Origin of the sequence: Herbihabitans rhizosphaerae (assembly GCF_004216555.1) — a bacterium.
GTDB lineage: Bacteria > Actinomycetota > Actinomycetes > Mycobacteriales > Pseudonocardiaceae > Herbihabitans > Herbihabitans rhizosphaerae.
In genome coordinates, this window is sequence record NZ_SGWQ01000011.1 from 56,861 (window position 1) to 172,203 (window position 115,343).

Here is a 115,343-nt window from a genome sequence, read left to right on the forward strand (position 1 = left end):
TCGCGGAGTTGTTCGTAGGAAATGGTGATGGCGAGGTGCGGCCGGCGTCCGCCGTCTTGCGGGAGTGTGTCGGAGTTGAGCGCCCGGTGCGCCAACTCAACGAGCGCGTCGGCCCACCTGCGGGCGGCGGATCGGTCGTCGTCTTTTCCGGCGGGTTTCGCCAGCGGTGACAGCGCTGCCTTGAGAACTTCGGCGCACTCCGGCGAGAGCCGTCCGCGCAGCAGGATGGTGCCGTCGATGTCTTCGATCATGGAGAATTCCATCCGCTTGCGGGCGGCTTGTTCTTCCAGGACAACTTGTTCGGGTTGCAGGTGGGCGCGGGTTCGGGTGGCGAGCTTGCTGAGTTTGACGGGGTCGAAGTGTTCGGCTTCGTCCACGAGGAGTTGCTCGACCTCGGCGTGATGTTCGTCGGGAAGTTTGTCGAGGGTGGTGCGCACGATCTGCACGTGGTCGCGGTTGATCACGCCGTCGGCTAGTGCTTTCGCCGTGACGGGTAGCTGCGGTTCGATGGGTTGTCCGGTGAGTGTGGTGGAGCCGAACAGGGCGTTGGCGTCGGCTACTCGCCGGCGTGCGTCTGCGGGTGTGATCCGTACGGTGTCCCGCAGGAGCGATGCTGTGGAGTAGGCGCCCATTTCTTTCGCGAGGCCTTGCTCATGGATTTCGTGGATGAGTTGAAGTCGTTCGTATTCGAGTTGTCGAATGTGGGTTTCGCGAGCCCGGAGCTCGTCGATGAGTTGTTGTCCCCTCATGCCTCGATTCTACCGAAAAAGGTCGACCACTATGGGGTGAACAATGGGAGCAAGGTGGCGGCGCGGTACGGGCAAAAGGCAGGCGGAGCCTGCCCGTAGCGCCTGCGGTTAGGGCCGATCGAGGCTCACAAGTCCAGGGCGAGCGAAGCGAGTCGCGTAGCGACGCCGTAGGCGCCCTTGACTTGTGAGTATCGGCCCGCACAATACCGCGCCGCCACACCCCCAGAACCAGCACAAAGATCACCCCAGAACCAGCACAAAGATCACCCCAGAACCAGCACAAAGATCACCCCAGAGCCTGCATGATCGGCCCAAACCACCGCCCCCGATCACCCGGCATCACCCGCCCCCCGAACACCATAAAAGAAGTCTGCCCGACAACAGAAAGCCCACTCGCCTCCGCCCAACGCCCCAACTCGACATGCTTCTCATGCACCTCCACCCGCACGGTCAAGCCCGATTCAGCAGCCAGATCACCGATCAACGCACAAGCATCGTCCGAAGACGGCGCCACCACCGGCCCGATCACGTCATCCGTGTCGTTCCGCCACATCCCCGCGTACCCCACAACCTCACCCGCACGCCGCAACACCCGAACCCGCGAAGCGAACCCCACATAAGCCCGCAGCACGGCGCTCCGGTCAACGCCAGTCACAACCCGATCCAGCTCCAACACCTCGTCCAGAGCGAAGTCGAGCGAACTCACCCCAGAAGCCGCCCCCGTGAACCGTCCCCGATGCATCGTGTTCACGAAGTCCACCGCGAACCCCAACTTCGAATACAACGGCCGCCCGATATCCGTGGCATACAACGAAAGCGTGGCATCCCCAGCCGCCGCCATCGCGTGCTCCATCAACCGCCGCCCGTACCCCCGACCCGCGTGCGCCTCAGCCACCAACACCATGCTGATCCCCGCATCACGCGCCCCGAACCACGTGAGCACCACCGTCCCGATCACCCCGTCGACCGGATGCCGAATCCCGAACACCGTGCCGACCTCGAACAGAAAGCGCCACTTCGCCTCCTCGGCACCCCACTCACGACTGACCGCGAGCCGAGTGCACTCGGAGAGATCGGCGGCGGACAGCGTCACCACAGGCAGGTTCTCCACCCGGGCGAGAATTCCCCAAGCCCGCAACCACCCGCGACCCATTTACGCCATCGAGCCCCGCCAGCCGAAATGGCTGACGGGGCTCGACCGGATATCCGAAAACCGCTACTCCGCGCCGGCGACGGTCTCCACCGGCTTCTGCCGCATCGCCGCCCACGCCGGGAGCAGCGTGGACAGGAAGGCCAGCGCACCGGCCACGCCGATCACAGCCAGATAGATCCAGATCGGCCCGGACGGCCACGGCGTATCGCTCACCACGATGCTGAACGGCACCAGGCTCGTCGCCGAGATCGCCGTCCCGATGACGATGCCGACCAGCGCGATCAGCGCCGCCTCCACGGCCATCATGCGCATCACCTGGCCCCGGGTGAACCCGGTGAGCCGCTGCAGACCGAACTCCCTTCGCCTGGCCGCGGTCGCCATGACCAGCGTGTTCACCACGGCCAGGGCCGTGTACGCGACGATCATGCCGACCAGCAGGTAGTTGATCCACGCCTGCGTCTGCTGCTGCTCGGAGTACGTCTCGGTGAGCACGTTGCGGTCGGCGACGATCACGCCCGGCTTGTCCGCGGTCAGCGTGCCCAACGCGGCGGTCAGCGCGCCGATGTCGGTGCCCGGCGCGGCGCGGACCAGGATCTGTGAAGCCAGACCCTCGGTGGTGTGCGCCGCGATCAGTTCGGCCGGCATCAGGATCATCTCGAAGCCGGGCCGGGGATCGAAGGTGGCGACGATCTTCATATCGAGCTTCGCACCGTCACCGAGACGCATGGTCATGGTGTCGCCGACGTTCTTGCCGATCTTGCGGGCGTGTTCGGTCGGCAGCGCCATCGTGTTGCCGCGCAACGCGGTCAGCTCGCCGGCGGTCGGGGTGATCGCCGTGGTCTGACCGACGCCGTCCGCGGTCACGCCCTGCACCGGGAACCCGTCGTTGCTCTGCGTCGTGTCGTAGGGCGCCTCCACCCAGGTGTTGCTGGTGACGAAGGCGGACGCCCCGGCGACACCGGGCACCGTGCGCACCTGGTCGACGAGCTCGGGGGCGATACCCCCGGTCGACGTGGTGATCACGGCGTCCGCGCGCAGGTTCTCCGTGTATGCCTTCTCCGCGGCCGCGATGTTGGTCGTCTGCAGGTACAGGTTCCCGATCGCGATCCCGGTGGCGAGCATGATCGGCGTGATCGCCGCGGCCACCGGAATGGAGCGCGCCTTCGAGTTCAGGATCGCGATCGAGCCGGACAGCCCGGACAGCGCCCGCAGCGGCCACTGGAAGATCGCGGTCATGACCTTGGTGATCCCGGGGAAGATCAGCGCGAGCCCGATCGCCCACAGCATCACCGTCGGACCGGCCGTGCTCTGCGCGATCGGCCCGGTCATCATCGTCGCGGTGATCACCATCAGCACGGTGCCGCCGGCGAGGCAGATGACCGAGAACAGCACCCGCGTCCAGGTCAGCCACTTGGTCTGGATGGCCGCCTCGGCCAGCGCCTCGGTCGGCCGGGTGTTGGCCGCACGCTTGGAGGCGACCCGTGCCGACGCCCACGCGGTGAGCAGCGCGATGCCACCGGCCGCGGCGAAGGGCACCAGCCCGGAGTGGAACTCGACGACCTTGGGCACCACTCCGTTCGCGGTGAACTGGTCGAACAGCCATTCTCCGAAGATCACGCCGGGGAACAGCGCCGCGGCGATGGCGACCACCGACACGACCATGGTCTCGCTGATGATCATCCGGCGGAGCTGACGTGGCGTGGTGCCGATCGCCCGCAGCATGGCCATCTCGCGCATCCGCTGCTGGATCGACAGACCGAGCGTGCTGGCCACCACGAACATCGCGACCATGAGCGCGAACCCGCCGAACACGGCGGACAGAATGATCAGGTTCTCGCTGCTGATCGCGGCCTCGGGGAACTCGGCGACACCGCGGTCGTCGCCGATCAGCGCGACGGCCTTGGACTTGTCGAGCTTCCCGGCGACCCGGTCGCGCAGTGTCTTGGCGTCGACGCCGTCCGCGGCGAGCACACCGATCGAGTCGATCCGGCCGCCGCTGAACTGCTGCGCCCGGTCGTCGGAGAAGAACAGCGCGGAGGTGGTCAGGGTGCCGGTCGGCGCGGCGATGCCGGAGACGGTGAAGGTCTCCGTCTTGCCGCGAACCGCGACCTGCACGGTGTCACCGGGCTTCACCCCGGCCATCGACGCGAGTTGCTGCTCCAGCACGACCTGGCCGGCCCCGGACGGCTGAGCGCCTTCGGACAACGTGAACGGCGTCAGCTCGGCGGAGGCCCAGCCGTGGCCGAGCGAGGTCGTCCCCGGCCCCACCGGCATGCCGTCCTTGACCAGGGTCGCCGGGAAGGACACGTCGGGGACGGCCTTCCGCACGCCCTGGATGCCGGAGATCGTGCCGACCAGGTTGGCGTCCAGCGGCGCCCGCTCCGGCAGCGTGCCGATCTCGGGGTCTTCCTCCGCGTCGCCCGGGTTCTGCTTGGCCAGGTCGAAGTCGACCTCGGCGGTGACCACGACGGGTGCCGCCGCCAGCCGCTGCGGCGGCACCGCGGTGGTGATGCCGGATTCCATGAGCCCACCGCACGCCATCACCATGACGGTGCCGAAGAACATCGCGATGAACGTGCCTATGAACCCTCCCTTGCGGAAGCGGAGGGTCTTCATGGCAAGACCGAACATCAGAAGCCACCCCCGCTGTGCGTCGCCGGGGAGTTCGGACGCTGGTTCGGCTGCGCCGGCTCGTCGGCCCACGCGCCGAGGTGGGTCATCCGCTCGGCGACGGCCTCGGCGGTCGGGCGGTGCAGCTCGCCGACGATCTGGCCGTCGGCGAGGAACACCACGCGGTCGGCGTAGGACGCGGCCACCGGGTCGTGCGTCACCATCACGATCGTCTGGCCGATGGCGGTGACCGATTCCCGCAGCAGGCCAAGGACTTCGCGCGCGGTGCGGGTGTCCAGCGCGCCGGTCGGCTCGTCGGCGAAGATCACCGCGGGCTCGGTGACCAGCGTCCGCGCGATCGCCACGCGCTGCTGCTGGCCGCCGGACATCTGGCCGGGCCGGTGGTTGCGCTTCTTGCCGAGGCCGACCCGGTCGATCACCTCGTTGACCCGGGACCGGTTCGGCCGGCGCCCGGCCAGCTTCAGCGGCAGCGTGACGTTCTGCGTGACGGTCAGCGCGGCGAGCAGGTTGTACGCCTGGAAGATGAAGCCGATCCGGTCGCGCCGGAACTTGGTCAGCTGCGTCTCCGACAGCCCGCTCAGCTCGTGCCCGTCGACCTGGACCGACCCGGCCGAGGGCTGGTCGAGGCCTGCGGCGCAGTGCAGGAACGTGGACTTACCGGATCCGGATGGGCCCATCACCGCGGTGAAGCTGCCCCTGTGAAAGGAGATCGAGACGCCGCGCAGGGCCTCCACGGCGCCATCGCCCTTGCCGTACGTCTTGCGTACCGACTCCAGTCGGACCGCGTCGCCGGCTCGGCCGTGGTTGTTCATGTCCGCTCCCAGTGTTGTGGAGATTTTCCCAGTGTGGTGATGACGCTACGGAACTCTCGGTGCCGAACCAATGGCGCTAGGTAGCGACTCGTGAGTGGTGTTACGCCTACCCCCTCCGGCGTCCTCGAACGCCGGTGGCTCTGTGTCGGCCGTACCCCCGTAGACCTCGATGTTCTCCTCCGGTGGGGCCTGGTCGCCCGGCCGGATGTGGCGCAGCAGCGCGGCGGCGAGCGCCGTCGTGGCGAGCATGAGTACCACACCGACGATGGCCGCCACGTGCATGCCGTCGCTGAACGCGACCCGGGCGGCGGCGGTGAGCGCGTCGCCGACCTGAGTGGGCAGATGGCCGGCCGCCTCGACCGCGGCGCCGAGCGTTTCCCGTGACGCCGCAACGGTTTCCGGCGACAGTCCGCTCGGCGCGGTCTCGGCGATCTCGGTCCGGTACACGGCGGCGCCGATGCTGCCGAGCACCGCGACACCGAGCGCTCCGCCCAGCTCGCTGGCCGTCTCGGTGAGCGCGGACGCCGCGCCGGCGCGCTCCGGCGGCGCGGCGGCGACGATCATGTCCGAGGACAGCGCCTGCACCGAGCTCATGCCGGCGGCCATGCCCGCGAACCCGGCGAGCACGAGCAGCAGCGACGAGTCGGGCCCGGCCTGCGTCATCACGGCGAACCCGGCGGCGGTCAGCAGCAGGCCGGCGCACACCACGGTGGCCGGGCGGATCTTCTGGACGAGTACGGCGGCCATGGTGGCGCCGACCGCGGCGAGTGCGATCGCCGGCAGCATCCACAGGCCGGCCTCCAGCGGCGGGATGTTCAGCACGAGCTGGAGGTACTGCGCGATGTACAGGCTCACGCCGACCATCGAGAAGATCACCAGGGTGCTGGTGATCATGGACGCGGTGAACGCGCGCTCGGCGAACAGCCGCACGTCGATCATCGGGTTCTCCAGGCGGCGTTGCCGCCGTACGAACAGGAATCCGATCGCCAGGCCGGCCGCGACCGTCACCACGGCGAGCGTGCCCAACCCGTGCTGCGCGACGTGCTTGACGCCGTAGACCACCGGGAGCACGGCCGCCAGCGAGAGCAGCGCGCTGAGCAGGTCGAAGCGGCCGGGATTCGGATCGCGGTACTCGCTGAGCAGGAACGGGCCGGTGGCCACGAGCAGGATCATCACCGGCACGTTGATCAGGAAGACCGATCCCCACCAGAAGCTTTCCAGGAGCAGGCCGCCGAGCACCGGGCCGAGCGCGATGCCCACGGAGAAGCCGGCCGTCCAGATGGCGATGGCCGTCCTGCGCTGCGCGGCGTCCCGGAACATGTTGCGTATCAAGGAAAGCGTGGACGGCATGAGCGTCGCACCGCCGATGCCCAGCGCGGCGCGCGCGACGATCAGCGCCTCGGCGCTGTCGGCGTAGGCGGCCAGCACGGAGGCGGCGCCGAACGCGACGGCGCCGATCATCAGCAGCTTGCGCCTGCCGATCCGGTCGCCGAGCGTGCCCATGGTGATCAGCAGACCGGCGAGCAGGAAGCCGTAGCTGTCGATGATCCACAGCAGCTCGGTGGCGCTCGGGCGGAGGTCCGCGCTCAAATGGGGCAGCGCGAAGTTCAGTACCGTCATGTCCATGGAGACGAGGACGGTCGGCAGCACGAGGACGGCAAGGCCGAGCCATTGTCGGCCGCCCGCTCTATTCACGGTCCCGCTCATGGACTCTGTCATGGAAATGACCCTACCGCCGGGGACCGACAATCCTTGAGGGGGTTATCACCCCTGTCCCTCCCTGCCAACCCCTATCTATTCACCTGCCGCCCCAGTTTCGGTTAGCTAATCGACACGAACGGGTGAACGAGGCCTTTACCTCGTAGCGGTACGGTCAGGGGCTCGATGATCATCGGACGTGACGGAGGCGGAGATGCCGCGAAGGCTTCGGGTGGCGGCGGTGCTCGCCGCACTGGTGGTGCTCGGCTCGGGAGTGGCTGTCGCCTCAGGTGCGGAAGAGGCGCCTGACCAGCGGATATATGGCGTCTCCGGATTGTCGGCCCCGGTCGGTATGGTCGTCGACAGGTGGGGTGTCCCGCACATCTACGCGACGAACACGCAGGACCTGTACCTGGCCCAGGGCTTCAACGCCGCGCGTGACCGGCTGTTCCAGATCGACCTGTGGCGGCGCCGGGGTCTGGGTGAGTTGTCCTCGGTGCTCGGCGAAAAGTACGTCGCCCAGGACAGGGCGACGCGAATGTTCCTGTACCGCGGCGACATGCGCGCGGAATGGGAGAGCTACGGGCCGGAGGCGCAAAAGGCGGCGACCGCTTTCGCTAGCGGGATCAATGCGTATCTCGACTGGCTCTCTAGCAATCCTCGAGCAATTCCCGAGGAATTCACGAAACTGGGATATTCGCCGGCGCGCTGGCGTCCGGAGGACGTGGTACGCATCCGCAGCCACGGGCTGTCCAAGAACGTCCAGGGCGAGGTCGCGCGCGCCCGCGTGGTGTGTGCGGTGGGGGGTGTGGAGGCCGACCGGTTCCTCTACCGGCTTCGGCCCGAGCACACCACCTCGGTACCCGCCGGGCTGGACCCGTGCGCGGTGCCGGCCGACGTGCTCGCCACCTACCAGCTGGCCACGCAGAGCGTGACGTTCGCGAACGGTCAGCTGCGCACCGAGCCCGCCGCCGAGGTTCCGTCCAGCGAGGGCAGCAACAACTGGGCTGTCGCGCCCGACCGCACCGCCACCGGCCGCCCGATCCTGGCCAACGACCCGCACCGTGCGCTCGGCGCGCCGTCGCTGCGCTACATCACCCACCTGTCCGCCCCCGGCCTCGACGTGATCGGCGCCGGCGAGCCGGCGCTGCCCGGCATCTCGATCGGGCACAACGGCACGGCGGCGTTCGGGCTGACGATCTTCGGCGTGGACCAGGAGGACATGTACGTCTACGACCTCGATCCCGCCGACCACGGCCGCTACCGGTACCAGGACGGCTGGGAGCGGATCAGGACCGTGGCCGAGGACGTGCCGGTCGCCGGCCAGGCGCCGCGCCGGGTCGAGCTGCCGTTCACCCGGCACGGGCCGGTCATCTCCGTGGATCCCGTGCGGCACAAGGCATACGCGCTGCGCACGGCATGGCTGGAGCCGGGCACCTCGCCGTACTTCGGCAGCATGAAGTTCCTCCGCGCGAAGAACTGGGAGCAGTTCACCGAGGCGATGCGCCGGTGGGGCGGGCCGGCGGAGAACCAGGTGTACGCGGACACGTCCGGCGACATCGGCTGGGTGCCCGGCGGGATGGCGCCGCGCCGATCCGGCTTCGACGGGCTGCTGCCGGTGCCGGGCGACGGGCGGTTCGAGTGGCGCGGGTTCCACGACGGCGCCGAGCTGCCTCGGGAGCACAACCCGGCGCGCGGGTTCGTCGCGTCGGCCAACGAGTTCAACATGCCGCCAGGACACCCGGTGAAGGTCGGGTACGACACCTGGACCGCGCCGTACCGCAAGCAGCGGATCGACGAGGTCCTCTCGGCGAACTCACGGTCGACGGTCAAGGACTCCGCGACGCTGCAGGGTGACACGGTTTCCTTGCTGGCCAAGGGAGTCGTGGACGTGCTGCGCGGGATCGGGGACACGCCCGAGACGGCGGAGGCGCTGCGGCTGCTGCGCGGCTACGACGGCGACGTCCGCGTCGACTCGGCCGCGGCGGCGCTGTTCGAGACGTGGTTCCTGCGTCACCTCGGGCCGGCGTTCGTGAACACGGTGCTGCCGCCGGACGCCGCCAAGGCGGTGTTCATGCCGGACGCGACGATCGTGTTGGAGGCGCTCCAGAAGCCGACCATGTGGCTGGGGCCGGACGGTGTGGCCGTGCGCGACCGGCTCGTGCACTCGTCACTGGCCGCCGCGTTCGCCGAGGTGCGCCAGCGGCTCGGCGCCGATGTCGGCGCGTGGCGGTGGGGCAGCCTGCAGAAGGCGGCGTTCTCCCACCCGCTCGGGCTTGGCGTGGGACCGGTGGAGCGCGGCGGCTCATGGCACACGGTGAACGCGGCCAGCACGAACCCGTACACCTACGGGGTGACCGGCGGCGCGTCGTTCAAGATGGTGCTGGACGTCGGCGACTGGGACAAGTCCGTGGCGATCAACGCCCCCGGCCAGTCCGGCGTGCGCGGCAGCGCCCACTACGACGACTTGCTTCCCTTGTGGCAGAAGGACTCCCACTTCCCACTCGTCTACAGCCGCGCCGAGGTGGAACGCAACGCCGCCCACCGCATCCTCCTCGTCCCGGCGGGCTGAGGACTTTAGCGGGCTAAAGTCCGGGCTCTCAGGTGCACTTTCGAGGTCGGAAACTGAGAACGCCCAGGTCAGCGGCCTGTGGACAACCGGTTTGACGTGGGCCGCGCGATGTGCGGGCGTACTTTTCCCCGCAAAAGTACGCAACCTGGGTTGACGGGTAGGGCGGGGACGGCGGTTCTGGAGAGGCGATCGAGGGACCGCTAAGGGCAGCTAGGGGTTGGGAACGGCGGGTTCGCGTCCGTAGCGTCTGGCTCAATAGCCAGCGCACACTGACTAGTCCGGTTGGAGAATTCCCATGCGCGTCCTGTTCTACTCGATGCCGGCAAATGCGCATCTCTACAATCTGATTCCGCTGGCGTGGGCATTCCGCTCTGCTGGCCACGACGTCGTTTTCGCCAGCCAGCCGGACCTGGTCGACGCCATCAAGAAGACCGGCATTCCGGCGGTTTCCGTCGGAAAGGACTCCGAGACCATGAAGTTCCTCGCGGAGACGCCGCCGGAGGACACCGTCTGGGGCTCCGGATACCGGCTGAACGAGAAGGACCCGGAGAAGCTCACCTACGACTACCTCACCAACATGTTCGCCGCCTACTGCTCGCCGGGCGGTTTCGGCTACTACACCAACGACGAGGTGCTCGACGACCTGGTCGCGTTCGCCCGCGACTGGAAGACCGACCTCGTGGTGTGGGACGCGCTGAGCTTCTCCGGCCCGATCGCCGCCCGTGCCGCCGGCGCCGCGAACGTCCGGGTGCTGCAGGGCATGGACCACTGGGTGCGCATGCGCGAGCGGATGCTCACCCTGGCCAAGGACGTGCCGGAGGCCGAGCGGGTCGACCCGGTGGCCGACTGGCTCGGTGAGCGCCTCGCCCGTTACGGCGCCGAGTTCGCCGAGGAGGTGGCGGTCGGCACGGCCACCATCGACCCGCTGCCGCCGGGCAACAGCTACGACCTGGACTTCGACTACCTGCAGATGCGGTCGCTGCCGTTCAACGGTCCGACCGAGATCCCGGCCTGGGTGCGCGAGCGGCCCGCCAAGCCGCGGATCGCGCTCACGCTGGGCCTGACCACCCGCGAGGTGCACGACAACGGCGTGCCCGCCGCCGACCTGATCGGCGCCATCGCCGACCTCGAGGTGGAGGTTGTGGCGACGCTGAGCCACGAGCAGCTGTCCAAGGTCATGACCGTGCCGGAGAACGTGCGCGCGGTCGAGTTCGTGCCGCTGAACGCGCTGCTGCCGAGCTGTTCGGCGATCATCCACCACTGTGGCACCGGCACCACCGGCTGCGCGGTGATCAACGGCGTGCCGCAGATCGTGGTGCCCGGCAACCTCTGGTCGGAGGACGACACCGGCCAGTACATCGCCGACCGCGGCGCCGGCCTGGTGACCAGCCCGGAGGAGCTGACCGCCGAGGGCCTGCGGGACATGGTCGTGCGCATTCTCGACGACTCGTCCTTCCAGGCCGGTGCCGACCAGCTGCAGAAGGAGACGCTGGCCGCGCCGAGCCCCGCCGACGTGGTCATCGAGTTGGAGAAGCTCGCGGCTGATCGATAGCTCGGGCGAGGCCGCCGCTCGTTCGGCTCCGCCGAATCGGCCTGTGGTCAGGTTGATGGGGTGGTTACGGCCGACGGTGGTGGGCTGGGTTTCGTGGGTGGTCGGCAGAGACGCCTTCGGCGTGGCGGCGGTCGCCCTCGCCTTTTCAGGCTGACCTCAGCGTGGCTTTCGCTCGGTACGGTCAAGCTGGCCTGGTGGGTTCAGCTCGTGAAACAGAAATGGCGGCGCCGCGGTTGTCACACCGTGTCGCCGCCATTTCTGTGCGTAAACGCCGAAAAGAGTCTGGGGCGGCACAGGGTGTGCTAGGGGTACGGAAGAGCCGTCCCACTTCATAGCCTGAACCAAGGTCCGCCTGCCTGCATTTTTCGAATAGCTCAATTGGGGTGACGTTGTGGACAACGAGGAGAAGCTTCTCGAGTACCTCAAGCGGGCGACCGCTGATTTACGCGAAGCTCGCCGACGTCTCCGCGAAGCCGAACGACGCGAACGGGAACCGATCGCGATCGTCGGAATGAGCTGCCGTTTCCCCGGTGGCGTGCGCAATCCCGTCGAACTGTGGGAACTGCTGGCCGACGGCCGGGACGCGGTCGGCCCGTTCCCGTCCGACCGCGGCTGGGACGTGGAGAACCTCTACGACCCGGACCCGGACAAGCCTGGCAAGAGCTACGCGCGCGACGGCGCGTTCCTCTCCGGCGCGATGGACTTCGACCCCGCGTTCTTCGGCATCTCGCCGCGCGAGGCGCTGGCCATGGACCCGCAGCAGCGGTTGCTGCTGGAGACCTCGTGGGAGGCGTTCGAGAGCGCGGGCATCGACCCGGCCAACGCGCGCGGCACCAAGACCGGCGTGTTCGCCGGCCTCATGTACCACGACCACTTCACCCGCCTGCGCGACGTGCCGGACGACCTGGACGGCTACCTGGACAACGGCAGCTCGGCGAGCATCGCCTCCGGCCGGGTCGCCTACACGCTCGGGCTCGAGGGCCCGGCGGTCACCGTCGACACCGCGTGCTCCTCGTCGCTGGTGTCGCTGCACTGGGCGGTCCAGGCGCTGCGCCAGGAGCAGTGCTCGCTGGCGCTGGCCGGCGGCGTGACCGTGATGTCCACGCCGGCCACGTTCATCGAGTTCAGCCGGCAGCGGGGGCTGTCGGTGGACGGACGGTGCAAGGCGTTCTCCGACGAGGCGGACGGCACCGGCTGGGGCGAGGGCGCCGCCGTGCTGCTGCTGGAGCGGCTGTCCGACGCGCAGCGCAACGGGCACCGGGTGCTGGCGGTCATCCGGGGCAGTGCGATCAACTCCGACGGCGCGTCCAGCGGGCTGACCGCCCCGAACGGCCCGTCGCAGCAGCGGGTCATCCGCGACGCGCTGGCCAACTCCGGACTGCAGCCGTCCGATGTGGACGCCGTGGAGGCGCACGGTACCGGCACGAAGCTGGGCGACCCGATCGAGGCGCATGCTTTGCTTGCCACGTACGGGAAAGAGCGCGCCGGCGAGGACCCGCTGTGGCTCGGGTCGATCAAGTCCAACCTCGGGCACACGCAGGCGGCGGCGGGCGTGGCCGGCGTGATGAAGATGGTGCTCGCCATGCGGCACGGCACGCTGCCGCGCACGCTGCACGCCGAGCAGCCGTCGTCCCAGGTGGACTGGACGGCCGGTGCGGTCGAGCTGTTGCAGGACACGATCGACTGGCCGGAGCGGGAGGCGCCGCGGCGTGCCGGCGTGTCGTCGTTCGGCATCAGCGGCACCAACGCGCACGTGATCATCGAGCAGGCCCCGGTGGAGGACGAGCCGGCCGAGGAGGTCACTGAGCCCGCGCCGCGGGTGGACACCGACGTGGTGCCGTGGCTGGTGTCGGCGAAGACGGCGGACGGGCTCGTCGCGCAGGCCGAACGGCTCGCGTCCTTTGTGGACGATCAGCGCCCGGTGGACGTCGGCTACTCGCTGGCCACCGCCCGCGCCGCGCTGGAGCACCGCGCGGTCGTGGTCGGCGCGGACCGCGACGAACTGGTGGCCGGGCTGCGTTCGGTGGCCGCCGGCACCGGCACGACGGGCACCGTGCACGAGGCGAAGCTGGCGTTCCTGTTCACCGGGCAGGGTGCGCAGCGGCTCGGCATGGGCCAGGAGTTGTACGACTCGTTCGGGGCGTTCGCGGACGCGTTCGACGACGTGTGCGAGCGGATCGACAAGCACCTCGATCGCCCGCTGCGGGACGTGATCTGGAACGACGACACCGCGCTGAGCCAGACCGGGTACACCCAGCCGGCGCTGTTCGCGGTCGAGGTGGCGCTGTACCGGCTGGTCGAGTCGTGGGGCGTGGTGCCGGACTTCCTGGCCGGGCACTCGATCGGCGAGCTGGCGGCGGCGCACGTCGCCGGCGTGCTCTCGCTGGACGACGCGTGCGCGCTGGTCGCCGCGCGCGGCCGGCTGATGCAGGAGTTGCCGGCCGGTGGCGCGATGGTCGCCGTGCAGGCCACCGAGGACGAGGTCGCGCCGCTGCTGACCGACGGTGTGAGCATCGCCGCGATCAACGGCCCGAACTCGGTGGTCGTTTCCGGTGAGGAAGCCGCCGTGCGGGCGATCGTCGAGCACGTGAGTTCGTTGGGGCGCAAGACGAAGCGGCTGACCGTGTCGCACGCGTTCCACTCGCCGCTGATGGAGCCGATGCTGGACGGGTTCCGCGAGGTCGCGGCCGGACTGACGTTCACCGCGCCGAGCATTCCGATCGTGTCGACGCTGACCGGTGCGCCGGCCAAGGCCGACGAACTGACCGACCCGGAGTACTGGGTGCGGCACGTGCGCGAGGCGGTGCGGTTCCGCGACGCGATCAGCACGCTGGAGTCCGAGGGTGTCACGGTGTTCGCCGAGATCGGACCGGACGGCGTGCTCACCGCGGCCGGCCAGGACTGCGTCGAGGGAATCGCAACGTTCACTCCGTTGCAGCGCAAGGACTTCGACGAGATCGCAACGTTGTCTTCCGGCGTCGGCGCGTTGCACACGCGGGGCGTCTCGGTCGACTGGCCCGCGGTGTTCGCCGGCCGGGGCGCCGAAGTGGTGGACCTGCCGACCTACGCGTTCCAGCGGGACCGGTACTGGCTCGACGCGGGCAACACCGTGGGCGACGCGTCCGGCTTCGGGCTCACGCCGGCGGAGCACCCGCTGCTCGGCGGCGTGCTCGGCCGGCCGGACACCGGCGAGCTGGCGCTGACCGGCCGGCTGTCGGTGAGCACCCACCCGTGGCTCGCCGACCACGTGATCTCCGGCGCGATCCTGTTGCCCGGCACGGCGTTCGTCGAGCTGGCGATCCGCGCGGGCGACCAGGTCGGCTGCACGGAGCTGGAGGAGCTGACGCTGGCCGCGCCGCTGGTGCTGCCCGAGCACGGCGGGGTCGCGCTGCAGGTCGTCGTGGGCGAGGCGGACGAGTCCGGCCGGCGCACCGTCGCGGTGCACTCGCGGCCGGAGGACACCGACGACATCTGGACGACGCACGCCACCGGTCTGCTCGGTACCGGCACGTCGGCCGGCGCGGAGTTGGTCGAATGGCCACCGGCCGGTGCGGAAACCGTTGATCTGCAAGGCTTGTACGAGCGGATGGCCGGCGAGGGCTACGGCTACGGGCCGGTCTTCCAGGGGCTGCGCTCGGCGTGGCGAGTTCCTGCCTCCGGCGCCGGCGGGCGTGGCAACGGCGAGGAGGTGTACGCCGAGGTCGCGCTGCCCGATGGCGCCGACGCGGCGGAGTTCGGGCTGCACCCGGCGCTGCTGGACGCGGTGCTGCACGCGCTGGACCTGGTGGACGGTGGTTCCAACGGCGACGGCATGCGGCTGCCGTTCGCGTGGACGGGCGTGACCCTGCACGCGGCTGGCGCGTCGTCGCTGCGGGTGCGGCTGGCCAAGGCCGATGACGGCGTGCGGTTCGACATCGCGGACGCCGCCGGCGCGCCGGTCGCGTCGGTGCGGTCGCTGGTCGTGCGGGAGCTGTCGCCGGAGTCGTTGCGCTCCGGTGGAAACGACTCGCTCTACCGTCTCGAGTGGACGGAGGTGTCCGCTGCGCGTGGCGAGGTGCCACAGACGGTGGTGCACAGGGTGGAGTCCATTGTGGACTCCACTGGGGACGGCGTGCCCACCGCCACGCGGGAGGCCGTGAACGGTGTGCTCACGGCGATCCAGGAGTTCCTGGCCGCTGACGCGGCTGAGGACTCGCGGCTGGTCGTGGTGACTCGCGACGGCGAGCTGTCGCACGCCGCCGTGCACGGGCTGGTTCGCGCCGCGCAGGCGGAGAACCCGGACCGCCTGGTCCTGGTCAGCTCCGACGACGCGCCGGCGGATCTGCTCGCCACGGCGATCGCGAGCGGCGAGCCGGAGCTGGCCGTACGCGAGGGACGGGTGCTCGCGCCCCGTCTGGTCCGCGACCAGTCCACCTCGGGTTCGCCGAACTTCGGTGACACGGTGTTGATCACGGGCGGAACCGGTGGCCTTGGTGCGCTGGTGGCGCGTCATCTCGTTGCGGTGCACGGAGTTCAACGTTTGGTGCTGACCTCGCGGCGGGGGCTCGACGCTCCTGGTGCGGTCGAGTTGCGCGATGAGCTGATCGGTCTGGGTGCCGATGCGATTGTCGCTGCCTGCGATGTCTCCGACCGGGACGCGGTCGCAACGTTGCTTTCGGAGCACCCGGTGAACGCAATTGTGCACACCGCCGGTGTCCTCGACGACGGTCTGATCGCATCACTCACACCCGAGCGCATCGACACGGTGCTGCGGCCGAAGGTGGACGCGGCGTGGCACTTGCACGAGCTGGCCGGTGAGCTGTCCGCGTTCGTGGTGTTCTCCTCGGTCGCCGGTACGTTCGGTGGTGCGGGTCAGGGCAACTACGCGGCGGCGAACGGGTTCCTGGACGCGCTCGCCGAGCACCGGCGGGCCGCCGGACAGCCGGCGCACGCGCTGGCCTGGGGCCTGTGGGCAGGCGCCGGCATGGGCAGCTCGCTGGCCGAGGCCGACCTGCTGCGGGCCGCGCGGGACGGTCTGCCCGCGGTGTCCCAGGAGGACGGCCTTGCGCTGTTCGACCGCGCGCTGACCGCGGACGGTGGCGCGCTGCTGCCACTGCCACTGGACCTGAACGCGTTGCGCACCAAGGGAAGCGCGTTGCCGTCCGTGCTGCGCGGGCTGGTGCGCGTGCCGGCACGGCGTGCCGCGGCGGCGGCCGTGGTCGCCGGTGACACGTCCCGCCTGGACGAGCGCGAGCTGCTGAACCTGGTGCGCACGCACGTGGCCGCCGTACTCGGACACGCCTCCGGCGACGCGGTGGAACCGTCGCGCGCGTTCTCCGAGCTGGGCTTCGACTCGCTGGCCGCGGTGGAGCTGCGCAACCGGCTGAACGCCGCGACCGGCCTCCGGCTGCCGGCGACGCTGGTTTTCGACTACCCCACAACGGTTTCACTGGCCGAGCACATCGGCACCGAGCTGTTCGGCGGAGTGACCGCCACGCGCACGACGACCGTGGCCGCCTCGGACGACGAGCCGATCGCGATCGTGGGCATGGCCTGCCGGTACCCGGGCGGCGTGTCCAACCCTGACGACCTGTGGCGGCTCGTCGCGGACGGCCGCGACGGGATCGGCCCGTTCCCGACCGACCGCGGCTGGGACATCGAGGGCATGTACGACGTGGACCCCGACCGGGAGGGCAAGAGCTCCACCCGCGAGGGCGGATTCCTGTACGACGCGACGGAATTCGACGCCGAGTTCTTCGGGATCAGCCCGCGTGAGGCGCAGGGTATGGACCCGCAGCAGCGGCTGTTGCTGGAGACGTCCTGGGAGGCGTTCGAGCGCGCGGGCATCGACCCGCACACGGTGCGCGGCAGCCGCACGGGCGTGTTCGCCGGCGTGATGTACCACGACTACGGCGCACGGCTGACCAGCATCCCCGAGGAGGTCGCCGGCTACATCGGCAACGGCAGCCTCGGCTCGGTCGTGTCCGGCCGGGTCGCCTACGCGCTCGGCCTTGAGGGCCCGGCCGTCACGGTGGACACGGCGTGCTCGTCGTCGCTGGTCGCGTTGCACTGGGCGATCTCGGCGTTGCGCCGTGGCGAGTGCACCATGGCGCTGGCCGGCGGTGTCACCGTGATGTCCACTGTGGACACGTTCGTGGACTTCTCGCGGCAGCGCGGGCTCTCCTCGGACGGCCGGTGCAGGTCGTTCTCCGACGAGGCGGACGGCACCGGCTGGGGCGAGGGCGTCGGCATGCTCGTGGTCGAGCGGCTGTCCGACGCGCGTCGCAACGGACACCCCGTTCTCGCAATAGTGCGCGGCAGTGCGACAAACCAGGACGGTGCGAGCAACGGTCTGACCGCGCCCAACGGCCCATCGCAACAGCGGGTGATCCAGGACGCGCTCGCCACCGCCGGCCTCACGACCGCCGATGTGGACGCGGTCGAGGCGCACGGCACCGGCACCGCCCTCGGCGACCCGATCGAGGCGCAGGCGCTGCTGGCCACCTACGGCCAGACTCGCTCCGGCGATCCGCTGTGGCTCGGCTCGATCAAGTCCAACATCGGCCACACGCAGGCCGCCGCAGGTGTCGCGGGAATCATCAAGATGGTTCAGGCGATCCGGCACGGCACGCTGCCGAGCACGCTGCACGTGGACCAGCCGTCGTCCAAGATCGACTGGACCGAGGGCGCTGTCGAGCTGCTGGCCGAGTCCCGCGAGTGGCCGGCGCTGGACCGGCCGCGCCGGGCCGCGGTGTCCAGCTTTGGTATTTCCGGCACCAACGCACACGTGATCATCGAGCAGGCCGACCCCGAGCCGGTGTCCGAAGTGGATGGACGCCCGGACGGACGTACGGCCGGCCCGGTGCCGGTGGTGCTGTCCGCCAGGACGACCGACGCGATCGCCGGACAGGCCGCCCGTCTGTCCACTGTGGACGCCGAGCCGCTGGACATCGGCTACTCGACCGCGACCACCCGGGCCGCGTTGGAGCACCGCGCGGCCGTCGTCGCCGCGAACCGCGACGAGCTGGCCACCGCGTTGGAGGCGCTGGCCGAGGGACGCACGGCGCCCGGGATCGTGCGCGGCACGGTCTCCGACGGCCGGCTCGCGGCCCTGTTCACCGGCCAGGGCGCACAGCGCATCGACATGGGATCCGCGCTGTACCAACGGTTCCCGGCGTACGCCGAGGCGTTCGACGCCGTGTGCGAGCGGATCGACAAGCACCTGGACCGCCCGCTGCGCGAGGTGGTGTGGCGCGGCAAGCGGGGCGCGAAGAAGCGCCTCGACCAGACCGGCTACACCCAGCCGGCGTTGTTCGCCGTCGAGGTGGCGCTCTACCGGCTGTACGAGTCGTGGGGCATCACGCCGGACCTGCTGGCCGGTCACTCGATCGGGGAGTTGGCGGCGGCACACGTGGCCGGCGTGCTCACCCTGGACGACGCGACCACCCTGGTGGCGGCACGCGGACGGCTGATGCAGGCGCTGCCCGAGGGTGGCGCGATGATCGCCGTCCAGGCGACCGAGGACGAGGTCGCGCCGCTGCTCATCGACGGTGTGAGCATCGCGGCGGTGAACGGCCCGACGTCCGTGGTGATCTCCGGTGAGGAGGCCGCCGCGCTGGTGGTCGCCGAGCAGGTGAAGGCGTTGGGGCGCAAGACGAAGCGGCTCACCGTGTCGCACGCGTTCCACTCGCCGCTGATGGAGCCGATGCTGGACGAGTTCCGTGCGGTCGCGGCCACGCTGACCTACCACGAGCCGCGCATCCCGATCGTCTCCACGGTCACCGGTGCGCTGGCGAGTGCGGACGAGTTGCGCGACCCGGAGTACTGGGTGAACCAGGTGCGGGCCGCCGTGCGGTTCGCCGACGCCGCCCGCGCGCTGCACGACGCCGGTGTCACCACGTTCGTCGAGTTCGGGCCGGACGCCGTGCTCACCGCGATGGCGCAGGAGTCGATCGACATCGACGATCCGGCCGGGCTGGCCTTCGCGTCCGCCCTGCGCCGCGACCGGGACGAGGAGGTCGAGGTGCTGACCGCGCTGGCGTACCTGAACACACGTGGTGTCTCCGTCGACTGGCGACGGTTCTACGCCGATTCGGGCGCGCGGCGGGTCGAGCTGCCCACCTACGCGTTCCAGCACTCGCGGTACTGGCTGGACGCCGGTTCGCCGACCGGTGACGCCGTCCACTTCGGACTGACCGACGCGGGTCACCCGCTGCTCAAGGCGATCGTCGGGCTGCCGGACGGCGACGGTGTGCTGCTCACCGGGCGGCTATCGCTGCGCACTCACCCGTGGCTCGGCGACCACCGCGTGCGGGGCACCGTGCTGGTGCCGGGCACCGGGTTGGTCGAGCTGGCGGTGCACGCCGGTGACCAGGTCGGCGCGGCCACGCTGGAGGAGTTGACCCTGTCCGCGCCGCTGATCGTGCCGGAGCAGGGCGGGCTCGCCGTGCGGGTCGTGGTCGGGTCGCGGCAGGAGTCGGGCGACCGGACGGTGGAGATCCAGTCCCAGATGGACGGTGCTACCGAGTGGATCACGCACGGGGCCGGCGTGCTCACCGAGGCGGTCGAGGAGCCGGCCGACCTGACCGCGTGGCCGCCGCCGGGTGCCGAGCCGATCGACACCGACGGCGCCTACGACCGACTGGCCGACCAGGGTTACGGCTACGGGCCGACGTTCCAGGGTCTTCGTGCCGCGTGGCGCAAGGACGGCGAGGTGTTCGCCGAGGTCGCGCTGCCGGACGAGGCGGTGGCCGACGCGGCGAAGTTCGGCCTGCACCCGGCGCTGCTGGACGCGGCCATGCACGCCGACCTGCTGGACGAGGAGGCGGCGGCCGCCGCGGGTGGCACCCGGCTGCCGTTCGCGTGGACCGGCGTGACGTTGCACGCGACGGGTGCTGCCACGATCCGGGTGCGGCACACGCCGCTCGGGGACGACGGTGCCACCGCGATCACGGTCGCCGACGCCACCGGTGCTCCGGTGGCCACGATCCGCTCGCTGGTCGCCCGCGCGGTGACCGCCGAGCAACTGGCCGCCCGCGACCCGCTCTACCGTCTCGAGTGGACGGACGCGCCGGCCGGCGGAGAAGCGCCGGCCGAGGTCCACCGCGTCGGTCCGGCCGCCGGCGAGCTGCCGGGGTCGGTGCACACGGTGGTCACGGAAACCCTTGCCGCACTGCGTAAGTGGCTCGCCGGCGAGCAGCCCGAGGACGCGCGGCTGGCCGTGCTGTACGACGGTGAGGACCTCGCCGCCGCACCGGTGGCCGGCCTGGTGCGGGCGGCTCAGGCCGAACAGCCAGGGCGCATCGTGCTGGTGGACACCGACGACGTCGATCAGGTCCCGGCGGCGCTGGCCGCCGACGAGCCCGAGGTGTCGATCCGCGACGGCAAGGTCCGGGTGCCACGCCTGGCCCGCGCACCACAGTCCGCGGTGGACAGCCCGGTGGACCCGGAGCGGACCGTGCTGATCACCGGCGGAACCGGTGGGCTTGGCGGCATCGTCGCCCGGCACCTGGTCGCCGAGCACGGCGTCAAGCACCTGCTGCTCACCTCGCGCCGTGGTGCGGACGCACCGGGTGCGGCCGAGTTGCGCGACGAGCTGACCGAGGCCGGTGCCACCGTGACGATCGCCGCGTGCGACGTCTCCGATCGCGACGCGGTCGCCGAACTGCTGGACGGCGTGGACCTCACCGCGGTGGTGCACACCGCCGGTGTCGCGGACAACGCGGTGCTCGGCTCGCTCACCCCCGAGCAGGTCGAGCGGGTGCTGCGGCCCAAGGTGGACGCGGCGTGGCACCTGCACGAGCTGACCGAGAACCTGGACGCGTTCGTGCTGTTCTCCTCCTCCGCCACGGTGCTCGCCGCGGCCGGTCAGGCGAACTACGCGGCGGCCAACGTGTTCCTGGATTCCCTTGCCCGCCACCGCAAGGCGCTCGGGCTGCCGGCGACCTCGCTGGCCTGGGGACTCTGGGGCGGTGACGCCGGCATGGGCGCCGACCTGGCCGACGTGGACCTGCAGCGGCTGGCCCGTCAGGGCATGCCGGCGATGTCCACGCAGGATTCGCTGGCCATGCTGGACGACGCGTTGCGCTCCGACGAGCCGGTGCTGGTGCCGGTCAAGCTGGACATCGCAACGTTGCGATCGCGGGCCGATGGTGTGCCCGCAACGTTGCGCGGCCTGGTTCGCACCACCGCCCGTCGCAACGTTGCGACGGCCGGCGGCGGCACCGATCGCACGCTGGCCGAGCGGCTGGACGGACTGTCCACCGTGGAGCAGGACCGGCTGTTGCTGGACACCGTGCGCACCAACGTGGCGACGGTGCTCGGCTACGCCGGACCGGAGGCGGTCGAGCCGGGCAAGGCGTTCAGCGAGATGGGCTTCGACTCGCTGGCCTCCGTCGAGCTGCGCAACCTGCTCAACGCGGCGACCGGTATGCGGCTGCCCGCGACGCTGGTGTTCGACAACCCGACCAGCGCCGCCGTCGCGGCGTTCCTCAAGGAGGAAATCCAGCCACGCCAAGGAGATCCGGCGCAGCCGGTGCTCGCCGAGGTGGACCGGCTGGAGTCCGCGCTGGCCGCCGCGACCGACCTCAACGGCGATCACGCCAGGGTCACCGCGCGGCTGGAGGCACTGCTGCGCAGGTGGCGAGACCAGGAAACCCAGGGCAACGACGGCGCCGACGAGGCGGATCTCGACGACGCCACCGACGACGAGCTGTTCAGCATGTTGGACAGCGAGCTGGGCACCTCATGATCACAAGTCCCGACGGCCGCGAGGTTGGTAGCACCGATGGCGAATGACGACAAACTCCGCGACTACCTGAAGCGTGCGACCGCCGACCTGCAGCAGACCAGGCGGCGGCTGCGCGAGGTGGAAGAACGTGACCGCGAGCCGATCGCGATCGTCGGAATGGGCTGCCGGTACCCGGGTGGGGTGACCACGCCGGAGGACCTGTGGGACCTCGTCGCGAACGGCGTGGACGCGATCTCGGACTTCCCGTCCGACCGCGGCTGGGACACCGACCGGATCTTCGACCCGGAGCCGGACCAGGAGGGCAAGACCTACACCCGGCGCGGCGGTTTCCTCGACGGGGCCGGGGAGTTCGACGCCGGGTTCTTCGGGATCAGCCCGCGCGAGGCGCAGCTCACCGACCCGCAGCAGCGGCTGCTGCTGGAGGTCTCGTGGGAGGCGTTCGAGCGCGCCGGTATCGACCCGGCGACCGTGAAGGGTTCGCCGACCGGTGTGTTCGCCGGCCTGATGTACCACGAGTACGAGGGCAACAGCCCGTCCGGCAGTCTCGTCTCCGGCCGGGTGGCGTACAGCTTCGGGCTGGAGGGCCCGGCGGTCACCGTCGACACCGCGTGCTCCTCGTCGCTGGTCGCGATGCACCTCGCGGTGCGGTCATTGCGATCGGGGGAGTGCACGCTGGCACTGGCCGGCGGTGTGGCCGTGATGTCCACGCCGGACATCTTCGTGGAGTTCAGCGCGCAGCGTGGGCTCGCTCCGGACGGACGGTGCAAGGCGTTCGGCGCCGGCGCGGACGGCGCCGGCTGGTCCGAGGGCGCCGGCATGCTGGTGCTGGAGCGGTTGTCCGACGCGAAGCGCAACGGCCACCCCATTTTCGCAATTGTGCGCGGCACGGCGGTGAATCAGGACGGCGCGTCCAACGGGCTCACCGCACCGAACGGCCCGTCGCAACGGCGGGTCATCCGCGCGGCGCTCACCGACGCCGGCCTCGAACCGTCCGACGTGGACGCGGTCGAGGCGCACGGCACCGGCACCTCGCTCGGCGATCCCATTGAGGCACAAGCACTTCTGGCCACCTACGGGCAGGACCGGGACGAGCCGCTGTGGCTCGGCTCGATCAAGTCCAACATCGGTCACCCGCAGTCGGCGGCCGGTGTCGCCGGTGTCATCAAGGTCGCGATGGCGTTGCGCAACGGCCTGCTGCCGAAGACGTTGCACGCCGACGAGCCGTCGCCGCACGTCGACTGGTCCGCCGGCAACGTTGCGCTGCTGACCGAGGAGCAGGCATGGCCGGAGCGTGACCGGCCACGTCGCGCCGCGGTGTCCTCGTTCGGGCTCAGTGGCACCAACGCGCACGTGATCATCGAGCAGCCGGAGCCGGCCGGGGAGCCGGCCGAGGGCGCCTGGCCGCAGGACGTGCCGGTGCCGCTGCTGGTGTCCGCGCGGGACGCGCAAGGCCTTGCCGCACAGGCGAAGCAGCTCGAATCGACTACCCACGCCGACCTCGCCGACCTGGGCTTCTCGCTGGCCACAACGCGATCGGCACTGGAGTACCGGGCGGCCGTGCTGGCCACCGACGCGGACTCGGCCGCACGCGGGCTGGCCGCGCTGGCCGCCGGTGACGCGGCACCTGGTGTCCTCAGTGGACGGACGGACGAAGGCCTGACCGCGTTCCTGTTCACCGGCCAGGGCGCGCAGCGCGCCGGTATGGGACGCGAGCTGAGCACGGCGTTCCCCGCCTACGCGACCGCGTTCGAGGAGATCTGTGCCGCGTTCGACGAGCACCTGGACCGTCCGCTGGCCGAGGTCATCGACGACGAACTCGTGCACCAGACGGCCTACACCCAGGCGGCGCTGTTCGCCGTGGAGGTGGCGCTGTTCCGCCTTGTCGAGTCGTGGGGCATCCGTCCGGACTACGTGATGGGTCACTCGATCGGCGAACTGGCGGCCGCCCACGTCTCCGGCGTGCTCACCCTCGCCGACGCGGCGAAGCTGGTGACCACCCGCGGCCGGTTGATGCAGTCGCTGCCGACCGGTGGCGCGATGATCGCCGTGCAGGCCAGCGAGGACGAGGTCACGCCGCTGCTCACCGACCGGGTGGGCATCGCGGGCATCAACGGGCCGCGGTCGCTGGTCGTGTCCGGTGACGAGGACGCGGCCGCCGCCGTCGGCGAGCACTTCGAGAAGCTGGGCCGCAAGGTCAAGCGGCTGCGGGTGAGCAACGCGTTCCACTCGCCGCGCATGGAGCCGATGCTCGAGGAGTTCCGCGACGTCGCACGCGAGGTCTCCTTCGGTGCACCGCAGATCCCGATCGTGTCCAACGTGACCGGTGTGCTGGCCACTCCCGAGGAGTTGGCGAGCCCCGACTACTGGGCGCGGCACGTGCGGCAGGCCGTGCGGTTCCACGACGGCGTGCGCACGTTGGCCGCCGAGGGTGTCACCCGATACCTGGAGCTTGGCCCGGACGGTGTGCTCACCAGCATGGCTCGCGAGTGCCTCGACGAGGACACCGCGGTGGTGATCCCGGCAGTCCGGCGGGACCGGCCGGAGCAGCAGGCGCTGATCGCGGCGATCGCGCAGGCACACGTCAGCGGCGTGCGGGTGGACTGGCCGTCGGTGTTCGCCGGCAGCGGCGCGCGGCGGATCGACCTGCCGACCTACGCGTTCCAGCGCACCCACTACTGGGCCGACGCGTCGTCGCAGACTTCGGTTGCCGCACAAGAGGATCCGGCCGACACCGCGTTCTGGGACGCTGTTGAGCAGCAGGACCTGGACGGCCTCGCGGCCAGCCTGCGGGTGCGCCCGGACGAGCTGGACGGCGTGGTGCCGGCGTTGTCCGCGTGGCGGCGGCGCCGGCGCGACGAGTCCACTGTGGACTCCTGGCGCTACAAGGTCACCTGGCGTCCGGTCGCCCCGCGCGGCGGTCAGCTCTCCGGTACCTGGATCGTCATCGGTGACGATCAGGTGATCGCCGAGACACTGGCCGAGCGGGGCGTCACCGTGGTGGCGATCGAGGCCGGCCTGGACCGGGCCGCGCTGGCCGAGCGGATCGCCGCCGTTGACTCGCCGGCTGGCGTGCTTTCCCTGCCGGGCAACGACTATCTGACCGCCGTGGTGCTCGCCCAGGCGCTCGCCGACACCGGTGTCACCGCGCCGCTGTGGCTGGCCACGCGCGACGCCGTGGCGGTCGCCGGCGAGACCGTCGACGCCGAGCAGTCCCCGATCTGGGGCCTGGGCACCGTGCTGGCGATCGACCAGCCGGACACCTGGGGCGGTCTCATCGACGTGTCCACAGTGGACTCGTCGACCGCCGCTCGGCTGGCCGACGTGCTCGCCTCGAACGTGGACGACCAGGTCGCGATTCGGGAGGCCGGCGTGTACGGCCGCCGCCTGGAGCGCGCTCCGCTGGCCGGCGCGCTCCCGAAGCGGCGCTGGAGTCCACAAGGGACGGTGCTGGTCACCGGTGGCACCGGCGGGGTCGGCTCGCACGTGGCGCGCTGGCTGGCCGACAACGGCGCCGAGCACCTGGTGCTCACCTCGCGCAGGGGCGCCGACGCGCCGGGTGTGGCCGAACTGGTCGAGGAGCTGGACACCCGGGTCACCGTCGTGGCATGTGATGTCGCCGACCGGGACGCGATCGCAACGTTGCTCGCCGAGCACCCGCCGAACGCCGTGTTCCACGCGGCCGGTGTGATGCACGCCGACGCCGCCCTGACCGACCTCACCGTCGAGGAGTACGCCGAGCGCGGCCGGGCCAAGATCGACGGCGCGCGCAACCTGGACGAGTTGCTGGGCGACACGCCGCTGGACGCGTTCGTGCTGTTCTCCTCGGGTGCGGCGGTGTGGGGTGCGGTGGCACAGGCCGCGTACGGCGGGGCCAACGCGTACCTCGACGGGCTGGCACACGCCCGCCGCGCCCGCGGGCTCGCCGCGACCTCGGTCGCGTGGAGCACCTGGGGTGGCGGCGGCATGGTCGATGCGGCCATGGACGCCGAGCTGCGTCGCTCCGGCGTGCCGGCCATGGACCCGAGGCTCGCGATCACCGCGCTCGGCCAGGCACTGGACGCCGGCGAGAGCCACCTGGTGGTCGCCGACATCGAATGGGCGCGCTTCGCGCCGACGTTCACCTTCGCGCGCCGCCGTCCGCTGCTGGACGCGCTGCCCGAGGCGGCCGAGTCGGCACAGGACAGTGCTGGCGAATCCGCTTTGGTGGCACGGCTTTCCGGCCTCCAGGAGGCGGAGCGCGAGCGGGTGCTGCTGGACATCGTGCGCACCAGGGTCGCGATGGTGCTCGGCTACGAGGGTGCGAGTGCGGTCGACCCGAGCCGGCCGTTCAAGGACCTCGGGTTCGACTCGGTGACCTCGGTGGACCTGCGCAACGGACTCACCGAGGCGACCGAGCTGCGGCTGCCGGCGACCATGGTGTTCGACTACCCGACGCCGAAGGCCATGGCCCGCTACCTGCTCGACGAGTTGGTGGACGGCTCCGACGCGCCGGTCGAGGCGAGCACCGTTGCGTCCACTGTGGACGACGACCCGATCGCGATCGTCGGCATGGCGTGCCGGTACCCGGGCGGCGTGCGTTCGCCGGAGGACCTGTGGAACCTGGTCGCGGGCGGCGTCGACGCGATCTCCGAGTTCCCAGCCGATCGCGGCTGGGACCTGGAGACCCTGCTGGACGACGACCCGGACAAGCCCGGCACCTGCTACGTGCGGCACGGCGGGTTCGTGCACGACGCCGACGAGTTCGACCCGGCGTTCTTCGGTATCTCGCCGCGCGAGGCGCTGGCCATGGATCCGCAGCAGCGGCTCATGCTGGAGACCTCCTGGGAGGCCGTCGAGCGGGCCGGAATCGACCCGAGTTCCCTTGCCGGACAACAGGTCGGGGTGTTCGCCGGTTCCGGCGGCCAGGACTACTGGGACCTGCTGGCCAACGCGCCGGAGGAGTCGGAGGCCTACCTCGGCACGGCGAGTGTGGCCGCGGTGATCTCCGGCCGGGTGTCCTACACCCTCGGGCTCACCGGTCCCTCGATGACCGTGGACACGGCGTGCTCGTCCTCGCTCGTGTCGTTGCACCTGGCCGCACAGTCGTTGCGCAACGGCGAGTGCTCGCTCGCGCTGGCCGGTGGCGTTCTGGTGATGTCGACGCCCGCGCCGTTCGTGGCGTTCAGCCGGCAGAAGGGTCTGGCACCGGACGGGCGATGCAAGTCGTTCGGCGCCGGCGCGGACGGTGCCGCGTGGTCCGAGGGCGCCGGCATGGTGCTCCTGGAGCGGTTGTCCGACGCGCGTCGCAACGGGCACCCCGTTCTCGCAATCGTGCGCGGGTCGGCGGTGAACCAGGACGGCGCGTCCAACGGGCTCACCGCTCCGAACGGTCCGTCGCAGCAGCGGGTGATCCGCGACGCGCTAGCTAACGCGGGGCTGGTGCCGTCGGACGTGGACGCGATCGAGGCACACGGCACCGGCACCACGCTTGGCGATCCCATTGAGGCACAAGCACTTCTGGCCACCTACGGTCAGGATCGCGCCGGCGAGCCGCTGTGGCTCGGCTCGATCAAGTCCAACATCGGCCACGCGCAGGCGGCGGCCGGCATCGCGGGCGTGATCAAGACGGTGGAGTCGGTGCGGCACGGTGTGCTGCCGCGAACGTTGCACGCCGACGAGGCGACGCCGCACGTCGACTGGGAGTCCGGCAACGTTGCGCTGCTGACCGAGCAACGCGAGTGGACGGACACCGGCCGGGCACGTCGTGCCGGCATCTCGTCGTTCGGCATCAGCGGCACCAACGCGCACGTGATCATCGAGCAGGCGCCGGCCGACGAGCCGGTGGACACCGAGCCGAGGCGCACCCCGGCGGTGACCCCGTGGCTGGTGTCCGGTCAGAGCGCGAAGGCCGTGCGCGCGCAGGCGGCCAACCTGCTGTCCACTGTGGACGGCGAGGATCCGGTGGACGTGGGCCACTCGCTGGCCACGACGCGGGCGTCGCTGGCGCACCGGGCGGTCGTGCTCGGCTCCGACGAGGAGGCGTTGCGCCGCGGGCTGGACGCGCTGGCCGAGGGGCTGCCGGCGTCGAACCTGGTCGAGGGCGTTGCCAGGGACGAGGGCGGTACGGCGTTCCTGTTCACCGGTCAGGGCGCGCAGCGGGCCGGCATGGGGCAGCAGCTGTACGCCGAGTTCCCGTTGTACGCCAAGGTGTTCGACGAGGTGTGCGCCGCGTTCGACGTGCACATCGGAACGCCGCTGCGTGAGGTGATCTTCAGCGATGAGGATCTCGTCCACCAGACGGAGTACACCCAGCCGGCGCTGTTCGCCGTCGAGGTGGCGCTTTACCGCCTTGTCGAGTCGTGGGGTGTGCGTCCGGATTACCTGATGGGTCACTCGATCGGCGAGCTGGTCGCCGCGCATGTGTCCGGCGTGCTCTCGCTGCCGGACGCGGCGGCACTGGTGTCCGCACGCGGCAAGCTCATGCAGGCGCTGCCCACCGGCGGCGCGATGATCTCGCTGCGCGCCACCGAGGACGAGGTCGCGCCGCTGCTCACCGACCGGGTCAGCATCGCCGGCATCAACGGCCCGGAGTCGATCGTGATCTCCGGTGACGAGGACGCCGCCGCCGCGATCGCCGAGCACTTCGAGAAGCTGGACCGCAAGGTCAAGCGGCTGCGGGTAAGCCACGCGTTCCACTCGCCGCGCATGGAGCCGATGCTGGAGGAGTTCCGCGCCGTCGCGGGATCGCTTTCCCTTGGTACGCCGAGCATCCCGATCGTCTCCAACGTGACGGGTGCGCTGGCCACCGCCGAGGAGCTGGCCTCGCCGGAGTACTGGGTGCGGCACGTCCGGCAGGCCGTCCGGTTCGCCGACGGCATCAGCGTGCTGGAGTCCGACGGCGTCACCCGGTTCCTCGAGTTGGGCCCGGACGGCGCGCTCACCGGTATGGCCCAGGAGTGCCTGACCAACCCGGACCGGGCGCGGCTCGCCGCAACGGTGCGCCGGGACCGGGACGAGATCGCAACGTTGCAGGCGGCGATCGCAACGTTGCACGTTGACGGTGTCGAGGTCGACTGGCGTGCCGTGTTCGGCGGCACCGGTGCGCGGCGGATCGACCTGCCCACCTACGCGTTCCAGCGCAGGCGGTTCTGGGTCGACGGCGTGCTCGCCGTCCAGCGTGCGCAGTCCACCGGGGGCTCGGCCGCGCTGGAGGAGCCGGAGGACACCGGTCCGTCGCTGGCCGAGCGGATCGCCGGGCTGCCCAAGGCCGAGCAGGAGCGAATCCTGTTGGACGTCGTCGGCGCCCAGGTGGCCGTCGCGCTCAGCTACGAGAGCGCCTCGGCGGTCGAGCCGGAGCGGGCGTTCAAGGATCTCGGCTTCGACTCGCTGACCGCGGTCGAGCTGCGCAACCGGCTGTCCGCCGCGGCCGGCGTGGCACTGCCGGCGACCATGATCTACGACTACCCGAATCCGGTGGCGCTGGCCGACCACCTGCGGGAAGCCTTGGCGGACAACGAGTCCAGCGGCGTTCTGTCCGAAGTGGACAAGCTGGAGGCCGCTGTGGCGAACCTGCGGAACGGGGAGCGGACCGCGGTCGCCGACCGGCTCCGCGCGCTGCTCGCCACGCTGACCGACGAGGACGGCGGTCAGGACATCACCGAACAGCTCGAGTCGGCATCCGCCGACGACGTGTTCGCCTTCATCGACAACGAGCTCGGCAACTAGCGGGACGAGAGGCCGTCAGAATGACGAACGAAGACAAGCTCCTCGGCTACCTCAAGAAGGTCACCGCCGAGTTGCACCAGACCAAGCAGCGGCTGCGCGAGGTCGAGCAGGGTGCCCAGGAGCCGATCGCGATCGTCGGGATGGGCTGCCGCTTCCCCGGCGGTGTGTCCACGCCGGAGGAGTACTGGCAGCTCGTCGAGGACGGCGTCGACGCGATCACCGAGTTCCCGACCGACCGCGGCTGGGACCTCGAGACGCTGTTCAGCGAGGACCCCGACCAGATCGGCACGAGTTACGTGCGCGAGGGCGGGTTCGTCTACGACATCGTGAACTTCGACCCCACGCTGTACGGGATCTCGCCGCGCGAGGCGCTGGCCATGGACCCGCAGCAGCGGCTCGCGCTGGACACCTCCTGGGAGGCGATCGAGCGCGCCGGCATCGACCCGCAGTCGCTGCGCGGCGAGCGGGTCGGCGTGTACGTCGGCAACGCGGGGCAGGACTACTGGGAGCTGCTGGCCAAGAACGCCGAGGAGAACGAGGCCTACATCCTCACCGGCAGCTCGGCCGCGGTGATCTCCGGGCGGGTGTCCTATCTGATGGGCCTGGAGGGCCCGGCGGTCACGGTCGACACCGCGTGCTCGTCCTCGCTGGTCACCGTGCACCTGGCGGCCAACGCGCTGCGCAACGGCGAGTGCGAGATGGCGCTCGCCGGCGGCGTGATGGTGATGTCCACGCCGGCGCCGTTCGTCGCGTTCAGCCGGCAGCGCGGGCTGTCCGTGGACGGGCGCAGCAAGTCGTTCTCCGCGCAGGCCGACGGTGCCGCGTGGTCCGAGGGCGGCGGCATGGTGCTGCTGGAGAAGCTGTCCGACGCGCGCCGCAACGGGCACCCGGTGCTCGCCGTGATCCGCGGCTCCGCGGTGAACCAGGACGGCGCGTCCAACGGACTCACTGCTCCGAACGGCCCGTCCCAGCGGCGGGTGATCAAGGCCGCGCTGGCCGACGCCGGGCTCACGGTGTCCGATGTGGACGCCGTGGAGGCGCACGGCACCGGCACCACGCTCGGCGACCCGATCGAGGCGCAGGCCGTGCTCGCCACCTACGGGCAGGACCGGCCGGCCGATCAGCCGCTGTGGCTGGGCTCGGTGAAGTCCAACATCGGGCACGGCCAGCCGGCGGCCGGTATCGCCGGTGTGATCAAGATGGCGCTGGCCGTCCACAATGGACGGTTGTCCAAGATCGTGCACCTGGACGAGCCGTCGCCGCACGTGGACTGGTCGGCCGGCAACGTGAACCTGCTGACCGAGGGCATCGACTGGCCGGACTACGGCCACCCGCGCCGGGCCGGCGTGTCCTCGTTCGGCATGAGCGGCACCAACGCGCACCTGATCATCGAGCAGGCACCCGAGCCGGAGACGGCCGAGGCCCCGATCGTGATCGAGTCGCGGCCGGCGGGCCCGGTGCCGTGGGTGCTGTCCGGTCGGAGTACCGGAGCGCTGCGCGGGCAGGCACAGCGGCTGCTGTCGCATGTGGACTCGTCCGATGTGGACATCGCGGACCTCGGATTCTCTTTGGCCACAACACGTTCCGCGTTCGAGAGCCGCGCGATGGTGGTCGGCTCGACGCGCGACGAGCTGGCCGAGGGGCTGCGCGGGATTGTCGAGGAGGACCCGAACCTGGGCACGGTGGTGTCCGGTGTCACCGACGTGCGCGGCAAGACCGTGTTCGTGTTCCCCGGCCAGGGCGCGCAGTGGATCGGCATGGCCGCCGAACTGCTGGACACCTCTCCGGTGTTCGCCGAGCGGATCGCCGAGTGCGAGGCCGCGCTGGACGAGTTCGTGGACTGGAAGCTCACCGCCGTGCTGCGCGACGAAGCCGGTGCCGCGTCGCTGGAGCGGGTCGACGTCGTCCAGCCCGTGTTGTGGGCGGTCATGGTGTCGCTGGCCGCGCTGTGGCGCGCGCACGGCATCAACCCGGACGCGGTGGTCGGCCACTCGCAGGGCGAGATCGCCGCGACCACCGTCTCCGGTGCGCTGTCGATCGAAGACGGCGCGCGCGTGGTCGCGTTGCGCAGCAAGGCGATCCGCGAGCAACTGGCCGGCAAGGGCGGCATGGTGTCCGTCGGGCTTCCGGTCGACGACGTGCACGCTCGACTGTCCAACTGGGACGGTCGGATCTCGGTGGCCGCGGTGAACGGCGCGCGCTCCGTGGTCGTCTCCGGCGACCCGGACGCGCTGGACGAGCTGGTCGACCAGCTCGTCGCCGAGGACATCCGCGCCAAGAAGATCCCGGTGGACTACGCCTCGCACTCCGCGCACGTGGAGGACCTGCGCGAGCGCTTGCTGGCCGACCTCGGCCCGATCACGCCGCGCGCCGGCGAGGTGCCGATGGTCTCCACGGTCACCGGCGACTGGACCGACGGCTCGATCGTGGACGCCGAGTACTGGTTCACCAACCTGCGCCAGACCGTGCGGTTCGAGACGGCCATTCGGGCGCTCGCGGTCGACCACGGCGCGTTCGTCGAGGTCAGCCCGCACCCCGTGGTGGCGATGGGCATCCAGGAAACCCTTGACACGCTTGACCGTTCGGCCGTCGTCACCGGGACGCTGCGCCGCGAGGAGGGCGGGCTGACCCGCTTCTACACCTCGGTCGGCGCGCTGCACGTGCGCGGGTTCAGTCCACAGTGGAGCGCGATCTTCGGTGACGCCCGGCGGGTGGACCTGCCGACCTACGCGTTCCAGAGCGAGCGGTACTGGCTGCCCAATCCGCCGGCCGCGGGCGACGCGTCCGGGCTCGGTCTGGCCGCCGCCGAGCACCCGCTGCTCGGTGCCGCGGTCATGCTGGCCGACTCCGACGGGGCACTGCTCACCGGCCGGCTGTCGGTGCGCACCCAACCGTGGCTGGCCGACCACGCCGTCGGCGAGCAGATCTTCTTCCCCGGCACCGGACACGTGGAGCTGGCCATCCGAGCCGGCGACCAGGTCGGCTGCGACGTGCTGGAGGAGCTGACCCTCACCGAGCCGCTGGTGCTGCCCGCGCGCGGCGGTGTTCGGGTCCAGGTCGTGGTCGGTGGCGCGGACGCCGCGGGCGCGCGCACCGTCGAGGTGTACTCGCGCGACGAGGAGTCGGCCGACGACCTGCCATGGACGCAACACGCCACCGGTGTGCTCACCTCCGGCGCAGCCCGGCCGACATTCGACTTGAGCCAGTGGCCGCCGTCGGACGCCGAAAGCGTTGACCTGGAAGGACTGTACGAGCGGCTGGCCGCCACCAGTCTGAACTATGGACCGGTGTTCCAAGGGCTGTCCCGCGTGTGGACACGGGACGACGAGGTGTTCGCCGAGATCGAGCTGCCCGAGTCGGCGACCAAGGACGCCGCCAGGTTCGGGCTGCACCCGGCGCTGCTGGACGCGACGTTGCACTCGCTGTCCTTCGCCAGCGACCAGGGCGACCACAGCGACGAGGCCGGCTCCGGGCGACTGCCGTTCGCGTGGCAGGGCGTGTCGTTGCACGCGGCGGGCGCATCGGTGTTGCGCGCCCGGCTGACCCCGGCCGGCGGCGGGTTCACCGTGCAGGTGGCCGACCCGTCCGGCGCACCGGTCGCGACCGTCGACTCGATCGCGTTCCGGCCCATGACCGGTGACGACGGCCAGCGGTCGGTGAGCCGGGATGCCTTGTTCCGCATGGGATGGACGGCCATCACGCCGTCCGCCGCCGACGTGTCCACAGTGGACTTCGAATCGCTCGGCGAGACACTGCCGGACATCGTGACGCTGACCGCCGGCGGTGGCACCGGACCGGTCGCCGCCCGGACCGAGACGCACCGGATCCTCGGCGCGTTGCAGACCTGGTTCGCAAATGTGGACAACGAAGACGCAACGTTGCTCGTCGCCACGCGCAACGCGATGTCGGTGGCCGGTGAGGACGTCACCGATCTGGCCGGCGCCGCCGTGTGGGGCTTGGTGCGCTCAGCGCAGTCGGAGAACCCGGACCGGATCGTGCTGGTGGACCTGGACGCCACCGCCGACCTGACCGCGCACCTGCCGGCGATCGCGGCGGCGGGGGAGGCACAGCTCGCGGTGCGCGACGGCGCGCTGTACGCCGCACGCCTTGGCCGGGCCGCGGGTCGCGCGGAGGACACGCCACCCGCGTTCGACGCCGAGGGCACCGTGCTGATCACCGGCGCGACCGGCACACTCGGCGGGCTGCTGGCCAAGCATCTCGTTGTCTCCCAAGGGGTTCGGCACCTGCTGCTCACCTCCCGGCGAGGCGCCGAGGCACCCGGGGTGTCCGAGCTGATCGCCGAACTGGAGGAACTGGGCGCGCGGGCCATCGTCGCCGCCTGCGACGTGTCCGACCGCGACGCACTGGCAGCGGTACTCGCCGAACATCCGGTGACCGCCGTGGTGCACGCGGCCGGTGTGCTCGACGACGGTGTCATCGGCTCGCTCACCCCGGAGCGGGTGGACGGCGTGATGAAGCCCAAGGTCGACGCCGCGTGGAACCTGCACGAGCTGACCAGCGACCTGACCGCGTTCGTGATGTTCTCCTCGGCCGCCGGTGTGCTCGGTGGTCCTGGTCAGGGCAACTACGCCGCGGCCAACACCTACCTCGACGGGCTCGCCGCGCACCGGCGCGCCAACGGTCTCGCCGCCCAGTCGGTGGCCTGGGGTCTGTGGGGCGCCGCGTCCGGCATGACCGGCGAGATGTCCGACGCGGACCGCAAGCGCCTGTCCCGCGGCGGCATGTACCCGCTGGCCACCGACGAGGGCATGGAGCTGTTCGACGCCTCGCAGGGTGCGGCCGACTCGCTGCTGATGGCGGTCAGGCTGGACATCAACGCGCTGCGCTCGCAGGGCGACTCGCTGCCCTCGGCGTTCCGGGGACTGGTCGGCCGGGTGTCCCGGCGGACCGCGGGCGGTGCCGCCGCCGGTGGTTCCGGGCTCGCCGAGCGGCTGGCCGGACTCGGTGACGCGGAGCGTCGCGAGCTGGTGCTCGGCATGGTGCGCAACCAGGTCGCCGCGTCCCTCGGGCACGGCTCCGGCGAGGCGATCGAGCCAGGAAAGTCCTTCCAGGACTTGGGTTTCGACTCGCTCAGCTCGGTCGACCTGCGCAACGAGCTGAGTGCCGCGACCGGCCTTCGGCTCCCGGCGACCATGGTGTTCGACTACCCGAACGCCAACGCGCTGACCGACTACCTGCTCGGCGAGGTGTCCGGGAAGGTGGACGACGCGCCGGTCGCCGTGGTCAGCACGTCGACCTCGGACGACCCGATCGTGATCGTCGGCATGAGCTGCCGGTTCCCCGGCGGCGTGCGCTCGCCGGAGGACCTGTGGCGGGTGCTGGTCGACGGTGTGGACGCGGTGTCGGAGTTCCCGGACGATCGCGGCTGGGACCTCGCCCGCATCTACGACCCGAACGGCACCGGGCCGGACACCAGCTACGTGCGCGAGGGCGGATTCCTTTACGACGCGACGGAGTTCGACGCCGGGTTCTTCGGGATCAGCCCGCGTGAGGCGCAGCTCACCGACCCGCAGCAGCGCGTGCTGCTGGAGTCGTCGTGGGAGGCGCTGGAGCGGGCCGGCATCGACCCGAACACGCTGCAGGGCTCGTCGACCGGCGTGTTCACCGGCGTGATGTACCACGACTATGTCAGCGGTGCGACCACCGGCAGCCAGGTGTCCGGTCGGGTGTCCTACACCTTCGGCCTGGAGGGGCCGGCGGTCACGGTGGACACGGCGTGCTCGTCCTCGTTGGTCGCGATGCACCTCGCCGCGCAATCGTTGCGATCGGGGGAGAGTTCGCTGGCACTGGCCGGTGGTGTGACCGTGATGGCCACGCCGGACATGTTCGTGGAGTTCAGCCACCAGCAGGCGCTGTCCCGCGACGGACGGTGCAAGTCGTTCTCCGCCGGAGCCGACGGCGCCGCGTGGTCCGAGGGCGTCGGAATGCTTGTTATGGAACGGCTGTCCGACGCGCGGCGCAACGGGCACCCCGTGCTCGCCGTGGTGCGGGGCTCGGCGGTGAACCAGGACGGCGCGTCCAACGGCTTCTCCGCGCCGAACGGCCCCTCACAGCGGCGCGTGATCAAGTCCGCGCTGGCCAACGCCGGGCTGCGACCGTCCGATGTGGACGCCGTCGAGGCGCACGGCACGGGCACCCCGCTGGGCGACCCGATCGAGGCACAAGCACTTCTGGCCACCTACGGGCAGGACCGGGACGAGCCGCTGTGGCTCGGCTCGATCAAGTCCAACCTCGGCCACCCGCAGGCGGCGGCCGGTGTGGCCGGCGTGATCAAGGTGATCCTGTCCCTGCACAACGGGCTGCTGCCCAAGACGGTGCACCTCGACGAGGCGTCCCCGCACGTGGACTGGGAGTCGGGCAACGTTCGCCTGCTGACCGAGACGGTGGCGTGGCCGCCCAACGGACACCCGCGCAGGGCCGGGGTGTCCTCGTTCGGCATGAGCGGCACCAACGCGCACGTGATCATCGAGCAGGCGCCGGATGTGAAGGACGACCCGGAGCCGGCCGACCCGGCACGGCTGCCCGTCGTGCCGTGGGCGCTGTCCGCCAAGACGCCGGAAGCCCTTGCCGCACAGGCGAAGCAGCTTCTGTCGCACGTGGACGGTGAGGTCGACGCGCACGACGTGGCGTTCTCGCTGGCCACCACGCGGGCGTCGTTCGACCACCGCGCCGTGGTGCTCGGCACGGACTCCGCGGCGTTGCGCCGCGGGTTGGAGCTACTCGCAGACGGCGCGTCCTCGCCGGACGTGGCGCGCGGGATCGCCAAGGGCGACGGCAAGACGGCGTTCCTGTTCACCGGGCAGGGCGCGCAGCGGGCCGGCATGGGACGCGAGCTGTACGAGGCGTTCCCGGTCTACGCCACGGCGTCCGACGACGTATGCGCCGCGTTCGACCAGCACCTGGACCGTCCGCTGGCCGAGGTGATCGGTGAGGACCTGGTGCACCAGACGGCGTACACCCAACCGGGTCTGTTCGCCGTGGAGGTGGCGCTGTTCCGCCTTGTCGAGTCCTGGGGCATCCGTCCGGACTACCTGGCCGGCCACTCGATCGGCGAGCTGGCCGCGGCGCACGTGTCCGGGGTGCTGACCCTGGCCGACGCGGCGACGCTGGTGTCCGCGCGCGGCAGGCTGATGCAGGCGTTGCCCGAGGGTGGCGCGATGATCGCGATCCAGGGGACCGAGGACGAGGTGTTGCCGCTGCTCACCGATCGGGTCAGCATCGCGGCGATCAACGGGCCGGACTCGGTGGTCGTCTCCGGTGATTCCGATGCCGCCGAACCGATCGCGGAGCACTTCGAGAACCTCGGCCGCAAGACCAAGCGGCTGACCGTCTCGCATGCCTTCCACTCGCCGCGCATGGAGCCGATGCTGGACGAGTTCCGGGCCGTCGCGGAGTCGCTTTCCTTTGGCACGCCGGACATTCCGGTCGTCTCCAACGTGACGGGCGAGCTTGCCGACGCCGAGGAGCTCGCCTCGCCGGAGTACTGGGTGCGGCACGTCCGGCAGGCCGTCCGGTTCGCCGACGGCGTGCGCACGCTGGAGGGACGCGGCGTCGCCCGGTTCGTCGAGCTGGGTCCGGACGGCGTGCTCACCGGCATGGCGCAGGGCACCGTGGCGCGCTCCGACCTGACCTTCGTCGCAACGTTGCGAAGAGATCGCGATGATGCGCGCACCGCCATGGGCGCGATCGCAACGTTGCACGCCGATGGCGTCGAGGTCGACTGGCGCGGCGTGTTCTCCGGCACCGGTGCGCGGCGGGTCGATCTGCCGACCTACGCGTTCCAGCGGCAGCGCTACTGGATGGACAACCAGTCCATCGGCGGCTCGGCCGCGTCGATCGGACTCGACCCGGCCGGCCATCCGCTGGTCGGCGCGGCCGTCGAGCTGCCCGACTCGGACGGCTACTTGTTCACCGCACGGCTGTCCACGCAGACCCAGCCGTGGCTGGCCGACCACGTGATCGGCGGACAGGTGCTGTTCCCCGGCACCGGGTTCGTGGAGCTGGCCGGGCTTGCCGGCGACGAGGTCGGCTGCGGCACGATCGAGGAGCTGACGCTGGAGGCGCCGCTGGTGCTGCCCGAGCACGGCGGTGTCCACATGCGACTGTCCGTCGGCGGGCCGGACGACAACGGTGCGCGGCGACTGGCCGTGCACTCGCGGGCGGAGAACGCGGCGGAATGGACGCGCAACGCCTCCGGTGTGCTCACGCCGGAGGACGGCGAGACACCGCCGGCGCTGACCGAATGGCCGCCCACCGGTGCGGAACCCGTTGACCTGGAAGGACTGTACGACCACCTGGCGGACGGCGGCCTTGACTACGGGCCGGTGTTCCAGGGTCTCGTCGCGGCGTGGCGTTCCGGCGACGAGGTGTACGCCGAGGTCGCTCCGGCCGCACCGTCCGATGTGGACTCATACGGCGTGCACCCGGCTGTGCTGGACGCGGCGCTGCACTCGATCGGTCTGAGCCCGGCGATCGGCGACGAGCCCGCACTGCCGTTCTCCTGGAGTGGCGTGCGGGTGCACGCCTCCGGAGCGTCGGCGCTGCGGGTGCGGGTGCGTCCGAACGGCACCAAGGCGGTGGCGCTGGACATCGCGGACGCAACCGGTGCTCCCGTCGCGACCGTGGACACGCTCGCCCTGCGCGCGGTCACGATCGCACCGGCCGGCGGCGACTCGCTGTACGCGGTGGACTGGACGGTCGTACCGACGCCGGACGGCGAGGTGCCGCACCAGGTTGTCGAGTCCACTGTGGACTCAACCGGCCCGGCGGCGGTGCGTGCGGAGACGCTTCGGATTCTCGGCGTGCTGCGGGACTGGCTCGCCGAGGAGCGGGACGAGAAGCTGGTCGTGGTGACCAGGGGAGCGGTCGCGCTGCCCGGCGAGGACGTCACCGACCTGGCCGGCGCGGCGGTGTGGGGCCTGGTGCGCTCCGCGCAGTCGGAGCACGAGAACCGGCTGGTGCTGGTCGACACCGATGACGCCGACGCGATCGCCGCGGCGGTCGCCAGCGGCGAGCAGCAGGTCGTGGTCCGTGACGGCGTGGCCCGCGCGCCTCGCCTGGTGCGAGCGGCGCCGACCGGCGAGACACCCGACGGGTACGGCGCCGGCACCGTGCTGATCACCGGCGGCACCGGCACGCTCGGCTGGATCGTGGCGCGGCATCTCGTTGCTTCCCAAGGGGTTCAGCACCTCGTGCTCACGTCGCGGCGAGGGCCCGACACACCTGGCATCGCCGAGCTGATCGAGGAGCTGGAAGCATCGGGCGCGTCGGTGACAGTCGCCGCCTGCGACGCGGCCGACCGCGACGCGCTGACCGGCGTGCTGGCCGCGATTCCGGCCGACCGTCCGCTGACTGGTGTGCTGCACGTCGCCGGGGTGACCGACGACGGCGCGATCACCTCGCTCACCGAGGAGCGACTGGAGAAGGTGCTGCGGCCGAAGGTGGACGCGGCGTGGAACCTGCACGAGATGGTCGGCGACGTGCCGCTCACGCTGTTCTCCTCGATCGCCGGCGTGCTCGGTGGCCCAGGGCAGGCCAACTACGCGGCGGCCAACTCCTACCTGGACGCGCTGGCCACGCACCGGCGCGCGGCCGGGCTGCCCGCCCAGTCGCTGGCCTGGGGCATGTGGGAGCAGCTGTCCGGACTGACCGGCGAGCTGTCCGACGCCGACATCGCCAGGCTCGCCAGGGGTGGGCTCGGCGCGCTGTCCACAGTGGACGCGCTGGCACAGCTCGACGCGGCGCCGGCCACCGGCGCACCGGTCCTGGTACCGGTGAACCTCAACCTGCGGGCGTCGGCCGAGGACGTGCACCCGATGCTCGCCGGGCTGGTGAAACCCAAGCGCCGCAACCAGAAGGCGGCCGCGGCGGCGGACCCGGACGCGCTGCGCAAGCGCCTGGCCGGGCTGTCCGGCGAGGACCGGGTGGACGCGGTGGTCGAGCTGGTGCGGTCGTTCAGCGCGACGGCACTGGGCCACAACGGTGCGGACGCGGTGGACCCGGACCGGGCCTTCCTCGAGTCCGGCTTCGACTCGCTGAGCGCGATGGAGCTGCGCAACAACCTGAACGAGGCCACCGGGTTGAAGCTGTCCGCCACCGTGGTGTTCGACCAGGACAACCCGCGTGACCTGGCCGCGTTTGTCGCGGACCAGATCACCGTCGAACCGTCCACGGCCGACGACGGTGGGGCTGGCGTGTCGTCGCCCGACTCGCTGTCGGCGCTGTTCCGGGCGGCGGCGCAGGTCGGCAAGGTCAAGGAGGGCTTCACGCTGCTCAAGGCGGTGGCCGACACCAGGCCCGAGTTCACCGGGCCGTCGGACCTCGCCGAGTTCCCTCGGCACGTCACGCTCGCGAACGGCGACGGCGGGCCGAAGCTGGTCTGCATGGCGTCCCCGATGGCGCTCGGCGGCGTGCAGCAGTACGCCAGGTTCGCCGCGAACTTCCGCGACGTGCGCGAGGTGAGCGTGCTGCCGGTGCTCGGGTTCGCCCGCGGCGAGGCGCTGCCCGCCTCGGTCCAGGCCGCGGTGAGCGTGTTCGCCGAAGGTGCGCTGCGTGCCGCGGACGGTGATCCGTTCGTGCTCGTGGGCTACTCCTCCGGCGGGATCTTCGCCAACGCGACCGCGAAGTACTTGGAGGACAACGGGAATCCGGCCGCGGGCATCGTGCTGCTGGACACCTACAAGCCGACGGCCACCAGCCTCGACGGGTTCTTCGAGCAGATGTTGCAGGGGCTGTTCGACCGGGAGGACGAGTTCGGCGAGTTCTCCAGCGCCCGGCTGTCCGCGATGGGCAGGTACAACCGGCTGCTCGACGAGTCCACTGTGGACGAGATCGCGGCGCCGATCCTGTTCGTCCGGCCGCAGGAGTCGATCGACGGGGCGAGCGAGGACGACTCGTGGCGCGCCACCTGGGACCTCCCGCACACGCTGCGCGAGGTGCCCGGTGATCACTTCACGCTCCTGGAGTCCAACGCCCCGGTCACCGCGGAGCTGATCAACACCTGGATGGAGGCTCTCTAGCACGCCGACAACGTTGTCAGGCCGGTCGGAGTGAGACTACTCCGACCGGCCTATTGTCACGCCCGAATGGTTCAGACAAGGTTGTCACGATCTGCGAACTCACCCCCTGCCATAGGAGTTTGCGAAATGCGTGCTGACCTTTCTCGTCGTGGTTTCATCGGCCTGCTCGGCGCCGCCGGCCTCACCGGCGTCGCCGCTCCCAACGCCCTCGCCCAGCCCCTCGCCGAACCCGGACACGGGCACTGGCGGCGGCTCGCGAACGAGGTGCGCAACGAGACGAAGTGGGCGTGGAAGCAGTACGTGGCCAAGGCGTTCGGCCACGACCAGATCAAACCGGTGAGCGGCGGCTACGAGGAGTTCTTCGTGCCGGGCCACCCGGTCGGGCTCACCGTCGTCGAGGCGCTGGACACCCTCTGGCTGATGGAGCTCGACGCCGAGTTCGAGCAGGGCCTCGCGTGGGTGAACAAGCACCTGAGCTTCGACATCGACGCGCCGTTCCAGGTGTTCGAGACGAACATCCGGATGCTGGGCGGTCTGCTGTCGGCCTATCACTGCGTGCCCGACCCACGGCTGCTCGAACTGGCGAATGATCTCGGCACCCGGTTGTTGCCGGCGTTCACGAAGTCGCCGAGTGGGGTGCCCTACCGGTACGCGAACCTGCGCACCGGAGCGGTGAGCCGGCCCGAGACCAACCTCGCCGAGACGGGCACCTACATCACCGAGTTCGGCACACTGAGCAAGCTGACCGGCGACAAGCGGTTCTACGACGCGGCCAAGCGCGCGTTCCAGGTGACCTTCGACAAGCGCTCCCCGCTCGACCTGCTGCCGTTCGCGGTGCACGCGGAAACCGGCGAGTTCACCAACCGGACGGCCACGGTTGGCCCGCCGGCGGACTCGTACTACGAGTACCTGTTCGACGGCTGGAAGCTGTTCGGCGACAAGGATCTCCGGTCCTGGTACGACACCCTGATCGCGGGAATCCTGGAGCACCAGGCGGAAACCGTCGGCGGGCACATGTGGTTCAAGCAGGTCGACGCGTTCACCGGGGCACTGGTCAGCCGCGAGCAGAGTGAGCTGGCGTCGTTCTTCTCCGGGCTGCTCGCCGAGGGCGGCGACGTCAAGAGCGGCCGCGCGTACCACGACTCGTGGAACGTGGTGCAGGACCGCTACGGCGTGCTGCCCGAGGGTATCGCCTACGACACGCTCGCGGCGATCAGCAAGGGGAATCAGCTTCGCCCCGAGTTCGCCGACGGCGCGTTCAGCCTGTGGCTGGAGACCGGCGACGAGCTGTACCGGCATCGCAACGCCACGCACTTCCGGCACATGGTGCGCACGTCGAAGGTGCGGTACGGCTACACGATCCTCGATGACGTGACCACGAATCCGGTCAAGCGGGGCGACTTCTGTCCGGGGTACTGGTGGTCGGAGCAGTTGAAGTACTACTACCTGATCTTCGGCAACGCGCGCAGGTTCGACTATCGGGATCACTACCTGTCCACCGAGGGAAACCTGTTCAAGGGAGCGATCCGCTAGGGAACGCCGCTCCCGGCCACGACGTCCGATCGTGGCCGGGAGGGGTACTCACATGACGAGCGTTCGACCGCGTAGGCGACTCCGAGCCGCGGGCCTGCTCGCGATCACGGTGATCACCGTGGCGCTGTGCGCACCATCGGCCCTCGCCAGCCAGCCGACCGCGCCGCCGGGAATCAGCCCCGCCGACTGGCGAAACCAGGCGATCTACCGCCAGATCTACTTCGCCGCCTATCCGGCGGCCTGGGGGAAGGTCGAGGTTCACCACGCGATCGAGCAGCAGGTGTTGAAGCGCTATCCGGGTTTGTACACCGAAGCCTGGATCAACGACCTTCCGAACCTTCGCGGCATTCCGCTGATCAAGGGCCAGGATGGCAACAACACGTTGCACCGGAGCCTGATCAGGCTCTGCTGGGACTATTTCTACGAATTGTTTCCCGGCGTCGATCCAAAGACCGGCGTCGATTCCGGAAAGCATCCGACGAAATACCACATCGAGGCATGGGCGCGTGCGCTGGACCTGATCTTCTCCAACGCGTTCTGGTCGCAGGAGGGGCGGGCGAACCCGGCGGTCGGGCATCTGCCGGACGCCGCGCGGATGAAGGCGACGATCGACGGCGCACTGGCGCTGGCGGCGGAGTACGGGAACGCCCAGCTCGTGGCGCAGAACCCGATGCTGAAGAAGATGCTCAAGGAGGCGTCGGTCTACCTCTGGGCGCACGTCCTGTTCGAGGACGCGCGCACCAAACTCGCTCCGGAGGAACGCCGCACGGTCGGCGACGGTTCGCAGACCAAGGCGATGCTGGCCCGGCAGAATCTGGGCGGCGTCGACTTCTCCTCGGTCGAACTGCGCTATCTGTCGGACCGGCCGTCCGGTGACGGCCGCAGCGTCGGCCTCTCCTATCGTGCCGGTTCGCTTCCGCTGGCGGGCGAGGGAATGGCGAACGGTCTTGCCGCGATGAAGGAATCGTCGGACGCGTTCTTCGTGTGGCTCTCGCTTCCGCCGTCGGCGTTCACGGTGAACCTGAATCCGGACGAGCCGAACCGAATCGTGGACGAGAAACTGGGGCAGACCGACGCCGGGCGCATTCTGCTCGAGGCTGACCTGGAGTTGAAGCGCACCGCGGGCCGGCTGATGATGCCGGACAATCCGGTCGGCGAGCGGTTCCAGGCGCGGCGCAGCCCGCAGTGCTTCACGTTGCGGCAGTGGATCGTGCCGGCGCCGGCGACCGTGCACGCCAACGGTGACGAGCTGTACATCGCGAACGCGCCGCTGGCGGTCAAGATGGAGCCGAGCCAGGTGAACACGCCGATGGCCGGCTCGTCCTGCCCACAGGCCAAGGCCGAGCTGACCCAGCGGGACGAGGCCGCGTTCACGGAGCTGATCCTGCCGCTGGTGGAGAAGACGGTGAACGAGGCGCCGGAGTACGCGCCGCTGCGGCGGGTGTACCTGAGCCGGGTGGCCGCGCAGTGGTACCGCGACCGCAGCCTCAGCACGCCGACGGCGTACGGCAACCTGATCGATTCCGGCACCATCGATCGCTGGAAGCTGGCCGGGCCGTGGAAGCCCACCGACACGTTCAACGCGTACGTGAAGTCCTTCACCGAAGGCGACATCAGGGTCACCCGCAACGGGCGCAGCTACGTCTTCGGTGGCGTGGATTTCACGAAAGTGCCTGTGCGCCAAGAGGTTCCGGCGAACTGGGCCGGCCTGTCGAAGACCATCGAGCAGTCGCGCCAGGACGCGACGGTCGACGGTGGCAGCGTGTGGCTCGGCACGCAGGAGAGCGCGCCGACCGGTGGTCTCGCGCCCGGCGGAGTCGCCGCACCCGAGCAGCTCGACGGCCTCACCCAGTGGTGGCGCTCCCGCCTGTCCGGCTGGATGATCATCGGCACGCTGGTGCTGCTGTTCGTCGCCGTCCGGCTCACCCGCCGCAAGCTGTCCAAGTCGTGACGGTCACGGCATCAGAAGTCGTCCGGTGCCGCTCCGAATCGGGGGTACAACGCGTTCAGGCGCTCGATCTCCAGGTTGTAGCGTTCGACCGCGGCCTGGTCGTCGCCTCCGCCGGCGGCCATGAACTCCTGGTAGGCGCGCCGCTGTGCCCGGTGGATCTCCTCTCTCATCCGGTAGCGGTACTCCATTCGCTCGAACCCGGCGACGAGGCCGGCGCGGATGTCCTCCGGCACGTCATTGAAGCGCCAGTTCGGGTACCGAGGGTCGGTCTCGCCCTCGGGTAAATCCTCCATCAGTGGGGTTCTCCCATCGGTCAGGCGTCGAGCCCGGAGTCGTCGAACCGGGGCAGCAGTGCGGCGTTGCGTTCGGATGTGCGCTTGAACTGCTCCAACGCGTCGGCGTTGTCCGGGCCGCCCGCGGCTGTCATGTCGTCGTACGCGCGGGCCTGTTCCGCCGCGATCCGCTGAGTCGTGCGCAGGCGGTAGGCCATCCGCGCGGCGTCCTGCTCGATCCACCGTGTCATGCCGTCGATGTCCGGAACATCGGCGGGGTCCACGCCGTCGGCCACCACGACGCTTTCCGGCTCGGCGAGCAACTCGCGGGCCTTCGCCATCGCCGCGGCGAACTTCTCGAAGCTGTCACCGAGATCGGCGTACGCGGCAGCGTGCACGCGGTGCCAGTCACCGACATCGTCATCGGTCATGATCGCCTCCCCTGTGGCCAGGCTGGCACAGGCGACGTGCTTGTGCCCACCTGTGCGAGTTTCTGCGCAAAGCGTGCGGGTCGAGCCACTTGTCTGGGTGCACCGGGATCACGTCGGCCACCGGCTGAGGGCCTTCGAGCACCCGCCTGCCGGCCAGTGTGTCGCGGACGATCAACACGCGCCTGCCCTCGACGCAGGTGCCGCGGTGCACGGAGATGAACCGGTCGCCGCGCACCCAGCGGAACGTGTGGCCGTACTCGTGCAGCAACGAGACGGGCTTGGCGGTATCCGGCCAGCTCAGTCCGTCCAACTTGGCGTAGTCGCGCGGGCTCACCGGCGGCGGAGTACCCGGCGTGCGACGGCCAGAACCTGTTGACACAGAACGGGTTCGCGTGCGGGGTGGGGCTCGGTCAGCCACATCGCCCGTCCGGTGCCGACGTGGCTCGGCGGCAGTGTCACCCGCCTCCAGCCGGTGACCATGGTGACGCCGGGAGGCGGCAGCACGTCGTCGGGCCGCGCGGCATACAGCGCCGTCACGAACGCGTGGCGCATCGGGCTCGTCGGCAGGCAGATGGTCGGACACGGCGTGCCGGCGCGGTGCAACTCGGAGTTGACCTCCGCGCCGAGCAGCGCGCCGATGATCACGACGGCGACAGGCCCGCGGGGACGCAGGTAGAGCGCGGTCGCGGTGTCCTCCACCTCCCACAGATAGGTTTCGCGGTACAGCTCGGCGTAGTCGGACAGCACGTCCCGCTCCGATTTGGTGCTGGAATCCGTTGGTGTGTAGGGAAACACGAGTGCTCCCGGGGGGTCGGAACGGCGCCGGCGGAACGCTGGAGAAGCTGCCGCCGGCGCCGCCCGTGCGACAGCGGTGCTGTCGCCGCTCGGATGGAATTGGCCTGTGCACAAAGTGTGCAACCTATCTCTAGATCTGCACAATTCACCGATTGGGTGATTGGCTGGACAGCGCTGTCTGCGGAGAATGTGCGGTATTCGCACAACAATTTCGGAGGAACGCATGGCCAAGCCACCGTCGGGCGTCAACAGCCGTGGAATCGGGCTCGAATTGCGGCGACTGCGCCGTGAGCACAGCGTGAGCCTGCAAGCGATGGGCAAGCAGCTCGGAGTGCATCACACCACCGTGAGCCGCATCGAGAACGGCCACCGCGAGCCGACGAGCGAGGAGGTCGCCGGGATCCTCGCGGTGCTCGGCGTGACCGGCGTGCGGCGGCAGCGGCTGATCAACCTGGCGCGCAACAAGGGCGTGCCGGAGTTGCTGGAGAGCAACACGCTGACCGAGCAGAGCTACAACTACCGCAACTTCGAGGACCGCGCGGTCAAGATCACCGATTTCGAGCTGAACCTCATACCCGGTCTCGCGCAGACGGCGGAGTACGCGCATGCCGTGATCTCCGCGATCCAGGTGGACGAGCACGAGGAGGACCGGAGCATCGATGAGCGGGTCGGGCTGCGCATGGCACGACAGGCGATCCTCGCGCGCAAACGTCCGCCTCGGCTGCACATTCTGATCACCGAGGCAGCGCTGCGTGCGCCGATGCCGGGCCCGAGGGCGATGGCCCGCCAGGTCCGGCACCTCGCCGACCTGTCCGAATCGGAGAGCATCGAGGTCAACGTCGTTCCGGCGACCGTCGTCGCACATCCCGGGCTGATGGGTCAGTTCGTGCTCCTGGACTTTGACAAGGACCCGACCATCGCGTTCATCGAGGACCGCACCACCGGCCTGTTTCTCGATGACCCGGACAAGGTCGCGCTCTATAAGCTGACCGTGGAGAAGCTGACAGACGTCGCGCTGGACGAGCCGGGCTCCCGCGAGCTGATGCGCTCGATCACGCGTGACCTGGAACGAGAGTGAGGTGGGCGCGTGCGTGCGTCGATCGACTTCCACACGGCCTGGCGTAAGAGCAGCTTCAGCGGCAATGACGCGAACTGTGTCGAGGTGGCCTTCGCACCGTTGGCCGTTGGGCTGCGGGACTCGAAGAACGCCTCTGCCGGGCAGCTCGCCGTTGGCCGGCGAGGGTTCAGCGGCCTGGTCCGCTGGGCTGAACGGCCGTGATCAGCTTGTCGAGCTGCTGACACAGCCGCGCGCTGTCCGCGGGGCTGGTGGTCTCGGTCGCCGGGGTGGCGTCGGTGGCGGGTTGGTGTTGCACGAGGTAGCACCCGCTCTCGGTGTCCAGCCAGGACAGCGGCGGTGCGGCGGTCTCCCGTCCGAGGCGATCCCGTGCGAGCACCAGGAATCCGCCCGAGCCGAGAAGCGGGGTGTCGAACAGGTGGCGCAGCGCGCGGCGTTCCCGATCGCCGCTTCCGCGCACGGGCTTGCTGAACGTGCGCGCGGAGTTGTCGTCTTCGACCCGCTTCGGTTCCTCGTGCCGCACGGTGATCGACTGGCCAGGTCCGGCGTGACGGTCTCCGATCAGCCCGATCGCTTGGCGCGCAAGGGATTCCGGGCGGATCTCGCGGAGCCACAGCACCTGGTCCAGCTTCTGGGCGTGCACACCGAACCGTCCCGCCGTGGCCAGTCTCGACAAGATCGGCTCGCCGTCGATCTCGCCGAACACCACGACGGCGATCTCGAACTCGGCGAGCATCCGCACCGACTGTTCGACCTCGCCGGTCAACCGTCCATTGTGGACAAGTCGGCGACGGGTCAGGTCGGCCCAGACGGATTCGGCGATCCGTGCGCGATCCTCCAGGAGATGGCCGACCGAAGGGATCTCGAACGGAAACTGCCGAATGTCCACACCGAGGTGTTCGCCGAGAATGTCAACCGCCGCAAGGGAAAGTTGAAACTCGGCGGGCATCAGTCCTCGCCGATGGTGGACGGCGGCAGCGCCGGATAGTCCTCGCCGTGCCAGGTCATGTCCGGGTCCGGATCGACAAGCCACGTCGGCCGATCGTGCTCGTCATCGTCGTCGCCGGGCCGGCCAGCGCCCCCGCCGAGCGGCATGCCCATGCCTCCGGCGCCGCCGCGTCCCGCTCCAGCCGCACCGCCCGCACGTCCGGTGGCGTGTGGCTCGCCCGGCATCCCGCCGGGCACCGCGCCGGCGCGCGGTCCCATCCCCGCACCTCGTTCGCCCGTGCCACCGCTGCCGAGCGGGCCGAACGCACCACGCCCGCCGCCCGCGCCACGACGTGACTCCTCGCCGCCTCCGACGCCGGGACCGAATGGGCTCAATGGCGCCCCGCCGAGCCCGATGTTCTGCCCGCCACCCGGACCGCTTGTCGGCTGCTGTCCAGGGGTGTTGACCGGACCGTGCCCAGGGCCGCGCGTCGGATCGTGCCACCCTGGGTGCGTCGTGCCCGAGTCGCCGACCACCGGCGGGCGAGCCGTGCCGTCGGTCGGTGTCGGATTCGGGGACCCGCCTGGCGGCACGGCGCCGGGCGTCCCGATGCCGGGCACGCCCGACGTGCCCGTCCCGTTGCCACCAGTTCGCGGTGTGGAACCGCCCCCAGGTCGGCCGCCGCCGATGATCGGCGTCCCAGTGCCTTCGCGCTGGCCGTCCCCGACACCACCTGGCGGAACCGAGCCGCCCGTCGGTGCCATGGTCGGCGGTGGCGCCATCGTCGGGTAGGTCGCCGTTTTCGTCTGCCCGTCGAAACTGGTCGCGACGTCGGCTGCTCGCAGGTGTGCTTGCTTGGCCTCGTTGAACAGCTTCATCTGCTCGGCGAAAACCGTGTTCCGCTGCTCGGGAGGCGCCGCCTGAATCTTCGCGTTCGCCTGCTGCACGTTGAAATTGGTCGGCGGTGGCATTTTAGTGCGCGCGCCGTTCAACGCCTCCGATTGTTCTCGCATGCTCGTGCCGGTCACATAAGCGCCCGAGCCCGACTGTCCGACCCAGTTCGCCACGCCGGTGGCGAAGTCGCCGGCCTGGGTCGCGGCCTGTCCTTTCCAGTGCACCTGGCCGCCCTCGACAGAGGACCCGATGGTGCGCTGATACCGAATCAAATTCTGGCCCGCCCTGACCCACGCGTCGCCCATCTCGCGAACACTCGCCGGATCGCCGCCCTGCACCATGTCCCACAATTCCTGGTGCGAATGCGCGGGATAGTTCGCGCCGGGTGCGGTCACCGGCCGCAACGCCTGCCCCTGCAGGTACTCCGCCTTCTTCGCGGACAAGCCCTGGGTCTGCAGGTGCGACACGGACGTGCCCTGCTCCCGGGCTTCCTGCTGATAGGCTTTCTTGTCGCCCTTTTTCTGACTGTCGGACAAACCATTGCCAGTCGCGTCCGGCGGCGGATTCACATAACGAATCCCCGGCCGTCCACCTGACATACCAGGCATCATCGCCAAACCCCTCCCCAGAAACTTCATTCGCTACCGTGGCCTTTCACGGCAGCTTCGCCTCAACGATTCTCGCCATCTTGTATGCGATTTCACACCCGCGTTCCAACTCCGTCGACAACGTCACGGTTCCAACATCCACGCGCGATGTCTCGGAGGTGGCGATAACGATGTCGCATATGGCCTTGGCTGGCAGTCGCCGCTCGACCGCCTGGTGACGTCCGATGGTGATTGGCGTCGGCTTGTCCGCAGGATCGATGTCGCCGATCCCCACGATGTCAAAGATGGCAACACTGCCTTGGCCGTAGCGGGGCGGTGGCATCCGGAATTCGTTGCATGCCCTGGCATGTCCGACGTTCTTGCGCCGCCCAGGCTCGACGAAACCCAATTGGGTGCCTTCGGCGGCGGTGAATAGGGTGCATGGGTCGGTGTTTACCAGCGGACCGCGTGGGCGTTCGATGGTCGATGTCGACAGGGGTGGGGGTGGTGCTGGTTCGCCGGGCAGGGTCGGGACGGGCTCCGATGTTGGTGGTGGCGCGGCTTGTGGCTCGGGGGATGAGCACCCGGCAACGCTGATGATCGTGATGGCGATCAGAGTGGCCCATTGCCGAACGCTCGGGCGCACGTGCTGGGTTGGCATCAGTGTGGTCCTGCTTTCCGGACCTGCATTACGCCGTTTTCGTCCATGAGCGTGTAGTTCTTCATCGCGATGCCGATGGCTTCGCGGTACGCGGCCATCACCTCGTTCAACTGGCCAAGGCGCGTTTGGAGTTCTATGCCAGCCTGCTGAGCAGCATCGGCAGACGCCTTCGCGCCATAGGTGCCTCCCAGGCGCGGCTTGTCGGTCAGTTGCTGGGTCTCGCGCACGAGTGCCAGGTTCTCGTTGATGATGTCGTCGCAGGCGCGTTGCATGATGCGGCCGCCTTCGTCGTTGACGCCGAAGCCGCCGGAGTCAGCGGAGCGCTTGAACTCGCCGACCTGGTGGCGAAACGTGTCAAGCTCCTGTTGCGTCGGCACGCCCTGAGGCATCGGCGGCACACCCGCCGGCGGTGGTGCTCCGTCCATCCGTCCCTCCCCGTTCCCTGCGAGACCTCGCAGAGCGGGTGGTGGATACGATGCGGTCGGTTGCTCGCCCCAGACGCAGTTCCCCCACCCAACCCGCAGCGTCACGTAAGCAGGCAAGCACCGTGCGTGTCAACCGTGCTGCGGTGATCGCCACCCATTCGGCAGACGCCTGCGGCCCCGCACTGTCACGGCCCGTTGTTCGACCGGGCACGCTGTGCAACCCTGCCTCGGGTTGGGGTTCTTCCAGGGGGAACGATGAGCCATCCGTTTGACCCGGACGAGTTGCCCGGGCGATTCGACGCCGCTTCCGGACCAACTTCGGCCGGTCGAGCGTTCACGCCGGTCTCGGCGGTTGACCGAGCCGAAGGCTGAACAAGCGATCCCGGACATCGCGGACGCCATCATGTCCAACGCGGACTACATCAGCCTGTCTCACTGGATCCTGTGGGGCGTCAAGCAGGTATGCGGCTGCAATCCTGCGGAATGGATCGCGAAACAGGTCACCGGTGATTGGGAGCGTGTCGCCAAAGCCGGCGATGCCCTCGTCAAGCTCGCCGACTTTAACGAAGCCTACGCGAACAACATCACGATCGCGTCGGACGCGATGCTCAAGCAGTGGGACGGAAACGCGGCCGACGCCGCGAATCGCTACTTCGACAACCTCGCAACGACCCTAGTTAGACAGAAGTCAGCCCTCAAGCAAACAGCTGCGGAGTTTCGCAACCTCGCCTATAGCGTGTGGGGCCTCGCCAAGACCATCACTGGACTTCTGGAGGACCTTGCCGATTGGATCGGAGTGTGGGTGTGCACGAAACTCGCAGAACTGGTGCCCAACCCGTTCACGAAGATATTCAGCGCCGCCGCTGCGGCATTCGCGTTGGCCAAAGCGGAAGCCGCCTGGGCGAAGATCGTGGCAGCCGAGAAGAGAATGCTGAACATGGTGCACGGCGGGTGCGGCACGATCGCCGGGTGCCTCGGCGCGATTGGCGCCGTCAAGGAACACAGGCTGCCTGGCACGTACGACCATCCCGGAGCGTCGGCATGAACCCGAAGAGAAGCCACTGCTCAACATCACCAAGGACGATCCGGCGCTTGACCGTTACCTGCGAGACGCCCTCAAGGCGGTTCACGGCAACAGTAAGAACGGCGAATTCCGCAAACTCACCGACGATGTCCTCTCGGGCCGCGCCAGTCTGCGAGACGCTTTCCGATCGCCGGCCTTCGCGCGGGAAACCCACGCCGCCGGCGCGCAGGCCGCCCGTCAACTCGAAGAAATGGATCCCGCTGAACGTGCTCGCCTGGCAAAGCTCGGTGAGCAGCAGTTGGCCGAGGAACGCGACCGTCTCGCAGCTGAACAACCCGTGGAACAAGCGCCCGGCGAACGCGGTGACGAGCCAGACGAGCTTCCGACGAACTGGCTCAAGCGCGGCCTCGGTGCATCGACAACCCAACCGGAGGACCCGCCGACGCGCCCACGCCAGCGGCCGGCACCGCAACCGTCAGACGAGGACGAAGATCTATCACTGCGCCAGACCTGGCGCAGGAAGCCGACGAAGTAGGGCAATCGTCCACTGTGGACGGTGATCAGGGCGCGAGGGTGAGGTCGAACTCGTCGAGGCTGCTCGGCTCGCCGATCGCGTCGATGACGCTGACAAGGTTGTCGGTGATGGTCAGCCGGAGCACGACTCGCAGCCGGCCGCGTGGTGCGATGGCCACGCCGAGCGCGCCGTCCACCAGGATCGGCCGTGCGAACTGGGCCAGCGCGATGTTCGTGCGCGTCTCGTCGGCGACCTCCCGCGCGCCGCGCAGCACGGCCGCCTGACCGCGCCGCAGCGCCACCTGGTCGGCCCGCCGCACCACGTCCGGCGCGAGCAGTGTGAGCAGCCGCTCGATGTCACCTTCCCGGGAGGCGGCCAGGAACGCCTCCACGATCTCCCGCCGCCGCGTGAGATCGACCGGCGGCTGGACGGGCGCGCCGTGCACCCGCTGCCGCGCCCGGCTGGCCAGTTTCTTCGCCGCGACCGGGTGACCGGTCCACCACGTCGACGATCTCCGCGAACGGCACGGCGAACAGGTCGTGCAGCACGAACGCCACCCGTTCGGCCGGCCCGAGCCGGTCGAGCACCACGAGCAGGGCCAGGCCCACCGACTCGATCAGCTCCGCCTCGTCCTCGGGCCGCCGGCCGCGGTCGGGCAGCACGGTCTCCATAACGGCCATGTCGGCCGGCTCCTCGCGGCGGCGCGTGCGAGCCCGCAGCAGGTCAAGGCACACCCGGCTGACGATCGTGGTGAGCCAACCCGGCACGTTGACCACCGCGTTCACGTCCGCGCCCGCCGCCCGCAGCCACGCCTCCTGGACCGCGTCCTCGGCCTCGGCCGCCCGACCGAGCATCCGGAACGCGACCGCGCGCAGGTGCCCCCTGGTCTCCTCGAAGACCTCGGTCAGCTCGTCCATCGGTCACCTTTCGCGATCGCCGGTCGTCAGGGCGGTCGAACCGGACGATTCCAGGGAGGCACGCATGTCAGCATCGATGATCTACCACCAGGTCGGCGGGTGAGCGCCGTGTTCACCGCGTACGCCATCGTGACCGGGTTCACCGCCGCGGCCAACGCCAGCGCGGCGACCGCCGACTTCGACCGCCCGCAATGGTTGCTCGCAAACGGTGACAAAGCCGGCATTCCACGCACCTGGCTGCCCTGGCTGGGGCTACTGAAGCTCGCCGGGGCGGTCGGTCTGCTCGTGGGCATCGCGGTGCCGTGGATCGGTATCGCGGCCGGCGTCGGGCTGGTGCTCTACTTCATCGGCGCGATCGGCGCGATCGGCGCGCTGCTGCGGGGGGCGGTGCTATGCGCAATTGCCGTTCCCCACGGTGTATCTGGCCCTCGCGACGGCCGCGCTGGCGTTGCGGCTGGCGGTCCCGTGAGCCACGGAACCGTTGCCTCCCAACCACTCGCGCCGAGGGGGTGGTTCTGACCAGCGAGGACCGGCCCATCTGGGGAGCATCGGGCCGCTGATCGGAGTAACAACTCGTAGCCGACTAGATACGAGTGCTCGCGATATGCCAGACTATGCGCGAGGACGCTGCGAATCCCCCAACGCGCGTCCGATCGCGCCCCGGCCGGCTCCCCCCAGGCATGGCCGGGGCGCCCCCATATCCACAGCCGGTAACCGTCCACAGTGGACGCCTCGCCGTCCCGCCAACGCGCGAGTCCCGCGCTCAGACACCCCGAGTCCCGCGCCCTGCACCGTGCAGAGCGCGGGACTCACCGGTGCACAGCGCGGGACTCGCGGAAACGACAAAAGCCCGCCGCGGTGGAGTGGCGGCCCGGGGAAAGCCCGCCACCCCACCGCGGCGGGGTTGTGTTGACGCCAGACGCCTACCGGGCGGGGGAGACCCGATCTCCTCGCCTGACGTCAACCAGCGACCCGCGTGCTACGCCGCCACAGCGGCGTCGGCCAGCTCGCGGGCGATGGCCATCACGTACTTGCCGTAGCTCGACTTCGCCAGCCGCGCGCCGAGGTTGTAGCACTCCTCGGCGGTGATGAAGCCCTTGCGCAGTGCCACTTCCTCCAGACACGCGACCCGCACGCCCTGCCGGTCCTCGAGCGTCTGCACGTAGTGCCCGGCCTCCAGCAGCGACTTCGGCGTCCCGGTGTCCAGCCAGGCGAACCCGCGGCCCAGGTCGACCAGCCGCGCCTTCTCCCGCCGCAGGTACTCCAGGTTCACGTCGGTGATCTCCAGCTCGCCGCGCGCCGACGGCTTCAGGTTCTTGGAGATCTCCACGACATCGTTGTCATAGAAGTAGAGCCCGGTGAGCGCACGGTTGGAGCGCGGGTGCTTCGGCTTCTCCTCGATGGAGATCAGCTTGCCGTTCGCGTCCGTCTCGCCGACGCCGTACCGCTCGGGGTCGTTCACGGGATAGCCGAACAGCACGCAGCCGTCGACGTTCGCCGCGTTCTCCTCGAGCACGTCGGAGAACGACGGCCCGTGGAAGATGTTGTCCCCGAGTACCAGCGCCGCGTCGTCGTCGCCGATGTGCTCCGCGCCGATGATGAACGCCTCGGCGAGCCCGTTGGGCGCGTACTGCATCGCGTAGTCCAGCGTGATGCCGTACTGCGAGCCGTCACCGAGGAGCTTGCGGAACTGCGGCAGGTCCTGCGGTGTGGAGATGATCAGGATCTCCCGCACGTCGGCCAGCATCAGCACCGACAGCGGGTAGTAGATCATCGGCTTGTCGCTGACCGGCAGCAGCTGCTTGGACACCGCGAGGGTGATCGGGTGCAGCCGCGTCCCCGAACCGCCGGCGAGAATGATCCCCTTCATCGTTACCAGCCCGCCTTGATCGTGTCGACGATGTGCTGACGGTCCTCTTCGGACACCCACGAGCCGACCGGCACGCAGGCGATCCGGTCCGCCACCCGGTCCAGCCCCGGCAGCAGCGCGTCGAACTTGCGCACCACCGTGTGGATGTCGTTGCGCTGGTGCACGTTGCTGACCATGACCCCGGCGTCGGTGAGCTTGCGGTCGAAGTCCGCGCGCCGCTCCACCTTCATCGGGTAGATCCAGAACGACGACTCCCGGTCCTCGGCGCGCTCGGTCAGCTCGACGCCGTCGAACCCGGCAAGCTCCGCGTCGTAGAACGCCGCGTTGTCCCGGTGCTTCTTCAACACGTCGTCGATGATCTCCATGTTGGCCAGACCGATCGACGCGTTGATGTCGTTCATGTGGAACTTGTAGCCGAACTCGGCGATGTCCGGCGGGTTGCGCAGGCGGTCCTTGACCTCGCGGTCGATGCCGAACCAGCGCAGCAGCTTGGCCCGCTTGTACTGCGCCTCGTTCGGCAGCACCAGCGCGCCACCGTCACCCGAGGTTAGGTGCTTGATCGCCTGGAAGCTGAACACGGTGATGTTGCCGTGGCTGCCGATCGGCTTGCCCTGGAACGAGGCGCCCCACGCGTGCGCGGAGTCCTCGATCACCGTCGGGCGGAAGCCGAACTTCGCCTCGGCGCCGTCCAGGATCTCGCCCAGCCGGGCCAGGTCGACCGGGTAGCCGGCGAAGTGCACGATCATGATCGCCCGGGTGGCCGGGGTGATCTTGCGCGCCAGGTCGTCCAGGTCCACGTTCAGCGTGGCCTCGTCGATGTCCACCCACTTGATCTTCAGCCCGTTGGCCAGGATCGCCCAGTTGGTGGCCTCCATGGTCAGCGGCGTGGACAGCACCTCGCCCTCGACGCCGTCCGGCAACTCGGGCAGCGTGCTGGCGGCCAGCCGCACCCCCAACTGCAGAGCCGCCGTCGCGCTGTTCACGGTCGCGACGTACGGGTTATCGATCCGCTCTGCGATCTTGCGTTCGAACTCTTCGACCTTCGCACCCTGGCCGATCTGGCCGCTGGCCAGCACGTCGCCGACCGCGGCCGGTGCGCCGGGCGACATCGGCACCTTGAACAACGGGATCATCGTGTCCGCACTCCTTGAGATGTCAGGCGTCAGGCGACGCGCTCGCGCTCTGCGTTGTGTCCGGCGCGCAGGTCCTCGTAGAGCCGCACGCATTCGGCGTAGGTCGGCAGCAGGCCCTGCTTCTCGGCCTCGGCCAGCGTGGGGGCGGCCTTGTCCTTGTCGGACAGCACCAGCTCGTGGCCGGTCGGCCAGGGCAGGTCCAGCGCGGGGTCGAGCGGGTGCACCTGGATCGCGCCGCCCGGGCTGTAGGTGCTGGAGCACAGGTAGACGGCGGTGGCCTCGTCGGCGAGCGGGGAGAACCCGTGCGAGAGCCCCTCGGCCAGGTACAGCGCGTGCCGGTTGTCCGCGGACAGCTCGACCGCGACGTGCTCGCCGTAGGTGGGGGAGCCGATCCGCGTGTCCACCACGATGTCGATCAGCGCGCCGCGCTGGCAGGTCATGTAGCGCGCCTGGCCGGGCAGTGCCACCGCGTGCAGACCGCGGACCGTGCCGCGCCGCGAGGACGAGCAGTTGACCTGCGCGACGGTCATCGGGTGGCCGATGGCCTCGGTGAACGCCGGCTGGCTGAACGTCTCGAGGAACAGACCGCGGTCGTCCGGAAAGATCTTGGGCTTGACAAGGTAGGCACCGTCGATGCCGAGTGGTTCGATGTGCATGGTCCCCGCACTACCTCTCTAGGAATATTTGAGTTCACGGCTCGCTGTTCCCGAGGTGAAACGTCCCATCGCGCGAGTAGGGCAACAACCCCTATCCGCCCCTTGCGTCCCCGATACACCGAAATTCGTCGCAGGCCAATAGCCTCGGCAATTCGACAAGGGGGCGCACAGGGGCGCTCTAGGGGTAATCGGCACCGCGCTCATCCTTTAGCGTGAAAAGCGATCACGCGAGTTCCCATGAATGGTGGGTTGACACATGAGCGTCGCGCCGAGCGCCAAGGGCACCGCGCCCTTCGGCGAGCACGAGACCTGGTACCGGGTCACCGGTGACCTGCGCGGTGGCAAGCCGCCACTGGTGGTGGCGCACGGCGGGCCGGGCAGCACACACGACTACCTGCTCTCGCTCGCGGAGCTTGCCGAGCAGGGCTGGCCGGTCGTGCACTACGACCAGCTCGGCAACGGTGGCTCGACGCACCTGCCGAAGGCGCCGGCCGAGTTCTGGACGCCGGAGCTGTTCGTCGACGAGCTGCGGAACCTGTTGCGGCACCTGGAGATCGAGGACAGCCACATTCTGTTCGGGCAGTCCTGGGGCGGGCTGCTGACCGCGAAGTACGCCGCCGGGCGCCCGGCCGGCCTGCGCGGGCTGGTGATCGCCAACTCGCCGGCCAGCTACCCGCTGTGGCTGGCCGAGATGAAGGTGCTCCGCGAGGCACTGCCGGACGGCGTGAACGACACACTGCTGCGCCACGAGGCCGAGGGGACCACCGAGACGCAGGAGTACTTCGACGCGATGCGGGTCTTCTACGACCGGCACGTGTGCCGGGTGCTGCCGTGGCCGCGCGACTATCTCGCGTCGTTCATGGAGATCAACAACGATCCGACCGTCTATCACGCGATGAACGGGCCGAGCGAGTTCCACGTGATCGGATCACTGCGCGACTGGGGTGTCGTGGACTGCGTCGAGAACATCTCGGTACCGACGCTGGTGATCTCCGGGCGGCACGACGAGGCGACGCCGGTGACCGTCCGGCCGTACCACGACCTCATTCCGGACGTGCGCTGGGAAATCTTCGAGGAGTCCAGTCACGTCCCGCATCTCGAAGAGCCGGAGAGATTCAAGGAGGTTCTCACCGGTTTTCTCTCCACATTGAGTTGATTCGCAAAAGGGGTAGTGGGCATGAAAACGGAGTCGCGGACCCGCACGGCGATGGTGTTCCCGGGTATGGGTCCGTCCTCGTTCGCCGACGTCGGTAAGTTCATGTTGATCAACCCACACGCGAGAAAGCTGGTGGCCGTCGCCGACGACGTGCTCGGCTACTCGCTCGTGGACAAGTTTCGCGACACGGAAGGCGACTATTCCGAGTACGCCCAGGTGGCGTTCCTGGTGAACTGCCTCGCGCTCGCGGAGTGGGCGGAGAAGACGCTGGACGTGGTGTCCGAGATCGTCGCCGGACCCAGTTTCGGCGAGAAGGCGGCCACCGCGTACTCGGGTTCGCTCCCGGTGGAGGACGTCATTCTCCTGACCGCGCAGCTCGCGCGTTACCTGGACGACTACTTCGCCGTCGAGCACACCGACATCGTCACGCATTCCTTCGTGCGTGTCGGCGAGGAGAGACTGGCCGACATCAAGGGCGAGCTGACCGATCTGGACGAATGGCACGAGATCTCGTGCTACGTGGACGACGACTTTTACATGCTCACGCTTCGCGAGCACAACCTGGAATGGTTGAAGAAGCGTCTTCGCGCGATCGGGGGCCTTTCGCTCTACACGATGCGGCCGCCGATGCACTGCGGGATCTTCGAGCCGCTGCGCACGAAGGTGGCCGAGGAGCTGTTCACGAACCTGGAGTTCGCCGACCCGCGGATACCGGTCGTGAAGGACCAGGACGGCTCCGAGATCACCACCGGCGCCGGCGTCCGGGAGATGCTGCTCGACGGGTTCGTGCGCCCGACACGCTGGACCGACATCGTCGCGACGCTGAAGGCGCGCGGGATCGAGCGGGTCTGCGTCGCCGGCGCGGACAGCCTGTTCAGCAGGGTCGGCCTCACCAGGAAGAACTTCGACGTGCTCGCGGTGAACCCGCGCATGGCCATGCAACCGCGGCGCCGCGCCGCGGTCGCCTGACCGCACCGGAATCCACGGAAAAACGGCCATGTCCTCCCTCATCGCGATCGCGACTCAGGAGGACATGGCCGTTCGGCATTCCCCGTCGAATGGTCACACGGCCGACGGAATGAGGTCGGCCAGCTGCTTCCACAGCACACCGGGCGACTCGAAGGTCTCGATGCTCAGCGCGTCGTCGGTGAATCGCACGTCGTACGTGCCCTCGAGCGCCGCGAGCAGCTCGACCATGCCGAGCGAGTCAAGGCCGAAATCACGCAGCGGCGTTCCCTCGGTCAGCTGCTCGTCGGCAGGAAGAAACGGAAGGTACTGGCGCAGAAGTTCCTCGAACTGCTGGTCCCACATGGTTACTCCGATCAGTCTGGTCCACGACAAGATTGAACTGTGGACAGTGATGACAATGGTCGGGTACCGCCGCGCGATCAGCCCGACTCGGCTACAAGGTTCAGCCTATCACCAAATACGTCGCCGAGGGCCGCCTTGTGGTGCGAGAAATACAATTCTTCGACCGGCTCGAACGATTCTTGAGAATCGCGTCGAGCAATACAGTCCTGCCATTTCGGGTGCATTAGCGGTTCTATTTTCAGGAGGAGAAGATGGCTGAGACAGCCGATCACGCGTTGTACGGCCGCTTCCTGCGCGGCCTGGCCGCCGCGCCGAACGGCGAGGCGATTCGGCTCGCCACGGACGTGTACAGCTACACCGAACTGCACGAGCTGGCGTCCACCTGGGCCGGCGCGTTGCTGAACGGGCCGGCCGGGAAACCGAAGGCCGTCGGCGTGCTCGCCGGCAAGTCGATCGAGGCCTACGCCGGCATCCTGGCCGGGCTGTACGCGGGAATCACCGTGGTGCCGCTGCAGCCGGAGTTCCCGCCGGCGCGTACCCGGCAGATCGTGGACGCGGCGGGTGTGGACGCGATGATCGTGGACGAGAAGGGGCACTCCCTGCTGCCCGCGATTTTCGAGGGCCACCCCGGTGTGCCGGTGCTGGCGCCGAACGTGCGCGCGCCCGGCCTGCTGACCGCGTCGCCGGCCGGTGCGCTGACCGAGCCGGTGCCGGTCGAGGCGTCCGACGTGGCCTATGTGCTGTTTACTTCCGGCTCCACCGGCCGGCCGAAGGGTGTGCCGGTCACGCACGCCAACACCCACCATTACTTCGGCCTGCTCGACGAGCGCTACGACTTCACGCCGGACGACGTGTTCTCCCAGACGTTCGACCTGAACTTCGACTGCGGCTGGTTCGACCTGTTCTGCGCGTGGGGAACCGGCGCCAACCTGACCGTGGTGCCGCCGAGGGCCTACCGCGACCTGCCGGCGTTCATCGCCGAGCGCGGGCTGACCGTGTGGTTCTCCACGCCGAGCGCGATCGCGCTGATCCGAAAGATGGGCGGGCTGACCCCGGGATCGATGCCCGGCCTGCGCTGGAGCTTCTTCGCCGGTGAGGCGCTCACCCTGGCCGACGCCGACGACTGGCAGGTCGCCGCGGACTCCTCCACGCTGGAAAACCTTTACGGCCCAACGGAGTTGACCATCACGGTGACCGGTCACCGGTTCGACCGCGAACTGTCGCCGCAGCTCGGCGTGAACGGCGGCGTCCCGATCGGCACCGTCCACAGTGGACACGACCATCTGCTGATCGACACCGACGAGAACCCGGTCGAGGGCGACGAGGGCGAACTGTGCATCTCCGGCCCGCAGATGGCCACCGGCTACCTGGACCCGGCAGACGACGAGGGCCGATTCCTCAAGCACGGCGGGCAACTCTGGTACCGCACCGGCGACCGGGTGCGCCGCCTGGCCGACGGGCAGTACGTGTACCTGGGACGGCTGGACGCGCAGGTGCAGGTGCAGGGCTGGCGGGTGGAGCTGGCCGAGATCGACCACGCGGTGCGCTCCTGCGACGGCGTGCTGGACGCGGTGACCGTCGCCGCGGACACCGGCGATGGGCTGGAGCTGTTCGTGTTCTACACCGGAACCGAACGCGCGCCGGTCGAGCTGAACCGTGAGCTGCGCGTCACACTGCCGTCCGGAATGGTGCCGAAGCATTACCGGCACGTAGACGAATTCCCGCTGAACTCGAATCGAAAAACCGACCGGAAGGAATTGTCCGCACGGGCGTCCTCGCTGGTCACGGCGGGTCGCTAAGTGTGCTGCGTCCTAGGGGCGGCTAGGGGTATAGGTCGCCAGCAGACCTCGCATAACGTGAAACACAGCCATCGTGAATCGCTTGAATCGCTAGACGGGAGAGGGCCTTGGGCGGCTTGACGGGCGCGGTCCAGCGCATTCCTGAAAAAACTCATCAGCCGGGTAGACTCGTGCACGATCTGTTGGATTCCGTGCACGCGGCGACACCGACGGCGACCGCGGTTCGCGATTCTCGGGGCGCTTGGACGTTCCTCGAGCTCGTCGAATACAGCCACGCGTTCTCCAGGTGGTTGCACGGCAAGGGGGTCCAGCACGGCGACCGGATCGTGCTGCAGTTGCCGACCGACCGCGAGCTGGTGGCGATGTTCTACGGCGCCTCGCGTCGTGGCGTCGTCTTCGCCCCGGTCAACCCGGCGATGAAGACCTTCCACCTGAAGTCGGTGATCGCGAACGCCGAGCCGGAGCTGGTGATCGGCGATTCGACGTCGGTCGGCCCGCTGCGGGAGGCGACCGATCTGCCGGTGTACGACCTGGCCGACGTGTGGCGCGAGGTGGTGCACCTGCACTCGCGCGGCACCCCGGTCGAGCCGGCCGCCGTCACACCCAACGACGTCGCCGCGTTGATCTACACCTCGGGGAGTACGGCCGCGCCGAAGGCGGTGATCTGTCCACACTCGCAGGTCACCTTCGCCACCGAGGCGATCACCACGACGCTCGGCTATCGCGCCGACGACGTCGTGTTCTGCCGCTTCCCGATGTCCTGGGACTACGGCCTGTACAAGGTGCTCATGGCGCACTTCGCCGGTGCCGAGATCGTGCTCGCCGGCGGTGAGTCCGACCTGGTGCTGCTGAACCGGATCCGCGAGACCAACGCCACGATCGTGCCGCTGGTGCCGTCGTTGGCCAGCATGATCGGCACGCTGGCCAAGCGCGCCACCGACTCGACGCCGAGCCTGCGCATGTTCACCAACACCGGCGCCGCGCTGCCGCAGTCGACGATCGACTCGCTGCGCCAGGCGTTCCCCGGTGTGTCGGTGGTGCGCCAGTTCGGGCAGACCGAGTGCAAGCGCATCACGATCATGCCGCCGGAGCAGGACGGCACCCGCCCGGACGCGGTGGGTCTCCCGCTGCCCGGCACCTCGGTGCTGATCGTGGACGCGGACGGCAACGAGCTGCCGATCGGCCAGGTGGGCGAGATCGTGGCCGAGGGCCCGCACGTGATGCCCGGCTACTGGCGCAATCCGGAACAGACCGCGCGCGCGTTCCGGGCCAATCCGCGAACGGGTGAGCCGAGGCTGCACACCGGCGACTACGGCCGGCTCGACGACGAGGGTTTCCTCTATTTCGAGGGCCGCCGCGACGACATGTTCAAGCGAAAGGGAATTCGCATGAGCACGGTCGAGATCGAGGCGGCCGCGATGGACATTCCGGGAGTACGGGCCGCGGCCGCACTTCCGCCGACGCCGAAACGCGACCTCGCGGTGTGCGTCGAGTCCGACCTTCCGTCGCACACGATTCTGCGTGAGCTGGCCCGCCGGCTCGAAGCGCAGAAAGTGCCGGCGACCTGTCACGTCCTCGAAGATTTCCCGCTCACTCTGCACGGAAAGAACGAGCGGAAACAGTTGGCCTTGATGCTTGATGGGAGCGACGCGTGAGCCGTCATCGTGAGCTTGCCGACCAGTTCGGCACCCCGCTCTATGTCTACGACCTGGACAAGGTCGAGGCGGCACGGCGCGATCTGTTCACCGCCCTGCCGGAGGAATTCGACCTGTTCTTCGCGCTCAAGGCCAACCCGCACCCGGAGATGGCCCGAGCGCTGCGCGAGGGCGGTGATCGGGCGTGCCGCGCGGAGATCAGCTCCACCGGTGAACTGACCGCCGCGCTGACCGCCGGGTTCGTCGCGGGGGAGATCCTCTACACCGGGCCGGGCAAGACCGACGGCGAGCTGCGCGAGGCCATCGGCAAGGGCGTGCGGCACTTCTCCGTCGAGTCGGTCACCGACATGGAACACGTCGGCGCCGCGGCCCGCGAGCACGGTGTGGTGGCCGACTGCCTGCTCCGGATCAACAGCGAAACCTCAAGTGCCACAACGAGTATCCGCATGACCGGCAAGCCGTCGCAGTTCGGCTTCGACACCGAGACGCTCGCCGAACTGGCGCCGCGACTGACCAGTGTGGACGGTGCGCGGGTGGTCGGCGTGCACCTGTTCTCGCTGAGCAACGCCAAGGACGAGACCAGTCTGATCAGCGAACTGCAGCACAGCATCACGATCGCCGCGCGGATCCAGGACGAGGTCGGCGTCACGTTCAGCCTGGTGGACATCGGCGGCGGGTTCGCCGCGCCGTATGCCACGCCCGGCAGCCGCCCGGTGTACGAGAAGCTGCGTCAGGAATTGGGCAGCACGCTGGACGTGCACTTCCCCGGTTGGCGTGAGGGTGCGCCCCGGGTGGCCTGCGAGTCCGGGCGCTACCTGGTCGGCGACTCCGGCACGCTGCTCTGCGGCGTGGTCAACATCAAGGAGAGCCGTGGCCGCACCTTCGTGATCCTGGACGCGGGGATCAACACGTTCGGCGGGATGTCCGGGCTCGGCCGGCTGCTTCCGGTCGCGGTGCAGCCCGACCCTGACCATGTTGGGGACGGGCCGGAGCACACCGAGCGGGCGAGTCTGGTCGGGCCGCTGTGCACGCCGGGCGACATTCTCGGCCGCGAGGTCAAGCTGCCGCCGCTCACCGCGGGTGACGTGATCGAGATTCCGAACGCCGGCGCGTACGGGCCCACGGCGAGCCTGCTGATGTTCCTCGGCCGGCCGGCGCCCACCGAGGTGCTGGTGCGCGGTGACAAGGTCGTCTCCGTTTCTCGGATCGAGCCGCAGCGCGTTTACGAATAGAGCCGCCCTTTCCGGCGGATCGGCTTGGCGAATTCCCGTTCGCCTGGTGGAAGGAGCGTGCCCAGAATGAGTACTTCTTCGGAGAGCTGGATTTCGACCGACAACGCCACCGACGTGATCCGTCGGGACGTCGATTCGATCAACGAGACCGGTGGCAGGGGCCGCACGGTCGTGGTCACCGGGCTGGCGTCCGACTCGCACACCTGGAACCTGGTCTACCTCCAGTTGCTGGTCGAGGAACTCGGCTACGACGTGGTGAACCTCGGTCCGTGCGTGCCGGACGACCTGCTGGTCAGCGAGTGCCGGGACATCCAGCCGGCGCTGATCGTGATCAGCAGCGTGAACGGGCACGGCTTCACCGACGGCATGCGGGTGATCGACCAACTGCGTGCCCAGGAGCAGCTCACGGCCACGCCGGTGGTGATCGGCGGAAAGCTCGGCGTCACCGGAGGGGAAAGCGCGCAGCACATTCAGGATCTCGTCGCCGCCGGATACGACGCCGTTTTCGAGGACGGTGCGGATACCACACTGTCGTTCAGCAAATTCGTCAAATCGATGCCGCAGCCGGCCGATCAGAAAGCATTGTCATGACAGTCCCGGTGCTCGGGCGGGGCGGGTTCGGCGATTTCGTCGCCCGTGCCCGCACCGCCGGGGAACTCGTCGTCCAGCCGAGGATGGGGTTCAGCGACCCGGTGGACATGCGCGCCGGGTTACAGGCGGTGAAGGCGGCGGGGGCCACCACGGTGGGCACCCTCACGCTGGACAGCTACACCCGAGTGGGCGACCTGCGCAACGCGGAGAAGGCGCTCAGCGACGGGGTGCGGCTCAACGGGTACCCGATCGTCAACTACGACGAGGCCACCACCCGCGCCGTGCTCGCCGGTGTGCGCGGCACCGACTTCCCGGTGCAGGTGCGGCACGGCTCGGCGGTGCCGCTGGACATCTTCGCCGCGCTGATGCGCGCCGGTATCGACGCCACCGAGGGCGGGCCGGTGTCCTACTGCCTGCCCTACGGACGCACCCCGCTCGACGAGTCGGTGCGCAACTGGACACGGTGCTGCGAATTGTTCGTGTGGCTGCGCGAATTCGGTATGGAGCCGCATCTGGAGACGTTCGGCGGCTGCATGATGGGACAATTGTGCCCGCCGAGCCAACTGGTCGCGATCAGCGCGCTCGAAGCGCTTTTCTTCTACCGGTTCGGGATTCGCAGCATTTCCGCGAGCTATGCCCAGCAGACCAATATGGAGCAGGATCGCGAGGCCGTGGCGGCGCTGCGGCGGTTGTGCGCGGAGCTGTTGCCGGCGGCACAGTGGCACGTGGTGATCTACGGCTACATGGGTGTCTACCCGGCCTCCGACGAGGGCGCGTACGCCCTGCTCGGCCGGTCCGCCGAGCTGGCCGTGGCGAGCGGTTCCGAGCGGCTGATCGTCAAGACCGTCGCCGAGGCGCGGCGCATCCCGACCATCGAGGAGAACGTCTCAGCGCTCGAGTTCGCCGCCGGCGTGGCGCACGACACCGACCCGGCCGACTACCCGGCGGTCGATCAGGACTCGCAGGTGTATGCCGAGGCCAGGGCGCTGGTGGACGCGGTGCTCGACCTCGACGACGACCTCGGCCGGGCGCTGTTGCTCGCGTTCAAGCGCGGCTATCTGGACATCCCGTACTGCCTGCACCCGGACAACATGGGCTCGGCCCGCAGCTACATCGACGACGACGGGCGGCTGCGCTGGGCCGAGCTGGGCTCGCTGCCGCTCGGGTCGGTGGTGGACAAGGTGAGCCCGCGCAAGGTCGCCTCGGCCGATCTGCTCACCGCGCTGTCCTACGTGCGCCACACCTACGACGACGCCGCACTCGAGCACGCTGCGGCGAGAACCATTTCCGGCACCGAGCACGTGCTGCCGAGAAAGCAGCACGAGCGGCACGGGATTGCCCGGACACGACGGGGCCGTTAGGGGTTCAGCTGGGGTGGCACCTCAAACTACCGTCGAATTTTGAAGTACTGCGTTTCGATTTCGCCTGCCAATGTAGTGGAGTGCGCGGATGAGCGAGTCCGAAATCGTCGAGCCCGGAGAAACCGTGACCGAGGGGACGGAAAGCGCGCTCGCCCAGCGACTGCGCGGTCTGCCGGCCGGGGAGCAGGCGAAGGTCATCCTGGACCTGGTGCACGACGCGACCGTGGCCGCGTTGCGGTCGGTGCGTCCGGACGCGCCGGGCACGGTGAACACCGACGCGCCGTTCCACGAGCTGGGTTTCGACTCGCTGGCCGCGGTCGAGCTGCACGCCCGGCTGGCCGAGCAGACCGGCATGGAGGTGCCGGTCACCGTCGCGTTCGACTACCCGACGCCGGCCGTGCTGGCCAAGTATCTGCGCGCCGAGGCGCTGGGGTTGGCCGACGAGGCACCCGAGCCGACCGGGGTCACGATGGTCGACGACGACCCGATCGCGATCGTGTCGATCGGCTGCCGCTACCCGGGCGGCTCGTCGTCCCCGGAAGCGTTGTGGTCGCTGGTCTCCGGCGAGCAGCACGTCATCTTCGACATGCCGACCGACCGCGGCTGGGACGTGGACGGCATCTACGACCCGGACCCCGGCACGCCGGGCAAGACCTACGTGCGCGAGGGCGGCTACCTGCCCGACGCCGGTGACTTCGACGCGGAGCTGTTCGGCATCTCCCCGCGCGAGGCGTCGGCCATGGACCCGCAGCAGCGGCTCGTGCTGGAGACCGCGTGGGAGGCGTTCGAGCGCGCCGGGATCGACCCGACTTCGTTGCGCGGCAGCCAGTCCGGCGTGTTCATCGGTGCTGAGCCGCAGGAGTACGGACCGCGGCTGCACGAGGCGCCCGAGGGCCTGGACGGCTACCTGCTGACCGGCAACGCGCCGAGTGTTGTCTCCGGGCGGGTGGCCTACTCGCTCGGACTGGAGGGCCCGACCCTCACCCTGGACACCGCGTGCTCCGGCTCGCTGGTCGCGTTGCACCTCGCCGCGCAGTCGTTGCGCATGGGCGAGTGCTCGCTGGCGCTGGCCGGCGGTGTGGCGATCATGGGCAGCCCCGGCACGCTGACCGCGTTCAGCCGGCAGCGCGGGCTCGCCCCGGACGGCAAGTGCAAGGCGTTCGCGGGTGCGGCCGACGGCACCGGGTTCGCCGAGGGTGTCGGCGTGCTGCTGTTGGAGCGGTTGTCCGACGCGCGTCGCAACGGACACCCGGTCATCGCAATCGTGCGCGGCAGTGCGATCAACCAGGACGGTGCGAGCAACGGCATCACCGCGCCGAACGGTCCCGCGCAGCAGCGGGTGATCCGGCAGGCGCTGGCCAACGCGCGGATCACCCCGTCCGACGTGGACGCGGTCGAGGCGCACGGCACCGGCACCCGGCTCGGCGACCCGATCGAGGCGCAGGCGATCCTCGCCACCTACGGGCAGAACCGCGAGGAGCCGTTGCGACTCGGCTCGGTGAAGTCGAACATCGGGCACACCCAGGCGGCGGCCGGCGCGGCCGGTGTGATCAAGATGATCATGGCGATGCGCAACGGCGTGCTGCCCCGCACGCTGCACGTGGACGAGCCGACCCCGCAGGTGAACTGGACGGCCGGCAACGTCGAGCTGCTCACCGAAACCGTTGCGTGGCAGCCGAAGGACCGCCCCCGCCGGGCCGGCATTTCCTCGTTCGGCGTGAGCGGCACCAACGCGCACGTGGTGCTGGAGGAGCCGCCGGCCGTCGAGGTCGACGAGCCGGAGGCGCTGCCGTCGTCCGGATCGGTGCTGCCGCTGCCGCTTGCCGGCAAGAGCGCCGAGGCACTGGCCGGGCAGGCCGGCAAGCTCCAGTCCTTTGTGGACTCCTCCGAGGACGCGCTGGCCGACCTGGGCCTCTCGCTGGCCACCACCCGCGCCGGCCTCGAACACCGCGCGGTCGTTCTCGCCGCCGACACGACCGAGGCCGCTCAGGGGCTCGCGGCACTCGCCGCGGGCGATGAGGGTGCCAATGTGATCACCGGCTCGGTGGTCGGCGGCAAGCTCGCGTTCCTGTTCACCGGCCAGGGTTCGCAACGGCTGGCCATGGGCCGGCAGCTGTACCAGACCTTCGACGTGTTCGCCAAGGCGCTCGACGACGCGTGCGGCTACCTCGACCTGCAGTTGGAGCTGCCGCTGGGCGATGTGCTGTTCGCCGAGCCCGGGTCGGTGTTGGTGCCTCCTTCGCCGGCAGGCGCGGGTGACGCCGCGCTGCTGAACCAGACCGGGTATGCCCAGCCGGCACTGTTCGCCGTCGAGGTGGCGCTGTACCGGTTGCTGGAGTCGTGGGGCGTCACGCCGGACTTCCTTGCCGGGCACTCGATCGGCGAGCTGGCCGCGGCACACGTGTCCGGCGTGCTCTCCCTCGAGGACGCGGCGACCCTGGTGGCCGCACGCGGGCGGCTGATGCAGGAGCTGCCGTCCGGTGGCTCGATGGTGGCGATCCAGGCGACCGAGGACGAGGTCGCGCCGCTGCTTCCGGAGCAGGCCAGCATCGCGGCGATCAACGGGCCGTCCGCGGTCGTGGTGTCCGGTGTGTACAGTGCGGTCGCGGTGGTGGCCGAGCACTTCGAATCGTTGGGGCGCAAGACGAAGCGGCTGACCGTGTCGCACGCGTTCCACTCGCCGCTGATGGAGCCGATGCTGGCGGAGTTCGGCCGGATCGCGGCCGTGCTGGACTACCGGCAGCCGCGCATTCCGGTGGTGTCGACCGTGCACGGGCGGCTGGCCACGGCCGACGAGCTGTGCGACCCGGAGTACTGGGTGCGCCAGGTACGCGCGGCCGTGCGGTTCGCCGACGCGGTGCGCGAGCTGGAGGGCAAGGGCGTCACCACGTTCCTGGAGCTGGGCCCGGACGCGGTGCTGTCCGCGATGGGGCAGGACAGCGTGTCCACCGAGGACAGCGCGTTCCGGTCGGTGCTGCGCCGTGACCGCGACGAGGAGCGCGAGCTGGTCGGCGCGCTCGCGTTCGCGCACGTGCGCGGGATTTCCCTGGACTGGCAGGCGTTCTACGCGGCACACGGTGGCTCGCGGACGGTCGAGCTGCCGACCTACGCGTTCCAGCACAAGCGCTACTGGCTCACCCCGCCGGCCGCCGCGGGCGACGCCTCCGGGTTCGGTCAGGAGGCGGCCGAGCACCCGTTGGTTGGCGCGGTCGTCGGTTTGGCCGGCGGCGACGGGGTGGTGCTGACCGGGCGGGTGTCGCTGCGGTCGCACCCGTGGCTGGCCGATCACGTGATCTCCGGGGTGCCGCTGCTGCCCGGCACGGCGTTCGTGGAGCTGGCGGTGCGCGCCGGCGACCAGGTCGGCTGCCGGGTGCTGGAGGAGCTGACGCTCGCCGCGCCACTGGTGCTGCCCGAGGACGGGAGCGTCGCACTCCAGGTTGTCGTGTCCGACGTGGACACCTCGGGCCGGCGGACCGTGCGGCTGTACTCGCGTACCGAGGGTGCCGAGGAGTGGACGCTGCACGCGGACGGCGTGCTCGCCACGGCCGCCGACAAGATCGTCACCAAGGAGGGTGCCGGCCTCACCGAGTGGCCGCCCCTGCACGCGCAACCCGTTGACCTGCAAGGGTTCTACGACAATCTGGCGAACTCCGGCTACGAGTACGGCCCGTTGTTCCACGGCGTGCGCGCGGTGTGGAAGGGCGCGGACGGCGAGGCGTTCGCCGAGGTCGCGTTGCCCGACGGCGCCGACTCGGGCGCGTTCGGGCTGCACCCGGCGCTGCTGGACGCCGTGCTGCAGGCGACCGACTTCGCCGAGTCGCACGACAGCGACGAGACCCGCCTGCCGTTCGCGTGGACCGGTGTGTCGCTGTACGCCACCGGTGCGTCCGCGTTGCGGGTGCGGATCACGGCGGAGGGCACCGACGGCGTCTCGCTGATGCTGGCCGATCCGACCGGGATGCCGGTCGCCTCGGTGGAGAAGTTCGTCACCCGCCCGGTGCCGGCCGACGCGCTGCGCCCTGCCGGTGCGAAGGGCGACTCGCTCTACCGTCTCGAGTGGACAGACGCGCCGCCGGCCGGCGACACGCCGTCGGACCTCGTCGTGCTGCCGTGTGCCTCGTGGTTCGAGGTGGACTCCTCGGTGCCGGCCGCGGTGCGCTCGGCGACCGGGTTCGTGCTGGACGCGGTGCGGGGGTTCCTGGCCGACGAGGAGAAGGCCGAGTCGCGGCTGGTCGTGCACACGCACGGCGCGATCGCGGTGGACGCCGACGACGACCCGGCCGACGTGACGCTGGCACCGGTGTGGGGCCTGGTGCGCGCGGCTCAGTCGGAGAACCCCGGCCGCATCGTGCTGGTCGACTCCGACGTGGACGACCTGGACGCGATCACGGGCGCGGTGAGCACCGGCGAGCCGGAACTGGCGCTGCGCGACGGCCGTGTGCTGGTGCCGCGCCTGGTTCGCGACGAGTCCACTGTGGACGGTCCGGACTTCGGTGACGGCACCGTGCTGGTGACCGGTGGCACGGGCGGCCTGGGTGGCCTCCTGGCGCGGCACCTCGTCGGCACGCACGACGTGCGGCACCTGCTGCTGACCTCGCGTCGCGGGCTGGACGCGCCGGGTGCTGCCGAACTGCGCGACGAGCTGACGGCTCTCGGCGCGTCGGTGACCGTGGCCACCTGCGATGTCGCGAACAAGGCAGCGCTCGCCGCCGTGCTCGCCGAGATCCCGGCCGAGCACCCGCTGACCGGTGTGGTGCACACGGCCGGCGTGCTGGACGACGGGCTCGTCGGTTCGCTGACGCCGGAGCGGCTGGACACCGTGCTGCGACCGAAGGTGGACGCGGCCTGGCACCTGCACGAGCTGACCCGCGGGCCGGACCTCACCGCGTTCGTGCTGTTCTCCTCGTCGGCCGGCCTGGTCGACTCGGCGGGACAGGGCAACTACGCGGCGGCGAACGTGTTCCTGGACGCGCTGGCCAACTACCGGCGCTCCTCCGGCCTGCCCGCGACCGCGCTCGCCTGGGGCCTGTGGGCCGGCGAGGTCGGCATGGGCGGCGGGCTGTCCACCGCGGACCTCGATCGCATCAACCGGCTCGGACTCGCACCGTTGTCCGCCGAGGAGAATCTTGCGTTGCTCGACGCCGCGTTGCGAAGCAACGCGGGCGCGTTGCTGCCGGTGCGACTGGACACGGCGGCGTTGCGCGCACGGCCGGACGGTGTGCCACCGGTGTTCTCGAAGCTGGTGCGCACCCCGGCCCGGCGCGCGGCGGCCACCGCCGCTGTCCCAGGTGGACAGTCTTTCGCGGACGGCATCGCGGCACTGCCGGACGCCGAGCGCGAGCAGGCGTTGCTGGACCTGGTGCGCACGCACGTGGCGGCGGTTCTCGGGCACGAGTCGGGTGACGCGATCGAGCCGAGGCGGGCGTTCTCCGAGCTGGGCTTCGACTCGCTTGCGGCGGTCGAGCTGCGCAACCGGCTGAACGCCGCGACCGCTCTGCGGCTGCCGGCGACGCTGGTTTTCGATTACCCCACAACGATTTCGCTGGCCGAGCACATCCGGGACAAGGCGCTCGGTACCTCCTCGCCAACGGTCACCACGCCGGTGGTCACGGCGTCGAACGACGAGCCGATCGCGATCGTGGGCATGGCCTGCCGGTACCCGGGCGGCGTGGCCAATCCGGAGGACCTGTGGCGGCTCGTCGCCGAGGGGCGCGACGGAGTGGCCGGTTTCCCCACTGACCGCGGCTGGGACGTCGAGGGCATCTACGACCCGGAGATCGGCAAGTCCGGCACCACCTACGCGCGTGAGGGCGGATTCCTCTACGACGCGTTGCGGTTCGACCCCGGCTTCTTCGGGATCAGTCCGCGTGAGGCGCAGGGCATGGACCCGCAGCAGCGGCTGCTGCTGGAGGCGTCATGGGAGGCGTTCGAGCGGGCCGGGATCGACCCGGTCGGGCTGCGCGGCTCCCGGACCGGTGTGTTCGCCGGCGTGATGTACCACGACTACGCCACCCGACTGCGGCACGTGCCCGACGACATCGCGGGCTACCTGGGCAACGGCAGCCTCGGCTCGGTGGTTTCCGGCCGGATCTCCTACGCGCTGGGCCTGGAGGGCCCGGCGGTCACCGTGGACACGGCGTGCTCGTCGTCGCTGGTGGCGTTGCACTGGGCGATCGCGGCGTTGCGTCGCGGCGAGTGCTCGCTGGCCCTGGCCGGCGGTGTGACCGTGATGGCCACCCCGGACACGTTCATCGACTTCTCCCGTCAGCGCGGGCTCGCGCAGGACGGCCGGTGCAAGTCGTTCTCCGACACGGCGGACGGCACCGGTTGGGGCGAGGGTGTCGGCATGTTGCTCGTTGAGCGGTTGTCCGACGCGCGTCGCAACGGACACCCCGTTCTCGCAACGGTGCGCGGCAGTGCGATCAACCAGGACGGCGCGAGCAACGGTCTGACCGCTCCGAACGGCCCGTCGCAGCAGCGGGTCATCGCCGCCGCATTGGCCGACGCCGGGCTTCGACCGTCCGATGTGGACACGGTGGAGGCGCACGGCACCGGCACCACGCTGGGCGACCCGATCGAGGCGCAGGCGCTGCTGGCCACCTACGGGCAGGACCGTGCCGGTGATCCGCTGTGGCTCGGCTCGATCAAGTCCAACATCGGGCACACGCAGGCGGCCGCCGGTGTCGCCGGGATCATCAAGGTGGTTCAGGCGATCCGGCACGGCAAGCTGCCGAGCACACTGCACGTGGAGGAACCGTCCAGCAAGATCGACTGGACCGAAGGGGCCGTCGAGCTGCTCACCGAGTCGCGTGACTGGCCGAGCGTGGAGCGGCCTCGGCGCGCGGCGGTGTCCAGCTTCGGCATCTCCGGTACCAACGCGCACGTGATCATCGAGCAGGCCGATCCGGAGCCCGTGTCCGACGTGGACACCGAGCCCCGCGAGGGCGTGCTGGCCTGGACCGTCTCCGCCAAGACCGCCGACGCACTCGCCGACCAGGCTCGCCGTCTGTCCACTGTGGACGCCGATCCGCTGGACATCGCGTACTCGCTGGCCACCACCCGTGCCGCGCTGGAACACCGCGCTGTGGTGGTCGGCTCGACCGAGGACGACCTGCGTGCCGGGTTGACGGCGGTCGCGGAGGGTTCGCCCGCGATCCGGGACGTGGCAGCCGGCGGCAAGCTGGCCTACCTGTTCACCGGTCAGGGCGCGCAGCGGCTCGGCATGGGATCCGGTCTGTACCAACGGTTCCCCGTGTACGCGGAGGCGTTCGACGCGGTGTGCGCGCACCTGGACGAGCTGCTCGACCGGCCGATCAAGGACGTGGTGTTCGCCGAGCCGGAGGACGCCGACGCGGCTCTGCTCGACCAGACCGTCTACACCCAGACGGCGCTGTTCGCCGTCGAGGTGGCGCTGTTCCGGCTGCTCGAATCGTGGGGTGTCCGGCCCGACTTCCTGGCCGGCCACTCGATCGGTGAACTGGCCGCCGCGCACGTCGCCGGTGTGCTCAGCCTCGCCGACGCGGCGACACTCGTGGCCGCGCGCGGGCGGCTGATGCAGGCGCTGCCCGAGGGTGGCGCGATGATCGCCGTCCAGGCGACCGAGGACGAGGTCGTCGAGCTGCTCAACGGGCACACCAAGCTGTTGGGCATCGCCGCGGTGAACGCGCCGAACTCGGTGGTCATCTCGGGTGACGAGGACCTGGCCGTGGAGACCGCCGCGCGGATCGCCGCTCAGGGCCGCAAGACCAAGCGGCTCAACGTGTCCCGCGCGTTCCACTCGCCGCTGATGGAACCGATGCTGGCGGAGTTCGAGCGGGTCGCCAACGGGCTGACTTTCTCCGCGCCGCGTATCCCGATCGTGTCCACACTGACCGGAATGTCGACCGTCGCCGAGGAGCTGACCGACCCCTGGTACTGGGTGCGGCACGTGCTCGAGGCGGTCCGGTTCCGCGATGCCGTGGTCACCCTGGAGGGCAAGGGTGTCACCACCTTCCTCGAGCTGGGTCCGGACGGCGTGCTGTCCGCGATGGGCCAGGAGAGTGTCACCGCTGAGGACGTCGAGCCGCTGTTCGCGCCCGTGTTGCGGCGCGACCGGGACGACGAGACCGAGATCGTCAGCGCGCTGGCTCGTGCCTACGCACGCGGTGTTTCCGTTGACTGGCAACGGTTCTACGCCGACCGTGGTGCGCGCCGGATCGACCTGCCGACCTACGCGTTCCAGCACAAGCGCTACTGGCTGGACATCGGCACCGCGACCGGTGACGCCGTCGGGCTGGGGCTCGCCGAGGCAGGCCACCCGCTGGTCGGCGCGACCGTGGCGCTGCCGGATACCGGTGGTCTGGTGCTCACCGGGCGGCTGTCCACCGAGACCCACCCGTGGCTGGCCGATCACGCCGTGCTGGGCAGTGTGCTGCTGCCGGGCACCGCGTTCGTGGAGCTGTCGCTGCGCGCCGGCGAGCAGGTCGGCGCGCCCACACTGGAGGAGCTGACCCTGTCGGCGCCGCTGGTGCTCCCCGAGCGCGGTGGTGTCCGGCTCCAGGTTTCCGTTGGCGCGCAAGACGAATCGAGCCGGCGCACGGTGTCGGTGTACTCGCGGCCGGAGTCGGCGCCGGTGGACGGGGCGTGGACCAAACACGCGACCGGCACGCTGACCGACGCCCCGATCGCTGTGGCCACTGTGGACGAATGGCCGCCGAAGGATGCCACGGTCGTCGACGTGGACGCCGTGTACGACGAGCTGACCGGCGGTGGACTGGAGTACGGGCCGACCTTCCGCGGGCTGCGCGCGGTGTGGCGGTCGGGCGAGGACGTGTTCGCCGAGGTCGCACTGCCCGAGGACGCGGCGGAGACGGCCGGATCGTTCGGCGTGCACCCGGCTCTGTTGGATGCCGCGTTGCACGCGATCGGTGCGGGCCAGCCGTCCGAGCAGGCCACCCTTCCGTTCGCGTGGAGTGGTGTGGCGCTGCACGCGGTGGGCGCCTCGGCGCTGCGGGTTCGCGTCTCGCCGGCCGCTGGAGACGCGGTGTCGCTGGCGGTGTTCGACGGCGCCGGGACACCGGTCGCCACCGTGGAATCCCTTGCCGTGCGGGCGATCTCGGCCGACCAGCTCGCTCCGGCCGGCGGTGTGGACGGGCTGTTCCAGGTGGACTGGACGGCCGTGCCGGCACCGGAGGCCGGCCCGATCGGCGGAGTCGCGGTGATCGGCTCCGAGTCCGTCGCGGCCGCGCTGAACACGGCCGGTGTGCGGGCCGAGGTCGGGCCGTCGCCGGTGGCGGTGGCCGACGCGGGCGTGGTGCCGGATGTGATCGTGCTGCCGATCTCCGGTTCGTCCGATGTGGACACGCCGGCCGCGGTGCGCGCGACCACGACGGAAACCCTTGCCGCGGTTCAGGTGTGGCTCGCCGACGAGCGGTTCGCCTCGTCCCGGCTGGTGATACTGACGTCGGGTGCGGTCGGGGAGATCACCGATCTCGCCGCCGCACCGGTGTGGGGCCTGGTGCGCTCGGCGCAGGCGGAGAACCCTGGCCGGTTCGTGCTAGTGGACGCGGCCGAGTCGGACCTCGGTTCGCTGCCGGCCGCACTGGCCACCGGTGAGCCGGAGATCGCGGTGCGCAACGGTGAGCTGCTCGTTCGCCGGCTCGCGCATGCGGAAGCCGGCTCGGGTTCGCCGGACTTCGGTGACACCGTGTTGATCACCGGCGGTACGGGTGGCCTCGGTGCGCTGTTCGCGCGGCATCTCGTTGCGACACACGGAGTTCAGCGCCTCGTGCTCACCTCCCGGCGGGGGATCGACGCTCCCGGTGCGGCCGAGTTGCGCGATGAGCTGGACGCCGATGTGACTGTTGCGGCGTGCGATGTCTCCGACCGGGACGCGATCGCAACGTTGCTTTCCGAGCACCCCGTGACCGCAATAGTGCACACCGCCGGCGTGCTCGACGACGGCCTGATCGCATCGCTCACGCCCGAACGGTTCGACACCGTGCTGCGGCCGAAGGTGGACGCGGCCTGGCACCTGCACGAACTGGCCGGTGACCTGTCCGCGTTCGTGGTGTTCTCCTCCGAGGCCGGCACGATCGGCTCGCCCGGCCAGGCGAACTACGCGGCGGCGAACACCTTCCTGGACGCGCTCGCCGAGCAGCGGCGCGCCGCCGGAAAACCCGCGCACTCACTGGCCTGGGGCCTGTGGGCCGGTCACGGCATGGCGTCCGGCCTCGGCGACGCCGACCTCAAGCGGATCAGCAAGGGCGGCAGCGTCGCGATCACACCGGAGCGCGGCCTTGCGTTGTTCGACGCGGCGCTTGCCGGCGACCGGGCGGCGGTCGCACCGGTGCCACTCGACCTGACCGCCGTTCGGGCGCTGGGCGAGGACATCCCGGTCGTGCTGCGCGGCCTGGTCCGGCCGCCGGCTCGCCGTGCCGCCGCGCAGGTGGAACAGACAGTGGTGGAGGAGCAGTCGCTGGAGGACCGGCTCACCGCGCTGTCCGGGCCGGAGCGCAAGCGGCTGCTGGTGGATCTGGTGCGGGCCAACGTGGCCGAGGCGCTCGGGCACGACGGGATCGCCGCGATCGAGCCGAACAAGGGCTTCATCGAGCTCGGGTTGGATTCGCTGGCCGCACTGGAGCTGCGCAACAAGCTCAACGGTGCGACCGGACTGCGGCTGCCGGCGACGCTCAGCTTCGACTACCCGACGCCGTCCGCGATCGCCGAGTACCTGCTCACTGAGTTGATTGGCGAGGAGGCGAACGAGTCGGAGCTGGAGGCCGAGCTGGCGCGGTTGGAGTCCACATTGGACTCCGCGACGCCGAGCGACGAGGAGCGCGCCAGCGTCGCGGCCAAGCTGCGGGAACTGACCAGCAAGTGGCTGGAGACCGACGAGGAGGAGGACACCGGCGGCGGGCTCGACACGGCGACCGCCGACGAGATGTTCGACATCCTCGACAACGAACTGGCCACGTAGCCCAAACAGCGCGAATCCCTTGCGCCGCAATCGAATCCCGGGTTCGTCCCACCCCCCACCCGATCCCGGGGGCGGCCCCGAGTCCAGCGTACCGGTCCTCGGTGATCGACAGGGGTCACGCGTTGAGGCTGTGGAGAACTCGGGGCTTGTGGATAAGTGAGCCCCGGGTCAGTAGCGCTCGGCGAGCCACCGGCCCAGTGCGCGCAGCCGGCCGGTGAGCTCGTCCGGCTCGATCACGTCGAGGTCGAGGTTCAGATAGGCGAGCCACCGCGCGGCCCAGTCCAGGTCGTCGGTGCCGAACCGTAGCTCGCACTCGTCGCCGTTGTCGATCACGGTGGCGACGCTCGGGTCGACGAGTTCGCGGACCAGATCGGCCTCGGTGTGCACCAGCACCCGAACCCGGTGCCGCCACGGCCCGTGCGCGAGCGCGTCGGCGACGAACGCGACCGCGTCGGACGGCGGCTCGGGCACGGAGAACCGGGTGCCGAGCGGCTGCACGTGCTCGATGCGGTCGAGCGCGTACACGCTCCATCGGGTGCTCTCGCGTCGGCACGCGACGAGGTACCAGCGGCGGCGCAGGGTGACCAGCCGCAGCGGCTGCACGTCGATCGGCTTCGCGTCCGCCGTGGCGCGACGGCGGTGCCGGATGCGCGCGGCTTCACCGGTTCGACAGGCGAGCGCCGCGGGGACGAGCACGTCACGGCCGGCGCGGCGGCGCGAGTCCGGCATCGACTGCACGTCGGCGAGCGCGTTGAGCCGAGTCCGCCAGCGTGCCGGCACGAGCTGGCTGAGCTTGGCGATCGCGGTGACCGCCGCGGTCTCGATGCCGTCGACCGTCACCGCGGTGCGCAGCCCGAGGGCGACCGCGGCCACCTCGTCCGCGTCGAGCAGCAGCGGCGGCATCGTCCGGCCGGACGCCAGCCGGTACCCGCCGGTCGGGCCCGCCTCACCCTCGATTCGGTAGCCAAGCTCACGCAGATGGGCCACGTCGCGGCGGGCCGTCCGCTCGGTGACCTCGAGCCGGGTCGCGAGCTGGCCGGCCGAGATGCCGGGGTGCGCCTGAAGCAGGGTGAGGACCTCGAGGCGGCGGCTGGTCGTGCTCATCGGTCAATAATCGCCGATAACCCGGACACTATCTGTCCGGGTTGGCCGTCAAGCTGATGCACATGACTCAGAAAGCACTGCTCAGTCCCGCCGGGCTCGTCCAGTCACCGGCCTTCAGCCACGTCGCGGTCGTGCCACCGAACGCGACCACCATCTACGTCGGCGGCCAGAACGCCGTCACCGGCGACGGCACGCTCGTCGGCGAGGGCGACGTGGCGGCACAGACCCGGCAGGTGATGGCGAATCTGCATGTCGCACTGGCCGCGGCGGGCGCGAGCGTTCACGATCTGGTGATGATGACGATCCTGGTGGTCGACGGCGCGGACCTGGCCGAGGCGTATCCGGTGGCCGCCGCAGAGATGGCCGGCGCCGCGCCGCTGGTCGCCGTCGCACGGGTGGCCGGGCTGGCCGTGCCCGGCGCGTTGGTCGAGTTGAGCGCGGTCGCGGCGGTGACACCGTGAGGCGGGGCGAGGTCGGGCGCACCCGCGACGCCGGCTGGCAGATCGGGGTGTCCAAGACGGTCGACCATTCGGTCGAGGCGGTGTGGAGCTTCATCACCTCGCCGGCCGGAGTCGCGATCTGGCTCGGTGAGGGCGTCAGTGTGTTGCCCGAGCACGGCGCCGGCTACGAGACCGCGACCGGCGTGCGGGGCGAGACCCGCGGCTTCCGTGAACTCGACCGGATCCGGCTCACCTGGCAGCCGTCGGACTGGACACACGACACGACCCTGCAGCTGACGGTGTCGCCGGCCGGCGAGGGCCGGGCGCGGCTCGTGGTCCACCAGGAACGGTTGGCCGACGCCGCCGAACGCGAGCGGCAGCGCAGCCACTGGAAGGGCGTGGTCGCCGCGTTGTTGGCAGCACTCGACGAAATCTGACCCACTGTTTAGCGCCTTCCCAAGAAAACGGAAGCAACTGGTAACTATTCACGACGAAGGAAGGTGCACAGCAGGGGCCTGTCGCAGTTGGCTCAGTCGTGTCGTCCCACGGCACGAACGGAGCCCTGCCCATGACTACCCCTGCATCCTCCCGTCGCAGAAGCCGGCGGCTGGCCGTCGGCGCTGCCTTCGCCGTCGTCGCCGCGGCCGGCCTGTCGCTGCCGGCGGTCGCCGAGCCCGCGGCACCCGCCAGCCCGGCCGCACCCCAGGCCGCCAAGCCCTACCAGATCGGCGACGAGCAGGCCGCCGACGTCCAGCTCCGCTACGGCGGCACCACCTCGCAGACGATCCACCACCCCGGTGCGCGGTACGTCAAGGTGCACTTCGACTCGCTGACCCTGGCGCCGGGCGACAAGGTCACCGTGTCCGACCCGGCCGGCCGCGAGACGCACACCTACAGCGGCGACCCGACCCGCGGCATCCGTGCGGCCGGGGACTCGTCCCACACCGTGAGCGGCCCCGGCTTCTGGGCGATGTCCGTCGACGGTGACACCGCCGTGATCACGTTGCACGCCAAGGGAACCGCGCCGGCTTCGGACCTCGCGGTGCGCGCGGACAAGTACACCCGCGGCTTCTCCGCCGACGAGCAGCGCCAGCGTGACGTCGGCATCCAGAGCGTGTGCGAGACCGACGCGCGGCGCGACGCGGTCTGCTACGAGAAGAGCCACCCGACCGAGTACGGCAAGACGAAGTCCGTGGCCCGGATGCTGAACAACGGGCGCGGCCACTGCACCGCGTGGCGGGTCGGCACCAGCAACACGGTGTTCACCAACAACCACTGTGCCGCCTCGCAGAGCGAGCTGGACGCCATGGAGCTGCAGTTCGACTACGCCTGTGCGACCTGTGGTGGCAACGACCCGAAGCCGGCGACCAAGGTCGCGGCGGCCAAGCTGCTGAAGACCGACGCGAGCCTGGACTACACGCTGTTCACGGTGGACAACTTCGCGGCCATCGAGAAGTTCGGTTACCTGCAGCTCGACGTGCGCGCGCCGCAGAAGGGCGAGCGGATCTACATCAGCGGGCACGGTGACACCGACCCGAACGAGCTGTCCATCTTCGAGAACGACCAGGGCGGCGAGGAATGCGACGTGGACTCGCCGCAGTCCGACTCGACGAACATGGGTTACTACTGCGACACGTCAGGCGGCTCCTCCGGTTCGCCGGTGTTCGCCGCGTCGTCCAACAAGGTCATCGGGTTGCACCACCTCGGCGGCTGCCTGAACGAGGGCACTCGCATCGAGCTGATCTACCCGCAGGTGAAGGACCTGATCGAGAACGGCTGAGCCTTCCCAGCCGGAAGATCCCTCTGCGCACGTCCCCCGCGGCGCAGAGGGATCTTTCGTTTTAAATAGGTAGGCACCCTTATTGTGTGCGGTGTGGTTGATCATTGATTCTGTTTGTGGGCGCGCTGACGTTGGGTTCTACTGGGACGGTCATATGGTGGCGGTTCGGTATTTGGGTGGCACTTGGTGATCGGCGTTCTGGGGCTTGGGGTGATCGGCGGCGCGGTATTGTGCGGGCCGATTCTCACAAGTCAAGGGCGCCTTCGGCGTCGCTTCGCGACTCGCTTCGCTCGCCCTGGACTTGTGAGCCTCGATCGGCCCTAAAAGGCTGGCGCTACGGGCAGGCTCCGCCTGCCTTTTGCCCGTACCGCGCCGCCTCTGGTGACGGCGATCGGCCCCGGGGTTTCACCTGGTCGGGTGACGCTTTCTGGGGTCGCGATCCGATAGACTCGAACACATGTTCGATACGGTTGGGGATGTGCTTGACGAGATCGTCGCGTTGCAGCGGATGCGGCGGGAGATCGACGGGCGCATGATTCGTTTGCTCGATGAGTTTGGGCGGGCTTATCCGGCTCGGGATGACGGCAGGCCAGGCATGGCCAGCGTGGAGCTGGCCGCCGCGTTGACGATGGATCAACCGCAGGCCGACTACCGGATCGAGACAGCGCGGAACCTGGTGGCGCGGTTGCCCGACACCGTGACCGCGATTGAGAAGGGTCAGCTTGACGGGTACACCGGGGAGAAGATTCTCCACATCGTGTCCGCGTTGGATGACGAGCAGACCCGCGCTGTCGAGACCGCTGTGTTGCGGGATTGTGAGTCGAGGACCCATAAGCAGTTGGTGGACCGTGCGCGCCGTCAGGTCGTGAAAGTCGACCCCGAAGGGGCGGAACGGCGCCGTCAGGTGCGGCTGCGGGAACGGGCGGTGCATCACGAGCCGCTCGACGACGGCATGGGGGAGCTGTTGATCCTCGGGTCCGCTGACCGCACGATGGCCGCGTTCCAGTTGATCGACCGCTGCGCGCGGCAGATCAAACGCGCCGGCGATGACCGCACGTTGGCCCAGATTCGGGCGGATGTGGCACTGGATTTGTTGCTGGGTAAGGACAACAGCCGCCGCAAAGTCGTCGTCTACCTAACGGTTCCAGCCACCGTGCTCGCCGGACTGTCCGACCAGCCCGGTGAACTCACCGGGTACGGGCCACTGACCGCGCAAGCGTGTCGCGAGTTGGCCGATCAGCACTCGACGTGGCAGCGGGTGCTCACCGACCCGATCGACCACACCGTGCTCAACGTCGGCCGCAAACGATACCCCTCAGCGGCGTTGGCCGAGCACGTCCGCGTGCGGGACAAAACCTGCCGCTTCCACGGCTGCCACAGGCCGGCGGCCACCTGCGAGATCGACCACACCCTTGCCTACGATGACGGCGGCCAGACATGTGACGACAACCTGGGGATGTTCTGCCTGCAGCATCACCATGCCAAGCACGACAACGGGTGGACCGTCGAACAACCCACACCAGGACACTTCATCTGGACCAGCCCACTCGGGCGCACCTACGACATGCCAGCCGACGACGAACCACCACCGTTCTGAGTGTCTGACTCAGGATGCGCGGCAGTCGTACAGAGTCGAGGACCACGGACCGACTCGGGGTGGTCCGCCGTAGATCGCGGGATTGATCGGTGCGCAGTGGCCGCGTAGCCACTCGGTGCGTTCTCGGGCGGGGCCGGTCGTGCTTTGGGTCATCGCCAGGACGTATCGGACCTGGCGATCCGCGACGAGGTGCGCCAGTTCGGCGACTGGCACTGAGGGTGCGGTGCTGCTGAACCCGCTCAGGGGCAGGACGCTCACTCGGGCGCGAATGTACGGCGCCGCCGCGCTGGACGCGCCGGTGGCGAACAGGAAACGTTCACCACGGTGGTGAGTACGCAGAAATTTGAGCAGGAGCTCGTCCTGACCGTCTCGGGTGCGTTCTCCTCGCAGTGACTGGTACGACGGGGGACCGGCGACGGGGCTGATCGTGCGGGACGAGTTCTCGTTGATCGTCGGGGTGGCGAGCAGCCAGATGGCTGGGGCGAGCAACAGGGTGACCAATCCGAGGCCTGTGACGGCGAGTGCGAGTGGCCTCGCATCGGAAATTCGTTGCGGGATAAGGAAAGTCAACGCGAGTACCGCCGCCACGGCGATCACGGCCGGCAGCCAGGCCAGGTCGTCGGCTGGCTCTCGGAACAGCAGCACGATCGACCACAGCGCCGTCACGGCCAGGCCTGCGGGCAACAGCCAGCCTCCGGGGCGGCGCGCACGCCACGCGGCGTGGGCACGCGCGATGCCTGTTCCGACGAGTGCGGCGACGGCGGGGGCCAGCATCGACGTGTAGTACGGGTGAACCCCGGTGAGCGCGCTGAACGCGATCAGGCCGATCACCAGCCAGCTACCCCACAACACCCATCCGGACAGGTACTGGCGCGACCGGTTCCGCGACATGAACAGTCCACCGGCCAGGGCGAGCAGCGCCAACGGAATGAGCCAGCTGACCTGGGTGGCGATCTGCTGATTGAACATCCGACCGACTCCCGGCGCGCCGCCGAACTGGAGGACGATGCTCGTCATCTCGTTGTCCCCACCACGGCTGATGCCGTTGTACAGAAACACCGTCTCCCAGATCGAACTGGACTCGCTGCCGTCGACCAAAGGCCGCGAGCCGGCCGGTATCAGGCTGACGATGGTCATCCAGGACAGCGACAACACCAGCGCCACTCCGCCGAACAGGGTCGCACCAAGCCATCGGGTGCGCGTGGAACCCTTGGCGCACAAGAGATACGTCAAACCCAGTGCTGGCACGATCATCCATGCCTGGAGCATCTTCATGTGGAAGGCGACCGCGATCAGCGCACCGGACGCCACCAGCCACGGCCACCCGCCGTCCAGTGCGCGCACCATCGCGTACGTCGCGGCGACCAGGGTGAACATCAACAGCGTGTCCGGAAGGTTCACCTGAGCCGCCGTGAACACCACCGGTGACGCGAGCATGGCCAGCCCGGCGATCAGCGCCGCCCGCCCACCGGCCCACCGTCGCACGGCAGCCATCAGCAGCGGAACGGTCAGCGTCGCGGCGAGAACCTCCGGCAACAACAGCGCCCACGACTCGGTCCCGAACACCCGCGCGAACAGGGCGTGCACCCACAGCGAGCCGGGCAGCTTGTCCGTGGTGATCGCACCCGACGGGTCGAACGCGCCGAAGAAGAAGTTGAACCAGCTCTCACTCATGCTCGTGATCGCCGCGCTGTAGTAGCCGTGCGGCTCGCCGCGGCTGAGCCCCCACGTATACAGCGCGCCGGCGAGCACCGTGAGCACGACCATCGGCGCGTGATCGCGCCTGTTGATCACCATGCGTCGACCCTGCCGGACGCTGTGTCGCGTGGCGTCCGCCGTGGAGCGTCTCAGGTCTTACGTCGGCGGACGTACGGGTGGGTGACGGCTAAGCAGTTCTGGCCGGGACCGGGACCGGCGGGGTGGTTCCGACGTAGCGCGCCGACGGCCGGAAGATCTTGGTGCCCTCGGCCTGCTCGAGCACCTGCGCCGCCCAGCCGACCACGCGCGACACCGCGAACGTCGGGGTGAACATCGACCTCGGGATCCCGCACTGCTCCATCACCACGCCCGCGTAGAACTCGACGTTGGTGTGCAACTCCCGACCCGGCTTCAGCTCGGCGAGCGCCTGCACCACCTCCGCCTCGACGCGCGTGGCGAAGTCGATCAACGGGCCGCCGAGCTTCTGGCCGATCTCGCGGAGCATGCGGGCGCGCGGATCCTCGGTTCGGTAGACCGGGTGGCCGAAGCCCATGATGCGGTCGCCCGTCGCGATCTTGGTGCGCACCCAGTCGCGCACCCGGTCCGGCGAGCCGATCTCGTCGAGCGCTTCCAGCGCGCGGTCGGGCGCACCCCCGTGCAGCGGACCGGTGAACGTGCCGATCGCGCCGCAGATCGCCGACGCCACGTCCGCACCGGCGGACGCCACCACCCGCGCGGTGAACGTGGACGCGTTGAATCCGTGGTCGATGGTGCAGATCAGGTACCGGTTGATCGCCGCCTCGTGCTCGGGCGTCGGCTCCGAACCGGTGAGCATCCACAGCCAGTTGCCGGCCGTCGACAGGTCGGCGCGCGGCGCGATCACGTCGCGTCCGGTGCGAAGGCGGTGCAGCGCGGCCAGGATCGCCGGGGTGGCGGCCGCGATTCGGATCGCGTTGTCCCGCAGCACCGCGGGATCGGCTCCCCATGAGGCGGGGAACCCGGCGCCGAGTAGCGACAGTGCGGTGCGCAGGCCGGCCAGCGTGGACCGCTCGCCACCGGAGGCGGCGATCACCGGTAGCACCGCGCGCACGTCGTCCGGAATCCCTTGGTGCGCGGCGATTTCCGCGTGGAACCCGGCCAGCTCGGCCGGGTCGGGCAGCCGGCCGGTGAACATCAGGTGCCACACCTCTTCGAACGTCCGCTTCTCGGCCAGCTCGATCGCCGAGTACTGGCGGAAGTGGTAGAAGCCGGCTTCGCCGTCCACGTCGCCGAGTGCGGTGTCGGCGACGATCACGTTCTTCAGGCCCGGTGGGGCGATCAGCGGTTCGCGCATGCTGCCATCGTCCGACTAGCATTGATGGGCGTCAATGTTGACGAAATCAATGTTCAGCGGCACGGACGGGACGCACCGGGATGCCACGTACACCGGCGACGATCTCCATCGACGGTCGGGCGCACCTCACGAGTGCGCAGGTCGCGCGCTATCTCGGCGTCAAGATCGAGACGGTCTACGCGTACGTCAGCCGGGGTGTGCTGACTCGCGTACGGCGACCGGGAAACCGGGAGAGTTACTTCGCTCTCAGTCAGGTCCGCGCCCTCACCGGAACCACCGGGCCGGGCCGGCAGCGCCGCGGGCCGGGCGTCGCCGACGAGATCCACACCTCGATCACTCTGCTGGACCACGATCGGTTGTACTTCCGGGGGACGGCGGCCACCGAGTTGGCCGAGACGCACGACTTCGAGCAGGTGTGCGCGCTGCTGTGGGAATCCGATCCGGTCACCCTCGTGCCCGATCCGGAGGCGGCCGCCCGGGTGCGCGCGAGCCTGCCGAGCACCGCCCACCGGCTCGACCAGCTCAAGATCGCCGTGATCCTCGCGGGCGCGGGCGATCCCGGAAAGCACGATCTGACACCGGTTTCCGTCGTGCAGGCGGCCACTCGGGCGATCGGGCTCGCGGCCGGCAGCCTGCCCGGCGCGGACGGCCGGACGATCGCCGACATGCTGGCGGCGCACTTCGGCACGCCCGCGGCACGTGAATTGATCCGCCGGGTGTTGGTGCTGCTGGCCGACCACGACATGGCGATGTCCACCACCGCCGCCCGAGTCGCCGCGAGCGTGCGCTGCGACCCGTACGCGGTGATCACCGCGGGGCTGAGCGCCGCGGACAGCCCGCGCCACGGGTCCGCGTCGATCGCCGCGTACCGGCTGCTGCGGTCCGCGCACGCCGATCCGCACCGCACGCTCGGCGAGTGCCTGGCCGGCGGGTCGATTCCGCCGGGCTTCGGGCACGCGATCTACGAGCGAGCCGATCCGCGCGCGGAGTACCTGCTTGGCGTACTGCCCGAGTCCGAGCACACCACGCTGATCGCCGAACTGCGCACCCGCCGTGGCTGGTTGCCCAATGTGGACCTGGCACTCGCCGCGCTGATGATCGAGCACGACATGCCGGAGACCGCGGGCGAACTGCTGTTCACGATCTCCCGGATGGCCGGCTGGATCGCGCACGCGCTGGAGGAGTACCAGGCCGACCCGCGCCGGTTCCGGCTGCGCGGTGTGTACACCGGGGTGCGGCCCAGTTAGCGATTCCCTTGTCGGACAAGGGTTTCACGGCAGCTTGCCGGCGATCTCGGTCCACTTCACGACCAGTTGCGAGTACCAGCGCATCGACGGTGTCCCGTCGTCCGCGACGACCGGCAGCACCTGGACCTGCTCTGCCGGCAGCGGATCACCCACCAGCAGGAACCCGAGTGCCTCTTCCTTCCTGAGCGGCTTGGGGTTCGGGACCGGGGGCAGCCGGTGCGCCTCGGCGAGGGTGCGCTCGTCGCCGTCCCATCGCACGAGGACGAGGACCGGGTGCCGGCCGCCCTTGTCCTCGTGGATCCGCACGACACGGAACAACACCGGAGCGGGCACGCGCACGACGACGTGCTGGCCGGGAGTCAGGTCGGTGTCTCGCCGGGTCCGGCGCCGTGGTCGCTTTCGCGGCGGGATGCCGGACACACGCAGTTTCCCGCGAAGTTCGGTGAGCGCCGACTCGCGCGCGCTCCGGCTCTCGGGTGCCCAGCGGTCCAGTTCGCGTGGGTTGTCGATGATCGCTTCGGCACGGTCGCGCACCCGTGCCGACACCGCGCCGAGTTCGTGTTGCGTGGCCGCCAGTGCGAGCCACAGGTCGGGGTCGTCGCCGTACTCGGTCTCCAGCCGGCCGACCGCGTCGTCCGGCGTGTGTCCCCGCGCGACGAGGTCTTCGTAGTCCGAGCGGACGTCCGCCGCGGTGTCGTTGTCGAAGAGTCCGGTGCTCCAGGCGCCCATGCCGGGCGAGCCTAGCGGGGGAGCTTGGTCGAGATCGAGGTCACCAACCGGTCCACCTGGGCGCATATCTGGGCCATCGGCGTCTTGTCGGCGAACTGCACCTTCACGTAGGAGCGAGGGGACACGACGATGACCGACGTGCACTCGCTCGCGACGACCTGCCGCGTCTCGGTGGTGTAACGCAGCACCCTTCGACCGTCCACTGTGGACTCGGGCCCTGGTGTGGTACCCATGGGCTGAGCACCTTCGGGGTTGCTCGCCCTGAGCGTGAGGGTGATGCCCTTGAGTGCGATCTCGCCCCAGGTGCAGATCTTGGTGGAGGAGCCGCCGCTCATGGGGTCGGGGTCCACTTTCTTGGTGATGCCGGCCGCCCTGACCTCGGCGGCGGAGATCATGGTGCACGGGTCGAGGTCGAGCAGCGGCTCCTTGCCGGGCTTCGCGCTTCCCGAGGTGGTGGGCGGCACGTCACCGGAAGGTGAGTCGCTCGTCGACTGCGGGGTGCCTGGAGAGCCGGTGGAACTCGGAGCGTCGTCTCCGCCGCACGCCGTCAGGGTGACGGACGCGGTCATCGCCAGCGCCGCGGCCGTGATCCGCGCGATGCGCACCATGTTCACTCCGTCTCTCAGTTCTTGGGCGACGGAATCCTGGCAGGCATGCCGTCCGGCGGCAAACGGAGTGTTAGCGGTCGATGAGGGTCAGTGCGGCGGGCGCTGGCCACGCAGGGAAACGGCCGTGGTCGAGCCGCTGGAGAGTTCACCCGGCTGGTGCCACGGACCTTGGCCGTGACGTCGGCTGGCTGACCGACCGGGGCGGCATCGCGCGGCGGACGGCCGCGATCACGTCAGCGTCAGACGGTGGTGCCGCTGGCAGACCAGTCAGCACGCCGTGCAGCGCCTTGTCCGTCCCCTGCGGGATCTCCCACTTGGGTGGCGGCGCGACCGACGGCGGGGTGATCGCCCGCGCGCCGTCCGGGCAGCCGACCTCTCTCGGCTTGCCGATCACGCCGTAGTAGTTGAATTCCGCGCTGTAACACACGGTGAGGTGCTTCGGGTTCGCGACATACTCGCGGGCCGGTTGGTCGAAGCGGAACACCAGGCGCGCCAACGGATTCACGAGTTCGGCGGGTTTCAGCTCGGTAGCCTTGACGACCGCGAAGTTTGGCGACTGGCCGAGCTGGGTTGCGTCACGTTCCCCTTGGGTGCGGCTGCGTGTTACCTGGCCTGGCGTTTCAGTGTGGCGGTGAGGAGATCGCGATTGAGCACGCCGATCACGTCGAAGCCGATTCCCTTGGGACACACGGCGGTGCACTCGCCGGTGTTGGTGCAGCCGCCGAATCCCTGCGCGTCGTGCTCGGCGACCATGTCGACCACCCGCGAGTACCGCTCCGGCTGGCCCTGCGGCAACTTCGCCAGATGTGCCACCTTCGCCGCGGTGAACAGCGTGGCCGAACCGTTGGGGCAGGCCGCGACGCACGCGCCGCAGCCGATGCACGCGGCGGCGGTGAACGCGTCGTCGGCGTCGTGCTTGGGCACCGGGACCGCGTTGGCGTCCGGCGCACTGCCGGTCGGCGCGGTCACGTATCCGCCGGCCTGGATGATCGTGTCGAACGCGGAGCGATCCACCACGAGGTCCTTCACGACCGGGAAAGCCTTGGCGCGCCAGGGTTCCACGGTGATCGTGGCGCCGTCGCGGAACTCTCGCATATGCAACTGACACGCTGTCGTGGCACGCCGTGGCCCGTGTGCCACACCGTTGATCATCATTCCGCAGGCGCCGCAGATGCCTTCCCGGCAGTCGTGGTCGAAGGCCACCGGGTCATCGCCACGTGCCACGAGCGACGCGTTGAGTGTGTCCAGTACTTCGAGGAACGACATGTCCTCGGACACGCCGCCGACCTCGTAGGAGCACAGCTCGCCGCGCTGGTCCGCGTCGGCCTGCCGCCAGATGCGAAGGTTCACCTTCATGCGTAGCTCCTCACCGATGGGGTGACGGCGGAGAACACGAGTTCCTCCTTGTGCAGCACGGGCGGCTGACCGAGCCGGGTGAACTCCCAGGCGGCCACATAGGAGAACCGGTCGTCCTCGCGCACCGCCTCGCCGTCGGTGGTCTGGTGCTCGGTGCGGAAGTGTCCGCCGCAGGACTCCTCGCGGTGTACCGCGTCCACGCACATCAGCTCGGCCAGCTCCAGGAAATCGGCCACTCGGCCGGCCTTCTCCAATTCCTGGTTGAGCGACTCGCCGCTGCCGGTCACCCGCAGCCGCCGCCAGAACTCCGCACGCAGCGATCCGATCCGCTCCAGTGCCTTGCGCAGGCCGGACTCGGTGCGCTCCATGCCGCAGTGGTCCCACATCAGCGCGCCCAACTCGCGGTGGAAGTCCTCGGCCGACCGGTCGCCGCCGATGCCGAGCAGCCGCTGGATCCGTTGTCGCACTTCGGTTTCCGCCGTGTCGAGCACGCCGGGGTCGATCGGCGGGAACGGTCCGTCGGCGAGATAGTCGCCGATCGTGGCGGGGAGCACGAAGTATCCGTCGGCCAGGCCCTGCATCAGCGCGCTGGCGCCCAGCCGGTTCGCGCCGTGGTCGGAGAAGTTGGCCTCGCCGATCACGAACAGCCCGGGAATCGTGCTCCGCAGGTCGTAGTCCACCCACAGCCCGCCCATCGTGTAATGCACGGCCGGGTAGATCCGCATCGGCGTGGTGTACGGGTCGGCGTCGGTGATCCGCTCGTACATCTCGAACAGGTTGCCGTACCGCGCGGCCACGGTTTCCCTGCCGTGCGCGGAGATCGCGTCGGCGAAGTCGAGGTACACCCCGCGCCCGCCCGGCCCGACGCCCCAGCCCGCGTCGCACACCGACTTCACCGCGCGGGAGGCGATGTCACGTGGCACGAGGTTGCCGAAGCTGGGATAGCGGCGCTCCAGGAAGTAGTCGCGCTCGTGCTCGGGGATCTCTTTCGGAGTACGGGTGTCACCCGCGCGGGCGGGCACCCACACTCGTCCGTCGTTGCGCAGCGACTCGCTCATCAGGGTGAGCTTGGACTGGTGCTCGCCGCTCACCGGAATGCACGTCGGGTGGATCTGGGTGAAGCACGGGTTGGCGAACAGCGCGCCGCGCCGGTGCGCCCGCCAGATCGCGGTCGCGTTGCCGTGCTTGGCATTCGTGGACAGGTGGAACACGTTGCCGTACCCGCCGGTGGCCAGCACCACGGCGTCGGCGAGATGGGTGCACACCGCGCCGGTGATCATGTCGCGCACCACGATGCCGCGCGCCCGGCCGTCCACCACGATCAGGTCAAGCATCTCGGTGCGAGGGTGCATCGTGACCCGCCCTGACGCGATCTGCCGGGACAACGCGGAGTACGCGCCGAGCAGCAACTGCTGGCCGGTCTGTCCGCGTGCGTAGAACGTGCGCGACACCTGCGCGCCGCCGAACGAGCGGGTGTCCAGCAGTCCGCCGTACTCGCGGGCGAACGGCACGCCCTGCGCCACCGCCTGGTCGATGATCCGCACGCTCAGCTCCGCCAGCCGGTGCACGTTGGACTCGCGCGCCCGGAAGTCGCCGCCCTTGATCGTGTCGTGGAACAGGCGGAACACGCTGTCGCCGTCGCCGGCGTAGTCCTTGGCCGCGTTGATCCCGCCCTGCGCGGCGATGCTGTGCGCCCGGCGCGGGCTGTCCGAGTAGCAGAACGACGCGACCTGGTAGCCCAACTCGGCGAGTGTGGCCGCGGCCGACGCGCCGGCCAGTCCGGTGCCCACCACGATCACCGACAGCTTGCGCTTGTTGGCCGGGTTCACCAGGCGAGCGCTGAACCGGCGGCGCTGCCAGCGTTTTTCGAGCGGGCCGTCGCCGGCTTTGGTGTCCACAATGGACGGTCCGGTGATGTACATGATCAGCTCAATCCGGTGATGACGGCGAATGGGATGGACAGGAACCCGGCGCACACGAACACCGCGCCGCCGAGGGCGATCCGGCGCAGCGTGCGCTGTTCGCGGCCGGCCGCGCCGAGGCTCTGCAGCGCGCTCCACAGCCCGTGCCTGATGTGAAAGCCAAGTGCCACAACGGAAACCGTGTACGCGAGCACGACGTACCAGCGATCGAAGTCGGCCCGCACGTTGGCGTGGATCTCGCCGTGCACGCCGTGCGGGTTCAGCGTGCCGGTGGTGAGGTCGAGGATGTGGTAGACGATGAACAGGGCGAGGATCACGCCGCCCCAGCGCATCGTGCGCACCGCGTACCCGTCGGCCACCCGGGTTCGCGTGCGGTACCGGTCCGGGCGGGCCCGCCGTGCACGCCGCGCGAGCTGCACCGCGGCCACGCCGTGCAGAATCACGCAGGCCAGCAGGCCGACCCGGACCATCCAGACGAAGCCTTCGTAGCCCAGCGCGCCGGCCGCGATCGAGCGCAGCCAGTGCCCGTAGCCGTCCAGCGATTCGGGCCCGAGGAAGAACTTCAGGTTGCTCAGCATGTGCACGACCACGTACAGCAGCAGCGCCGCTCCCGTGATCGCCATCACGGCTTTCTTGCCGATCGAGGAGTGCCACAGCGCCCCGGCTCGGGTGGCATGCCATCGGTCCACAATGGACACCCGCGAAGCTGTTGCGCTGGAACGAGGTTCCCGTGTCATGAGTGCCACGTCGTTGACGGTACGAGCAGGAAACTCAGTGCGTCCAATATATGAATCGGCTCGACTCGATAGGGTCAGGCTATCGTGTGAGGGTGACCCTTCAGCAGCTCGCGTACTTCCTCGCGGTGGCCGACACGCGGCACTTCACCAAGGCGGCCGGGTGGATGCACGTGGCGCAGCCGTCGCTGTCCACACAGATCCGGACGCTGGAGCACGAACTGGGCGCGGACCTGTTCAGCCGGGCCCGTGGCAACGTGTCGCTCACCCCGGCAGGCGAGGCGCTGCTGCCCGTGGCCAGGCGGATCCTCGCCGACGTGGACGTCGCGCGGCTCGAGGTCGCGGAGTTGGCCGGCCTGCGCGCCGGACGGGTCCGGGTCGGCGCGACGCCCAGCCTGTGCGGCAGCGTGTTCGCCGACGCGCTGGCCACGTTCCACCGGCGGCACCCCGGAATCCGCTTGCTGGTCAAGGAAAGCGGCTCGCGGGACCTGGTCGCGGCACTCACCGACGGTGAGCTGGATCTCGCGTTGGTGATCGTGTCGCCCGCGGTGAACCACAGCGCGCTCACCACCGCGCCGGTGCTGCGGGAAAGCCTGGTGCTCGCGTCCCCGGCGGCCGGTGGCGGCTGGCCGGGCGAGCGGGACAGCGTGCGGCTGCGTGAGCTGCGCGACCGTCCGCTGGTGATGTTCCGCGAGGGCTACGACTTGCGCGAGGCCACCCTCACGGCGTGCCGGCGCGCCGGGTTCGAGCCGACGCTGGCCGTGGCCGGCGGAGAGATGGACGCGGTGCTGCGGTTCGTCGAGGCGGGTCTGGGGTGCGCGGTCGTGCCGAGCATGGTGCTGGCCGCGCGGCCGGGCCTGCGTGGCACTCGGCTGGTCGCCCCTGAGCTGCGCCGTACCATCGCCGTGGCGCACCGCACCGACGTGGCGCCGACCAAGGCGGCGGCCGCGTTTCGGGCGACCCTGCTCGATCATCTCGCCGAGGCCGCACTGCCGGACGGCGTCGAGCTGCTGCGTTGAAGGGAGTCGTATGGCTGACTGGACCGAGCCGGGCGTGTTCGAGGTCGCCCCTGGCGTGCACCGCATCCCGCTGCCGCTGCCGAACGACGGGCTGCGCGCGGTGAACGTGTACGCGATCGCGGACGGTGACGGCGTCGTGCTGATCGACTCCGGCTGGGCGCTGGACGAGGCGCGCGACGCGCTGGAGTCCGCACTCGGGTCGATCGGCTACGAGTTCACCGACGTGCGCCGGTTCCTGGTCACCCACATGCATCGCGACCACTACACGATGGCGGTATCCCTGCGGCGGATGTTCGGCACGAAGGTGGCCTTGGGTGCGGGTGAGCAGCCCTCGATGGAGTGGGTGATGCGCGACCGGCTGGACCGCATGTTCGCCGACGTGCGGCGCTGGGGCGCGCTGCACCTCGCCGAGCAGTTGCAAGCCGCGCACGACCCGAGCAGCGAGGAGACGGCCCGCCGCGACTACGAGGATCCGGACGAGTGGATCATCGGCCGTGCCTCGATCGACCTCGACCACCGCGAGCTGCTGGCGCTCCCCACTCCGGGTCACACACAGGGCCACCTGGTGTTCCTGGACTCCGCCGAGGGCGTGATGTTCACCGGCGACCACGTGCTGCCGCACATCACGCCGTCGATCGGCTTCGAGCCGGTGCGCGCGGAACTGCCGCTCGGCGACTACCTCGACTCGCTGCGCCTGGTGCGCACCTACCCGGACATGCGGATGTTGCCCGCGCACGGCGAGATCGCGCCGAGTGTGCACAGCAGGGTGGACGAACTGCTCGCGCACCACGACGACCGGCTGGCCGCGACCACGGCGGCGGTGCGGGCCGGCACCGGCACCGCGTTCGAGACCGCCCGCGCGCTGCCGTGGACGCGGCGGCACCGCAAGTTCGACGAGCTGAACCTGTTCAACGCGATGCTGGCGGTCGGCGAGACGTCGGCGCACCTGGACCTGCTGGTGGCGCGCGGCGAGCTGGAATCCTCCACAGTGGACGGTGTCAAGCAGTACGCTCTGGCTGTGTTTGACAGCGCGGAACGGGACTGAGGGTTCTTCGCGTGAGTCTTGCGGCCTGTGCTGGGTTGCTTGGGTGGTCACCTGGGTGTCGAGATCAGTGCGGTTCTCAGACGCACACTCTGACACTGTCGACGGAGGAGAGCACATGGCGAGGGTGAGCGAGAAGGCGCGCGTTCCCGCGACGCCGGAGCACGCCTGGAAGACCGCGTCGGACCTGTCCCGGCTCGGCGAGTGGCTCTCCCTGCACGAGGGCTGGCGCGGCGAGCTGCCCGACGAGATCACCGAGGGCACCGAGTTGATCTCCGTGGTCACCGTGAAGGGCCTGCGCAACCGGATCAACTGGCGGGTCGAGGTGATGAACGCGCCCGAGGAGCTGCGCATCTCCGGCAAGGGCGTGGGCGGCGTGAAGGTGACCCTTGACCTGTCGATCCGCCCGGACGGCTCCGGCTCGACCGTGGCGTTCGACGCCGAGATCACCGGCCCGCCCACCATCGGCCCGATGGGTTTGGTGATCGGCCGGGCGCTGCGGGGAGACGTGCGCAAGTCGGTGAAGGCGCTCGCCGAACTTGTGGCCTGAGATCGACTTCGAGGTCACAGTTCGGATCACCTCTTGCTCCCGGTAACCACCACCCGCTACCTTCCGTATTCAACGTGAGCGGGGTCACATAGGCATTTGCCCAGGTGTTCGAGCTAGAACGGGGCAGCTATGTCGACGGGTGCACAGGAGGCCGAGGCATCACCGATGCTGTCGGTGAGCAACCTCGAGGTCGTCTACGACGACGTGGTGCTGGTTCTGCGCGGGCTGAGCATCGAGGTGCCGTCCGGCTCGATCGTGGCGCTGCTCGGCGCGAACGGCGCCGGCAAGACGACGTTGCTGCGCGCGATCACGGGCCTGCTCGCGCCACACCGAGGCAAGATCACCAAGGGGTCGGTGCGCCTGCGCGGTGACGCCATCACCGGCGAGGATCCCGCCCGGATCGTGCGGCGGGGCATCGCGCAGGTGATGGAGGGGCGGCGGATCTTCGCCGAGATCACCGTGGACGAGAACCTGCGCGCCGGCGCCTTCACCCGCCGCTCCCGCGCCGAGGTCCGTGACTCCTACGCCCGCGTGCTGGACCTGTTCCCCGTGCTGGCCTCGCGGCGCAAGGCGATCGCCGGCTACCTGTCCGGCGGCGAGCAGCAGATGCTCGCGATCGGTCGGGCGCTCATGGCGTCACCGTCACTGCTGTTGCTCGACGAGCCGTCGCTCGGGCTCGCGCCGAAGCTGGTCGAGCAGGTGCGCGACATCGTGGTGCAGATCAACGAGCAGGGCACCAGCGTGCTGTTGGTCGAGCAGAACGCGGTGATGGCGCTGTCCATCGCGAGCTACGGCTACGTGCTGGAGACCGGGAAGGTCGTGCGCGACGGGCCGGCGCGGCAGCTGCTGGACGACGAGGACATCCGTGAGTTCTACCTCGGGGCGTCGTCGGACTCCGAGCGGCGCTCGTTCGCCGAGGTGAAGGGCTACCGGAGGAAGAAGCGATGGAGCACCTGAGCGCCGAGGCGCGCGCCGTCGAACGCACCGACGCGCCGCCGGACGCCGTCCCGGATGGACAGTCCTCAGTGGACAGTCTGGATGAGACGGTGCTGCTCGACGTGCGGGACGTGACGCTGCGGTTCGGCGGCGTGACCGCGCTGGACGGGGTCAGCTTCGACGTGCGGCGCGGCGAGCTGTTCGCGGTGATCGGCCCGAACGGCGCCGGCAAGACGTCGATCTTCAACTGCCTCAACGGCGTGTACCGGCCGCAGCAGGGCACGATCACGTTGGGGGACAAGCGATTGGTCGGCCGTGCGCCCGCCGCGATCGCCGCGCTGGGGATCGCGCGCACGTTCCAGAACCTCGGACTGTTCGAGCATCTGACACTGATCGACAACCTGATGCTCGGCCGGCACCACCTGATGCGCACCGGATTCCTCACCGGGATGCTCTGGTGGGGGCGGGCCAAGCGCGAGGAGGTGCGGCACCGCGCCGCGGTCGAGGAGATCGTGGAACTGCTCGAGTTGGAGCCGTACCGCCGTACGCCGGCCGGGTTGCTGCCCTACGGCGTGGCCAAGCGTGCGGAGCTGGGCCGGGCGTTGGCCATGGAGCCGACGCTGTTGCTGCTCGACGAGCCGGTGGCCGGCATGAACCTCGAGGAGACCGAGGACATGGCGCGCTACCTGATCGAGGTCCGCCGCGAACTGGACCTGGCGATGATCCTGGTGGAGCACGACATGCGGCTGGTGATGGATCTGGCCGACCGGGTGCTGGCGCTGGACTTCGGGGTGGTGATCGCGTCCGGCACGCCGGACGAGGTGCAGCGGGATCCCAAGGTGATCGAGGCGTACCTCGGCGGTGCGGCATGACCAGCATCGTTGCGACGCAACAAACCGAACTCGCCGCAACGTTGCCGGCGCGGCTGTTGGAACACGCAACGGAGCGCCCGGACGCGGTGGCGGTGCGGGAGAAGCACCGAGGTGTGTGGCGCGAGTGGAGCTGGTCGCGGTACGCCAAGCGGATCGCCGACGTGGCGGCCGCGTTGCGCTCGCTCGGTGTCGGCGCCGGGACTCGGGTGGCGATCCACTCGGAGAACCGTCCCGAGTGGACGGTCGCCGACCTCGCCGTGCAATCTATTGGGGCGCAGAGCATCGGGGTCTACCCGACATCGCCGGCGGCCGAGGTGGAGTACCTGCTGGCGCACTCCGGCGCCGAGGTGCTGATCGCCGAGGATCACGAGCAGTTGGACAAGGCACTGGCCGTGCGCGCCGGGCTCCCCGCGCTGCGGCACATCGTGGTGATCGACCCGCGGGCGATCCCGCCGGACGACCTGGCCGACGTGATCACGTTCGCGAAGCTGGAGGAATCCGGTGCGATCACCGGCGACACGATCGCAACGTTGCGATCGTCGGTCGCAACGCTGGACCCGACGGACACCGCGATCCTGGTGTACACCTCCGGCACGACCGGCCCGCCCAAGGGCGCGATGATCTCGCACGCCAACCTGGTCGCCTCGGGCCGCGCGTTCATCTCCTCGCTCGGTGGCACGTCCAGTGACGAGGTGCTCAGCTACCTGCCGCTGTGCCACATCGCCGAGCGGCTGATCTCCGTGATCGACGCCGTGTGGGCCGGCGGGGTGGTCAACTTCGGCGAGGGCGGGCCGTCGTTCATGCACGATCTGCGGGACGTGCAGCCGACCGTTTTCCTTGGTGTGCCACGGGTGTGGGAGAAGATGCTGGCCGGCGTGGAGATCAGGATGGCGGACGCGTCCCGGCTCAAGCGGCTGCTCTACAAGGCGTGCCTGCGGCAGGGACGGCGGATCGCGCCGCGGCGGATGAACGGCCGGCACACGATCGCCGACAAGCTCGTGCTCGGGTTGTGCGAGCTGCTGGTGTTCCGCTCGCTGCGGGAGAAGCTCGGCATGGTGCGGGTGCGCGCGGCGGTCAGCGGCGCCGCGCCGATCGCGCCGCAGGTGCTGGAGTACCTGTGGGCGATCGGGGTGCCGGTGCGGGAGGGCTACGGGCAGACCGAGAACACCGCGATCTGCACGCTCACCCCGGTCGGCGACGTGCGGCTGGGCGCGGTCGGCACGGTGCTGCCGGGCGTGGAGATCCGGATCGCGGAGGACGGCGAGATCCTGACCCGGTCGGCGGGCGTCTTCCAGGGCTACCTCAACGACGAGGACGCCACTGCGTCCACTGTGGACAGTGAGGGCTGGCTGCACACGGGCGATGTGGGCGAGATCGACGAGGACGGGTTCCTGCGGATCACCGACCGCAAGAAGGACATCATCATCACCGCGGGCGGCAAGAACATCTCGCCGTCGGAGATCGAGAACCGGTTGAAGGTCTCGCCGTACGTGCGTGAGGCGGTGGTGATCGGTGACCGGCGCAAGTTCCTGTCCGCGCTGATCGGGATCGAGCTGGACACGGTCGGGGACTGGGCGACCCGGCGCGGGCTGGCCTACACCACCTACGCCGATCTCTCCGGCAAGGACGAGGTTCGCGCGCTGATCCAGACCGTGGTGGACGACGCGAACACCGAACTGTCCAATGTGGAGAAGATCAAGCGATTCTCCTTGCTGGACAAGGAACTCGATCACGAGGACGGCGAGCTGACCGCGACGCACAAGGTCAAGCGCAAGGCCATCGCCCACGCTTTCGAGGACTGGATCGAGGCGATGTACTCGTGACTGTGTCGACCCGAACCGGTGCTGCTTCCCGCAAAGCTTTCGAGATAGCTTTCAAGATAGCTTTTGTGAAAGCTATCGGTGAAGCTTTCCCGAAAGCTTTTGGCTGGCCGAACGGGGTGGTGGCGCGATGACCGCCTTTCTGCAGAACTGCTTCGCCGGGTTGGCGCTCGGGTCGACGTATGCCTTGGTGGCACTGGGATTCGTGGTGATCTACAAGTCCACCGGTGTGATCAACTTCGCGCAGGGCGGGTTGCTCGCGCTGGGCGCGTACCTCGGCTACACGTTCTCCAACAACCTCGCGATCGCGTTCGCCGTCGCGATCGTGCTCGCCTGCGTGTCGGCGGCCGTCGTGGGCGCCGCGTTCGAGCGGATCGTGCTGCGCCGCATGGTCGGCCAGCCGCCGTTCGCCGTCATCATGATCACGATCGGCCTGCTGTTCGTGCTCGAGCCGCTGATCACCTCGATCTGGGGCTTCGACAACAAGCAGGTCGACAACCCGTGGAACATCCAGACGGTCGGCGTCGGTGGCCTCGTGCTCGGCGTGCGTGACCTGTGGACGATCGGCCTGACCGCGGCCGTGGTGATCGGATTCTTCGCGTTCTTCCGTTACACCTCACTGGGTCTGGCCATGCGGGCCACCGCGTTCGATCCGGAGGCCGCGCTGGCGCAGGGGATCAGCGCCCGCCGGGTCTACGCGGTGTCCTGGGCGATCGCCGCCGCGCTGGCCGCGCTCGCCGGGATCACCCTCGCGGCGGGGCCGGGCGGGTTGCAGCCGTCGATCTCGTTCATCGCGCTGGCCGCCTTCCCGGCGATGATCCTCGGCGGGCTGGACTCGCCGGGCGGCGCGGTCGCCGGCGGGCTGATCATCGGGCTCGCCGAGGCGCTCACCCGCGGCTACCAGGATCAACTCTTCTCCTGGGCCGGCGACAACGTGTCGGTGATCGTGCCCTACCTGGTGATGATCGTGATCTTGCTGATCAGGCCGTACGGCCTTGCCGGAACCAAGGACGTGAGGCGGATCTGATGGCCAGAACGCGCGGCGGGCCGCACCGCAATCTCACCCGCGGCTACTCCGACGACCTCCGGCTGTTCGGCACGCCGGCGGCCAAGATCGGCCTGGCGCTGATGCTCGCGGTGCTCGTACTGCTGCCGACGGTCGTGCACGACGACTTCTGGCTGTCCGTGCTGATCTACGTCGGCATCACCGCGATCGGCGCGATCGGGCTGAACCTGCTGACCGGCTACTGCGGGCAGATCTCGCTCGGGCACGCGTTCTTCATCGGCGCCGGCGCGTACATCACCGCGCGGGTGGGCGGCGATCTGGATCTCCCGCTGCCGGTATGGCTGCTCGCCGCGGCCGTCGTCGGCGCGGTGCTCGGCGGGTTGATCGGGCCGTTCGCCTTGCGGTTGCGGGGAAACTACCTCGCGATCGTCACGCTCGGGCTGATCTTCATCGGCGAGCACATCTGGCGGAACTTCAAGGATCTCACCGGCGGCAACTCCGGGACGTCGGTCAACGCGCCGGTGGACATCGGCGTCGCCGACATCGACCAGATGGTGATCGCCGGCGAGACCTACTCGCGCAACCAGGGCTGGTTCTGGCTGGTGTGGGTGCTCGTCGGGGTGGTCGCGCTGCTGGCGAAGAACCTGGTGCGCACCCGGCCGGGCCGAGCGCTACAGGCCGTGCGGGACCGCGACCAGGCCGCCGAGGTGATCGGCGTGCGCGCCGGCCGGTACAAGATCGGCGCGTTCGTCATCTCCAGCGCGGTCGCGGCGATGGCCGGCGCGCTCTTCGGGGCCTACCAACGGTTCGTGAGCCCCGACGAGTGGAACCTGCTGCTGTCCATACAGTACATCGCGATCATCATCGTCGGCGGGCTCGGCACGATCTTCGGATCGGTGCTCGGCGCGATCTTCGTCGGCGCGCTGCCGGCCCTGATCGACCGGTACTCGGAGTACCTGCCCGGCGTGCAGACCGGGGTCGGGGGAGAAGGGTTCATCAGCGTCTTCGCGCTCAACCAAGCCATTTTCGGCTTGCTGATCGTGTTGTTCCTCGTCCTGGAGCCACGTGGGCTCGCGGGCATCTGGTTGCGGATCAAGGCCTACTTCAAGGCCTGGCCGTTCTCGTACTGATCAAGGAGGCGTCATGCTGGTACGTCGTCGAGGAAAAGGTGTGGTCGCCGCGGTCGCGGCGGCGCTGCTCGTCGCGGCCTGCGGCGGCGCGGGCGGTGACGGCGGATCGGACAGCGGCCAGGCCGGTGCCCCCGGCAAGACCGCCGGGTTCGACGGCACCACGATCAGACTCGGGGTGCTCACCCCGAGCACCGGGTCGGTCGCCGTGATCGGGTTGCCGCTGACCGCTGGCAACAAGGTGTGGTTCGACCAGGTCAACGCCAGCGGTGGGATCGCCGGCAAGTACCGGGTGGAGCTCGCCCAGGAGGACACGCAGTACAAGCCGGACGTCGCCGTGCAGCAGTACAACAAGATCAAGGGCAACGTCGTCGCGTTCACCCAGTTGCTCGGCACGCCGTCCACGCTGGCCGTGCTGCCGCAACTGCGGTCGGACAAGGTGCTCGCCGCGCCCGCGTCGCTGGACGGGCTGTGGGTGCGTGAGGAGAACCTGCTGCCGGTCGGCGCGCCGTACCAGGTGCAGGTGATCAACGCGGTCGACCACTACCTCAAGGAGGGCGGCGGCAGCACGTCGTCCAAGATCTGCGCGATGGTGCAGGACGACGTGTACGGCGAGGCCGGCCTGCAGGGGCTGAACTTCGCCGCCGAGCGCTACAAGTTCTCCATCGCCAACACGCAGAAGTTCAAGATCAATACCGAGAACTACACCGGCCAGATCGGCGCGCTCGCCGGTGCCGGCTGCCAGATGGTGTTCCTCACCGCGACGCCCAGCGACGCGGCGAAGATCTGGGGCACGGCGGCGCAGGCCAGGTTCGCGCCGCGGTGGTACGGGCAGTCGCCGAGCTACACCGGCGCGCTGGCCAAGTCCGCCGTCGCGCCGTATCTGCAGCAGGCGGTGCTGATCGTCTCCGAGGGCACCGAGTGGGGCGACGCGAGCGTGTCGGGCATGCGGGACATGGTGGCCAGGGCGACGCAGTTCGCGCCGCAGCAGCCGCCGGACTACTACTTCGCGTTCGGCTACAACCAGGCGCGGGCGATGACCGCGGTACTGGAAAAGGCCGTGCAGCAAGGGAATCTGTCCCGGGACGGCATCCTCGCCGCGTCCAAGGCACTCGGCACGGTCGGCTTCGACGGGCTGGCCGGCGACTACCAGTACGGCGCCGCGGAGACCCGCAACCCGCCGCGGTCCAGCACGTTGTTCGCGGTCGATCCGGCCAAGCCGTTCGGGCTGCGCACGGTGAAGTACAACTTCACCTCCGACGCGGCGAAGGCCTACGAGTTCAAGAAGTCCGAGATGTAGCCGTCCGGACAAGCTCCGGGAGCAGCGTGCCCAGCGGCTCCCGGAGCTAGCTGATTGATCGGCGCGTCGGCGCGCCGCGTGGTACACCGAGGACATGCGCCACTTCGGTTCCGGCGACGGAAAGTTCGACAACCGGGAGCACGCCGGTCGGCTCCTCGGTGAACGGCTGGCCGAGGGTGACTGGAGTTCACCGGTGGTGCTCGGGCTGCCGCGCGGCGGTGTCCCGGTGGCCGGTGCGGTCGCGCGGATTCTGGACGCGCCGCTGGACGTCGTGGTGGCGCGCAAGATCGGCGCGCCCGACCAGCCGGAGTTCGGTCTCGGCGCGGTGACCGCCGATGGTCCGCCGCACTACGACCAGGCCAGCCTCACCATGCTGGGGCTCACCGAGGAGAACCTGAGCCGGACGTGTGCCGGTGAGCGGGCCGAGGCGCGGCGCCGTGAGGAGCTGTACCACCAGGGGCGGGCGCCGATTCCGGTCGACGGGCGGGACGTGATCGTGGTGGACGACGGGCTCGCGACCGGGGTGACCGCGTGGGCCGCGCTGAACCGGCTGCGCGGCACCAGTGCCCGGCGGTTGGTGTTCGCCGCGCCGGTGTGCGCGCCCGACGCGGCGGAGTCCCTCGGTCACACGGTGGACCGGATCGAGTGCCTCATCTGCCCGCCGGATTTCCGTGCGGTTGGCCAGTTCTACGTCGACTTCAGCCAGACCACCGACGAGGACGTGCTCGCCGTGCTGGCGGCGGCGACCGGGTAGTCACCCTTTCGGACCTGCTGCCGCGAGCGTGCCCCGGATACTCTGCGGATCGGCATTTCCCTTACCCCACAAGGAGAAATCATGCCGGCATCCGCACACGTCATCGGCGACGGTGCGCACAAGGTGATCGCGCTCAACGGCTGGTTCACCGATCGGACGGGCTACGACAGGCTGTGGCCCTACCTGGACACCGGGGCGTTCGGGTACGCGTTCTTCGACTATCGGGGCTACGGCTCGCGGCTGGAGGTCGGCGGCGAGTTCACCCGTGAGGAGATCGCCGCCGACGTGCTGGCGCTGGCGGATGAATTGGGCTGGTCGGAGTTCAGCCTCGTGGGGCACTCGATGGCCGGGGTGTACATCCAGCAGGTGCTCGCCACCGCGCCGGACCAGGTGCGGGCCCTGGTCGGGGTGAACCCGGTGCCGACGAACTTCGAGTTCGACGCCGACGGTGCGGCGCTGTTCTCCTCGTCGGTGGAGGAGACCGCGAACCGGCGCGTGATCATCGACTTCGTCACCGGGAACCGGCTGTCCGGCACCTGGCTGAACCAGATGGCCGCGCGCTCGGTGGAGCGGTCCACGAAGGAGGCGTTCGGCGCCTACCTGACGCAGTGGACCGGCGCGGCCATCGAGATTCCGCAGGTCGACCTGCCGGTGAAGGTGATCATCGGCGAGCACGACCCCGCGCTGCCCGAGGCGCTGATGCGTGACACGTGGCTGAGCGCGTACTCCAACGTGGAGCTGGAGATCATGCTGAACGCGGGGCACTACCCGATGGACGAGACACCGCTCGCCCTGGTCACCTCGATCGAGGCGTTCCTGCGCGGAATCTAGATCAGAACGGCGGCGGGTCCGGGTCGGCGATCGGCTGCGCGCGCACGGTTGCCTTGTGTCCGAGTGGGCTGCGGGTGATCACCACATCGGGGTGGGGTTGTTCGACCTGCCAGCCGGGCTTCTCTTTGCAGAGGTTGTGGCGTTCGCAGCGCGGGTTCAGGTTGCACAAGCAGGTGCGGCCGTGGTCGGCGTGGCGGAGGGTGTGATCGATCTGGCACCTTGTGGCCGGCCTGTCACACCCGGGGTGAGTACATCGGCGGAACCGCAAGCGCACGTTTTCGGCCATCGCCGCCGGCGGATACCGTTTCCTGCCGACGTCGGTGATCATCCCGGTCGGTGGATCGTAGAGTATTCGCCGCCACGTTGATTTCTCGTCGGCGGCCAGTTCGCGCACGACTTGCGCGGGGAGTATGTCGACGCCGAAGAGTTCACCGGGCTTGTCGTCCACACCCAACAGCGTGGTGTGTGGCACGGTCACCCACACAATGGTTTTGATGTGGGACTGGTTCTCCCCGCAGAAGTGCTCGACGGCGGTGTCGAACCGCAAATTATCCAGGCTGCGGGTGTCGCCTTGTTGCTTCAACCGGCGGGCGTGTTGGTCGATCCGCAGATAGGCGGGGTAGAGCTGCTCGACCGGTCCCCGGATACCGAGGAAGGCCTCCCCGTCGTCGTCCTGCTTGAAGGTGACACACCGGTCCTTGCGGCGCTGCTGTCGGCGTTGTTCGGCGCCGTCGGGGTCGACCTTGTTCACCCAGTAGCGCACCTTGCGCTGAAACGGGGTGTAGTAGTCCGGCGCATCAGCGAGCACAGCGGCTTCCACCCGGGCGGCGTGCTCATCCGACAGCGGCCGGGTGACCTCATACATCGCCCGGGCCTTCGCCCAATCGATCTCACCCCGGGCGAGCGCGGCCAGCGTCGCTGGGAGTCGGGTCACCATCGCGGCGGCCATCACGACCTGATGCGAAGCGTGCCCGGGTGACCACTTCAACGCCTGCCCGATCTCCTCAGAGACGTTCTCGACTCCATCGCGCAGTTGGTTGTACTGCGCGAGCAGTCGAACCTCGTCAGCGCACAACGCGGCTTTGTCGCGCTCGACATTTTCCAACTCCGCGACCGTGCTCGCCTCATCCGGCGTAAACGGCCCATCTGAGAAATCAAACTCAGGCTCACCAAATACCCGAGGCGCGGCCTCCAAAACCGCATCCCAAGACATTTCCTCACCTATTACCAACACACCACAATTCTACCGGAATGCCCACGAAAATGGCGTCCCCCATTCCGGTGGCAAGCTGGTCGCCCTGACACCCCCACGCGGAACAACCACAAGGGCGACCAGCGCGGCAGCCAATAACGGACGGAGTGCACTCAACTCGGCACGTTCAACCGCCGCACCTGTGCAACTCCACGTTCGTCCCCCAACACGGAGATCCCAGCAGCCGAAAGCCCAAAGTGAACCCCAGAAGCCGGAGGCAGCCCCAACCACGACGCCACGAGAACACGACCGAAATGCCCATGCCCCACCAGCACGACATCCCCGTCAGCCAACGCAGAAGACACCTTCCCGATCACCGCCCGAGCCCGCGCCCCGACGTCGTCAGCCGTCTCACCACCAGGACACGGATGCGTCCACACCGTCCACCCCGGCACCGTCTCGCGGATCTGCGGCGTGGTCAGCCCCTCGTACTCGCCGTAGTCCCACTCCGCGATCTCCTCTGTCACCTCGGTGACAGAAAGCCCAGCCAGCTCAGCCGTGCGCAGCGCCCGCTGCCGTGGACTGGACAGCACCAGCGCCGGCGCCGTGTCACCCCGCAGCTCGACGAGCCGACGTCCGGCCGCCGCGGCGGCGCGCTCACCAGCCTGCGTCAGCGGAATGTCGGTGAACCCCGTGTGCTGCCCGGACTCCGACCACTCGGTCTGTCCGTGTCGCAGCAGGTACAACGCCGTCGAGCCCTCGCCAGCCATCCGCCACCTCCGCCGAAACCATAGAGCCGTGCTAAGTTACTCGCGAGTAGACTAGCCGCGGGTACACAACGTGGAGGGACGTCATGGCGGTCGAAGCACGGTCCAACCCGACGTACGGCATGTGGCGCAAGCTGTCCGGGCGGCCACTCGGTTCGAGGCTGTTCTCCGCCGCGATGTCCCTGCGAGTGCCGTACTTCGGCACGGTCATGCCGCACGTCGTGGACATGCGGCCGGGCCGCTGTGAGGTGCGCGCGCCGAAGTGGTGGGGCGTGCACAACCACATCGGCACGTTCCACGCGATCGCGGCGTGCAACCTGGCCGAGATCGCCATGGGCATGCTCGCCGAGGCCACCGTTCCGCCGACGCACCGGTGGATCCCGAAGGCGATGACCGTCCAGTACCTGGCCAAGGCCAACACCAGCCTGCGGGCGGTCGCCGAGCTGGACGGCGAGCCCGAGTTCGGCGACACCGCGCGGGACCTCGAGGTGCCGGTGTCTATCCGGGACAAGGACGGCACCGAGGTGGTGCGCGCGGTGATCACGATCTACGTGACGCCGAAGTCCTAGAAGCCGAGGTCCTAGAAACGGCGAACGGCGCCCGCCGGCCGATGCCGGGGGCGCCGTCGCGCTGACTCGTCCTGAGTGGACTCAGCCCTTCTTGGTCTCCCAGAAGATCTTGTCGACCTCGGCGATCAGGTCGAGCAGCTCCTGGCCCTTGGCCGGGTCCATCGAGCCCTTGGTACCGGCGGCACCAGCGGCCTTGGTGGCCTTGTTGATCAGCTCGTGCAGCTGCGGGTACTTCTCGAAGTGCGGCGGCTTGAAGTAGTCCGTCCACAGCACCCAGAGGTGGTGTTTCACGAGCTCGCTGCGCTGCTCGGCGATGAGGATGGCGCGCGTGCGAAACTCCGGGTCCTCGTTGGCCTGGTACTTCTCCTGGACCGCCTTGACCGACTCCGCCTCGATCCGGGCCTGCGCCGGGTCGTAGACGCCGCACGGGAGGTCGCAGTGCGCGGTGGCCTCGAGGCGCGGACGAAGAAGGCGCGACAAAAGTCGCATCTTTCCTCCCTGACAGGGTGATTAGCTGGATGCTCCGACGAAGTCGACCTTACTCGCGGCATCATGGGCGCCGCAGCGCGGAGGTGATCGTTGACCCATTCCGGTCTGACGGGAATAAGGCGGGTGTCGGTGCGCGGCCCGTCCATGACGCCGACCCTGCGCGACGGTGACATCGTGCTCGCGCGGTTCCGCGCACGCGTGCGCGCCGGTGACATCGTGCTGGTCAGATGGGCTTCCCGCCCTGGTCAGCTGTCCGTCAAGCGGGCCGCGCGGCAGGACGGCGACGGCTGGTTCGTGTTGGGGGACAACGAGTTCGGCTCGACCGATTCGCGCGATCTCGGGCCGGCGGAAGTGCTCGCGGTGATCCGCTGGCGACTGTGGCCGAGGCCACAACGGCTGCCGGCGGCTCGGCCTTGACCTCTACATAAGTCGAAGTTCCACGATGTCCACATGGGAGCTGACAAGGAAGAGATCGTCGACCTGGTGAACCGCTTCTTCGTGTCGCTGGACGTGGGGAGGTTCGACGACGAATGGGCGGCGGAGATGTTCACCGCCGACGTGCGGGTCAAGTACCCGACCGGGGCCTACGAGGGGATCGACGCGGTGCGCGCGGACATCGCGAGCGCGTTCCAGATGTTCGAGCGCACCCAGCATCTGGCGGCGAATCACCTGGTCAGCGTGGACAGCGACGGTGCGGACGTGCGCTGGGACGCGATCCACACGCACGTGCTGCGCGGGCCGAACGCGGGCGAGTTGTTCACCTCGGGCGGCTACTACGAGGCCGAGGTCGTGCGCACCGAGCACGGCTGGCGGTTCCGGCGGCAGGAGCTGAACGTCGTGTGGACGACCGGACCGAGGCCCGACGCCACCCTGCGGTCCACAGTGGACAGAGTCCCGTCCTAAATGGACTGTCTAAGTGGACTGCGCGCGCAACTTCGCGTAGTGCGCGGCACAATCGTCGTACACGGGAAGGATTCCGTCCGCGCGCGCCTGGTCCAGCGTCGGTGCCGCACCGTCCTTTTCGGACAGGATCGGCTCGATGTCGGACGGCCACGGCAGGTCGAGCGCGGCGTCCAGCGGGTTGAGCCCGCGCTCGGCACCCGGGTTGTAGCCGGTGGAGCACAGGTAGCTCATCGCGGTGTCGTCCTCCAGCGCGATGAACGCGTGGCCGAGCCCCTCGGCGAGGTACACCGCGTTGTAGGACTTCGCGTCCAGCCGCACCGCCTCGTGCTTGCCGAACGTCGGCGAGCCGACCCGGATGTCGATGATCACGTCCAGCAGCGCGCCGCGCGGGCAGTACACGTACTTCGACTGGCCGGGTGGGGTGTCCGCGAAGTGCACACCGCGAATGGTGCCGCGCCGGGACACGCTGTGGTTGGTCTGCGCGACCCGCAACGGGTGCCCGACCGCCTTGACGAAGGCGTCCTCCTGGAACGGCGCGACGAACAGCCCGCGGCTGTCCGGGAAGCTGCGCGGGGTGAACTCGAACGCGTCGGCGACGGCGAGCTGGCGTGCCTGCATGGTTCGCAGCGTACCGCCGTCGCCGGCCCGCCGGCCCCCTGATCCGCCCCTAGTCGCCCCACGACTCCAGCAGGTAGCGGACCCCGTCCGAGTACTCGAACCGTTGTGCCGCAACGCCTCGAGTGAGGTCGCGGCGGCAGGCGAACAGGTCGTCGCGGTCCAGGTCGAGCAGGGCGAGGCTGTGTTCGATCAGGGGAGCGGCGGCGATCTCCAGGACGCCGGCCGTGCGCACGTCGCTGGTCGCCACAAGTACCGAGTCGCCGAGCCGCGTCAGCGCCTCGCGCAGCATCGGCTCGAACGCCGCCGCGGGCAGTTCTTGGCCGACGTCCAGGGTGTCGGCCTCCCGCGCGGCGCCGTAGGCCTGACGCATGGCCGGCCAGCGCGCGTCGGACTCGGCCAGGTCCAGGAACGTCCAGCTGCCCGCCGGCAGCGTGTCGAGCACCGTGCGCAGCCGGTCCCGCCGGGCCTTGCCGTGATGGCGGCGCAGCAGGAAGTCGAGTCGTCCGCGCCGGTCGGTCACGGCCGAAAGGCAACCACAAGATCGGTGCGCGCGTGCAGACTTAGGGATACAGGCGTGACAGGTGGGAGGACATCGTGGTTCGTGCTCGACTCTGGACGGCGGCAGGCTTGGCGGTGATCGCCACGGCCGTGCCGGTCGGTGTGGCGGTGGCCGATCAGCAGGCGGAAACCGGTGTGGTGCAGGGGTTCCACTACATGGACCGCAACGCCAACGGCGTGCGCGACGAGGGCGAGCCGGGCGGCTCGAACGCGGTCGGCGTGTACACGCTGGACGGCACCTCGGTGGCGACCGTCGGCACCGGGCCGGACGGCTGGTACCACGTGCCGGACCTGGCGCCTGGCGAGTACCAGGTGGGCATCAACCCGATCGGCTACCAGATGACCACGCCGACGCCGGTGCGCGTGACGGTGACCGCCGGCGGCGTGGCGGTCGCACACTTCGGCAAGCTCGGCGGCGACATGTCCGGCCTGGCCTGGCACGACCTGAACGCCGACGGGCAGCGCCAGCCCGACGAGCCGCTGATCCGGGTGCCGATCTGGCTCGGCCGCTGGCAGGTGCCGACCGACGAGCAGGGCCGGTTCTTCATGCCCAACCAGGGCACCAGCACCTACGCGTTCAGGTTCGTGCCGCCGGCCGGCATGACGTTCTCGCCCTACCACGTCGGTGATCCGGCGACCGACTCCGATGTCCCTCCGGACGGGTACGCCCGCGCGGTGATCGAGCTCGTGGACGGGCGCATCAACAACGTGCTCAACATCGACGCGGGGCTTGTCACTGTCCGCTGACGCCGTCCAAACCGGACAGGCGTCTTGTAAAAAGGCCCCTGACCTGCGGAGTTCGTGCCCCTAGATGTGATCCCCGCCGCAGACACGATCGGGTGCAGGTGGGAGACTGGCACAACAGCACGGCCCGCGATGGTGCTTCCGTAACAAGAGGAAGCCTCCACCGTGTGGCCGACGACGCCCGCGACTCCGGCGCTACCCGCCGAGCCTGGCGCCGCCAGCGCTGTCAGAACCGGCAGCGCGCGCGAAGCGCATCCACGCGGTTCAGTACCGCACTACGCAGGAGGCCACGTGACTAGCGTTCACCCCGAGGCCACGACCATGACTGACAAGCCGATCACCGACGAGGAGATCTTCGCCGCGCACGAGGGCGGCAAGCTCGGTGTGTCGGTGCCGCGTGCGATCGCCGACCCGCGGTCACTCGCGATCGCCTACACGCCGGGTGTGGCCAAGGTCAGCCGTGCGATCGCGGAGAACGCCGATCTGGCCGCGAAGTACACGTGGTCGCACCGGCTGGTCGCGGTGGTCAGCGACGGGACGGCGGTACTCGGCCTCGGTGACATCGGTGCGAGCGCGTCGCTGCCGGTGATGGAGGGCAAGGCGGCGCTGTTCAAGACGTTCGGCGGCCTGGACTCGATCCCGCTCGTGCTCGACACGACCGACGTGGACGAGATCGTGGAGACCTTGGTGCGGCTGCGCCCGTCGTTCGGCGCGGTCAACCTGGAGGACGTCGCGGCGCCCCGGTGCTTCGAGCTGGAGCAGCGGCTGATCGAGGCGCTGGACTGCCCGGTCATGCACGACGACCAGCACGGCACCGCGATCGTGGTGCTGGCCGCGCTGCGCGGCGCGTGCACGGTGCTGTCCCGTGACATCGCGAACCTGCGCGTGGTCATCTCCGGCGCGGGTGCCGCCGGTGTGGCGTGCGCCAAGATCCTGCTCGCGGCCGGTGTCGCGGACGTGACCATGCTCGACTCGCGCGGGATCATCCACACCGGACGCGAGAACCTGAACCCGATCAAGACCGAGCTGGCGGCGCAGACCAACAAGGCCGGCCTGCGCGGCGGGTTGCCCGAGGCACTGGCCGGCGCGGACGTGTTCCTCGGCCTGTCGGCGTCGACGGTGCCCGAGGAGGTCGTCGCCACCATGGCCGACGACGCGATCGTGTTCGCGCTGTCCAACCCGGACCCGGAGATCCACCCGGACGTCGCGGGCAAGTACGCGGCGATCGTGGCCACCGGACGCAGCGACTTCCCGAACCAGATCAACAACGTGCTGGCGTTCCCGGGCATCTTCCGCGGCGCGCTGGACGTCGGCGCGCGGCAGATCACCGACAACATGAAGCTCGCGGCAGCGGAGGCCATCGCCGCGGTGGCCACCGACGAGCTGGCCGCCGACCACATCGTGCCCAGCGCGCTCGACCCGCGCGTGGCACCCGAGGTGGCCGAGGCGGTCGCCAGGGCCGCCAAGGCCGACGGCGTGGCCTGAGTTTCCCGCGTCCCCTGATCAGCCGGTCGGGTCCCGCCAGAACGGCGGCCCGGCCGGCTGTGTCACGTGCGCTCAGGGCGCGGCGGCGTCCAGTATCGCGCTGACCCGGTAGCGGGGGAGGTCGATCAGTCGCACCTCGAGGTCGTCCTCGTCGGGGGCGATGGCGAGCACTTGTTCGCGCGCGGCGCGCTTGGTGAGCGTGCCGCCGGACGCCGCGATCAGCGCCTCCCGCCAGGTGTTGGCGAGCTTGCCGTGCGCCCGGTCGAGCAGTTCGCGCTGAACGTCCACAGTGGACGACTGGGTGCGCTCGGCCACCACCAGCGCGTGCCGCCCGCCGGCGATACTGCGCCGGAACGACAGCGCGTACTTGGCGCCGACGAGCCGGGCGAGGTTGCGCTGGCCGGGCGCGTTGCGCACGTCGGCGTGGTTGTTGCGAACCAGCGCGACGACGCGATCTCCCTTGCAGGCCAACAACATCCGCGCGAGCCACGGGCCGGGGTCGGCGGTCAGGTCGATCGCGGCGTCGCCCTCCACCGGGTCGTTCCAGTCCGGCCCGCGCACGTCGTCCACGGCGGACGCCTCGCGCAGCGCGTCCAGCGCCGCCTCGGGAGTACCGGCCGACTCCACCGACGCCGAGCCGTGCGTGTAGATCGCCGTCCGTCCACTCGAGACGGTCGGGCGAGCCTGTCCGGCGGCCCGCGCGGTCGGCTGGCACACGTACAGGTCGCTCGCGCTGCCCACCGCCTGCGCGCCGTCGTACCGGTTGAAGTCCGGCAGGATCGCCTCGAACACCAGGCCCAGCCGCAGCATCTCGGCCTGCGTCTTGCGCCCCAGTTCCGGCGCGCGGTCGGTGTGCCCGTAGGCCACGATCAGCCGCCCGGCCACCGGCTCGCGCAGCCCGAGCACGCCGTGCGCGAGGAACAGCCGCATGCCCTCCGGCGTGTACGGCGGGTCGGTGAACACCAGGTCGGCGGTACCCAGCAGGCTCGGCGGGAACCCGAACCGCAGATCGGCGTGCAGGGTCCGGACGGGCAGCCCGTACTCGGCGGCCAGATCGTCCACGTAGCGCAGCAGCCGCTCGTCCACGTCCACCACGGTTGCCCGCACGCCGTCGCGCACCGCGCACACCGCGATCGAGGTCAGGTCGTGGTCGCCGACGAACAGCAGGTGCGCGCCGCGCAGGTGGAACCGCTCGTCCAGCCACAGTGCCCGGCGCAGCACGGTCTCCGGCGTGGCCTGCACGTGGTCGAGCCCGGGCAGCGGCGGCGGCACGTCGCGCACGGCGGCGCGCACGGTGTCCAGCAGTTCGCCCTGCTCGGTGTCCGGCGGAGCGGGTTGGGCGAGGTCGCGGTACATGTCGACCCGGTCGGTGGCCATACGCATCATGTCACCCTCGCGCACCAGGTCGTAGGCGCACGCCTCGAGCACCTCCTCGACCGTGCGCCTCGGGGTCGCGGTCGTCACGACCAGGTCGTCGAGTGTGTGGAACCCGTTGCACAGCAAGGAGATCAGGTCGCGCGACCGGCTGCTGTGGACACCCTGTGCGGTCAACAGATCGCGCAGCGGCGCGGGAATCTCACCATCGGACACAGTGTCAGCCTACGGACCCTGTCACCCGCCACACTGTGGACACCGATGCCGTTGTCGGGGTTTGCCGCTATGGTCGTTGATCACATTGGGCGGCCGGCGAGCGGCCGTCGCGACCGGAAGGCTCTCCGGTGATCGAGTTCCGGGACGTGACCAAGAAGTATCCAGACGGGACGGTGGCGGTCGACGAGCTGAACCTGACGGTCGAGGCGGGCACGATCACCGTGTTCGTCGGGCCGTCCGGCTGCGGCAAGACGACCTCGCTGCGCATGGTCAACCGCATGATCGACCCCAGTGCCGGCGAGGTGCTGATCGACGGCGAGGACGTGCGCAAGTCCGACCCGGCGCTGCTGCGGCGCGGCATCGGCTATGTCATCCAGCAGGCGGGGCTGTTCCCGCATCGCACCGTGCTGGACAACGTGGCCACCGTGCCGCTGCTGTCCGGCTGGACGAAGGCGAAGGCTCGCACGCGGGCCGCCGAGCTGCTGGAGACCGTCGGCCTGCCGGCCGAAATGGGCAAGCGGTTCCCGGCGCAGCTCTCCGGCGGGCAGCAGCAGCGAGTGGGCGTGGCCCGCGCGCTGGCCGCCGACCCGCCGATCCTGCTGATGGACGAGCCGTTCAGCGCGGTCGACCCGGTGGTGCGCGAGGGTCTGCAGGACGAGCTGCTGCGGCTGCAGGGCGAGCTGGACAAGACGATCGTGTTCGTCACGCACGACATCGACGAGGCGGTGCGGCTCGGCGAGAAGGTGGCGGTGTTCCGCCAGGGCGGGGTGCTCGCGCAGTACGACGCGCCGGCCGAGATCCTGGCGCGGCCGGCCGACGACTTCGTGTCCGATTTCGTCGGGCGCGACCGCGGTTACCGTGGGCTGTCCTTTGTGGACAACGAGGGCCTGCCGATCGGCCAGGTCGACACGGTGCTCGTCGGCGGCGCGCATTCCCCGTCGCAGCAATGGACTCTGGTCCTCGTCGACGGCGACAAGCCGCGCGGCTGGCTGGCTCCCGGGTCCACTGTGGACGGTGAGTGGACGACGGCGGACGCGCTCGCCGGCGGATCGCTGTACACCAGGGGCACACCGTTGCGCGGCGCGCTGGACGCGGCGCTGTCCTCGCCGGCCGGGCTCGGCGTGGTGGTGGACGACGCAGGTGCGTACGCCGGCGTGGTCACCGCCGAGGAAGTGCTCAAGGTGATCGAGTCCCGCCGAGAGACGGCCGAATAGATGTTCGGCGACATCGGCACGTACCTGTCCAGTCCCGGCAACCGGGACCTGGTGCTCCAGCAACTGCTGGAGCACATCTATCTGTCGCTGCTGCCGCTGGTGCTCGGACTGCTGGTGGCGATCCCGCTCGGCTGGACGGCCACGCGCTTCCGCTGGCTGCGCGGCCTGCTGCTGGGCGGCGCGAACATCCTCTACACGATCCCGTCGCTGGCGCTGTTCGTGATCCTGCCCGCGATCATCGGCACCGGGATCACCAGTCCGGTCAACGTGATCGTCGCGCTGACGCTGTACACCGCGACGCTGCTCGTGCGCCCGGTGGTGGACGCGCTGGAGGCGGTGCCGCAGCACGTGGTCGCGGCCGCCGTCGCCATGGGCTACCGGCCCCTCGCGCGGTTCTTCGCGGTCGAACTGCCGCTGGCCGTGCCGGTTCTCGCGGCCGGCGCGCGGGTGGCCAGCGTGAGCAACATCAGCCTGGTGAGTGTGGGCGCGCTGGTCGGCATCGGCGGTCTCGGGCTGCTGTTCACCAAGGGCTTCGAGATCGACTACCTGCCGCCGATCATCATCGGGATCCTGCTCACGCTGATACTCGCGCTGATCGTGGACCTGCTGATCGTGTTGCTGCGCAACATGTTGACGCGCTGGCAACGCGTCGGCGCGCACGTCGGAGGCGGTTCGTGATGATCTTCTCCAACATGATCGACTGGCTGACCAACGGCGCGAACTGGCAGGGGCCGGAAGGCATTCCGACGCGCGTCGGCGAGCACGTCTACTACGCGGTGCTGGCGGTGCTCGTGGCCTCTGCGGTGGCCGTGCCGCTCGGGTTGTTCGTCGGGCACACCGGTCGCGGCGCGGTGTTCGTGGTGGCGATCAGCAACGCGCTCCGTGCGCTTCCGACGCTCGGCCTGGTCACCCTGTTCGTGCTGCTGCTCGGGCTCGGCGACTGGCCGGTGCTGATCGGGCTGATCATTCTGGCGGTTCCGCCGATCCTGTCCGGCACCTACGCCGGCGTGCAGGACGTCGACCGCGGCGTGATCGACGCGGCCCGGGGTATGGGCATGACCGGGTGGCAGCGGCTGTGGAAGGTCGAGGTGCCCAACGCGCTGCCGCTGCTCATCGGTGGTGTGCGCAGCGCCGTGCTCCAGGTCGTCGCGACGGTCGCGGTGGCCGCGTTCGTCGGGCTCGGCGGGCTGGGGCGGATCCTGTTGTCCGGGCAGAAGACCTACAAGTTCGAGGTCATGCTCGGGGCGGCGGTGCTGATCGCGTTGCTCGCGGTGGTGCTCGACCAGATCATCGCCGCGATCCAACGTCTCGTCGTGCCGAAGGGCTTGACGGTGGCGGCCAAGGCGGCCGCGCCCACACGAGGAGGAAAGTAGTCATGAAGCGCACAGTCGTGTCCCTGATCGCGGCGGCGGCCGTGGTCGGCATGTCCGCGTGTGGGTCGAGTGATCCGCTGTCCGGTGGCTCGTCCGGCATCGTGGTCGGCTCCGCGGACTTCGCCGAGAGCGAGCTGCTCGCCGAGATCTACGCCGAGGCGCTGCGCAAGACCGGCGCCACCGTGTCCACCAAGCTGCGGGTGGGTGCCCGCGAGGTATACGTCGAGGCGGTTCGCAAGGGTGAGATCTCGCTCGTGCCGGACTACACCGGCAACCTGCTGAAGTACGTGGTCAAGCCCGCCGAGCCGGCGGAGACCACCACGGAGGCGGTGTACGGCGCGTTGAAGACGGCCACCGAGAAGCCCGACTCGACGCTGCAGGTGCTGGAGCAGTCCAAGGCCGAGGACTCCGACGTGCTCGCGGTGACCAAGGCGACCGCCGACAGCGGGGTGAAGTCGATGGCCGACCTCGGCCCGAAGTGCGGCCAGTTCGTGCTCGGCGCGGCCGAGGAGTGGAAGGGCCGCTGGGAGGCCAAGATCAAGGAGCTGTACGGCTGCACGTTCAAGCAGATCAAGCCGATCGAGGGCGGCACGCTGACGGTGAAGTCGTTGAAGGACAACGAGGTTCAGGTGGCCAACCTGTTCACGACGGCCTCGGCGATCAAGGAGAACAGCTTCGTCCCGCTCGAGGACCCGAAGAAGATGTACCCGGCGCAGAACATCGTGCCGTTGATCAACAAGTCCAAGCTGGACGACAAGCAGAAGGCCGCGGTGAACAAGGTCTCCGCCGCGCTCACCACGGACAAGCTCACCGAGCTGGTGCGCAAGGTCGAGGTGGACAAGGCCAACGCCGCCGACGTGGCGAAGTCCTACGTCGGAGAACTCGGCATCAGCTAACCCAGCCACCGCTCCATTTTCAGGTTGGGGACTTTAGCGGGCTAAAGTCCCCAACCTGAGCCGGTATACGCGTGGCCGTTTCGCATTTCGGCGTGTATTTGGTGCGCCATTTCACGGAAAGCTGCAGGTCGAGAGCCTTTGGCTTTGCCTGTGGATGGATGACTTGCGCTTGGCGTGCCTTTGTGCGTGCGTACTTTAGCCCGCTAAAGTCCGTCAGCTGAGGCGGCGGACGGCGCGGGCGGTGATCTGGACGGCGAGGCGTAGGACGGCGGGGACGAGGTCGGGGGGTGGGGTGCCGCATTCCGTGTCGCCTGGGCAGTGGTGGCGGAAGGTGGCGCTGATCGCGGCGACGGGGCGGTCGTGTCCGTCGAGTACGGGGACGGCGACGGAGGCGAAGCCCGTGGTCACGTGGCCGTCCTCGATGGCCCAGCCGCGACGGCGCTCGTCGGTCAGCAGGCCACGGAGTGCGGGCAGGTGTTTCGGCCCGCGGCCGGTGCGGTCCACGAACGCGTCCCGGTTCGGGAACAGCGCGCGCACCTGAGCGGCCGGCAGGTGCGCGAGCATGGCGCGGCCGGACGCGGTCAGGTGCGCGGGTAGCCGCACGCCCACGTCGGTCACCAGGGTGTGCGCGGACGTGGGCTGCTCGCGCACGAGGTACAGTGTCTCCCGGCCGTGCAGCACGCCGAGGTGCACGGTGTGCCGGTGCCGGTCGGCGAACTGACGCAGCAGCGGCCGCGCGATGTGCTCCAGCGGCTCGTTGCGCAGGTACGCGG

Annotated in this window: 78 protein-coding genes and 1 pseudogene (2 of these 79 running past the window's edge); 45 read left to right on the forward strand and 34 right to left on the reverse strand. The window is 69.6% G+C overall.

The window, feature by feature from the left end; genetic code table 11:
• The 5 genes from EV193_RS26495 to EV193_RS26515 all read right to left on the reverse strand — a co-directional run.
• Positions 1-749, reverse strand: partial view of an HNH endonuclease signature motif containing protein gene (locus EV193_RS26495; protein WP_130347642.1) — the 5' portion only. Its footprint begins 433 nt before the window's first position; the window shows 749 of its 1,182 coding nt (coding positions 1-749); it begins with the start codon at positions 747-749; its stop codon lies off the left edge, out of view.
• A 286-nt stretch (positions 750-1,035) separates the two neighbouring features.
• A complete protein-coding gene (locus EV193_RS26500; RefSeq protein ID WP_165401516.1) occupies positions 1,036-1,860 on the reverse strand; it encodes a GNAT family N-acetyltransferase in 825 nt (274 codons plus the stop codon).
• A gap of 105 nt (positions 1,861-1,965) precedes the next feature.
• Entirely contained in the window at positions 1,966-4,518 is a 2,553-nt protein-coding gene (locus EV193_RS26505) for an FtsX-like permease family protein (RefSeq protein WP_242613690.1), read from the reverse strand.
• A 14-nt stretch (positions 4,519-4,532) separates the two neighbouring features.
• On the reverse strand, positions 4,533-5,345 hold the full coding sequence (locus EV193_RS26510; RefSeq protein WP_130347648.1) for an ABC transporter ATP-binding protein: 813 nt from the start codon (positions 5,343-5,345) through the stop codon (positions 4,533-4,535).
• 45 nt (positions 5,346-5,390) lie between these two features.
• Positions 5,391-7,064, reverse strand: a complete 1,674-nt coding sequence (locus EV193_RS26515) for an MFS transporter (RefSeq protein ID WP_242613691.1) — start codon at positions 7,062-7,064, stop codon at positions 5,391-5,393.
• A 193-nt stretch (positions 7,065-7,257) separates the two neighbouring features.
• On the opposite strand from EV193_RS26515, the gene EV193_RS26520 reads away from it, so the two are divergent.
• From EV193_RS26520 to EV193_RS26550, 7 genes are all read left to right on the forward strand, one after another.
• Positions 7,258-9,615, forward strand: a complete 2,358-nt coding sequence (locus EV193_RS26520) for a penicillin acylase family protein (protein WP_130347650.1) — start codon at positions 7,258-7,260, stop codon at positions 9,613-9,615.
• 295 nt (positions 9,616-9,910) lie between these two features.
• Positions 9,911-11,167, forward strand: coding sequence for an activator-dependent family glycosyltransferase (locus EV193_RS26525; protein WP_130347652.1), 1,257 nt, complete (start codon positions 9,911-9,913; stop codon positions 11,165-11,167).
• A gap of 391 nt (positions 11,168-11,558) precedes the next feature.
• Positions 11,559-21,896 (forward strand): type I polyketide synthase, encoded by a 10,338-nt coding sequence (locus EV193_RS26530; protein ID WP_130347653.1) that lies wholly within the window; start codon positions 11,559-11,561, stop codon positions 21,894-21,896.
• Between the two features lie 36 nt (positions 21,897-21,932).
• Positions 21,933-29,600 carry a type I polyketide synthase gene (locus EV193_RS26535; protein ID WP_165401517.1) on the forward strand — a complete coding sequence of 2,556 codons (7,668 nt, stop codon included), beginning with the start codon at positions 21,933-21,935 and terminating at the stop codon, positions 29,598-29,600.
• Positions 29,601-29,620: 20 nt separating this feature from the next.
• Positions 29,621-40,639, forward strand: coding sequence for a type I polyketide synthase (locus tag EV193_RS26540; RefSeq protein ID WP_130347654.1), 11,019 nt, complete (start codon positions 29,621-29,623; stop codon positions 40,637-40,639).
• Positions 40,640-40,765: 126 nt separating this feature from the next.
• The gene (locus tag EV193_RS26545) at positions 40,766-42,172 is read left to right on the forward strand and encodes a glycoside hydrolase family 47 protein (protein ID WP_130347655.1); all 1,407 of its coding nucleotides are present in this window, start codon (positions 40,766-40,768) and stop codon (positions 42,170-42,172) included.
• Positions 42,173-42,224: 52 nt separating this feature from the next.
• A complete protein-coding gene (locus EV193_RS26550) occupies positions 42,225-44,123 on the forward strand; it encodes a hypothetical protein (RefSeq protein WP_130347656.1) in 1,899 nt (632 codons plus the stop codon).
• Between the two features lie 11 nt (positions 44,124-44,134).
• Here EV193_RS26550 and EV193_RS26555 read toward each other — a convergent pair whose 3' ends face one another.
• From EV193_RS26555 to EV193_RS26570, 4 genes are read right to left on the reverse strand one after another with little or no spacing between them, the layout of a single operon-like run.
• Positions 44,135-44,416 carry a hypothetical protein gene (locus tag EV193_RS26555; protein ID WP_130347657.1) on the reverse strand — a complete coding sequence of 94 codons (282 nt, stop codon included), beginning with the start codon at positions 44,414-44,416 and terminating at the stop codon, positions 44,135-44,137.
• 20 nt (positions 44,417-44,436) lie between these two features.
• A complete protein-coding gene (locus EV193_RS26560) occupies positions 44,437-44,826 on the reverse strand; it encodes a hypothetical protein (protein WP_130347658.1) in 390 nt (129 codons plus the stop codon).
• Positions 44,816-45,160, reverse strand: coding sequence for a hypothetical protein (locus EV193_RS26565; protein WP_130347659.1), 345 nt, complete (start codon positions 45,158-45,160; stop codon positions 44,816-44,818). Before EV193_RS26565 ends, EV193_RS26560 begins: the two co-directional genes overlap by 11 nt.
• Positions 45,157-45,573, reverse strand: a complete 417-nt coding sequence (locus EV193_RS26570; protein ID WP_207222812.1) for a hypothetical protein — start codon at positions 45,571-45,573, stop codon at positions 45,157-45,159. Before EV193_RS26570 ends, EV193_RS26565 begins: the two co-directional genes overlap by 4 nt.
• Before the next feature lie 271 nt (positions 45,574-45,844).
• On the opposite strand from EV193_RS26570, the gene EV193_RS26575 reads away from it, so the two are divergent.
• Both EV193_RS26575 and EV193_RS26580 read left to right on the forward strand, forming a co-directional pair.
• Positions 45,845-46,699 (forward strand): helix-turn-helix domain-containing protein, encoded by an 855-nt coding sequence (locus EV193_RS26575; protein WP_165401518.1) that lies wholly within the window; start codon positions 45,845-45,847, stop codon positions 46,697-46,699.
• An 84-nt stretch (positions 46,700-46,783) separates the two neighbouring features.
• Positions 46,784-46,900: a hypothetical protein gene (locus tag EV193_RS26580; RefSeq protein ID WP_423202227.1), complete on the forward strand. Its 117-nt coding sequence runs from the start codon at positions 46,784-46,786 to the stop codon at positions 46,898-46,900.
• Here EV193_RS26580 and EV193_RS26585 read toward each other — a convergent pair.
• From EV193_RS26585 to EV193_RS26600, 4 genes are all read right to left on the reverse strand, one after another.
• Positions 46,866-47,645 (reverse strand): ESX secretion-associated protein EspG, encoded by a 780-nt coding sequence (locus EV193_RS26585; RefSeq protein ID WP_130347662.1) that lies wholly within the window; start codon positions 47,643-47,645, stop codon positions 46,866-46,868. The two genes, EV193_RS26580 and EV193_RS26585, sit on opposite strands and share 35 nt — an antisense overlap.
• Positions 47,645-49,054: a hypothetical protein gene (locus tag EV193_RS26590; protein WP_130347663.1), complete on the reverse strand. Its 1,410-nt coding sequence runs from the start codon at positions 49,052-49,054 to the stop codon at positions 47,645-47,647. Before EV193_RS26590 ends, EV193_RS26585 begins: the two co-directional genes overlap by 1 nt.
• 118 nt (positions 49,055-49,172) lie before the next feature.
• On the reverse strand, positions 49,173-49,766 hold the full coding sequence (locus EV193_RS26595) for a DUF3558 family protein (RefSeq protein ID WP_130347664.1): 594 nt from the start codon (positions 49,764-49,766) through the stop codon (positions 49,173-49,175).
• Positions 49,766-50,191, reverse strand: a complete 426-nt coding sequence (locus EV193_RS26600) for a hypothetical protein (RefSeq protein ID WP_130347665.1) — start codon at positions 50,189-50,191, stop codon at positions 49,766-49,768. The genes EV193_RS26595 and EV193_RS26600 overlap by 1 nt, the downstream gene beginning before the upstream one ends.
• A 352-nt stretch (positions 50,192-50,543) precedes the next feature.
• Between EV193_RS26600 and EV193_RS26605 the strand changes: the two genes are divergently transcribed.
• Positions 50,544-51,236 (forward strand): hypothetical protein, encoded by a 693-nt coding sequence (locus EV193_RS26605; protein ID WP_130347666.1) that lies wholly within the window; start codon positions 50,544-50,546, stop codon positions 51,234-51,236.
• Positions 51,175-51,750 (forward strand): hypothetical protein, encoded by a 576-nt coding sequence (locus EV193_RS26610; RefSeq protein WP_130347667.1) that lies wholly within the window; start codon positions 51,175-51,177, stop codon positions 51,748-51,750. Before EV193_RS26605 ends, EV193_RS26610 begins: the two co-directional genes overlap by 62 nt.
• Before the next feature lie 25 nt (positions 51,751-51,775).
• Here EV193_RS26610 and EV193_RS34890 read toward each other — a convergent pair.
• Positions 51,776-52,646: pseudogene (locus EV193_RS34890) on the reverse strand (sigma-70 family RNA polymerase sigma factor).
• 99 nt (positions 52,647-52,745) lie between these two features.
• Here EV193_RS34890 and EV193_RS26620 point away from each other — a divergent pair.
• On the forward strand, positions 52,746-53,165 hold the full coding sequence (locus EV193_RS26620) for a DoxX family protein (RefSeq protein WP_242613692.1): 420 nt from the start codon (positions 52,746-52,748) through the stop codon (positions 53,163-53,165).
• A gap of 460 nt (positions 53,166-53,625) precedes the next feature.
• On the opposite strand, the gene rfbA is transcribed toward EV193_RS26620, so the two are convergent.
• The 3 genes from rfbA to EV193_RS26635 are packed head-to-tail and all read right to left on the reverse strand — an operon-like array spanning position 53,626 to position 56,305.
• Positions 53,626-54,516: a glucose-1-phosphate thymidylyltransferase RfbA gene (rfbA, locus tag EV193_RS26625; protein WP_130347668.1), complete on the reverse strand. Its 891-nt coding sequence runs from the start codon at positions 54,514-54,516 to the stop codon at positions 53,626-53,628.
• Positions 54,517-54,518: 2 nt separating this feature from the next.
• Entirely contained in the window at positions 54,519-55,649 is a 1,131-nt protein-coding gene (locus tag EV193_RS26630; RefSeq protein ID WP_130347669.1) for a DegT/DnrJ/EryC1/StrS family aminotransferase, read from the reverse strand.
• A 29-nt stretch (positions 55,650-55,678) separates the two neighbouring features.
• Positions 55,679-56,305 carry a dTDP-4-dehydrorhamnose 3,5-epimerase family protein gene (locus tag EV193_RS26635; RefSeq protein ID WP_130347670.1) on the reverse strand — a complete coding sequence of 209 codons (627 nt, stop codon included), beginning with the start codon at positions 56,303-56,305 and terminating at the stop codon, positions 55,679-55,681.
• A 256-nt stretch (positions 56,306-56,561) separates the two neighbouring features.
• Here EV193_RS26635 and EV193_RS26640 point away from each other — a divergent pair, with 256 nt between their 5' ends.
• Positions 56,562-57,461, forward strand: coding sequence for a proline iminopeptidase-family hydrolase (locus tag EV193_RS26640; protein WP_130347671.1), 900 nt, complete (start codon positions 56,562-56,564; stop codon positions 57,459-57,461).
• 21 nt (positions 57,462-57,482) lie between these two features.
• Positions 57,483-58,430 carry an ACP S-malonyltransferase gene (locus EV193_RS26645; protein WP_207222814.1) on the forward strand — a complete coding sequence of 316 codons (948 nt, stop codon included), beginning with the start codon at positions 57,483-57,485 and terminating at the stop codon, positions 58,428-58,430.
• 93 nt (positions 58,431-58,523) lie between these two features.
• Here EV193_RS26645 and EV193_RS26650 read toward each other — a convergent pair whose 3' ends face one another.
• Positions 58,524-58,772 (reverse strand): acyl carrier protein, encoded by a 249-nt coding sequence (locus EV193_RS26650; protein ID WP_130347672.1) that lies wholly within the window; start codon positions 58,770-58,772, stop codon positions 58,524-58,526.
• 251 nt (positions 58,773-59,023) lie between these two features.
• Between EV193_RS26650 and EV193_RS26655 the strand changes: the two genes are divergently transcribed.
• The 6 genes from EV193_RS26655 (at position 59,024) to EV193_RS26680 (ending at position 76,367) form a co-directional block, all read left to right on the forward strand.
• Complete coding sequence (locus EV193_RS26655) at positions 59,024-60,571, forward strand: AMP-binding protein (protein WP_130347673.1); 1,548 nt, start codon at positions 59,024-59,026, stop codon at positions 60,569-60,571.
• A gap of 170 nt (positions 60,572-60,741) precedes the next feature.
• Entirely contained in the window at positions 60,742-62,226 is a 1,485-nt protein-coding gene (locus tag EV193_RS26660; protein ID WP_242613693.1) for an AMP-binding protein, read from the forward strand.
• Entirely contained in the window at positions 62,223-63,458 is a 1,236-nt protein-coding gene (locus EV193_RS26665; protein ID WP_130347674.1) for a type III PLP-dependent enzyme, read from the forward strand. Before EV193_RS26660 ends, EV193_RS26665 begins: the two co-directional genes overlap by 4 nt.
• A 66-nt stretch (positions 63,459-63,524) precedes the next feature.
• Positions 63,525-64,049 (forward strand): cobalamin B12-binding domain-containing protein, encoded by a 525-nt coding sequence (locus EV193_RS26670; RefSeq protein ID WP_130347675.1) that lies wholly within the window; start codon positions 63,525-63,527, stop codon positions 64,047-64,049.
• A complete protein-coding gene (locus EV193_RS26675; protein WP_130347676.1) occupies positions 64,046-65,410 on the forward strand; it encodes a methylaspartate mutase in 1,365 nt (454 codons plus the stop codon). Before EV193_RS26670 ends, EV193_RS26675 begins: the two co-directional genes overlap by 4 nt.
• Positions 65,411-65,498: 88 nt before the next feature.
• A complete protein-coding gene (locus tag EV193_RS26680; protein ID WP_130347677.1) occupies positions 65,499-76,367 on the forward strand; it encodes a type I polyketide synthase in 10,869 nt (3,622 codons plus the stop codon).
• A 168-nt stretch (positions 76,368-76,535) separates the two neighbouring features.
• On the opposite strand, the gene EV193_RS26685 is transcribed toward EV193_RS26680, so the two are convergent.
• On the reverse strand, positions 76,536-77,471 hold the full coding sequence (locus EV193_RS26685) for a helix-turn-helix transcriptional regulator (RefSeq protein WP_130347678.1): 936 nt from the start codon (positions 77,469-77,471) through the stop codon (positions 76,536-76,538).
• Positions 77,472-77,533: 62 nt separating this feature from the next.
• On the opposite strand from EV193_RS26685, the gene EV193_RS26690 reads away from it, so the two are divergent.
• From EV193_RS26690 to EV193_RS26705, 4 genes are all read left to right on the forward strand, one after another.
• Positions 77,534-77,932 (forward strand): RidA family protein, encoded by a 399-nt coding sequence (locus tag EV193_RS26690; protein ID WP_130347679.1) that lies wholly within the window; start codon positions 77,534-77,536, stop codon positions 77,930-77,932.
• Positions 77,929-78,348 (forward strand): SRPBCC domain-containing protein, encoded by a 420-nt coding sequence (locus EV193_RS26695; protein ID WP_130347680.1) that lies wholly within the window; start codon positions 77,929-77,931, stop codon positions 78,346-78,348. The genes EV193_RS26690 and EV193_RS26695 overlap by 4 nt, the downstream gene beginning before the upstream one ends.
• Before the next feature lie 131 nt (positions 78,349-78,479).
• On the forward strand, positions 78,480-79,691 hold the full coding sequence (locus EV193_RS26700) for a trypsin-like serine peptidase (RefSeq protein ID WP_130347681.1): 1,212 nt from the start codon (positions 78,480-78,482) through the stop codon (positions 79,689-79,691).
• A 508-nt stretch (positions 79,692-80,199) separates the two neighbouring features.
• Positions 80,200-81,288 (forward strand): HNH endonuclease signature motif containing protein, encoded by a 1,089-nt coding sequence (locus tag EV193_RS26705; protein ID WP_165401519.1) that lies wholly within the window; start codon positions 80,200-80,202, stop codon positions 81,286-81,288.
• A gap of 9 nt (positions 81,289-81,297) precedes the next feature.
• On the opposite strand, the gene EV193_RS26710 is transcribed toward EV193_RS26705, so the two are convergent.
• Both EV193_RS26710 and EV193_RS26715 read right to left on the reverse strand, forming a co-directional pair.
• Positions 81,298-83,085: an ArnT family glycosyltransferase gene (locus EV193_RS26710; protein ID WP_130347683.1), complete on the reverse strand. Its 1,788-nt coding sequence runs from the start codon at positions 83,083-83,085 to the stop codon at positions 81,298-81,300.
• Positions 83,086-83,173: 88 nt separating this feature from the next.
• A complete protein-coding gene (locus tag EV193_RS26715) occupies positions 83,174-84,319 on the reverse strand; it encodes a citrate/2-methylcitrate synthase (protein WP_130347684.1) in 1,146 nt (381 codons plus the stop codon).
• Between the two features lie 80 nt (positions 84,320-84,399).
• On the opposite strand from EV193_RS26715, the gene EV193_RS26720 reads away from it, so the two are divergent.
• Positions 84,400-85,566 carry a citrate synthase gene (locus EV193_RS26720; protein WP_130347685.1) on the forward strand — a complete coding sequence of 389 codons (1,167 nt, stop codon included), beginning with the start codon at positions 84,400-84,402 and terminating at the stop codon, positions 85,564-85,566.
• A 24-nt stretch (positions 85,567-85,590) separates the two neighbouring features.
• Here EV193_RS26720 and EV193_RS26725 read toward each other — a convergent pair whose 3' ends face one another.
• From EV193_RS26725 to EV193_RS26750, 6 genes are all read right to left on the reverse strand, one after another.
• The gene (locus tag EV193_RS26725) at positions 85,591-86,295 is read right to left on the reverse strand and encodes a hypothetical protein (RefSeq protein ID WP_130347686.1); all 705 of its coding nucleotides are present in this window, start codon (positions 86,293-86,295) and stop codon (positions 85,591-85,593) included.
• Between the two features lie 11 nt (positions 86,296-86,306).
• Positions 86,307-86,903 (reverse strand): DUF3558 domain-containing protein, encoded by a 597-nt coding sequence (locus tag EV193_RS26730; protein ID WP_130347687.1) that lies wholly within the window; start codon positions 86,901-86,903, stop codon positions 86,307-86,309.
• Positions 86,904-87,048: 145 nt separating this feature from the next.
• Positions 87,049-87,408 (reverse strand): hypothetical protein, encoded by a 360-nt coding sequence (locus EV193_RS26735; RefSeq protein WP_130347688.1) that lies wholly within the window; start codon positions 87,406-87,408, stop codon positions 87,049-87,051.
• Between the two features lie 98 nt (positions 87,409-87,506).
• Positions 87,507-88,259: a succinate dehydrogenase/fumarate reductase iron-sulfur subunit gene (locus tag EV193_RS26740; protein ID WP_130347689.1), complete on the reverse strand. Its 753-nt coding sequence runs from the start codon at positions 88,257-88,259 to the stop codon at positions 87,507-87,509.
• A complete protein-coding gene (locus EV193_RS26745) occupies positions 88,256-90,181 on the reverse strand; it encodes a fumarate reductase/succinate dehydrogenase flavoprotein subunit (RefSeq protein ID WP_130347690.1) in 1,926 nt (641 codons plus the stop codon). Before EV193_RS26745 ends, EV193_RS26740 begins: the two co-directional genes overlap by 4 nt.
• Before the next feature lie 2 nt (positions 90,182-90,183).
• Entirely contained in the window at positions 90,184-90,870 is a 687-nt protein-coding gene (locus EV193_RS26750) for a succinate dehydrogenase cytochrome b subunit (protein WP_341273206.1), read from the reverse strand.
• A gap of 140 nt (positions 90,871-91,010) precedes the next feature.
• On the opposite strand from EV193_RS26750, the gene EV193_RS26755 reads away from it, so the two are divergent.
• The 11 genes from EV193_RS26755 to EV193_RS26805 all read left to right on the forward strand — a co-directional run bounded on the left by EV193_RS26755 (position 91,011) and on the right by EV193_RS26805 (position 102,172).
• Positions 91,011-91,934, forward strand: a complete 924-nt coding sequence (locus tag EV193_RS26755; protein ID WP_130347692.1) for a LysR family transcriptional regulator — start codon at positions 91,011-91,013, stop codon at positions 91,932-91,934.
• 10 nt (positions 91,935-91,944) lie between these two features.
• The gene (locus EV193_RS26760) at positions 91,945-92,979 is read left to right on the forward strand and encodes an MBL fold metallo-hydrolase (RefSeq protein WP_130347693.1); all 1,035 of its coding nucleotides are present in this window, start codon (positions 91,945-91,947) and stop codon (positions 92,977-92,979) included.
• A gap of 115 nt (positions 92,980-93,094) precedes the next feature.
• Positions 93,095-93,526, forward strand: coding sequence for a type II toxin-antitoxin system Rv0910 family toxin (locus EV193_RS26765; protein WP_130347694.1), 432 nt, complete (start codon positions 93,095-93,097; stop codon positions 93,524-93,526).
• A gap of 165 nt (positions 93,527-93,691) precedes the next feature.
• The gene (locus EV193_RS26770) at positions 93,692-94,483 is read left to right on the forward strand and encodes an ABC transporter ATP-binding protein (RefSeq protein WP_130347812.1); all 792 of its coding nucleotides are present in this window, start codon (positions 93,692-93,694) and stop codon (positions 94,481-94,483) included.
• Positions 94,471-95,334, forward strand: a complete 864-nt coding sequence (locus tag EV193_RS26775) for an ABC transporter ATP-binding protein (protein ID WP_130347695.1) — start codon at positions 94,471-94,473, stop codon at positions 95,332-95,334. Before EV193_RS26770 ends, EV193_RS26775 begins: the two co-directional genes overlap by 13 nt.
• Positions 95,331-97,157, forward strand: a complete 1,827-nt coding sequence (locus tag EV193_RS26780; RefSeq protein ID WP_130347696.1) for an AMP-dependent synthetase/ligase — start codon at positions 95,331-95,333, stop codon at positions 97,155-97,157. The genes EV193_RS26775 and EV193_RS26780 overlap by 4 nt, the downstream gene beginning before the upstream one ends.
• 127 nt (positions 97,158-97,284) lie before the next feature.
• Positions 97,285-98,181, forward strand: a complete 897-nt coding sequence (locus tag EV193_RS26785; RefSeq protein ID WP_130347697.1) for a branched-chain amino acid ABC transporter permease — start codon at positions 97,285-97,287, stop codon at positions 98,179-98,181.
• Complete coding sequence (locus EV193_RS26790; protein WP_130347698.1) at positions 98,181-99,290, forward strand: branched-chain amino acid ABC transporter permease; 1,110 nt, start codon at positions 98,181-98,183, stop codon at positions 99,288-99,290. The genes EV193_RS26785 and EV193_RS26790 overlap by 1 nt, the downstream gene beginning before the upstream one ends.
• 13 nt (positions 99,291-99,303) lie before the next feature.
• Entirely contained in the window at positions 99,304-100,587 is a 1,284-nt protein-coding gene (locus EV193_RS26795) for an ABC transporter substrate-binding protein (RefSeq protein WP_130347699.1), read from the forward strand.
• Positions 100,588-100,681: 94 nt separating this feature from the next.
• Positions 100,682-101,341, forward strand: coding sequence for a phosphoribosyltransferase (locus EV193_RS26800; protein WP_130347700.1), 660 nt, complete (start codon positions 100,682-100,684; stop codon positions 101,339-101,341).
• An 81-nt stretch (positions 101,342-101,422) separates the two neighbouring features.
• The gene (locus EV193_RS26805; RefSeq protein WP_130347701.1) at positions 101,423-102,172 is read left to right on the forward strand and encodes an alpha/beta fold hydrolase; all 750 of its coding nucleotides are present in this window, start codon (positions 101,423-101,425) and stop codon (positions 102,170-102,172) included.
• Position 102,173: 1 nt separating this feature from the next.
• On the opposite strand, the gene EV193_RS26810 is transcribed toward EV193_RS26805, so the two are convergent.
• Entirely contained in the window at positions 102,174-103,385 is a 1,212-nt protein-coding gene (locus tag EV193_RS26810) for an HNH endonuclease signature motif containing protein (protein ID WP_130347702.1), read from the reverse strand.
• Positions 103,386-103,537: 152 nt separating this feature from the next.
• The gene (locus tag EV193_RS26815) at positions 103,538-104,134 is read right to left on the reverse strand and encodes an acid phosphatase (protein ID WP_130347703.1); all 597 of its coding nucleotides are present in this window, start codon (positions 104,132-104,134) and stop codon (positions 103,538-103,540) included.
• A gap of 83 nt (positions 104,135-104,217) precedes the next feature.
• Between EV193_RS26815 and EV193_RS26820 the strand changes: the two genes are divergently transcribed.
• Positions 104,218-104,700 (forward strand): hotdog fold domain-containing protein, encoded by a 483-nt coding sequence (locus EV193_RS26820; protein ID WP_130347704.1) that lies wholly within the window; start codon positions 104,218-104,220, stop codon positions 104,698-104,700.
• Positions 104,701-104,781: 81 nt separating this feature from the next.
• On the opposite strand, the gene sodN is transcribed toward EV193_RS26820, so the two are convergent.
• Complete coding sequence (gene sodN / locus EV193_RS26825; RefSeq protein WP_130347705.1) at positions 104,782-105,189, reverse strand: superoxide dismutase, Ni; 408 nt, start codon at positions 105,187-105,189, stop codon at positions 104,782-104,784.
• A gap of 129 nt (positions 105,190-105,318) precedes the next feature.
• Here sodN and EV193_RS26830 point away from each other — a divergent pair, with 129 nt between their 5' ends.
• A complete protein-coding gene (locus tag EV193_RS26830) occupies positions 105,319-105,606 on the forward strand; it encodes a S26 family signal peptidase (protein WP_278044223.1) in 288 nt (95 codons plus the stop codon).
• 33 nt (positions 105,607-105,639) lie between these two features.
• Entirely contained in the window at positions 105,640-106,092 is a 453-nt protein-coding gene (locus EV193_RS26835; protein ID WP_130347706.1) for a nuclear transport factor 2 family protein, read from the forward strand.
• Positions 106,093-106,101: 9 nt separating this feature from the next.
• Here the strand turns inward: EV193_RS26835 and EV193_RS26840 are convergent, their stop codons facing one another.
• Together EV193_RS26840 and EV193_RS26845 are read right to left on the reverse strand one after the other, a co-directional pair.
• Positions 106,102-106,710, reverse strand: a complete 609-nt coding sequence (locus tag EV193_RS26840) for a dTDP-4-dehydrorhamnose 3,5-epimerase family protein (protein ID WP_130347707.1) — start codon at positions 106,708-106,710, stop codon at positions 106,102-106,104.
• A gap of 49 nt (positions 106,711-106,759) precedes the next feature.
• The gene (locus EV193_RS26845; RefSeq protein WP_130347708.1) at positions 106,760-107,230 is read right to left on the reverse strand and encodes a hypothetical protein; all 471 of its coding nucleotides are present in this window, start codon (positions 107,228-107,230) and stop codon (positions 106,760-106,762) included.
• A 74-nt stretch (positions 107,231-107,304) separates the two neighbouring features.
• Here EV193_RS26845 and EV193_RS26850 point away from each other — a divergent pair, with 74 nt between their 5' ends.
• Both EV193_RS26850 and EV193_RS26855 read left to right on the forward strand, forming a co-directional pair.
• A complete protein-coding gene (locus tag EV193_RS26850; RefSeq protein ID WP_242613695.1) occupies positions 107,305-108,015 on the forward strand; it encodes an SdrD B-like domain-containing protein in 711 nt (236 codons plus the stop codon).
• A 318-nt stretch (positions 108,016-108,333) separates the two neighbouring features.
• Positions 108,334-109,497, forward strand: a complete 1,164-nt coding sequence (locus tag EV193_RS26855; protein WP_130347709.1) for an NAD(P)-dependent malic enzyme — start codon at positions 108,334-108,336, stop codon at positions 109,495-109,497.
• A gap of 72 nt (positions 109,498-109,569) precedes the next feature.
• On the opposite strand, the gene EV193_RS26860 is transcribed toward EV193_RS26855, so the two are convergent.
• Complete coding sequence (locus tag EV193_RS26860; RefSeq protein ID WP_130347710.1) at positions 109,570-111,087, reverse strand: bis-aminopropyl spermidine synthase family protein; 1,518 nt, start codon at positions 111,085-111,087, stop codon at positions 109,570-109,572.
• Positions 111,088-111,215: 128 nt separating this feature from the next.
• Here EV193_RS26860 and EV193_RS26865 point away from each other — a divergent pair, with 128 nt between their 5' ends.
• The 4 genes from EV193_RS26865 to EV193_RS26880 are packed head-to-tail and all read left to right on the forward strand — an operon-like array spanning position 111,216 to position 114,570.
• Positions 111,216-112,301: an ABC transporter ATP-binding protein gene (locus tag EV193_RS26865; protein ID WP_130347711.1), complete on the forward strand. Its 1,086-nt coding sequence runs from the start codon at positions 111,216-111,218 to the stop codon at positions 112,299-112,301.
• Positions 112,302-112,979 (forward strand): ABC transporter permease, encoded by a 678-nt coding sequence (locus EV193_RS26870; RefSeq protein WP_130347712.1) that lies wholly within the window; start codon positions 112,302-112,304, stop codon positions 112,977-112,979.
• The gene (locus EV193_RS26875; RefSeq protein ID WP_130347815.1) at positions 112,979-113,674 is read left to right on the forward strand and encodes an ABC transporter permease; all 696 of its coding nucleotides are present in this window, start codon (positions 112,979-112,981) and stop codon (positions 113,672-113,674) included. The genes EV193_RS26870 and EV193_RS26875 overlap by 1 nt, the downstream gene beginning before the upstream one ends.
• Positions 113,675-113,676: 2 nt before the next feature.
• Positions 113,677-114,570 carry a glycine betaine ABC transporter substrate-binding protein gene (locus EV193_RS26880; RefSeq protein ID WP_130347713.1) on the forward strand — a complete coding sequence of 298 codons (894 nt, stop codon included), beginning with the start codon at positions 113,677-113,679 and terminating at the stop codon, positions 114,568-114,570.
• A 213-nt stretch (positions 114,571-114,783) separates the two neighbouring features.
• Here EV193_RS26880 and EV193_RS26885 read toward each other — a convergent pair whose 3' ends face one another.
• Positions 114,784-115,343 carry the 3' portion of an IclR family transcriptional regulator gene (locus tag EV193_RS26885; RefSeq protein ID WP_130347714.1) on the reverse strand. 226 nt of this gene lie beyond the right edge of the window, so only the last 560 of its 786 coding nucleotides appear in the window; its start codon lies beyond the right edge, outside the window — the gene reads right to left on this strand; the stop codon is at positions 114,784-114,786.

Bases quoted from the DNA above. Each gene is read 5' to 3' on its own strand.
- EV193_RS26505 (WP_242613690.1), bottom strand. From the start codon at position 4,518: ATGAAGACCCTCCGCTTCCGCAAGGGAGGGTTCATAGGCACGTTCATC.
- EV193_RS26510 (WP_130347648.1), bottom strand. From the start codon at position 5,345: ATGAACAACCACGGCCGAGCCGGCGACGCGGTCCGACTGGAGTCGGTA.
- EV193_RS26515 (WP_242613691.1), bottom strand. From the start codon at position 7,064: ATGACAGAGTCCATGAGCGGGACCGTGAATAGAGCGGGCGGCCGACAA.
- EV193_RS26520 (WP_130347650.1), top strand. From the start codon at position 7,258: ATGCCGCGAAGGCTTCGGGTGGCGGCGGTGCTCGCCGCACTGGTGGTG.
- EV193_RS26525 (WP_130347652.1), top strand. From the start codon at position 9,911: ATGCGCGTCCTGTTCTACTCGATGCCGGCAAATGCGCATCTCTACAAT.
- EV193_RS26535 (WP_165401517.1), top strand. From the start codon at position 21,933: ATGGCGAATGACGACAAACTCCGCGACTACCTGAAGCGTGCGACCGCC.
- EV193_RS26540 (WP_130347654.1), top strand. From the start codon at position 29,621: ATGACGAACGAAGACAAGCTCCTCGGCTACCTCAAGAAGGTCACCGCC.
- EV193_RS26545 (WP_130347655.1), top strand. From the start codon at position 40,766: ATGCGTGCTGACCTTTCTCGTCGTGGTTTCATCGGCCTGCTCGGCGCC.
- EV193_RS26550 (WP_130347656.1), top strand. From the start codon at position 42,225: ATGACGAGCGTTCGACCGCGTAGGCGACTCCGAGCCGCGGGCCTGCTC.
- EV193_RS26555 (WP_130347657.1), bottom strand. From the start codon at position 44,416: ATGGAGGATTTACCCGAGGGCGAGACCGACCCTCGGTACCCGAACTGG.
- EV193_RS26560 (WP_130347658.1), bottom strand. From the start codon at position 44,826: ATGACCGATGACGATGTCGGTGACTGGCACCGCGTGCACGCTGCCGCG.
- EV193_RS26575 (WP_165401518.1), top strand. From the start codon at position 45,845: ATGGCCAAGCCACCGTCGGGCGTCAACAGCCGTGGAATCGGGCTCGAA.
- EV193_RS26585 (WP_130347662.1), bottom strand. From the start codon at position 47,645: ATGCCCGCCGAGTTTCAACTTTCCCTTGCGGCGGTTGACATTCTCGGC.
- EV193_RS26595 (WP_130347664.1), bottom strand. From the start codon at position 49,766: ATGCCAACCCAGCACGTGCGCCCGAGCGTTCGGCAATGGGCCACTCTG.
- EV193_RS26600 (WP_130347665.1), bottom strand. From the start codon at position 50,191: ATGGACGGAGCACCACCGCCGGCGGGTGTGCCGCCGATGCCTCAGGGC.
- rfbA (WP_130347668.1), bottom strand. From the start codon at position 54,516: ATGAAGGGGATCATTCTCGCCGGCGGTTCGGGGACGCGGCTGCACCCG.
- EV193_RS26630 (WP_130347669.1), bottom strand. From the start codon at position 55,649: ATGATCCCGTTGTTCAAGGTGCCGATGTCGCCCGGCGCACCGGCCGCG.
- EV193_RS26635 (WP_130347670.1), bottom strand. From the start codon at position 56,305: ATGCACATCGAACCACTCGGCATCGACGGTGCCTACCTTGTCAAGCCC.
- EV193_RS26640 (WP_130347671.1), top strand. From the start codon at position 56,562: ATGAGCGTCGCGCCGAGCGCCAAGGGCACCGCGCCCTTCGGCGAGCAC.
- EV193_RS26645 (WP_207222814.1), top strand. From the start codon at position 57,483: ATGAAAACGGAGTCGCGGACCCGCACGGCGATGGTGTTCCCGGGTATG.
- EV193_RS26650 (WP_130347672.1), bottom strand. From the start codon at position 58,772: ATGTGGGACCAGCAGTTCGAGGAACTTCTGCGCCAGTACCTTCCGTTT.
- EV193_RS26655 (WP_130347673.1), top strand. From the start codon at position 59,024: ATGGCTGAGACAGCCGATCACGCGTTGTACGGCCGCTTCCTGCGCGGC.
- EV193_RS26670 (WP_130347675.1), top strand. From the start codon at position 63,525: ATGAGTACTTCTTCGGAGAGCTGGATTTCGACCGACAACGCCACCGAC.
- EV193_RS26675 (WP_130347676.1), top strand. From the start codon at position 64,046: ATGACAGTCCCGGTGCTCGGGCGGGGCGGGTTCGGCGATTTCGTCGCC.
- EV193_RS26680 (WP_130347677.1), top strand. From the start codon at position 65,499: ATGAGCGAGTCCGAAATCGTCGAGCCCGGAGAAACCGTGACCGAGGGG.
- EV193_RS26685 (WP_130347678.1), bottom strand. From the start codon at position 77,471: ATGAGCACGACCAGCCGCCGCCTCGAGGTCCTCACCCTGCTTCAGGCG.
- EV193_RS26690 (WP_130347679.1), top strand. From the start codon at position 77,534: ATGACTCAGAAAGCACTGCTCAGTCCCGCCGGGCTCGTCCAGTCACCG.
- EV193_RS26700 (WP_130347681.1), top strand. From the start codon at position 78,480: ATGACTACCCCTGCATCCTCCCGTCGCAGAAGCCGGCGGCTGGCCGTC.
- EV193_RS26705 (WP_165401519.1), top strand. From the start codon at position 80,200: ATGCGGCGGGAGATCGACGGGCGCATGATTCGTTTGCTCGATGAGTTT.
- EV193_RS26710 (WP_130347683.1), bottom strand. From the start codon at position 83,085: ATGGTGATCAACAGGCGCGATCACGCGCCGATGGTCGTGCTCACGGTG.
- EV193_RS26715 (WP_130347684.1), bottom strand. From the start codon at position 84,319: ATGCGCGAACCGCTGATCGCCCCACCGGGCCTGAAGAACGTGATCGTC.
- EV193_RS26720 (WP_130347685.1), top strand. From the start codon at position 84,400: ATGCCACGTACACCGGCGACGATCTCCATCGACGGTCGGGCGCACCTC.
- EV193_RS26725 (WP_130347686.1), bottom strand. From the start codon at position 86,295: ATGGGCGCCTGGAGCACCGGACTCTTCGACAACGACACCGCGGCGGAC.
- EV193_RS26730 (WP_130347687.1), bottom strand. From the start codon at position 86,903: ATGGTGCGCATCGCGCGGATCACGGCCGCGGCGCTGGCGATGACCGCG.
- EV193_RS26740 (WP_130347689.1), bottom strand. From the start codon at position 88,259: ATGAAGGTGAACCTTCGCATCTGGCGGCAGGCCGACGCGGACCAGCGC.
- EV193_RS26745 (WP_130347690.1), bottom strand. From the start codon at position 90,181: ATGTACATCACCGGACCGTCCATTGTGGACACCAAAGCCGGCGACGGC.
- EV193_RS26760 (WP_130347693.1), top strand. From the start codon at position 91,945: ATGGCTGACTGGACCGAGCCGGGCGTGTTCGAGGTCGCCCCTGGCGTG.
- EV193_RS26765 (WP_130347694.1), top strand. From the start codon at position 93,095: ATGGCGAGGGTGAGCGAGAAGGCGCGCGTTCCCGCGACGCCGGAGCAC.
- EV193_RS26770 (WP_130347812.1), top strand. From the start codon at position 93,692: ATGCTGTCGGTGAGCAACCTCGAGGTCGTCTACGACGACGTGGTGCTG.
- EV193_RS26775 (WP_130347695.1), top strand. From the start codon at position 94,471: ATGGAGCACCTGAGCGCCGAGGCGCGCGCCGTCGAACGCACCGACGCG.
- EV193_RS26780 (WP_130347696.1), top strand. From the start codon at position 95,331: ATGACCAGCATCGTTGCGACGCAACAAACCGAACTCGCCGCAACGTTG.
- EV193_RS26785 (WP_130347697.1), top strand. From the start codon at position 97,285: ATGACCGCCTTTCTGCAGAACTGCTTCGCCGGGTTGGCGCTCGGGTCG.
- EV193_RS26790 (WP_130347698.1), top strand. From the start codon at position 98,181: ATGGCCAGAACGCGCGGCGGGCCGCACCGCAATCTCACCCGCGGCTAC.
- EV193_RS26795 (WP_130347699.1), top strand. From the start codon at position 99,304: ATGCTGGTACGTCGTCGAGGAAAAGGTGTGGTCGCCGCGGTCGCGGCG.
- EV193_RS26800 (WP_130347700.1), top strand. From the start codon at position 100,682: ATGCGCCACTTCGGTTCCGGCGACGGAAAGTTCGACAACCGGGAGCAC.
- EV193_RS26805 (WP_130347701.1), top strand. From the start codon at position 101,423: ATGCCGGCATCCGCACACGTCATCGGCGACGGTGCGCACAAGGTGATC.
- EV193_RS26810 (WP_130347702.1), bottom strand. From the start codon at position 103,385: ATGTCTTGGGATGCGGTTTTGGAGGCCGCGCCTCGGGTATTTGGTGAG.
- EV193_RS26815 (WP_130347703.1), bottom strand. From the start codon at position 104,134: ATGGCTGGCGAGGGCTCGACGGCGTTGTACCTGCTGCGACACGGACAG.
- EV193_RS26820 (WP_130347704.1), top strand. From the start codon at position 104,218: ATGGCGGTCGAAGCACGGTCCAACCCGACGTACGGCATGTGGCGCAAG.
- sodN (WP_130347705.1), bottom strand. From the start codon at position 105,189: ATGCGACTTTTGTCGCGCCTTCTTCGTCCGCGCCTCGAGGCCACCGCG.
- EV193_RS26835 (WP_130347706.1), top strand. From the start codon at position 105,640: ATGGGAGCTGACAAGGAAGAGATCGTCGACCTGGTGAACCGCTTCTTC.
- EV193_RS26840 (WP_130347707.1), bottom strand. From the start codon at position 106,710: ATGCAGGCACGCCAGCTCGCCGTCGCCGACGCGTTCGAGTTCACCCCG.
- EV193_RS26855 (WP_130347709.1), top strand. From the start codon at position 108,334: ATGACTGACAAGCCGATCACCGACGAGGAGATCTTCGCCGCGCACGAG.
- EV193_RS26870 (WP_130347712.1), top strand. From the start codon at position 112,302: ATGTTCGGCGACATCGGCACGTACCTGTCCAGTCCCGGCAACCGGGAC.
- EV193_RS26875 (WP_130347815.1), top strand. From the start codon at position 112,979: ATGATCTTCTCCAACATGATCGACTGGCTGACCAACGGCGCGAACTGG.
- EV193_RS26880 (WP_130347713.1), top strand. From the start codon at position 113,677: ATGAAGCGCACAGTCGTGTCCCTGATCGCGGCGGCGGCCGTGGTCGGC.